Origin of the sequence: Tsukamurella hominis (genome assembly GCF_965137015.1) — a bacterium.
GTDB lineage: Bacteria > Actinomycetota > Actinomycetes > Mycobacteriales > Mycobacteriaceae > Tsukamurella > Tsukamurella hominis.
Genome location: NZ_CBCRZG010000005.1, coordinates 224,412 through 307,256, shown reverse-complemented (window position 1 = coordinate 307,256; position 82,845 = coordinate 224,412). Strand labels below are relative to the sequence as shown.

The window sequence follows — 82,845 nt, the reverse complement described above, 5'->3', positions numbered from 1 at the left end:
GCTTGGGGCCGGGCCGTGCGCCCGGGGTGGGCTTGGGAGCGGCGTTCTCGATCGGAGTGGTCTCGGCGATCGGGTCGTTCTCGGCCACGGGGTTCCCCTTCGTCTGCGCCGCGCGTCACGGCTGCCGGTCGTCGTGGACCCGCACAGCACGCGGGCCCGGATCCATTGAAGCACTCCGCGGGCGCCCGGGCGCGATCGATTAGCGTTCTTCTCGTGCACCCGTCCCAGCGCGACCACCGGCCCGTCGCCGTGATCCCCGGCGCCCCGCTGCTCGTACCCGAGCTGGTGGGCGCCCCCGGCGACCCGGACGCCGACCGGCTGCGCAGTGCCGCGCTCGCCGCGGGCGCCTGGCTGGGCGAGCGCGCCCGCACCTGGCGTGTCGTCGCGTCCGATCCTCTGACCAGGGTCGACGATGCCGCCGCCGGGACCTTCGCCGGTTTCGGCGCCGACGTCGTCGTGACGACGGGGCCCGGCGGACCGTCGAACGACCTGCCGCCCAGCCCCGCCTGGCCGGTCCCGCTGCTCCTCGCGGCCTGGCTGCGGGGGAGTGCGGCACCGTCGGCCCGGATCGTCGACGACGGAGACGCGGAGGGCCTGCTCTTCGTTCTCGACGGCCCGAACACCCTCACCGCCCGCGCTCCCGGCGGCCACCGGCCCGAGGACGATGCCGTCTTCGACGCGCAGGTCGCCGCGGTCTGCGCGGGCGGCCCCGCCGGCGAGCTCGACGCGGGATGGCGCGCCGCCGCCGAGGCCTGCGCGGGCGCGCCCGTCGACGTGCTCTACCGCGACGCACCGTTCGGCGTCGGCTACCTCGTCGCCACCGGCGGCGCGTCGTGACCGTGCCCCGCCCGATCGCCGTCGTCGGCCCCACGGCCACGGGGAAGTCGGACCTGGCGCTCGACCTCGCCGAACGGCTGGACGGCGAGATCATCAACATCGACGCCATGCAGATGTACCGGGGCATGGACATCGGCACCGCGAAGCTGCCCGTCGCCGAGCGGCGCGGGATCCCGCACCACCAGCTCGACGTGCTGGACGTGACCGAGACCGCGACCGTCGCCGCGTACCAGGAGCGGGCCCGCGCCGACGCCGAGGCGCTGCTCGCCGCGGGCCGCACCCCCGTGATCGTCGGCGGCTCGATGATGTACTTCCAGGCCCTGCTGGACGAGTGGAGCTTCCCCGCGACCGACCCCACCGTGCGGGCCCGGTTCGAGGACCGGCTCGCCGAGATCGGGCCGCTCGCCCTGCACCGCGAACTCTCCGTGCTCGATCCGGCGGCCGGCGCGAAGATCCTCACCACCGACGGGCGACGGATCGTGCGCGCCCTCGAGGTCGTGACCATCACGGGCGAGCCCTTCGCCGCGTCGGCGCCCGCGATCGGCCCGGCCCGCTGGGACACCGCGATCGTCGCGCTCGATCGCGATACGGAGGAACTCGACGCCCGCATCGACGTGCGCACCCGGCGCATGTTCGACGACGGCCTCGTCGACGAGGTCCGCGCGCTCGAGGAGCGCGGCCTGCGCGACGGCGTCACGGCGGCCCGCGCGATCGGCTACGCCCAGGTGCTCGCCTCCTTCGACGGCGAGTACGACCTGGACGAGGCGCGTGAGCTGACCTTCATCGGCACGCGGCGGTACGTCCGCCGGCAGCGGTCGTGGTTCCGGCGCGACCCCCGCGTGGCCTGGCTCGACGCCGCGGCGCCGGACCTGCTCGGCGCCGCTCTCTCCGCGCACGCGGCCCCGCCGTGGCGGCCGTGACGCGTCCGTAGACTGGTCGGCATGACCGCAGTGGACTTCCTCAAGGGCCACGGCACGGAGAACGATTTCGTGATCCTGCCGGACCCGGGCGTCGACATCGACCTCACGCCCGAGCTCGTGGCCGCCCTCTGCGACCGCCGCGCCGGCATCGGCGGCGACGGCGTGCTCCGCGTCGCCCGCGCAGGCGACCTGCTCGACGCGGGCGTCCTCGACGCGCTTCCCGCGGGCGTCGCGCGCGAGGACTGGTTCATGGACTACCGCAACTCCGACGGCTCGATCGCCGAGATGTGCGGCAACGGCGTCCGCGTCTTCGCCCACTTCCTCGCCGCGAACGCGCTGGTCGCCGGAGATGAGTTCACCGTCGGCTCGCGGGCCGGCGGCAAGCCCGTCCGCGTGCACCACGCCGACCCCGAGACCGCCGAGGTCTCCGTCTCGATGGGCGCGCCCCGGGTGTTCGGCACCTCGTCGGCCGGGGTCGACGGCCGCGACCTCGCCGGCATCGCCGTCGACGTGGGCAATCCGCACCTCGCGTGCGTCGTTCCGGGGCTGACCGAGCGGGACCTCCTGGCGCTCGACGTCGCGAGCGCCCCCAGTTTCGATCACGGCCTGTTCCCGCACGGCACCAACGTCGAGGTGCTGACCCCGCTCGTCGACGGTGCGGTCCACATGCGCGTGCACGAGCGCGGCTCGGGGGAGACCCGGTCCTGCGGGACCGGCACCGTCGCCGCCGCCGTCGCCGCCCTGCGCGCCGCAGACCGCGAGACGGGCGTCGTCGACGTGCACGTGCCGGGCGGGGTCGTCACCGTCACCGTCGAGGCCGACGGTGCCGTGCTCCGCGGTCCGAGCCGCATCGTCGCGTCCGGCACCGCGCGCCTGTAGGTGCGGTCCGCCGCGTTCCGCCCTGGGAAAACCCGCGTGACCTCCTGCATCCCGGCGTGCCACACTGGAGGCATATGACAGACATGGATACCTGGGAGCCGGCTCCGACCGTCGGCGAACTCCAGTTGCAGGAGCGCTCGTCGCTCCGTCGCGTCGTCGGCCTCTCGACCGAGCTCGACGACGTCACCGAGGTCGAATACCGCCAGTTGCGCCTCGAGCAGGTCGTGCTCGTGGGCGTCTGGACCTCCGGTTCCGCCGCCCAGGCCGACGCCTCGCTCGCCGAGCTCAAGGCCCTGGCCGAGACTGCGGGCTCCGCGGTCCTCGAGGGCCTCATCCAGCGCCGCGACCGGCCCGACCCCGCCACCTACATCGGCTCCGGCAAGGCGCACGAACTCCGCGAGGTCGTGCTCGCGACCGGTGCCGACACGGTGATCTGCGACGGCGAGCTCACGCCCGCGCAGCTCAACGCCTTGGAGAAGGTGGTGAAGGTCAAGGTCATCGACCGCACCGCCCTGATCCTCGACATCTTCGCCCAGCACGCCACCTCCCGCGAGGGCAAGGCGCAGGTGACCCTCGCGCAGATGGAGTACATGCTGCCCCGCCTGCGCGGCTGGGGCGAGGCGCTGTCCCGGCAGGCCGGCGGTCGCGCGGGCAGCAACGGCGGCGTGGGTCTGCGTGGTCCGGGTGAGACGAAGATCGAGACCGACCGTCGCCGGATCCGCGAGCGGATGGCGAAGCTGCGCCGCGAGATCAAGGGCATGAAGCAGGCCCGGGACACCAAGCGCGGCGCGCGTCGCCGCTCGGGCGTGCCCGCCGTGGCGATCGCCGGGTACACCAACGCCGGCAAGTCGAGCCTGCTCAACGCGCTCACCGACGCCGGCGTGCTGGTGCAGAACGCGCTGTTCGCCACCCTCGATCCGACCACCCGGCAGGGCGTACTCACGGACGGCCGGGACGTCGTCTTCACCGACACCGTCGGCTTCGTGCGGCACCTGCCCACCCAGCTCGTCGAGGCCTTCCGGTCGACGCTCGAAGAGGTCGTCGACGCCGACCTGCTGCTGCACGTCGTCGACGGCAGCGACGTGATGCCGCAGCGCCAGATCGACGCCGTGCGGCAGGTGCTGCGCGACGTGGCGGGGGAGCGCGAGGCGTCGCTGCCGCGGGAGCTGCTCGTGGTCAACAAGATCGACGCCGCCGATCCGGTGGTCCTGGCCCAGCTGCGCGTCGCGCTGCCCGAGGCGGTCTTCGTCTCGGCGCACTCGCGCGAGGGCATCGACGAGCTGCTCGAGCGGATGACGCAGCTCATCACCGCCGGCGACGTCGAGGTCACGGCCCTGGTGCCGTACGACCGGGGTGACCTCGTCGCCCGGATCCACGCCGAGGGCACCGTGGTCAGTGCTGAGCACGAGGCCGACGGGACGCGGATCCTCGCGCGCGTGCCGGGGGCTCTGGCAGGGTTGCTCTCGCCGTTCTCCGTGGAGTCGCGCACAATCGACGGATGAGCCGTCCGGCGTCGAAACCCGTCCTGTCCGCGACCACGAGGGCGGCCCTGTCGGTGCTGGCAGGGGCGGTGACGGGCGGGCTCGTGGGCGGCCTCGTCGATGCCACGCTGGGCGTTCTCGTCGGCATCGGCACCGCCGGGGCGGTGTTCGTCGCGACCGGGTGGGCCACGCTGTGGCCGCTCGACGCCGCCTCCACCCGCGCCACGGTGCAACGCGAGAACTTCCGACCCCGCGTCGCCGAGGTCGTCGTCGCGGCCATTGCGCTGAGCGGCCTGGTCGCGATCGTGGCGTTGCTCGTCGCCGGGCGCTCCGACCACAAGGACGCGGGCGCGGCGGCGGCGCTGCTCTCGGCGTTCGCGGTGTGGGCGGCACTGCACCTGACCTACGCCACCCAGTACGCGGCGCAGTACTACGGCGATCCGGGGGACGAGCCGGGTGGGATCGACTGGAACGCCGATGCGGCACCGGCCTACCGTGACTTCTTCTACTTCAGCTACAACCTGGGCATGACGTACCAGGTGTCGGACACGTCGGTCTCCTCGCAGGGGATCCGCAGCGTAGTGCTCCGGCACTGCTTGCTCTCCTACGTCTTCGGGACGCTGATCCTCGCGACCGCGATCAACCTGGTCGTCGGGATCGTCTCCGGCTAGCCGCGGCCGGCGGCGCCGTCGATGAGCAGTTCGACCAGGGCCGCGGCCTTGTCCGGCTGGGGCGGCGTGCCGATGATCATGTCGGACCACAGGAACGACTCCGCGAGCCGGACGATCGCGTAGGCGAGGTCCGCCCGGGACACGCCGCGGGAACCGTCGGGCGGAGGAACGCCGATGGCGGCCAGCCAGCCCGCGACCCACCCGATCAGCCGCGCCTGCACCACGCTGCCGCCCGACTGCAGCACCCGCATCGCGAACTCCGGCTCGTCCGCGGCGAACCCGGCCAGCGGGGGATAGTCGCGCACTTCGTGCGCGAGCCGGCCGAACGACCGGAGGAAGGCCGCGCGGTCGCGGACCGGCTCGTCGGCCTCGACCCGTGCGATCGCCTGCGCGATGCCGAGCCAGATCGCCTCGCCTACCACCTGTTCGCGGCCCTCGAACCACCGGTACAGCGTGGCCCGGCCGATCCCGCTGGCCTTCGCGAGCTGCCCCAGGTCCACCCGGCGGCCCTCGCGGAACCACTGCGCGGCGCGGTGGATCACCTCGACCTGGTTGTCAGGACGCTCCGGATGAGACATACTCCTATTTTGTCTCGCCAGCGCGAGGGTGTCAACGAGGGGAAGACCCGGATGGATGTGACGTTCACGGCGGAGGAAGAGGCCTTCCGCGACGAGGTGCGGGAGTTCCTCGACACGCACCTCACCGACGATCTGCGGGCGGCCGGCAGGCTGGCGACCAGCGTCTACTCCGATCACGAGGCGAGCCTGCAGTGGCAGGCGATCCTCCACGAGCGGGGGTGGGCCGCGCCCGCGTGGCCGGTCGAGTGGGGCGGCTGCGACTGGTCGGTCGCGCAGCACTACATCTTCTCGCGGGAATCCGTGCTGGCCGGAGCTCCGTTCCTGTCGCCCATGGGTATCCGCATGGTGGCGCACGCCATCGTGAAGTTCGGGACCGAGGAGCAGAAGAAGTTCTTCCTCCCGGGCATCCTCGATGCCTCGGTCTTCTTCTGCCAGGGCTACTCCGAGCCCGAATCCGGTTCGGACCTCGCCTCGCTGGCGATGCGCGCGGAGTCCGACGGTGACGACCTCGTGCTCACCGGATCCAAGATCTGGACCACCCACGCGCGCGAGGCGAACTGGATGTTCGCGCTGGTCCGCACCTCGAAGCAGGAGCGCAAGCAGCAGGGCATCACCTTCCTCCTGCTGGACATGACGGTGCCCGGCATCGAGATCCAGCCGCTCGTCATGGCGTCCGGCGAGGAGGTGCAGAATGTTGTCTTCTTCGACAAGGTGCGCGTACCGAAGGCCAACGTGCTGGGGAAGATCGACGAGGGCTGGACGGTGGCCAAGTACCTCCTCGAGTTCGAGCGCGGCGGCGGCGCGTCCGCGCCCTGGCTGCAGGTCTCGCTCGACCTCCTCGCCGAGCAGGCCGCGACGGTGCCGGGCCGCGGCGGCCGGCCGTTGTCCGAGGACGACGACTTCCGGCTCGGACTCGCCGAGCTGCGCGCCCGCGTCGACGTCCTGGAGATCCTCGAACACCGCTCGCTGGCGGTGCTCTCGGCGGGCGGGAACCCGGGCACCGCGGCGTCGATGCTCAAGATCCTGGGCACGGAACTGAGCCAGGCGATCACCGAGTTCATCCACAAGAGCGCCGGGCCCCGCGGCCGGGTGTACCAGCCGCACGTCACGCGGCCCGGCGGACCGGTGGTCGAGTACCTTCCGCCCGCCGACGGCGCACACAGCGGAGACCTGTGGCAGGCCGTCGCGCCGCTGCGCTACTTCAACGATCGTGCGGGCTCGATCTACGCGGGCTCCAACGAGATCCAACGGAACATCCTGGCGAAAGCGGCATTGGGGCTGTAGATGGACTTCACACTCACCGACGAACAGACGATGCTGCGCGACGCCGTGCGGTCGTACCTCGCGGGCCGGTACCCGCTGGTGGAGTCGCGCAGCGCGGCTCGCTCCGAAATCGGATGGCAACCCGCCGTGTGGGAGGCCTTCGCGTCCGAGCTGGGCATCCTCGCCGCGACGCTGCCCGAGTCCGTGGGCGGACTGGGCGGCGGCCCCGAGGAGATGATGGTGATCGCCGAGGAGCTCGGTGGCGCGCTCGTCGTCGAGCCCTACGGCGGCACCGCCGTCGTGGGCGCCGCCCTGCTCCGCGGCTCCGCAGAACCGGCGGCGGACGCGGTGCTGACGGCGATCGCCGAGGGCGGGGCGCGGATCGCGTTCGCGCTCACCGAGCCCGAGTCCGGGCGCGAGCCCTGGGACGTCCAGACGACGGCCGTGCGCGACGGTGACGAGTACGTGCTGTCCGGAGCGAAGATCGTGGTCGCGGACCTGCCGTTCGCGACGCATCTGATCGTCGCCGCCCGCACCGCAGGAGGCCGGCTCGACCGCGACGGGATCTCGCTGTTCCTTGTGGAGTTCGACCCGCAGGCTCCCCCCGCCGGGGTGAGCGCGCACTACTTCCGGACGATCGACGACCACCACACGGGCGATCTGGTGCTCAGCGACGTCCGCGTGCCCGCGTCGGCGCTGCTCGGCACCGAGGGCGGTGCCTGGGACGTCATCGAACGCGCCCTCGACGACGGCGCCGCCGCCGTCTGCTCCGAGGCGGTCGGGATCATGCGCCGGGTCGTCGCGGACACCGTGGCGTACGCCAAGCAGCGCCGCCAGTTCGGCGTGCCGATCGGCTCCTTCCAGGCGCTGCAGCACCGCATGGTGGACATGTCGCTCGAGCTCGAACAGTCGGTGGCGGCGAGCTATCTCGCGGTGCTCAACCTCGACGCGGAGCCGCAGGTGCGCCGCCGTGCCGTCTCGGCCGCGAAGATCACCATCGCGCGGGCGGCGCGGTTCGTCGGGCAGAACGCGGTCCAGTTGCACGGCGGCATGGGCATGACGGAGGAGCTGGCGATCGGGCACTGCTTCAAGAGGCTCACCGCCATCGAGACCGAGTTCGGCTCCGCCACCGACCACCTGCACCGGTACGCGGAGGCGAGCGCGCAGGGAGGGTAGCCTCGGGGGTGGCCGTGACTGGCGCTGACGGGGAGCACCCCGGGGGAGCGGCCCACCGGAGTATCCGTGAGCCGCGCGCCTGGGCGTCGAAGTCCCAGGAGGTCGCCATGTCCGGTCCCATCGTTCTCTCCGGCACCCAGCTCGCCGCAGAGCTCAACGCCCACACCGCCGCCCGCGCCGCGGCGCTGCCGTTCGCCCCGACTCTGGCCACCGTGCTGGTCGGCGACGATCCGGGCTCCGCCACGTACGTGGCGATGAAGCGCCGTCGGTGCTCCAACCACGGCCTGGACTCCCGCTTCGTGCACCTGCCCGCGGAGACCACGACGGTCGAGCTGATCCGTGTGCTCACGGGGCTGGCAGCCGACGGAGGCGTGCACGGCATCCTCTTGCAGCACCCGCTGCCGCCGCAGGTGGACGAGCGAGCCGCGTTCGACGCGATCCCCGTGACCAAGGACGTCGACGGCACCTCGAGCGCCGCGTTCGCGGCCGCCGCGCTCGGGCGAACGGGCCACCGGAGTTGCACACCCGCGGGGATCGTTCGGTTACTCGACCACTACGGAGTCACGCTCGAGAGTGCCGACGTGACCGTGGTCGGGCGCAGCGCGATCCTCGGAAAGCCGCTCGCCGCGATGCTCATCCAGCGCGACGCGACCGTCACGGTGTGTCACTCGCGTACCCGCGACCTCGCGGCGCACACCCGTCGCGCCGACGTGCTCATCGCGGCCGCGGGTCGGGCTGGTCTGATCACCGCCGACATGGTGCGCCCCGGTGCGGTCATCGTCGACGCGGGCTTCACTCCAGGGGACGTCACCCCGGGCGCGGCCGCGCGCGCCCGCGCCGCGTCCCCGGTGCCGGGTGGCGTCGGACCCATGACCATCGCGGTCCTCCTCAGCCAGACGGTGGACGCGGCGGAGGCGAGCGCGGGCTAGCGGGGAGTGGTCAGTGAGGCGGCGGCACGGCGGACGGCGGCCCGGACCGTGGCCGGCACGCGCGGCCCGACGGTGACCGCGAGAGCGATCGGCGGCAGGTGCGGCATCGTGTCGACGGTGACCAGGCCGTCGGTCGCGTCGATGGCGGGGAGCAGGGTGACCCCGAGGCCGCTGCGGGCCGCCGAGTACAGGCCCGCGAGGTTCGCGGCCTCGGCGGCGATCGTGTAGTCGATCCCGTTGCGCGTCAGCGCGTCCGCCGCGGGTGCGCGCAGGACGCACGGGTCGTCGAAGAGGAGGACGGGCACCGTGTCGGCTGGGCGCTTCCACTCCCGGGCGGCGTACCAGTGCAGGTCGATGGGGCCGATGGCGTCCGGATGGTCACCGGCGGCGAGGAAGACCGCCACGTCTGCCAGGCCACGGTCCACGGCGCCGGCGATCTGGGCGCTGCGATCGAACCGGAACTGCGCGGCCCACCCGCCGGGGAGGGCGCCGAAGCCGCGGCTGAGCTCGGGGATCAGGCGATCGGCACCGTGCTCGGTGGCGGCGACGGACAGCGTGTGGCTCGTGGGGGAGGCGAGCTCATGGACCGCGGCGTCGTGCGCGTCGAGGATCGTCTGCGCGTGCCCGAGCAGCCGGTTGCCGTGATCGGTGAACCGGATCCCGCGCCCCGCCTTCTCGACGATGGTGTCGCCGGTGGACTTCTCGAGCCTGCGCAGGTGGGCACTGACGGTCGACTGCGTCAGGTGGAGGGTCTCGGCGGCGCGGTGGACCCCGCCGCAGCGGGCGATCGCGACCACACTGCGTAGCGGGACGATGTCGAGGATCGGCTCGGCCATGAATGAACGATAGATCTGATCGATCGTGATCGTCAATCATTATTGGACGGCGAGCACCTGCGCGGTCGACGATCGACGCATGCGAATTCCTCCCGTTCTCGCGCTCTCCGTCGTCGTGCTGTACGCCTTCGGGTATCCGCTCGGCGCCCTCGGCGTCGCCGCGATGAGCCCGTTCCTGCTGCTGTTCCTGCGGTTCGCGATCTCCGGCGTACTGATGCTCGGACTGGTGCGCGCGACCGGCCGGCGCGTGCCGAAAGGTGCGGATCTGGGGCACGCCGTCGTGGTGGGGCTCCTGGCGCAGGCCACGCAGTTCCTGGGCTGCTACCTCGGGCTGCAGGCGGGCGTGCCCGCCGGGGTCGCGGCGTTGATCATCGGCGTGAACCCGGCGGTGACGACGGTGGTGGCGCGGGTCGCGCTCCGGGAGCGACTGACGGCGAGCCGTTCCCTGGCGGCTCTGCTGGGCCTCGCGGCGGTCGTCACGGCGTGCTGGTCGACGGTGCCGATGCTGGCCCACGCCGGCGCGGGGATCGGGTTCACTCTGATCGGACTGGCGGGTATCGCCGTCGGAGGGGTGTACCAGCAGCGGTTCTGCCGCGACGTCGACCCGACGGCCGGGAACGCGATCGGCATGGTGGTCGCGGCCGTCCCGGCCGGCGCCCTCGTCGTGCTGTTCGGCGCGGACGTCACGGATCCCGTGCGGGGCGCCCTCGTGCTCGTGCTGATGGTGTTGCTGAGTTCGATGACGGCGACCACCCTGTACCTGCGTGTGATCGGCATCGCGGGGGCGAGCGGCGCCGCGATGCTGTTCGCGGTGATCCCGGCGGTGTCGGCGCTGTTCGCGTTCCTCATGGTGGGCGAGGCGGTGCACCCCGGCGTGCTCGCCGGGCTGGTGCTCGGCGGTGCGGCGTGCGTGATCGCCTCCCGCGGCGGACGACGAGCGCCGGCCCCCGACCTCGCGGTCGACGAGCCGGCGCGGCGCGGAGCGGGTGCGGTCAGATCCGACGCATGACGGTGACCACCTTGCCGAGGATGACCGCGTCGTTGCCGTGGATCGGGTCGAACGCGGGGTTGTGCGGCATCAGCCAGACGTCGCGGCCGGTCCGCCGGAAGGTCTTGACGGTGGCCTCGCCGTCGAGCATCGCCGCGACGATGTCGCCGTTCTCGGCGACGGACTGCTGACGCACCACGACCCAGTCCCCGTCGCAGATGGCAGCGTCCGTCATCGACTCGCCGACCACCTTGAGGAGGAACAGTGAGCCCTCGCCCACGAGCTCACGGGGAAGCGGGAAGATCTCCTCCACCGCCTCCTCCGCCAGGATCGGGCCGCCCGCGGCGATCCGCCCCAGGACCGGGACGAAGGCGGGCTCCGGCATCCGGTCCTCGTCCTCCATCACCTTCTGGATGACCTGTGCGGTGCGCTCCTCGGCGCCCTGGACGTTCACGGCGCGGGGGCGGTTCGGGTCGCGGTGCAGGAAGCCCAGGCGCTCGAGCGTGCGCAATTGATGCGCCACGGATGAGGTGGACGTGAGGCCCACCTCGTCACCGATCTCGCGAATGCTCGGGGGGTAGCCGCGGTCCCGCACAGACCGGCGGATCACCTCCAGGACCTGCTTCTGGCGACGGGTGAGGTGATCCTCGGAGACGTTGCCCTGTGCGTCGCGGAAGCGCTTGTCCCGGTGCTGGACCTGTCGTTCATCTGTCATGTGTCGCTCCTCACGCCCGTTCGGTTCCGACTCCACTGTAGTCCAGCTCGAACGGCCTGACAAACACCTGTTCGAGAAATTTGTCCGCGTGTCTTCCGTCCGCCGGAGGGGTGTGGTAGAAATCGAACAGAAGTTCTCTCGAACACTTGCACGCACTTCGGTGTGACTGGTGGGGCTGGATTGAAAACTTGTCAGTCCCCTCCGATAGACCAGTGGGTGAGCGAGAAGAACCCGCTACCGACCAAGGAGAGATCATGACCGCGATCATCGATCGGGACGTCATCACCGCAGCGCAGGACGCTGCCGCCGAGGCGCAGGCGCTCGTGCGGCACGGTTCGGCGGCTTCCGACCGGCGCGGCGCGACCCGGGCTCGCGGAGTCTCGCCGCGGCTCGCGCGCAGTCGCACCCGGGAGGCGTCGGCGGTATCGATCACCTCGTCGAACGACGTCGTCGAGGCGCTTGTTCGAACGGAGCCGGCGGCGGTCCGCGTGACGGGGGCCCGCGGCTCGGCGCGACGCACCGTCGAACGCCCGGGCGTGCGATCCGCCGCTCGCCGCGTCCCCCGCGGATACTCGCGTGCCGACGGCTGCGCCCGCCGGACTCCGGGTCCCGCGGTCCTGGCGTGCGTCCTGTTCGCCGCGGGCGTCTTCGCCGGGCTCCTGGTGTTGTTCGGCGGCGCCCCGCAGGCGGAGCCGGCGGCCCCCGCCGGCGCCGCACAGCCCGCGCTGACCTCGATCGTGACCGTGCGCAGCGGGCAGAGCCTCGAGCAGATCGCCCGCGAGATCGCGCCCGATCGGGCTCAGGCCGCCGTCGTCGCCGAGATCTCGGAGATCAACGGCCTGGAGGGCGGCCGGGTGCACGCCGGACAGACCCTCGTCACCCCGCGGTACTAACCCGCCACCTCACGATCGAAGGAGACGCAGATGACCACCCGTATGGCGATAGTGGATTCCCGGCACGGCGGGCGCTCCGCCCACCTCGACAATGTGGTGCCGTTCCCGTGCCGAGTATTCTCGGAGACGAGATCGCGGGGCACGGCGGTGGCAGGGGCCACCGTGCTGCAACTGCCCCGCCGGACGTCCGAGCGCAGCCGCGCGGGAGGTGGACCCATGTATTGCCCGTTCTGCAAGAACGAGGACACCCGTGTGGTCGATTCACGAGTGTTCGATGACGGGCAGGGCATCCGTCGGCGCCGCTCCTGCAACGAGTGCGGCCGCCGCTTCACCACCGTCGAGAGTGCGGTCATGGCGGTCGTGAAGCGCAACGGCGTCACCGAACCCTTCAGTCGCGAGAAGGTCGTCAAGGGCGTGCGCCGGGCGTGCCAGGGCCGCGACGTCGCCGAGGACGACCTGCACAAGCTCGCCCAGCAGGTCGAGGAGACGATCCGGGCCATGGGTGTGGCCGAGGTGCCCGCGAACGAGGTCGGCCTGGCCATCCTCGGCCCGCTCCGTGACCTGGACGAGGTCGCCTACCTGCGCTTCGCGTCGGTCTACCAGGGCTTCTCGTCCATCGAGGACTTCGAGGCCGCGATCCGCGACCTTCGCGCCCGCGCCGCCGCCGCGGACCCGACCGACGCGGCGTAGCCCGCCCCCGAGCGACCGGCGCTCAGGTCAGAGACGCGATCGCGGCCAGCACTTTCTTCTCCGAGACCGACCCGGCGGTGCCCAGCGACTGTGCGAACAGGCTGACCCGCAGTTCCTCGATCAACCAGTGCACCTGGTCCAGCGCCGCATCGCGCCGGTGCTCGGGCAGCGTGTCCAGCTTCGCCGTGAGCGTGCCGTACACGCGGTCGAGCGTGGCCATTCCGCGGTCGTCCCGGTCGATCGACGCGGGTAGCGCCGCCCAGCGCGCAGCGGCGCCCGCGGTGTAGCGGGGCAGGTGCTGCAGGTGCGCGTCCGGGGTCGCCGCGACGAAGCCGGGGAACAGGAGCGCGTCGAGTTGCTCGGCGATGTCCTCCGCCGCCTCGCGCAGCGCCGGCGGGGCGGACGCGATCGCGCCCCGGACCTCGGTGGCGGTCGCCACCGCTTCTGCGACGTCCGCGAAGTTCTGCTGGACCGCCTGGCCCAGGCCCGCCCGCACCGTCGCCGTGAGCGAGGCGAACTCGTCGGGCGTCCACGCGGAACCCGCGCGGGCGCGCAGATCCGTGATGGCGCGACGCCGGCAGTCGGCCACGAGGTCCATCGGCGTGGCGTACGGGCTCTGCGACAGCGCCAGTCGTTCCCGCTGCCCGACCGACTGCAGCACCGACTTGTGCGCGGCGGGCAGCGCGTTCGCGAGGAGTACGTCGAGCCCGGCCCCCATCAGCGCGGTCTGCTCCGGCTCCGCTGCGACCACCTTCACGCCCGCCGCGTCGCCGGCGGGATACAGCGTGCCGAAACCCGTCACCCGGCTGCCCCGGACCTCGGTGTCGATCGTCCGCGGCACGTCCCCGAGCGTCTCCGCCGTCCACTGCTTCGCCGGGGCCCGCTCGTAGGCGCCGGCGCGGCTCGACAGGTCCTCCTGGACCGCGGCACCGAGCTTCCGCTTGAGCGCGTCGAGGTCCTTGCCGGAACCGAGGGTGCGGCCGTCGTCGCCGATCACCGTGAACGTCACCCGGAGGTGATCCGGGATCGCGCCGGGGGAGAAGTCGCCGGGCCGGATGACGGTGCCGGACAACTGCGTCAGCTCGCGCGCGAGGCCCTCGGTGAGCGGCTCGGCGCGGGGCGTGAGGCGCGCGAGCGCGGCCGCGGCGAAGTCGGGTGCGGGCACCACCTCGCGGCGCAACTGCTTCGGCAGCGACTTGATCAGCGCTACGGCCAGCTCCTCGCGCATCGCGGGGACGAGCCATTCGAAGCCGTCCGCGCGGACCGTCGCCAGGTCCTTGACGGGGATCCGGGCGGTCACCCCGTCGTCCGCGGCGCCCGGCTCGAACCGGTACTTCAGCGGCACCTCGATGCGGCCCTGCAACCACGAGGTCGGGTACGCCTCCGCGGTGACGTCGGCGGCACCGTCGGCGAGGAGGTCGTCGGCGGTGAAGTCCAGCAGGCCGGGGTCGGTCCGCGAGGCCTTCTTCCACCAGGAGTCGAAGTGCCGCGCCGAGACGATGCCCTCGGGCACCCGTCGGTCGTAGAAGTCGAAGAGGCCGTCCTCGTCCACGACGATGTCGCGACGCCGTGCCTTGTCCTCCAGGTACTCCGCGTCGTCGAGCAGCGCCCGGTTGCGCGCGAAGAACGGGTGCCGCGTGCGCCACTCGCCCTGGACGAGCGCGTGCCGCAGGAAGAGCTCCCGTGCCGCGACGGGGTCGATGCGGCCGAAGTTCACCGTGCGGTCGGCCACCAGCGGGACGCCGAACAGCGTGACGCGCTCCTTGGCGAGCACCGCCTCCCGCTTCGTGGACCAGTGCGGCTCGGAGTAGTGGTGCTTCGCGAGCGGCCCGGCCAGCTTCTCCGCCCACTCCGGTTCGATCTTCGCGACGGTCCGCGCGAACAGTCGCGAGGTCTCGACGAGCTCGCCCGCCATCACGAACCGCGGGGGCTTCTTGGACAACGCAGAACCGGGGAAGACCAGGAACTTCGCGTTCCGCGCGCCCAGGAACTCCCTGCCGTCGGGCTCGCGCAGCCCGATCTGCGAGAGCAGCCCTGCCAGCATCGCCTGGTGGATCAGGTCGGGCGACGGCGCCGGCTCCCGGCCCAGCGAGTCCAGCTTCCAGCCGAGATCGCGGCAGATCTGCCGGAGCTGGCCCTGCAGGTCCTGCCACTCGCGGATCCGCACGTAATGCAGGAACTCCCGCTGGCACTCCCGCCGGAAGGCGCTCGAGCTCAGCTCGGCCCGCCGGTCGCCCAGGTGGCGCCACAGGTTCAGGTAGGAGAGGAAGTCCGACGTGGGGTCGGCGAAGCGGGCGTGCTGCGCGTCCGCGGCCTGACGGTGCTCGGCGGGCCGCTCGCGCACGTCCTGGATGGACATCCCGGCGACGATGACCAGTACCTCGGGCAGCACCCCGAACTCACGGGCCGCGACCAGCATCCGCGCCATCCGAGGGTCGACGGGCAGATCCGCGAGCTGACGGCCGACCGCGGAGAGGCGCTTGTGCCCCTCCTGCGCGTCCTCGAGCGCTCCCAGCTCCTCGAGCAGCGCCGTGCCGTCGCGAACCGCCCGCTCGTCCGGCGGCTGGACGAACGGGAAGGCGGAGACCTCGCCCAGCTCCAGCGCGGTCATCGACAGGATGACCGAGGCGAGGTTGGTCCGCAGGATCTCGGGATCGGTGTACACGGGCCGGGCGTCGAAGTCGTCCTCCGAGTACAGCCGGATCGCGATGCCGTCCGAGGTGCGGCCGCAGCGGCCCGAGCGCTGCTGCGCCGAGGCCTGCGAGACCGGCTCGATCGGTAGCCGCTGCACCTTGGTGCGCACCGAGTACCGGGAGATGCGCGCCGTGCCCGTGTCCACGACGTACTTGATCCCGGGCACCGTCAGCGAGGTCTCGGCGACGTTGGTGGACAGGACGATCCGCCGGCCCGTGTGCGGGGCGAAGACGCGGTGCTGCTCGGCGGAGGACAGGCGCGCGTAGAGCGGCAGGATCTCCGTCCCGGGACGGACGTGCGCCTGCAGCGCCTCGGCGGCGTCACGGATCTCGCGCTCGCCGGAGAGGAACACCAGTACGTCGCCCGGGGCCTCGCGGGAGAGCTCGTCGACGGCGTGCACGATGCCCGTGACCTGGTCGAGCGGCTCGGAATCGTCGGTCATCTCGTCCAGGGGCCGGTACCGGATCTCCACCGGGTAGGTGCGTCCGCTGACCTCGATGACGGGGGCGGGCGTACCGTCGGGCCGCGCGAAGTGGGCGGCGAACCGCTCCGGCTCGATGGTCGCGGAGGTGACGATCACCTTGAGATCGGGCCGGCGGGGCAGGATCTGGCGGAGGTAGCCGAGGAGGAAGTCGATGTTGAGGCTGCGCTCGTGGGCCTCGTCGATGATGATCGTGTCGTAGTCGCGCAGGAGGCGGTCGCGCGTGAGTTCGCGCAGCAGGATGCCGTCGGTCATCAGCTTGACCGAGGTCTTCGGCGAGACGCGGTCGGTGAACCGCACCGCGTAGCCGACGGCGTCGCCCAGCTCCGTCTTCGTCTCCTCGGCGATGCGCTCGGCGACGCTGCGCGCGGCGAGGCGGCGGGGCTGGGTGTGGCCGATCATGCCGCGTACGCCGCGGCCGAGATCGAGGCAGATCTTCGGCAGCTGCGTGGTCTTTCCGGAGCCGGTCTCGCCCGCGAGGATGATGACCTGGTTCTCGGCGATGGCCTTCGCGATCTCTTCGCGCCGCGCGCTGACGGGCAGGTTCTCGGGGTAGACGATCGCCGGCACCGCCGCCGTGCGCTCGGCGTAACGCGCCCGCGCGGTCTCGATCTCCCGGGCCACCTTCGGTAGGTCGGAGGGCTTGGCGCGCTTGAGCCTCCCGCGCAGGCGCGTCTCGTCCCGCAGCGTGACCGCGGGCTCGGCGTCGGTGCCGAGGGCGGCGTACAGATCGCGCTTCGACGGTCCGCCGTCGCCGTCTTCTCGTGCGGTGCGCGTCTCCTGCTTCGTCATTTGCGACTAGTTTATCCACCATGAGCGGACAGGGACCCACGACCTCATCGGCACTCTGGCACGGCTTCGCGGACATGGGCGCCGTGCAGCGCGACGGCGCCTTCGTCTTCGCGCGCGGCGAGGGCGCGTACGTCTTCGACACCGAGGGCAACCGGTACCTCGACGCCACCGCCGGCCTGTGGTTCGCCAACGTCGGCCACGGCCGCGCCGAGGTCGCCGACGCGGTCCGCGATCAACTGCTCAAGGTGGCGCACGTGACCGGCTTCGGCGACGCCGCCACCGATACGACCGTCGCCCTGGCGAACCGCCTGCAGGCCATCGCGCCGGTGCCGGACAGCAAGATCTTCTTCACCTCGGGCGGCTCGGACTCGGTCGATTCGGCGATCAAGCTGGCCCGCCGCTACTGGCAGGAGCAGGGCCGGCCGGAGAAGAAGCTGATCGTCGGCCGGTCCAACGCCTACCACGGCATGCACGTGGGCGGCACCAGCCTGGGCGGTATCCCGGTGAACGCGGAGGGCTACGGCGGCGTGCTCTTCGACGACACCGCGACGGTCGCCTGGGACGACGCCAAGGAGCTGCTGGGCCTCATCGAGCGGGTCGGCGCCGAGGCCATCGCGGCGTTCGTCGCCGAACCGGTGATCGGCGCCGGCGGCCTGCTGCCCCCGCCTGAGGGGTACCTGCGCGAGGTCCGCGACATCTGCCGGGAGCACGACGTGCTCTTCATCGCCGACGAGGTGATCACCGGCTTCGGCCGCATCGGTGGCGCGTGGTTCGCGTCCAGTCGGTTCGATCTCGAGCCCGACCTGATGACCACCGCCAAGGGGCTCACCAGCGGCTACGTCCCGATGGGCGCGCTGTTCGTGGCGCCGCGCGTCGCCGAGCCCTTCTACGGGGGCGGCGTGTGGTGGCGGCACGGCTACACCTACGGCGGTCATGCGGCGGCCGCCGCGGCGTCGATGGCCGTGCTCGACATCATGGAGCGCGAGAACCTGCTCGCCGAGGCGTTGCGGCTGCAGGACACCCTGCTGCGCGAGCTCTCCGCGCTGGCGGACCACCCGAAGGTCAAGGACGTGCGGGGCGGCGTCGGCGCTGTCGCCGGCGTGCAGCTGCACGAGCCCGCCGAGGCCATGGCGATGGTGAAGAAGCTACGGGCGCAGGGCGTCTCCGGCCGCGCCGCCGGTCTCGGCACCCTCCAGTACTCGCCGGCGCTGGTCACCACGGACGAGCAGGTCGCCGAGATCGCCGCGGCCACGCGGCGGGCGCTCGACGCCTGACCGGTGTAAGCCCCTGGTAACGACCGTTGCAAGGGGTTGCACGGCGTTTGTGGCCGAATCAAACCCGTGGTCAATGTGGTCCGTGCCACACTTTCGGACGTGAACGAAGAGGATACGGCGGCGGTCTACCAGCGCGCCTACGACAGCAAGGAATTCCACGAGCTCCGGCGCAGGCTGGCGACGTTCGTGATCCCGATCTCCGTGGCGTTCCTGCTCTGGTACGCCGTGTATGTGCTGCTGGCCACCTACGCACACGAGTTCATGAGCCAGAAGCTGTTCGGGAACATCAACGTCGCGCTGGTGATGGGGCTCGGGCAGTTCGTCACCACGTTCGCCATCACCTGGGCGTACGTGCGGTTCGCGAACAACACGATCGACCCGATGGCGACGGACCTGCGTGAGCACATCGAGGGCGAGCTCAAGGCGGGGGAGGCGGGCCAGTGACCGATCTCCTCGCCTGGGAGCCCGGCACGATCGAGGTCGGCCAGCAGGTCGGCTCCACCGCGCTGAACATCCTCGTCTTCGTCCTGTTCATCGGCGTCACGATGGGCCTGGTCATCAAGGCCAGCCGCACCACCAAGAAGGCCACGGACTTCTACACCGGCGGCGCCACGTTCACGGGCCCGCAGAACGGTTTCGCCATCGCGGGCGACTACCTCTCGGCCGCCAGCTTCCTCGGCATCTGCGGTGCCATCGCGGTCCAGGGCTACGACGGCTTCCTGTACTCGATCGGCTTCCTCGTCGCCTGGCTCGTCGCGCTCCTGCTCGTCGCCGAGCGGCTGCGCAACGTCGGCAAGTTCACCATGGCCGACGTGCTGAGCTTCCGGCTCAAGCAGCGCCCCGTGCGCATGGCCGCCGCGCTCGCGACGCTCACCGTCTCGCTCTTCTACCTGATCGCCCAGATGGCCGGCGCGGGCGGCCTCGTCTCGCTCCTGCTCAACATCAAGGGCACCACCGGCCAGGCCGTCGTCGTCGCGGTCGTCGGCGTCCTGATGATCGTCTACGTGCTGGTCGGCGGCATGAAGGGCACCACCTACGTGCAGATGGTCAAGGCCGTCCTGCTCGTCGGCGGCGCCCTGCTGATGACCCTCATGGTGCTCGCCGCGGTCAAGGGCAACTTCTCCGACCTGCTGCAGAAGGCCATCGACGGCAGCGCGTCGGGCGAGAAGATCATCGAGCCCGGCCTCAAGTACGGCAAGACCGAGACCACCAAGCTGGACTTCATCTCCCTCGCCCTCGCGCTCGTCCTCGGCACCGCGGGCCTGCCGCACGTGCTCATGCGCTTCTACACCGTGCCCACGGCCAAGGAGGCCCGCCGTTCGGTGACCTGGGCCATCGGCCTGATCGGTGCGTTCTACATCTTCACCCTCGTCCTGGGCTTCGGCGCCGCCGCCTACGTGGGCGCCGACGTCATCGCCAAGGCCCCCGGCGGGGTCAACTCCGCGGCGCCGCTGCTCGCGTTCTCGCTGGGCGGCACGATCCTCATGGCGGTCATCTCGGCCGTCGCCTTCGCCACCATCCTCGCCGTCGTCGCCGGCCTGGCGATCACCGCGTCGGCGAGCCTCGCCCACGACATCTACAACGGTGTCATCAAGCACGGCAAGGCTTCCGAGGAGTCCCAGGTCCGTGTCTCCCGCATCACCGTGGTGGTCATCGGCATCGCGTCGATCATCCTCGGCATCGGCGCCATGGGGCAGAACATCGCCTTCCTGGTGGCGCTGGCGTTCGCCGTCGCGGCGTCCGCGAACCTGCCGACGATCCTGTTCTCGCTGTTCTGGCGGAAGTTCAACACCACCGGCGCGGTGCTGTCGATGTACGGCGGTCTGATCTCGGCCATCGTCCTGATCGTCTTCTCGCCGGCCGTGTCGGGCAAGCCGACGTCGATGTTCAAGTCGCTCGACTTCCACTGGTTCCCCCTCGAGAACCCCGGCCTGGTGTCGATCCCGATCGGCTTCGGCCTCGCGATCCTGGGCACGCTCTTCGGCAAGCCGGACACCGAGCTCGCCGACAAGGCGGTCGAGATGGAGGTCCGCTCGCTCACCGGCGTCGGTGTCGAGAAGGCCATCGACCACTAGGCCCAGCACGTTCGACGGTGCCCGTCCCCGGCTCTCCGGGGGCGGGCACCGTCGTTCGGCGGGTCAGAGCGGGACCACCTCGCTGCCCGCAACCTCGTCGGCCCGCAGGGTGACGTCGAGGGCGGCGATGCGGCCGTCCGCGGTGAACGTGACGTCGCCGAGCAGCAGGTAGCCGGGCGCGCCGGGCAGCCGGACGGTGTAGCCGAGCAGCCCGTCGACCAGCGCGACCAGGGCGGTCTTCGCCTTGAACAGGAAGGCCTCCGCGATCGCGGGCGCGCCCGCGAGGATCGACGGCGGCGCGTCGTCGGTGTGCGTCCGGAACACGGCGTCCGGGTCGAGCAGCTCGACGAGGGCGGTGAAGTCACCGTCGCGCGACGCCGCGAGGAAGGCGCGCACGGCGTCGGTGCGCGCCGCGTCCGGCCGGGGCGTTCCGGCCACCCGCCGGCGGGCCCGGCTCGCGAGCTGGCGCGTCGCGGCGGGGCTCCTGCCGAGGATCGCGGCCACGTCGTCGAAGGGCACCGCGAAGACGTCGTGCAGCACGAAGGCCACGCGCTCCGCGGGTGCGAGGTCGTCGAGGACCGCGCCCATCGCGGCGCCCACGGACTCGGCGAGCTGCGCTTCGTCGTCCGGCGCGGGCGCAGGGTCGGCGGGGTCCACCTCGTCGAGCGGCGTCGTCTCGCGCCGAGCGCGCAGGCGGTCCAGGCAGATCCGCGACACCACGGTGGTCAGCCACGCGGTCGGGTTGTCGACGGTGCCGTCCCCGTCCGCCCGGTCGGCGCGCAGCCACGCCTCCTGCACCGCGTCCTCGGCCTCCGAGGCCGAGCCGAGCATCCGCGTGGCCACCGCGAGCAGCCGCGGCCGGGCGCTGATGAAGTCGTTCAGGTCCATGTGTCACATCCTCCGTCGTCGATCCGTCAGGGAGATGACGGGGCGCCCGCCCCGAGTGTGACCGACAGAGGAGAACGACATGACCGCACGGATGACGAACCCCGCTTTCGCCCTGCCCGGGGCGCTGGACGCGCTGACGAAGCTGGGCGAGGCGGTGACGGCCTCGGGGCTGTCGCCGGAGCTGCTGGAGCTGGTGAACATGCGGGCCAGCCAGCTCAACAGCTGCAGCACCTGCCTCGACGGGCACTGGCGGATGGCGCGCAAGCACGGCGCGTCCGATGACAAGCTCTTCGCCGTCGGCGCCTGGCGTCACACGCCCTACTTCTCCGATGCCGAGCGGATCGCGCTGGAGCTCACGGAGGAGCTGACCGTGCTCGCGGGGCATCCCGACGCCGTACCGGACGCGCTGTGGGACGCCGCCGCGGACGAGTTCGACGCGAACCAGCTGGCCGCGCTGGTGCTGGCCGTCGGGCAGATCAACCTGTGGAACCGCGTGAACCACGCGACCCGCCAGGAGGCCGGCTCCTGGCGGCCGTGACTGAAGCCCTCCCGAAAGGGCTCAGGCCGGGACGCGCGCCGCGAGCCAGCCGATCCCCGAGGAGGCCATCGCGCCGGCCAGGAGCAGGAGAACCGACCAGCCGAAGCCCTGCAGCCCGTTCCATCGGGAGCGCGGCGCCGGTGCCCCCTCCGCCTCCGGAGCGTCCGCGGCGGCCGCGGCGCCCGAGCGGCCGCGCCAGAGCGGCGCGGGCTCCAGCACGAGGTACAGCAGGGCACCCACCTGACCGATGACGATCATCCAGAACCATGCCCACCGGGTGCCGTAGACGGGGCGAGAGGCCAGCATGGCGACCAGCGTGGCCAGCATGGTCAGCCCGATGACGGTCGTGACCCAGTGCGGTCCGCGCAGGGGCCAGGCGAGTAGGTGGGCGTCGCCGTCCTCCGCCTTCACCCGGACCCCGCGGGCCCGCATGGCGTCTCTGAACTCGGCCACGGGGGTCTGCAATCGGTCGGCGATGGGGCCTCGGCGCCATTGGAACGGCCCCGTCGACCACGTCGCGGTCCAGACGGTCTCGTCGTCGATCGAGCTCGACGAGGAATCGGGCAGCATCACCTGAACCACCGCGCCCCGGTCCAGTTCCCGGGCGAACTCCGCGTAGTCGGCGTCGCGCGGATGGGCGGCGGTCGCCGCGGCGACCGCCGCGGTGAGGAGCACGAGGAGAGCGGCGACCCGGAGCGCCACCAGCAGGTTCTGCCGCATGACCGTACGTCGCCGCGCGTGCGCCGTACGTTACGCGGACGAGAACGACGGTGCCCGCCCCTCGATGTGAGGGGCGGGCACCGTCGTGTTGTGAAGCGGTGAGGCTAGACCGAAGCGGTCGCGAGGGTCTCGGCGGCGAAGATCGCCTGCGCGACGCCCTGCACGGTGGCCGCGACCTTGACGGCCTCGAAGGCCTGCTCCTTGGTGAGGCCGGCCTTGCGGACCACGTCGTCGTGGGCGGCGACGCAGTGCTCGCAGCCGTTGATCGCCGAGACGGCGAGGCTCCACAGCTCGAAGTCGGTCTTGTCGACGCCGGGGTTGCCGATGATGTTCATCCGCAGGCCCATGCGCACCTGGGCGTAGTCGGCGCCGAGGAAGCCCTTAGCCCGGTACGCGACGTTGTTCATGCCCATCACGGAGGCGGCGCCGAGGGCGGCCTGGTAGGCCTCCGCCGACAGGGTGTTGGCGGCCTCTTCGGCGATCTCGCGCAGGACGGTCGCGTTCTTGGTGGCCGCGGCCGAGGCGAGGAAGGTGCCCCACAGCTGCTGCTCGGTGAGCTCGGTGGAGCGCGCGAGCGAGCTGAGGTTGAGCTTGAGGTCCTTGGCGTACTCCGGGACCGCGTTCTTCAGGTTGTCGATCGACATGTGTTTAGACGCTCTCCTTCAGCAGCTCGCCGGCGTCGAGGGTCGGGTCGCCCTTCTTCCAGTTGCAGGCGCACAGCTCGTCGGACTGCAGCGCGTCCAGCACGCGGAGCACCTCGTCGACGTTGCGGCCCACGGAACCGGCCGTCACGGAGACGAACTGGATCTCGTTGTTGGGGTCCACGATGAAGGTGGCGCGGTCGGCGACGCCGTCGGCGTTGAGGACGCCGGTGGCCTCAGCCAGCTCGCGCTTGAGGTCCGAGAGCATCGGGAAGGGGAGGGTCTTCAGGTCCTCGTGCTGCGCGCGCCACTGGAAGTGCACGAACTCGTTGTCGACCGAGGCGCCGAGCACCTGGGCGTCACGATCGGCGAACTCGTCGTTGAGCTTGCCGAAGGCGGCGATCTCGGTAGGGCAGACGAAGGTGAAGTCCTTCGGCCAGAAGAAGACGATCTTCCACTTGCCGGCGTAGTCGTCGCTGGTGACGGTGGTGAAGTAGTCGTCCGGCTGCTGCGCGTCGACCTTCGAGAGGTCGCCGCCGATCACGGCGGTGAGGTTGAACGCGGGGAACTGATCGCCGATCGTCAAGAGGGGCACGGTAACTCCTTCATCACTGTGTGCAGGCGCCCGATGGGTGCGGGCTTCGTTTCGTGGACGATTCTTCCGTCCGAATCACATCGTTGTAAAGCAAAGGTGATGGATGGCACTAGACTGATAGGTATGTCCGATCAGCCTTATCAGCCGACCCTCGCGCAGCTGCGCGCCTTCGTCGCAGTGGCACGCTCGCGCCACTTCGGGACCGCGGCGACGTCGCTCGGTGTGAGTCAGCCGTCGCTGTCGCAGGCGCTGGCCTCGCTCGAGGCGGGGCTCGGCGTGCAGCTGGTGGAGCGCAGTACCCGCAAGGTGCTCATCACGGAGGCCGGGATGGCGCTGCTGGAGCAGGCCTCCGTCATCGTGGCCTCCGCGGCGGAGCTGGTGAGCTCGGCGGCCGGGCTCACCGGCGAGCTCCGCGGCACGCTGCGGCTCGGCATGATCCCGACGGTCGCGCCCTACCGACTGCCCCGCCTCTTGCCGCAGCTGCGGGCTGAGGTCGACGATCTGGCGGTCACCGTCGTGGAGGACCAGACGGCCCGCCTGCTCGACGCGCTGCGCTCCGGCCGGATCGACGTGGCCGTGCTCGCGCTGCCCGTGCACAGCTCGTCGGTTGCCGAGATCCCGCTCTACGACGAGGAGTTCGTCCTCGTGGTTCCGCCCGGTCACCCGCTCGCCGGCCGCGACGACCTCACCGCCGATGACCTCTCCGGGCTGCCGCTGCTGCTCCTCGACGAGGGGCACTGCCTGCGCGACCAGGCACTCGACCTGTGCCGCCAGGCGGAGGAGGGCGTCGGCGTCATGGGCGACACCCGGGCGGCCTCGCTCGCCACGATCGTGCAGTGCGTCTCCGGCGGCCTCGGGGTGACTCTGCTGCCCGAACCCGCGGTCGCCGTCGAACTGCGCGGCACGGATCTGGCGACCGCACGGTTCGCGGCACCGGCGCCGGGCCGCCGGATCGGCCTCGCCTATCGAGCGTCCAGCGCGAAGACGGAGGGCTTCGCCCGCCTCGCCGAGATCGCCCGCGCGGCCGCAGGATCTACCGTGTGACCTGGCCGAACCGGGCGTACGATGGCGCCATGACCGCAGCGACCCGCCCACACCTCCTCTCGCTGGAGGAGTGGGACGCCTTGGGGGAGGACTCGTCGTCGCACGCGGAGCTGCAGGAGGGGGTCCTGATCGTGTCGCCCAAGCCGAGGCCGGAACATCAGTACGCCGCAGGGGTTCTGTTCAGCGTGCTCAACGGGGCGACGCCCGAAGGATTTCGTACGTACCCCGAGGTCGACCTCATTCTCGAGGCCCGAACACCGGCGTCCGTCCGCGCTCCCGATGTCGTGGTGATGCCGCAGGACGCGGCAAGCCCCTTTGTCGCTTCGGACGCGATACTCGTTGTTGAGGTGCTCTCGCCTGGCACCCGGAGGACCGACCTGGTCATGAAGCGCCACGAGTACGCCGAGGCCGGGATCCCGCATTACTGGATCGTCGACCTCGATGGTGCGGACGTCCGGCTCGATGTCCTCACGCTGGTCGACGGCGCCTACGAGTCCGTCGAGGCCACCGGCGCGTTCGCGGCGACGGCGCCGTTCGCCGTGCGGCTGGATCTCGACGCGCTGCGCTGAGCGCTAGCCTGGACGCATGGCCGAACCGCGTTCCGTTCTGATCCTCATGGACTACCAGCGAGGCATCGTCGACGGTGCCGAGCGCGCCGGCGCCGCGGCGCTCGCCTCCGCCGCGCGCGCCCTGTCGGCGGCGCGCGACCACGGCGTGCCGGTGGTGCACGTGCGCGTCGCCTTCCGGCCCGACTACCCCGAGATTCCGCCCACCAACCGGGCTTTCGCCATGCTCCGCGAGGGCGGCGACTCGATGACCGAGGTCTCGCCGCTCACGGCGATCGTCCCCGAGGTGGCGCCTCTGCCGGGCGAGCCCGTCGTGGTCAAGCGCCGGTTCGGCGCGTTCAGCGGCAGCGATCTCGACGTGGTGCTGCGCGGCCTGCAGGCCGATCACCTGGTGCTCGCGGGCATCTCGACGAGCGGCGTCGTCCTCTCGACGGTCCGCTACGCGGGCGATCTGGACTACGGCCTCACGGTCCTGGCGGATGCCTGCGCCGACCACGATCCCGAGGTGCACCGCGTACTGGTGCGCAAGGTCTTCCCGCGTCAGGCCGAGGTGCTGGCCGTCGACGAGTGGATCGAATCGCTCGGCTGAGCTCAGCGGCGGGGGCGCTTGCCGGGCTTGGCCTTCGGGGTCGCGGCCTTCTTGCCCGCCGCGGCACGGGCGGCCTGCTTCGCGAGCGTCTTCTCCCGCGCGGTGCGCTTGGGTGCGGGCTCGGCGCGGCCCCGGGACGAGCCCGCCTTCCGGCCGCGCACCACGCCGATGAACTCCGCGACGGCCTCCGGCTGCTCGCCCGCGGGGACCGCGAGCACGACGGGGGAGGGCGGTGCGTCGATGACTGGCCGGTACGTGAGGTCCTTGCGGTGGTGCAGCCGCGCGAGCGACTGCGGCGCGAGCAGCACGCCCAGGCCCGCGGCGACGAGTTCGATCGCGGCCTCGGTGGTCTCCGGCCGGTGCGCGACCGGCGCGCCCGGGGCGCCGTCCCAGTGCAGGGCGTCGTCGTGGGGGAGCAGGGTCGGCTCCCCGTCGAGATCGGCCGCGGCGAGCTCGTCGGCGGCCGCGGCGTGGTGCTCCTTCGGCACCACCGCGACCACCTGCTCCTCGTACAGCGCGATCGTCGCGAGCCCGCTCGTCTCCGCGGGCAGGCGCAGGAGCGCCAGGTCGACGGTGCCGTCCCGGACCGCCTCCGCTGCGTCCGCCGCCGCGACGGGGACGAGCTCGAGCCGGACATCCGGATGCCGCTCGCCCCAGATGCGGGCCCATTTGGCCGGCGTCGCGCCGGGGACGTAGCCGAGCCGCAAGCCCGGCGGGAGCGATGAGGTCACGGCATGAGATTACCGATAGGCTGGTCCGCATGAGCAGGCCGAATACGCAGTCCATGAAACCCGCGACCGCGGCGAAGAAGCTGGACGTGTACCTGCCCGCCACGCCGGCGGAGTTTCAGGAGAAGGCGATCACCCGCGACGAGCTGGCCGCGCTGCAGGCCGAGCCGCCGCAGTGGTTGCAGGATCTGCGGAAGAACGGGCCGCATCCGAAGAACCTCGTCGCCGCGCGTCTCGGCGTCTCGATCTCGGGCCTGCAGCGCGCCGGCGTGGGGGAGGCGCTGACCACCGAGCAGATCACCGGCCTCCTCGCGGATCCGCCGCAGTGGCTGATCGACGAGCGCGCCGGCCTCGACGCGGTGCGCGCCGAGGAGCAGCGCGTCGCCGAGGCGCGCGCGGCCCGCAACCGGCCCCGCCGGAAGTAGCCCCTGCCGCTCGCGCCGCCGCACGAGATCGCCCACCGGATCGGCTCGACGTCCGGTTTAATCTCTCCTTGGTATCGCAAGGACGAAGAGCGGGGGACGATGGCACGGCGAGGCGGGCTCGGGGCGACGGCGGTCGCGGTGATGGCGGTCGCGGGGATCAGCGCGATGACGGCGGCTCCCGCCGCGGCGGCGACCACGGCGGTGCCGCCAGCGGTGCGGCCCGCGCCCGCGCCGACACCCGCGCCGTCGGTACCCGTCGAGGTCAAGGTGCAGGCCTGGAACATGTACCAGCTGCCGAACATCCTCAACGCGGTCTCCGGAACCCAGGCCGATTCCGACGCCCGGGTGCGGGCGTCCGTCGACCAACTCGCCGCGAGCGGTGCCGACGTGCTGCTGCTCAGCGAGGTGAACGGCACCGCCGGCCGCGCGATCCTCGACGGCCTGCGAGAACAGGGCTACACCTATCAGACGCCGCGCCTCGGCGAGAGCTGCGCCGGGGTGTTCGGCGCTTGCAGCGACGCGCTCTGGTCGGTCAACGGCGGCGTCGCTGTGGTGAGCAAGTACCCGATCGCGCAGTCGGAGCAGTACGTCTACACCAACTACGCCCCGCTCGCCCCCGACATGTTCGCGAACAAGGGCGCGGTGATGGCCCGGATCGAGAAGGACGGCCAGGAGTTCTGGGTCGTCGCCATGCACACCCAGGCCGACGACACGATCAACGACCGCGCTTCGCGCACCCACGACATCCGCATGAAGCAGGCCGCGGAGCTGCGCCGCTTCGTCGACACGTTCGCCGCGGACGGCGCGCCCGTGATCTACGGGGGCGACTTCAACACCGAGTACTTCGCCGGGAAGGGCAGGCCGGACGCCCAGGGGCTCACGGAGTTCCAGCAGCTCATCGCCCGCAGCGGGATCGACCTGTTCGACCCCGGCGCCCTGCCCTTCACCTACGACTCCGTGACCAACACTCTCGTCGCGAAGCAGGGCTATACGGGCTACCGCGACACCCTCGACTACGTGGGCACCACCGGCGGCGCGAAGGTCCGCTGGGTGCAGATCCCGGTCGCGGGACCGGATCCCGTGTCCGACCACGAGCCCGTGATCGGCTACTTCGAGATCACCCGCGCCGACGGCAGCATCGTGCGCACCGGCGTCGACCCCCGCGCGCTCAACCCGAGCGCGGTCGAGCGCGCCGTCTACTTCGTGCAGAACAGCCTCGAGACCGCGGTGCGGATCGTGATCATCGCGGTCGAGGACGCGATCACCCGGGTGCAGAAGGTCGTCGCCGACGTCTTCCGGCCCGCCGGCCCGACGGTGACCGCTGCGCCGGCCGGCACGGCCGGGGTCGCCTCGTCCGACGCCGCCTCCGGGGACGGCGCGGCGCGCACCGCGGAGCCGACGGCACCCGCGGCGACCTCGTCCGCGTTCGGCGCGGACGACGCGGCCGGCCCCTCGTCCGGGGCGCGCCCGGTCTCCGTCGAACCCGCGACGACGCCCGTCTCCGCGACGAGCGCGCCGCTCTACCCCGTCGGGGCGTCGATGCCCGAGCCGGCGCCCAGCGGCCCGGCGACGCCCGCACCGGCTTCGCCCGCATCGCCGGCTGACGCGTCGGAGGCCCCCGGTACGAGCGCGCCGGAGACCCCGCGGTCGGAGCCGACGCCCACGGAGTCGGCCCCCGCCGTGGAGTCGGCGCCCACCGTGGAGTCGGCCGCGGCGCAGGGGACGGACGAGGGCGGCGTCGAGGCCGCGCCCGCACGCTGATCCGCGGCGATATCCGCGATCCGGCGCCGCTGGAGACCCTTCATGTGTACGCTGTGAACATGGCGTGCGGGCCGACGCGCGTCGTGGAGACACAGCAGAGAGTGAGTCACCATGTCCGAGCGGATGTCCACCACCCGAGTCATCGCCGCGAGCCCCGATCGGGTCTTCGCCGCCCTCGCCGATCCCGCACGCCACCAGGACATCGAGCCCACGGATTGGGTCCGCGCCGCGGTGGACGCCGCGCCGCTCGACCACGTCGGGCAGATGTTCTCCGTGAACATGTACCTCGAGCAGGCCGGCGGCGACTACGTGATGGAGAACAAGGTCACCGACTTCGAGCGGGACCGCGTCATCGGGTGGCTGCCCGGGACCAGCAAGGAGGGCGAGTGGGAGGCCGGCGGCTGGTGGTGGCGGTACGACCTCACGCCGTCGGGTGACGGCACGCAGGTCACGCTGACCTACGACTGGACCGACACTCCGCAGTCCTTCCGGGACTTCGTCGGCTCCATGCCGCCGTTCCCGCCGGAGTACCTGGACCAGTCGCTCGCGGGTCTCGACGCCGTCGTCCGGGGCTAGTCAGCCGGAGACGACCTCCACGTCCACGAGCACGACGTCGCCGCGCTCGTCGGACGCGGGGAGGTCGACGACGGCCGTGATGGCCCAGCCGTGGTCGCCATCGGGGTCGGCGATGGTCTGCCGCACCCGCCAGGCCCGCGGCATCGAGGTGTCGAGCGAGAACAGCTGTGGCCCACGGGCGTCCGGGCCGGTCTCGATGTCGTCGTACTCCTCGTAGTAGTCGTCGAAGGCCGCGTACCAATCGACGCCGGGATCCATGGCGTCGAGCAGGTCATACTCCTCCTCGGCGACGAGCTGCACGCGCCGGAACATCGTGTTGCGCACCATGACTGCGAACGCCCGCTCGTCGGAGGTCAGCGACGTGGAGCGCCCGATCTCCGGGGCGGAGGCGTGCGCCTTCACCGGGTCCGGGGAGGTCATCTCCTCCCACTCGTCGACGAGCGAGCTGTCCACGTACCGCACCAGCGCGCCAAGCCAGGCGATGTAGTCGTCGAGTTCGGGGGTGCGCACCGCCTCGGGAACGGTGTGCCGCAGGGTCCGGAAGGCGTCCGACAGGTACCGCAGGACCGCGCCCTCCGAGCGGCCCAGCTGGTACTTCGAGACCAGGTCGTTGAAGGTCATCGCGCGCTCGATCATCTCGCGCACCACGGACTTCGGTGAGAGCTCGAACTGCGTCACCCAGGCGTGCCCCGCGGCGTAGGTCGCGAACGCGGGGACGAGCAGCTCCTCCAGCGGCTTCGGGTACGTGACGTCCTCGAGCAGCGCCATCCGCTCGTCGTAGTCGATCCCGTCCGCCTTCATCTCCGCCACCGCGGCGCCGCGCGCGGCGTTCTGCTGCGCCCGCAGCACCGGGCGCGGGTCGTCGAGCACGGATTCGATCACGGAGATGACGTCGAGGGCGTAGTCCGGGGACTCGGCGTCGAGCAGCTCCAACGCCGCGAGCGCGAAGGGCGCGAGGGGCTGGTTCAGGGCGAAATCGGGCTGCAGGTCGACGGTGAGCCGCACGTGCCGGCCGTCCTCGTCGGGCTCGGCGAGCCGCTCGACGACGCCGCCCGATTCGAGGCCGCGGAACAGCGTGATCGCGGTTCTGATGTGCCGCAACTGGTTCCGGCGCGACTCGTGATTCTGCTCCAGGAGGTGCCGCATCGACTCGAAGCAGTTCTGCGGCCGGGCGATCACGTTGAGCAGCATCGAGTTGGTCACCGAGAACCGCGAGACCAGCGGTTCCGGATCCGCCGCCACGAGCTTCTCGAAGGTGGCTTTCCCCCAGGAGACGAAGCCCTCGGGCGGCTTCTTGCGCTGGACGCGCTTGAGCTTGGCGGGATCCCCGCCCGCCTTCGCCTCCCGGCGCGCGTTCTCGATCTCGTGCTCGGGAGCGGCCACCACGACGGTGCCCATCGTGTCGAACCCCGCGCGCCCGGCCCGCCCCGCGATCTGGTGGAACTCGCGGGCCCGGAGGTGGCGCGTGCGGTTCCCGTCGAACTTGGTCAGGCCCGTGAGGTAGACGGTGCGGATCGGCACGTTGATGCCGACGCCGAGCGTGTCCGTGCCGCAGATGACCTTGAGCAGGCCCTCCTGCGCGAGCTTCTCCACCAGCCGCCGGTACCGGGGGAGCATGCCGGCGTGGTGCACCCCGACACCGGAGCGGATCAGGCGCGACAGGGTCTTGCCGAAGCCGGTGGTGAACTGGAAGTCGCCGATCGCCGCCGCGATCGCCGCCTTCTCCTCCTTGCTCGCCAGCGGGAGCGACATGAGCGCCTGGGCGCGCTCCGCCGCGGCCTGCTGGGTGAAGTGGACCACGTAGACGGGCGCCTGGTGCGTGGTGACCAGCTCGACGATCTGATCCTGGATCGCCATGGTGGAGTAGGCGAAGTGGAGCGGCACCGGCCGCTCCGCCCCGGCGACGAGGACGGTCTCCCGTCCGGTGCGCCGGGTGAGGTCCTCCTCGAAGAAGGAGGTGTCGCCGAGCGTCGCGGACATGAGCACGAACTGCGCGCGCGGCAGCTCGATCAGCGGCACCTGCCACGCCCACCCGCGGTCGGGCTCGGAGTAGTAGTGGAACTCGTCCATCACCACCTGTTCGATGTCGGAGTCGGCGCCCTCGCGGAGCGCGAAGTTCGCGACGATCTCGGCGGTGGCGCACACGATCGGTGCGTCGGCGTTGACCGCGGCGTCGCCGGTGACCATGCCGACGTTCTCCGTGCCGAAGACCTCGCACAGCGCGAAGAACTTCTCGCTGACCAGGGCCTTGATCGGGGCGGTGTAGTAGGTACGGCGGCCCTGTGCCAGCGCCGCGAACTGGGCGCCCATCGCCACGAGGGATTTGCCGGAACCGGTCGGCGTCGCGACGATCACGTTGGCGCCCGAGCACGCCGCGATGAGGGCCTCCTCCTGGGCGGGGTACAGCGTGATGCCGCGGTCGTCGGTCCACTCCAGGAAGGCCTCGAAGACCTCGTCGGCCGTCGGGTCGGACGGCAGCAGGTCGATGAGGTTCACTCATCTCACTCTACGGACCGCGATCGTGGCCGCTCAGCCCAGCTCCTGGGCGGGCGCGGCGACGGTGACGCCGGCGGCGGACCGCAGCCCGTCGCGCAGGTGGGTCCGCGCCAGCCGCGCCGGCGTCGTCGACGTGAGGAAGTCGGTGAGGAGCGCCAGGAAGCGGTCCGGCGCCTCCGTCATGGGGAAATGGCCGACACCGTCGAAGACCTCGACCCGCGCCGCGGGCAGGGCCGCCCGGAGCACTTCGGCGTGCGAGGCCGGGATGATCGAGTCGTCCGCGCCCCACGCGACGAGCGTCGGGACCTCGGCCGTGAGGTAGCAGCGGTCCAGCATGGTGACGACCTGACCGCGCAGGTCCACCACGGAGCGCAGCGTCCGCGCGAAGGCGTGCGGGGACGCGGTGTTCGGCATCCGGTCGAGCGCGCGGCGCAGCTGTACCGCGTCGGGGCGCAGCGGGCTCGGCAGGGCCGCCGCCGCGAGCAGCGCGGTCGCCAGGAGCTCCTTCGCGCCTGGCAGCGCCGTGAGCGCGACGAGCTGCTCGGCGAAGGGGAGCGAGAGCAGCCGCAGCAGCGGCGAGACGTCGTGGTCCACGCCGCCGGGCGCCACGAACGCGAGCCGTTCCACCATGTCCGGGAACTGGTAGGCGAACTGCCCCGCGACGCCGCCGCCCAGCGAGTGCCCGACGACCGACACGCGCTCGATACCGAGGTAGCAGAGCAGATCGCGCATGCCGTTCGCGAACGCCGCCACCGAGTAGTCCGCGCGGGGGCGGTCGGAGAGGCCGTGCCCCAACAGATCCGGGGCGATCACGGTGAACCGGTCGGTGAGCGGCGCGAGAACGGAGTCCCACACGAGGGAGTTGTCGCCGATGCCGTGCAGGAGCAGCACGGCCGGGCCGGTGCCGCCGATGCGGTAGGCGCGACGGTGCCCGTGGATCGTCGCGAAGCACAGGTCGGGGACGTACGGGCGGGCCCGGAAGGGCAGGACCTCGGAACTCATCGCGGCCTCCTCACGACTGACTGCTCGTCAGTGTGGGCGGGCCGGATTACGGGCGGCGCCCCGCCCGGTTACGCGGGCGTTTCGGCCCCGGTGTCCAGGTCGGCGTCGAGATCCGCGTCGCGCCGCAGGGCGTCCTGCAGGTCGGCCGTCGTCAGCCGCGCGGGATCGGTGTCGTCGATGAACCCGGTCAGCACCGCGAGGAAGCGCTCCGGGTCGCTCCGGAACGGGAAGTGGCCGGCACCCTCGAACACCTCCAGCCGCGACGCCGGGAGTGAGGCGTGCAGCAGATGCGCGTGCTCGACGGGGATGATCGGGTCGTCCGAGCCCCACACCACGAGCACGGGCACGGACTCGGCGACGTAGGTGCGGTCGAGCATCGTCACCACCTGGCCGAACGGGTCGACCACGGCGCGCAGGGTGCGGGCGAACGCACGCGGCGTGCCCGCGTGCGGCAGGCCCGCGAGGACCCGGGCGCACTCCGCGTTGTCGACGAACAGCTTGAGCGGCACCCGTCCGAGCAGGTCCAGGGCGGCGCTCGCGACGGGCAGCACGCCGGGGAGGGCGAGCGAGCGGATCGCGACCTCCGACATCGGCAGCGAGACCGCCTTGAGCACGGGGGAGACGGAGCGCGTGACGCCGCCGGTGTTGACGAACACGAGCCGCTCGATCATCTCCGGGTACTGGTAGGTGAACTGGCCCGCGATGCCGCCGCCCAGCGAGTGCCCGACCAGCGTCGCGCGCTCGATGCCGAGGTAGAGCAGCAGGTCGCGCATGGCGTTCGTGAACGCCGGCAGCGAGTAGTCGGCGCGCGGGCGTCCGGACAGGCCGTGCCCCAGCAGATCCGGCACGATCACCGTGTACCGCTCGGCCAGCTGCTCGAGGATCGGCTCGAACGTCGCCGAGTTGTCGGCCATCCCGTGGATGAGCAGCAGGGCGGGGCCGCTGCCGCCGATCCGGTAGGCCCGGCGGTGGCCGTGGATCAGCGCGACGCGCTGACGCACCTGCGTCACGACGCGGAGCCGTTCTCACCCTCGTCGCCGGCCTGCTCCGCGAGGAAGGCCTCGAATTCGCTGGCCAGGTCATCGCCGGTGGGGATGGCCTCGCCGTCGGCGATGAGCAGCTCGCGGGGCTGCTGCGCCGCCTCGTCGTACTGCTGTTCCAGCGCCTCGACCACGGAGGAGATCTCCGCGCTGGACGAGACCTGGGCGTCGATCTGCTCGCGCAGCTCGGCCGCTTCGACCGCGAGGTCACCGTCGGGCAGCTGCAGGCCGACGGAGCTGCGCAGCGCGCCGAGCATGCCGAGGACGGCCTCGGGGTAGTCGTTCTGTGCGAGGTAGTGCGGGACGTGCACCGACAGGCCCAGCGTGTCGTAGCCCTTGTCGGCCATGCGCAGCTCGAGCAGGCCCGCGGCGCTGCCGGGCAGGCGCATCGTGCCGCCGTCCCAGGACCGCAGTTCACTGCGCAGGTCCGGGTTGTTGCCATGCGCCGTGACCGGCACGGGCCGGGTGTGCGGCACCGCCATGGGGATGGCGTGCAGGCCGACCACCGACCGCACGCCGAAGCGCTCCGCGAGGCCGGCGACGGCGCTGACGAAGCCGTTCCACCGCAGGTCCGGCTCGGCGCCCGCCAGCAGCAGGAAGGGCCTTCCGGCGGAGTCGCGCACGGCGTACAGGTTGAGCTCGGGCTCGTCGACGCCGGTGAATCCGTCCTCGAACGTCATCGGGGGGCGGCGGGAGCGGTAGTCGATCAGTTCGTCGACGTCGAAGGAGGCGACGAGCTCGGTGGTGAGGGTGTCCTTGAGGTGCTCGCGGAGCAGCTTGAGCGCGTGCCCCGCATCGGCGTAGCCGTCGAGCGCGTGCACCAGTACAGGGCCGTTGCCGTCGGTGTCCGAGACGGACGGACCGGGGAACTCCAGCTCGTACATGTGGGACTGCTCGTCCATGGGCTACCTCCAACCGCAGTGCTCCCCGCGCGAGCGGGGGAGCTACCAGTTTTCCACGTGGGACAACCTCGCGCGCACTGTGTCGATTCCCGCGCGCCGCGTGTTTCCGCTCACGGCGAAACGGCGGACGCGAGGAAACGGCCCACGACCTCTGCTTCTGCGGGCGTGAGTGCGGCCGCCGCGACTCGGATCGGGCCGATCAGATCGCCGAAGAAGTCCTCGCCGAGGCGCCGCGCGCCCGGGGTGACGAGCAATCGGACCCGGCGGCGATCGTCGGGGTCGGGGCCGCGCTCGACCAGGCCGGCGGCCGTGAGGCGGTCGACGAGGGCGGTGCACGCCGCGGAGCTCAGCCGCAGCGCCGCTGCGAGCGCACCGGGGGTGGCGGGCGCGTCCGCCCGCTCCAGGTCGAGCAACGCGACCAGCGCCCGTACGTCGGTGTCGCCGAGCGCGTGCCGCGCGCCGAAGGCCGCGATCTCGCGCTCCCACCGCAGCGCCGTCGCGCGCAGGGCGTGCACGAGGTGCTCGTTGTCGCTCATGCGCCGACGGTAGCAGGTATCTTGAAGGTCAAACATCTCGATCATCGAGAGGAATGTCATGGGATCCGTCTTCTCCGACGCCTACGACGCCGTGGTCGAGCAGTGGGGCGTTCCCGTCCGGCGGCTCGTCGTCGACGGTGACCTCGCCCGCACGCAGGTGCTCGTCGTGGGTGACGACGGCGCGCCGCCGCTGCTGTGCCTGCCGGGCGGCGGGGACACCGCCGCCGCGTGGTTCGCCCAGGCTCCGGTGCTCGCATCCGCGCACCGAGTTCTCGCGGTCGACCTCCCCGGTGACGCGGGCGGCAGCGAACGTCGTGCGCTGCGTTCCGCAGATGAGCTTCCGGCCTGGCTCGATGAGGTGCTCGACGGGCTCGGCGTCGCTTCGGCCGCAGTCCTCGGGCATTCCCTCGGGGCCCAGATCGCGGTGGCCTATGCGCTCGCCCGCCCGACTCGGGTGCGCGGACTCACTCTGCTCGATCCGACCGGCATGTTCGCCCCGATGCGGATCGCGACGGCGCTCCGCGCGCTACCGGTCATGCTGGCTCCGACGGGCAAGCGTGCAGTGGCGTATGCGGAGTGGGAAACGGCTCGACACTGGCCTCCGACCCCGGAGTTCGGGCGCCTGGCCGAGGCGTCCGCCGACGGCCCGCGCCCGCGGATCACGGGATACACGGTGCCGAAGCGGCCGCGCCCCGACGCCCTGGACAAGCTGCGCGGGCTGCCCGGCGGCGTCACGATGGTGGCGGCGCTGCGCAGTCGGTACCACGACGGCACGGCCCTGGCGCGCACCGTCGAACGGCGGTACCCGTGGATGCGGGTCGAGACGCTGCCCGTCTCCCACCATGAGCTCCCGTTCGCCTACCGGCCCTGAGCCCCCGTCAGGAGACGTGGACGGTGGGTCGGCGCTTGGCGTCGTGCTCGGCCTGGCGCAGCACCTCGTGGCACACGGCTGCGACCTCGCCCGAGCCCTCCACGAGGTACTTGCCCATGTTGAGCACGGGGTTCATCTCCGACCACTGGAAGTAGACCTCGGGTACCACGCCGGTCTCGTCGCGGATGTACAGCAGGACCGCGGCGATGGTGTTGGCGATGCTGCCCGAGCGCACCTTGAGCAGGCGGTAGCCGAACTTCTCGATGCCCCGGACCTCCAGGTCCTCCTCGAAGTCCGACGAGTCGCGCGGCCACACCTCGAGCAGGATCACCCGCGAGCGGCCGGGGATGTGCCCGAACTTGCGCTCCGCGCGGACCTTGTCCCGGTACTCCTTCTTGGTGTCCACGTCGGGCTCGTGCGAGACGATCCGGATCGCGTGCTGCGCGTTGGCGTCGTCGCGGATGAACTCGAGGGCCTTCTCGTCGAAGGTGATCGACGAGGCGCGCAGCTCGAAAGAACGCCGGACGCGCGAGCCGATCGACACCACCGCGATCGCGAGAATGAACAGCGCGGCGATCCGCACGCCGTCGGGCCGCTCGATGATGTTGTCGATCGTCGTGTAGACGAAGACCGCGGAGATCAGGCCGAAGCCCCACGTGGCAGCGGTCTGCCGCTTGCGGCGGGCGGAGATCGTCACCGCGATCGCGGCGGACGTCATGAGCACGAGGACGCCGGTGGCGTAGGCGCCGCCCTGCGCGTTCACGTCGGCCTCGAAGATCAGGACGATCACGAGGGCGATCACGGTGAGCACCACGACCAGCGGCCGCACGGCCGAGGCCCAGCGCGGCGCCATGCCGTAGCGCGGCAGGTACCGGGGCACCAGGTTGAGCATGCCGGCCATGGCGGACGCGCCGGCGAACCAGAGGATCGCGACCGTGGAGACGTCGTAGACGGTGCCGAAGCCGTTCCCGAGGTACTCGTGCGCGAGCCACGCCAGCGCGCGGCCGTTGGCGTCGCCGTTCGGGCCGAACTCCTCCGCGGGGATCAGCACGGTGGTCGCGAAGCTCGACGTGGCGAGCAGGACGCTCATGATCACGGCGGCGGTGGTCAGGAGCCGCCCGGTGTCCCGGATGCGCTTGGCGGGGTACTCGGGAGGATCGTTCGGGTCGCCCTTGATCTGCGGCATCACCGCGACGCCGGTCTCGAAACCGGAGAGACCCAGCGCCAGCTTCGGGAAGACGATGAGCGCGACCGCGATCACCATGAGCGGATTCGAGTGCTCGGCCCACAGCAGGTCCTGCCAGTCCAGCACCTTCTGCGGCCGCTCGGCGACGTGGAACAGCGAGACGCCGATGACGACCACGTTGAGCGACAGGTAGACCGTCACCAGGACGACGGCGGTGCCGATCGCCTCGCGGAAGCCCTTGAGGAAGATCACGCCCAGGGCCAGGACCAGGCCCAGGGTGATGGGGATGTTGGCGCCGTGGAGGAACGACGGCACGAGCGGGTTCTCGACGATGTGCTCGGCCGCGTCGGACGACGACAGCGTGATGGTGATGATGAAGTCGGTGGCCGCGAATCCGAGCAGGACCAGCACGAACAGCTTGCCGCCCCACCAGGGGAGGAGCCGCTCGAACATCGCCAGCGAGCCGGAGCCGTTGAAACTCTCCCGCGATACCCGCTTGTAGACCGGGAGAGCGCCGAACAGCGTGAGCGCGATCAGCACGAGGGTGGCGATGGGGGAGATGACGCCGGCCGCGATGAACGCGATGGCGGGCTGGTAGCCGAGGGTCGAGAAGTAGTCGACGCCGGTCAGGCACATGACCTTCCACCACGGCTGCGGGTGCTCCGCGTCCTTCGCGTGGGGGCCGACGTGGGTGCCGGCCCGCTCAGACATGCCGCTGAGGAACCAGTCGCGCGTGCGGTCAGAGAACCGCGGTAAGCCGATCACGCGGTTCACAGTAGCGCTCGCCGGTGCCGCACGTCGGGCGCCCGCCCGCGGGTGTCCGGTACGGGCGATCCTGTGGACAACGCCCAGCGTGGAGAACGTTTCGTAACCAAAGTGGGGATGGACGAGGCGCAGCGGCGATCGTCGTCCGTCGCCTCCGCGAGCATTCGAGCATGACGAAACATCACGTGGACCCGGCCATGAAGATCGACTCCCTCGGCGACCTGGTCGCCGCCGTCCCGGCTCTCCTGGGCTTCTATCCGACCCGATCGGTGGTGCTGCTCGCGCACGACGAGGTGACCGGCCGGATCGGGGCCACCGCTCGGACAGACCTCGAGGTGACGGCGTCCGGCGGTCTTCGGAAGAACTGCCGGACCCACATCGCCGAGGCGGTGGGTTTGCTGCGGCGCCAGGGCGCGGACCGGCTGTTCTGCGTCGCGGTCGACGACCGCCCGCGCGAGCGGGTCGCCCCGGCGCTGCTCCGGCTGCTCGAGGACGCCGCCCGGTCCCGGGACGCGGTCGATCCCGACCTCGAGATCATCGACCTGGTCCTGCTCGACCGGATGGCGGCCGGCGAGCGCTGGGTGTGCCGGCACGGCGAGAGTGGCGCCCTCCCGGATCCGGCGTCGTCGCCCCTCATGGTCGCGGCCGTCGTGGAGGGGCGCACCATCCACCGGTCCCGCACGGAGCTGACGGACCAGCTCGCGGAGGAGGGCCCGGGGATCGGCGCGGACCGCTGCCGCGACGCGGCGGACTACGAGGCGGACGGCGATCCGTGCGAGCTGTTGGCCGCCGTCGTCGGGGCCGTCACCGCGCAGCGCTCAGCCGCCCTCTCGGACGCCGACGTCGCGCTGCTCGGGGGAGCGCTGCTCGAGGTGAAGGTGCGCGATGCGGCGATGGCGTTGGCCCTCACCGTGATGGCCGACGAGGCCCGGCTGCTGTTCGCCGAGCTGGCGCGGCGGTTGCGGGGCACGCCGCGTGCGGCGGCGGCGACGCTGGTGGCCGCCGGGAGTTACCTGCGCGGGGACGGCCCGCTCACCGGCGTCGCCCTCGACGCGGCGCTGACCGCCGACGGGCGCTACCGGGGCGCGCACCTGCTGGCGCACGCGCTGGCCGCGGGGATGCATCCGCGGGAGCTGTGCATCACCGCCGAGATCGGAGTGGACGTGGCCCGCCGCCTCGGCGTGGACCTCCCGCCCCGGGACCTCGGGTTCCCCCTCGCCGGATGACGATCGATAGGGGCGCGCGGTCAGCCGCGGCGGGCCGCGTGCGCGCGGTCGCCCAACTCCTGCGTGTACGCCCAGGCGTCGGCCACGATGTCGCGCAGGTCCGTCTTCTCGGGGCGCCAGCCGAGCTCCTCGATCGCCCGGCGGGAGGACGCGACCAGCACGGCCGGATCGCCGGCGCGGCGCTCGGCGGCGGTCTCGGGGATCTCGCGCCCCGTCACCTCGCGACAGGTGTCGATCACCTGACGCACCGAGAAGCCCGCGCCGGAACCGAGATTGAAGATCTCGTGCGTGCCCGGGCGCGCACGGTCCAGGGCCAGCAGGTGCGCCTCGGCGAGGTCCTTGACGTGCACGTAGTCGCGGACCGCGGTGCCGTCGTCGGTGGGGTAGTCGGCACCGAAGACGGCGATGTCACCGCGCTGGCCCAGGGCGGTCTGCAGCACGAGGGGGATCAGGTGCGTCTCGACCTCGCGGTTCTCGCCGAAGCCGCCGTAGCTGCCCGCCACGTTGAAGTAGCGCAGGGAGACCGCGGCGAGGCCGTAGGCGGTGGCGTACGAGGAGATCGCGGCGTCGATCGCGAGTTTGGTCGCGCCGTAGGTGTTGGTGGGCGCGGTGCGCGCGTCCTCGGTGACCGGGACGGCCTCCGGCTCGCCGTAGGTCGCCGCGGTCGACGAGAAGACCAGGCGCGGAACGCCGGCCGCCAGCATCGCGTCGAGCAGCGTCAGCGTCGTGACGACGTTACCCTGCCAGTACTTGTGCGGGTGCGACACCGACTCTCCCACCAGCGATTTCGCCGCGAAATGCAGCACGCCGTCGAAGTCGCCGTCGGCGAGCAGCGGGCGGGCGGCGTGCGCCACGTCGCCCTCGACGAACGTCGCGCCCGCGGGCACCGCCTCGCGGTTGCCGGTGCTCAGATCGTCGATCACGGTCACTTCGTGGCCGCGCTCGAGCAGCACCTGCGTGCACACGCTGCCGACGTAGCCGGCGCCGCCGGTCACCACCAGGCGCATCGGCTACACCGCCTCGACGAAGACGGCGTGCGCCATCTCGTCGGGGAGCTCGAAGTCCTCGTGCCCGGCGACCGAGATGACCACGGCGCCGCGCTGGACGGTGACCGACACGCGCGCGTCCGGGACGACGCCGGCCTCACGGAACCGGCCGATCAGGTCGGTGTCCGCCTGGACGTGCTCTGCCAGCCGCTTGATGACCACGGCCGTGGGGCCGCCCTGCGGAAGGTCGGTCAGGCGGGCGGGACGCGCCGGCTCGCCGGTGATCGCCACGCCGAGCTCACCGAGCCCCGGGATGGGGTTGCCGTACGGGGAGGTGGTGGGGTTGCCCAGCACCTCCAGCAGGCGCCGCTCCACGTCCTCGCTCATGACGTGCTCCCAGCGGCACGCCTCGGCGTGCACGTTCTCCCACTGCAGTCCGATGACGTCCACCAGGAGCCGCTCGGCCAGCCGGTGCTTGCGCATCACGGCGATGGCCAGCTGGCGGCCCTTCTCGCTGAGCTCGAGGTGCCGGTCACCGGCGACCCGGACCAGCCCGTCGCGCTCCATGCGCTGCACCGTCTGCGAGACGGTGGGACCACTCTGCTCGAGACGCTCCGCGATCCGCGCCCGGAGGGGCACCACGCCCTCCTCCTCGAGCTCGTAGATGGTCCGCAGGTACATCTCGGTGGTGTCCACCAGATCGTTCACGTATCCAGCTCCTTCTCGTCACTGTCGAGCTTAACCGAGACGGGCTACCGTCCCCCGTACTTAAGGTTACCTAACTTGGAAGCGGTGCAGGTGTGCAACGACTAGGGTCGTGACACATGGCACGGTTCCCCGACTCCCAGGTGGTCTGGGATCCCTCGGTCCTCGACTACCGGTTCTCCCACTCCCATCCGATGGACCCGGTGCGGCTGCGGCTGACGATGGAGCTCTCGCGGATGCTCGGGGTCCTCGACGGGGTCGAGGTGGTGGCACCCGCGGAGTTCGACCCGCTCGAGCTCGGCCGCGCCCACACCGATGACTACCTGGCGGCCGTGCGCGTCGCCGGCTCGGGCCGCTCCCGGATCGATCTCACCGGATACGGCCTCGGCAACGACGACAATCCGATCTTCCTGCGCATGCACGAGGCGGCCGCGAGCCTGGTCGGATCCACCCTCACCGGCGCGAAGGCGATCGCCGCCGGCAACACCACCCGCGCCGTCAACATCGCGGGCGGGATGCACCACGCGATGCGCTCGCACGCCTCGGGTTTCTGCGTCTACAACGACGCGGCCATCGCGATCTCGTGGCTGCTCGACAACGGTTTCGACAGGATCGCCTACCTCGACGTCGACGCCCACCACGGCGACGGCGTGCAGGCCCAGTTCTGGAACGACCCGCGGGTGCTCACCGTCTCCCTGCACGAGGACCCCCAGCACCTGTGGCCCAACACCGGTTACCCGACGGAGCTCGGCGGCCCGGAGGCGCGCGGTACGGCCGTCAACATCCCGGTGCCCGCGTTCTGCCCCGACGGGCTGTGGCTGCGCGCCTTCCACGCCGTGGTCCCGTCGATCGTCCGCGAGTTCCGGCCCCAGCTCATCGTGAGTCAGTGCGGCTGCGACTCGCATGCGAGCGACCCGCTGACGGACCTCTTGCTCACCGTCGACGGACAGCGCGCCGCGATCCTGGCGATGCGCGACCTCGCCGACGAGGTGTGCGACGGCCGGTGGCTCGCGATCGGCGGCGGCGGGTATCAGCTCGTGCACGTGGTGCCGCGCGCCTGGACCCACCTCATCGGGGCCGTCGTCGGCGTCGACATCGACCCCGCCACACCGATTCCCGAGGAATGGAAGGAGCTCGCCGCGAGCCTGCCGACCGACCAGGTCGGCGCCGCGGACGGCTTGCCGGACACGATGGGCGAGGGCGGGACGACCGCGTTCACCCCGTGGGAGCCCTCCTCCTACGACCCCACCGCCGCCCCGGTGGAGGCCGCCGCCGACCGTTTCATCGCCCGCGCCCGATCCGCGGTTTTTCCTCTCCACGGACTGGATCCGGAGGACCCTCGTGACTGACGAAACTTCCCTGCATCCCTCGGGTCCCGCCACGGACCCGTTCCCGGCGCCGAGCCAGCAGGCGCCGTCGGGACCGTACGAGTTCCCCGCGCACTGGGTCGCCGACGTCCTGGCCTCCGACGGCGGCGTCGTCCACCTGCGGCCCGTGGTTCCCGACGACGCCGACGCGATGGTCGCCTTCCACGCCGGGCTCTCCGAGCGCACGCGCTACCTGCGGTACTTCGGGCCCTACCCGGTGATGCCGCCGCGCGACGTCGCGCGGATGACCACCGTCGACCACGAGCAGCGCGTCTGCCTGCTCGCGATCCTCGGCGGCAAGATCATCGCCGTCGGGCTCTACGAGGGCCTCGCCGACTCCGGCAAGCCCACGTCGGCGGAGGTCGCGTTCGTCGTCGCCGACGAACACCAGGGCCGAGGCCTCGGCCCGATCCTGTTGGAGCACCTCGCCGGCGCCGCGGCCGAGAACGGCTTCCACCGCTTCGAGGCCGAGGTGCTCGCCGAGAACCGGTACATGGTCAACGTCTTCAAGGCCGCGGGGTACGAGCTGCGCCGCAGCTTCGACGGCAGCGTGGTGCACGTGGAGTTCGGCATCGACCCCACCGAGGCACTGGTCGCGGTGCGGAACGCCCGCGAGCTGGCGTCGGAGGCGCGCAGCGTGAGCAACGCGCTCCGGCCGGAGTCGATCGCCGTGATCGGCGCGTCGACCACGCCCGGCAAGGTCGGGCACGCGGTGCTGCGCAACATCATCGCGGGCGACTTCGCCGGCCCCGTGTACCCGGTGCACCCGGAGCGCCGTTCGGTCGCCGGCATCCGCGCCTACGAGTCGGTGCGCGACATCCCGGACCAGGTCGACCTCGCCGTGGTCGCCGTGCCCGCCGACAACATGGACCAGGTGCTCGACGACTGCCTCGCCAAGGAGGTGCGGACGCTCCTCGTCGTCTCGTCCGGCTTCTCCGACGTCGGCGGGCGGGGCAAGGAGTCCGAGCGGCGGCTGCTCAAAGCGGTGCGCTCGCACGGGATGCGACTCATCGGGCCCAACGCGCTCGGCGTGATCAACACCGACCGAGAGGTCCGCATCAACGCGACCCTGGCCCCCGTCGTGCCCGGGCGCGGCAACGTCGGCTTCTTCTGCCAGTCCGGCGCCCTCGGCATCGCCATCCTCGACACCGCGGCGAAACGCGGTGTGGGCCTGACGACCTTCGTCTCCGCCGGCAACCGCGCGGACGTCTCCGGCAACGACGTGCTCCAGTACTGGGACACCGACGACGCGACCGAGGTGGTGCTGCTCTACCTCGAGAGCTTCGGTAACCCGCGCAAGTTCGGCCGCATCGCGCAGCGGTTGTCCCGGCAGAAGCCGATCGTCGCCGTGCACCGCGGGGGGATCGACGCCGACCGCCGCCGGCGCGGATCGGAGGCGCTGTTCGAGAACTCCGGTGTGGTCCAGGTCGATTCGATACCCGAGCTGTTCGACTGCGCGACGTTCTTCAGCTATCAGCCGCTGCCCGCCGGGCCGCGCGTCGCCGTGATCGGCAATTCGACGGCACTGGGCATCCTCGCCACCCACACCGGGATCCGGGCGGGACTGGACGTGGCGCAGCCCGTGGACCTCGGCGCGGCGGCCACGCCCGACGAGTTCGGTGCCGCGATCGACGCCGCGCTCGCCGACGAGGGCGTCGACGCGATCATCGCCGTCTTCGTGCCGCCGGTGGAGGCGCCGCCCGAGGCGCACGCCGCCGTGCTCCTCGAGGCGTCCCGCAAGCAGATCAAGCCGATCGTCTCGACCTTCCTCGCCTTCGACGGCGTCACCGAGTTGCTCGCCGCCACCGACGAGGACGGCGTGCGGGTCCGCGGATCGGTCCCGTCGTACCCTGAGCCCGAGCGCGCGGCCCGGGTCCTCGCCCACGGCTGGCGGTACGCGCAGTGGCGCGCCCGTCCCGTCTCCGACACCGCGCGGCCGGACGGCACCGACGTCGAGACCGCGAGGACTCGCGTCCGGGAGTGGCTGCCCAGCGCCGACTCCGACGCCGGTGCGGTCACCCTGAGCTTCGCGCAGAGCGCGGAACTCCTGGGGCTCTACGGAGTCGGCGTCGTGGCGTTCGACGTGGCGTCCACGCCGGAGGCCGCGGCGGAGGCGGCCGACCGGCTGGGTTATCCCGTGGCGGTCAAGGCGATGGGGGAGCGCTGGCGCCTGCGCGCCGACCTCGCGGCGGTGCGCCTCGACCTCACCAGCCCGCAGGCCGTGGCGGACGCGTTCGCCGAACTGTCCGAGGCGACGGGGGAGTCCACGCTGCACGTCCAGCGGATGGCGCCCAAGGGCATCGGCTGCGCCGTCGGCTACGAGAACGACCCGCGGATGGGGCCGATACTGTCCTTCGGCCTCAGCGGCGCCGTGCCGGAGCTGTTGGGGGACCGCGCTTACCGGCTGCTGCCGTTGACCAACGCCGCGGCCGCGGACCTCGTCACGGCCACCCGTTCGGCCCCGCTGCTCGACGGCTTCGCCGGCGAGTCCGGCGTGGACCGCGCGGCGCTCACCGACGTGGTGACCCGCATCGCGGCCCTGGCCTACGAGGTCCCCGAGATCGCTTCGATCGACTGCCAGCCGATCCTCGCCACCACCGACGGCGCCGCGGTGCTGTCCGTGGTGATCCGGATCGGCCACGCCAGCGATCTCCTCGCCCAACAAGCGGAACCGCGCCGGCTGTGACAGCCGACGCGGTTCCTTCGAGGGTGGTTCGGAGCTAGCTCGCGTACGCGCGCAGCCGGTCGGCGCGCTCGCCGTTGCGCAGCTTGCTCATGACCTCGCGCTCGATCTGGCGCACGCGCTCGCGGGAGAGCCCGAAGAGCTTGCCGATCTGGTCGAGCGTGCGGGGCTGGCCGTCGTCGAGTCCGTAGCGCAGGCGGATGACCTGCTGCTCCCGCTCGTCGAGGGTGGCGAGCACCGAGCGCACGTCGCTGTGCATGAGCCGCGAGATGACCGCGGACTCGGCCGAGGCGGCCTCGGCGTCCTCGATGAAGTCGCCGAGCGGCGCCTCCTCGTCGGACCCGACGGGCATGTCCAGGCTGACCGGATCCCGCGAGTGGTCCATGAGGTCGGCGATCTTCTCCGCCGGGATGCCCGACTCCTCCGCGAGTTCCGCGTCGGTGGCCTCGCGGCCCAGCTGCTGGTGCAGCTCGCGCCGGATCCGGGCCAACTTGTTCACCTGCTCCACGAGGTGGACGGGGAGCCGGATCGTGCGGGACTGGTCCGCCATGCCGCGCGTGATCGCCTGGCGGATCCACCAGGTGGCGTACGTCGAGAACTTGAAGCCCTTCGCGTAGTCGAACTTCTCCATCGCGCGGATCAGGCCGAGGTTGCCCTCCTGGATCAGGTCCAGCAGCGGCATGCCGCGCCCGGTGTAGCGCTTGGCCAGCGAGACGACGAGGCGCAGGTTGGCCTCCAGCAGGTGCTGGCGGGCGGCCTGCCCGTCCCGCACGATGAACGCCAGATCGCGCTTCTTCGACGCGGCCATCCGCTTCTTGGTGGCCAGCAGGTGCTGTGCGTACAGACCCGCCTCGATGCGCTTGGCCAGATCGACCTCGTCCTCCGCGGTCAGCAGAGCGGTGCGCCCGATGCCGTTCAGGTACACGCGCACCAGATCCGCGGCGGGACTCTGTGCGTCGAGATCGGCCTCGGTCAGCGGGGGCCGCACCCGATCAGCGGGGCGGGCTGCGGTGCTAGCGGTGTTGACGCGGTGTGCCATGTGGCTGCCTCCTGTTCGCCGGTACATCTGGTTCAACGGACGACGGGCGCACAGAGTTCCCGAGCCCGGATCCCCTGACCTGCGGAAACCGCGAGGAGGTCTGAGAAGTTGCTTAGAGGAAGGTTACGAATCCGTGCCGGTGCAGGTCGGCGAGCAACCGCCGGGCCGGATCGGCGAGGTCGTCCTCGCCCGTCGCGGCCTCGAGCAGGAGGACGAGGTCCTCGGTCGGGAGTTCGCCGCGGCACCCGGCGAGGAGGCGGGCGCCGGCGTCGTCGAGCTCGTGCACCCAGCGCGGGCCCGACATCCGGGTCACGCGCAGCGCCACCTCGTCCCAGCCGTCGCCGCCGGTGACCGACACCCGCTCGAGGGCGACGTCGTCGCCGAGCAGCGGGCGGGCGGCGTCCAGGTCGGCGTCGCGCAGCCATGCCATCCGCGCGAAATGGGCCGGGACCTCGTCGCCCAGGGGATCGTCGAACGGTTGGCTCAGCTCCTCGCAGACCACCTCCGACGGGCCGCCGATCGCCCGCAGGAGCACGAAACCGAAGCCGATGCCCGTGACGCCGGCATCGGCGAGGTGCGCGAGCCAGCGGTCGGACTTCGCCCGGCCCTCGCCGATGCGCGGGTCGAGCCCCTCGTCGCGCAGCCAGGTGCCCACGTACAGCGCGGGATCGGCGACGTCGCGCTGCAGGACCCAGGCCGCGACGCCCTCGGCGGGCAGCCACGAGGCCACCCGGGCCTGCCAGGTCTCGTCGTCGCGGTGCACCCACGAGGCCAGCAGCGCGGCGGTGCCGCCGGGCGCCAGGTGGTCCGGCGCGCCCCGCACCACCAGCTCGGAGGCGCCGTCGAGGTCGAGGCCGGAGTCCCGGTAGGTGTGGTCCACGCGGCCCTCGCCCACGACGAAGGGCGGGTTCGCCAGCAGTAGGTCGAACCGGCGTCCCGCGACGGGCGCGAACCAGTCGCCGATCAGTACCTCGACGTCCGCGCCGTTCAGCGCGGCGGACGCGGCGGCGAAGCCGGCGGCCCGCTCGCTCACGTCGGTGGCGGTGACCGAGCCCGCGAACCGGGTCGCGGCGCACGCGTGCACGCCGCAGCCGGTGCCGAGGTCGAGGACAGTGCCCACCGGCTCGCGCGGCGTGGCCCGCAGCAGTGACTGCGAGGCGTGGCCCACGCCGAGCACGTGCTCGCGGTGCTGCGCGTGCGGCCGCATGAGGCCGTCGAGGTCGGAGAGGAACCACTGCGGACCGTCGGGCAGGTCGAGTGGCCGCAGGCTCAGCGCGGCCCGCACCCGCGACGGGTCCTCGGGATCGGCCTCGAGTAGGCCGGCCTCCACGGCCTCGTCGACGGTGACGGGGGCCAGGGCACCGCCGACCTGCGGGCGGGGGACGGGCGCGGCGGCGAGGAACAGGCGGATCAGGACATCCAGGGGCGCATCACCGGAGGCCTCGGCCTCGACGGGGCCGGGCTCGCCGCGCGAGAGGCAGCCGTAGGCGTCGCCCAGGCGATCGGCGACGGCGGATTCCGAGAAGTCGGCGGCGGCCAGCGCGGGGCCGAGCCGACGGCACAGTGGTGCCAGGCCGGGGGAGAGCAGCACCTAGTCGCCGCGCGCCGAGACGGTGGTGATCGGGTGGCCCTGCAGGGCGAGGCGATCCAGCTTGCGCCGGGTGAAGCGGTCGGGCTCGCCCTTGCGCTTCTTGGGCCGGTCGTTGGCGCGGATCACGGCGATCCACGGAATGGGGATGGAGCCGCCGAGCACGGCCAGCGCGATCATCCAGTTGCCGGTGGCGGAGTAGATCCACGCGGAGATGACGAGGGCGGGAATGCGGATCGCCATGATCATCAGGTAGCGGCGGACGCGCCGCCGGTGCTGCTCGTCGTACGAGTCCTCCGCGTCGGTGATGACGTAGGTGTTCTCACCTTGGTTTCCCACACTTCGATCGTCCCACTGCGGCTGGCAGAATGAAAGTCATGAGTACGAAGACCCTGGAGAAGCCGGACGTCGACGTCGACGCCGATACCGGCACCGACGACGACACCCCCAAGTTCTTCCACTACGTGCGGAAGAACAAGATCGCCGAGTCGGCCGTGATGGGCAACTACGTGGTCGCGCTCTGCGGCGAGACCTTCCCGGTCACCAAGTCCGCCAAGCCCGGCTCGCCGGTGTGCCCCGAGTGCAAGAAGATCTACGACCGCATGAAGAAGTAGCCGCTCACCGCGGCTCCACTTCGCGCGGGGGCCGGGCGGGCGGTACGCGCGTGGCCTCGGGGTCGACGGTGCGCCGCGCTGGCACGTCCGTCTCCACGGTGCGCCGTGGCGCTACGGCACTCGGCGCGTCGGCGGCCGACCCGCCGGACACCGGCGTGTCGGTCTCGGTGGACGGTTCGTCGGTCTCCGTCCGCTGGCGCCGGCGGATCGGGTCGGTCGCGCGGCGCAGGCCCTCGGCGGCCGCCTTGCCGGGATCGGAGATCCCGGCCTCCTTGATCTGCTCGACGACCCAGTCCCGCAGCTGATCGGTGCGGATCTCCCGAGCGGGCCAGCGGTCCTGCAGCGCGGCGTTGAACTCCGCGCCGACCATGACGGCGAAGCCGAGGAAGAACGTGAACAGCAGGAAGGCGATCGGCGTCGCCAACGCGCCGTAGGAGATGCCGCTCCCGGAGGCGATGAAGGACAGGTACACGCGCAGCCCCGTCGAGGCCACCAGGAAGATCAGCGCCGCGAGCGCCGCTCCCGGCACGTGCCGGTACCAGGGCAGCGGCCGCGGCAGCGCCTGCCGGTAGAGCAGCGCGAGCCCGCCGACCAGCATGAGCACGACGAACGGCAGGTACCCGAAGTCGATCAACTGGGCGACCGCGGGGTGCCAGGACGCGGGGATGTACTTGATGATGAAGCTGGGGCCCAGCGCCACGAGCGGCAACGTGAACACCGCGATGACCAGGAACTCCAGGTAGAGCACCAGCGCGAACAGCCGCTGGTACACCGGATTGCGCACCGTGTGCTGATCGTGCGCCATGCTGATCGAGTCCACGTACGACGACAGCGCCGAGGATCCGGCCCAGAGCGCCAGGATGAAGCCCACCGACACCACGTCGCCGCGGCCCTGCTGGAGCACCCCGTCGACCATGGGCCGGATGATCTCGTCCACCACGTTGGGCGTGAACACGCGCAGGCCGAAGGAGATGAGCCGGTCGTGGATCACCCCGATGGTGTCGGGGCCGAACCAGTTCGCCACGTAGCCGATGAGGCCCATCAGGGCGAGCAGCAGCGGCGCCAGCGACAGCGTGGTCCAGAAGGCCGCCTGGGCGCTGTGCCCGACGATCGAGTCGTCCCAGGACTTCACGACGGTGCGCCACAGGACCTGCGGCATGCCCTTGACGACGCCCCACGCGCGGGTGGGGAAGGAGGCACGACGGGGCCGATCCAGGTCCTGGGTGTGCGGACCCGGATCGCGCGGCTCGGCGTCCTGTGCCGGGCTCGGTTGCCGGCTTCCCGGCGTGCCGTGTGCGTCGTCCATCATGTTCAGTCTTGCGCACCGGCGCCGATCACGTCGGAACCGGGATCGCCGCGTGTTGCGAGTAGACTGCTTGAGGGTTCACGATCGACCCGCCCGCGCCGCGGATCCGCGCCGGACGGGCTTGTCTCGCGGTTTAGGGGTGCGTTTCTCGATGGCGGTTTCACTTCGTGTCTGGCAGCGCCGTGCGCTCACGAAGTACCTGACCTCGAAGCCTCAGGACTTCCTTGCCGTCGCCACGCCGGGCGCCGGTAAGACCACGTTCGCCCTGCGCGTCGCCGCCGAGCTGCTGGCCGACCGCACCGTCGAGCGGATCACGGTGGTGGCGCCGACCGAGCACCTCAAGTACCAGTGGGCCGAGTCCGCCGCGCGGAACGGCATCAACCTCGACCCGAACTTCACCAACTCGGGCGGCAGCACCTCGTCGGACTTCGACGGCGTGGTCATCACGTACGCCCAGGTGGGCATGCATCCGTACAAGCACCACGCGCGCACGTCGGCCTACAAGACGCTCGTCATCCTCGATGAGATCCATCACGCCGGCGACGCCAAGAGCTGGGGCGAGGGCGTGCGCGAGGCCTTCGCGCCGGCGACCCGGCGGCTCGCCCTCACCGGTACCCCGTTCCGCAGCGACGACAATCCCATCCCGTTCGTCACGTACGAGCCGGAGTTCGGCGGCGGCCAGCGGTCCAAGGCCGATCACGTCTACGGCTACTCGGACGCGCTCGCGGACGGCGTCGTCCGCCCCGTCGTCTTCCTCGCCTATTCCGGGCAGGCGAGCTGGCGCACGAGCGCGGGCGAGGAGTTCACGGCCCGCCTCGGCGAGCCCCTGAGCAAGGAGCAGACCGCGCGGGCATGGCGCACCGCGCTCGACCCGCACGGCGACTGGATCCCCGCGGTGCTGCACGCCGCGAACACGCGGCTCGAGCAGTTGCGTCGCGCGATGCCCGACGCGGGCGGCCTGGTGATCGCCACCGACCAGTCGACGGCCCGTGACTACGCCGAGCTGCTCGAGGAGATCAGCGGCGAGAAGGTCACCGTCGTGCTGTCCGACGACCCCACCGCCTCGAAGCGGATCTCCGCGTTCTCCGAGGGCACGGACAAGTGGATGGTCGCGGTCCGCATGGTGTCGGAGGGCGTCGACGTCCCGCGCCTGGCCGTGGGCGTGTACGCCACGAGCGCCTCGACGCCGCTGTTCTTCGCCCAGGCCATCGGGCGCTTCGTGCGACTGCGCGTGCCGGGGGAGACCGCGAGCGTCTTCCTGCCGTCGGTGCCGGTCCTGTTGGATCTGGCCGCGAAGCTCGAGGAGCAGCGCGACCACGTGCTCGGCAAGCCGCACCGGGAGTCCGACGGGCTCGAGGACGCGCTGCTCATCGACGCGAACAAGCAGAAGGACGAGCCCGGCGAGGAGGAGAAGGCGTTCGTCTCCTTGCACGCCGACGCGGAGCTCGACCAGCTCATCTACGACGGATCCTCGTACGGTACGGCGACGTTCGCGGGGAGCGAGGAGGAGGCCGACTACCTGGGACTGCCCGGGCTGTTGGACGCTGAGCAGATGCGGGCTCTCCTCAAGCAGCGGCAGAAGGACCAGGTGGACACCCGCACCGCCGTGGCCGAGCGCCCCGCGCCGCCGCCCGAGGTCGAGGAGCGGGCGACCGCCGGAGCTCAGCTCTCCGCACTGCGCCGCGAGTTGAACTCACTCGTCGCGATGCACCACCACCGCACCGGGAAGCCGCACGGCGTGGTGCACAACGAACTGCGCAGCAGGTTGGGCGGACCCGTCACGGCGATGGCGACCGCGGATCAGCTGCGCGAGCGGATCGCCGCGCTGCGCACCTGGAAGTGACCCGGCGCCGGTAGGGCGCCGACCGAGAAACGGCGACGGCGCCGTGCACCCGGAAGTAGGGCGGGTGCGCGGCGCCGTCGCGTCGAAGGGGTCCTAGACCGAGACGGGCTCGCCGGTGATGGCGGCGCCCTGCGCCTCCAGCTTCGCGCGGTGCTCGGTGAAGTGGTGCCCGCAGAAGAGCAGCTCGAAGCCCGACGGCAGTACGGCACGGACCTGGGCGGCCGCCGAGCAGCGATCGCACCGGTCGGACGCCGTCAGGGGAGCGAAGGCATCGCCCGCGGGGGCCTCTGAAGTGACTGTGTTGGTCATGACTCCTCCGTTCCTCACGAACCGTTCTTACATCTCTATATACGTCCGAGGGTACCCATTTGTTCCACCACACCGGGGAGGCGGGCGGCATGTTCTCCCAGGGTGAACAACTTTCCGGCGGGAGAACGCGGATGCGGGGCGAACGCGCGGTCCCCTAGGGTGAGGCGCGTGACACAGCTGATGATCCCCGCGATGTTCGTGATCGGGGCGATCAGCCAGTACGTCGGCGCCTCCCTGGGCGTCGGCCTGTTCGAACAGCTCTCGCCCGTCGCGGTGGCGTGGCTGCGCGGCGCCGGTGCCGGTCTGATCCTGCTGATCGCGCTGCGCCCGCGCCGCGCGGACTGGACCCCGGCGCGGATGCGCGCCGCGGCGCTCTTCGGCACCGTCACCGTCGCCATGAACATGGCCTTCTACGAGGCCATCGACCACATCGACCTCGGCACCGCCGTCGCGATCGAGTTCCTCGGGCCGATCGCGGTGGCCGTCGCCGGGTCGCGGCGCGCCGTCGACCTCGTCGCCGCCGCGGCGGCGCTGGTCGGCGTGGTGTGCGTCGCGGGTGTCAACCTCGACGGTGCGGCCGGCGGCGGACTCGGTTCCGACGGTGCGATCGGCATCGCCTGCGCACTGCTGGCGGCCGCCCTGTGGGCGGGATACATCGTGCTCGGGAAGCGGGTCGCCGACGCGGGCGGCGGCATTGAGGGGCTCGGCGTCGGCCTGGCCGCGGGCGCACTGGTGCTCGCGCTGCCGGGCCTCGGGCCGGACCTGGTGAGCCGTCCGGACGCCTTCCTCAGCTGGGAGGTGTGGGTGCTCGGCCTGGGCCTCGGCCTGCTCAGCTCCGTCGTGCCGTACGCCCTCGATCAGGTGGTGCTCACGCGGGTCGGGCGGGAGCGGTTCGCGCTGCTGCTGGCGCTGCTCCCGGTGACCGCCACCGGCGTAGGCGCGGTGATGCTGGGCCAGCGGCCGGGGTGGCTCGAGGCCGTCGGCATTGCGCTCGTCGTGATCGCCATCGCGCTCACCTCGTGGCGAACGGCGACACCCGACTCGGGTGGTTAGCGTGTCGCACCATCTCGGCGGTCGATCGGGTTAGATTCGGTTCATGCAGACCGGTGACCCCCATTCGTCCGCCCACCCGCCCCGCCCGGATCGCGACCCGTTCGGTGCACCGTCGGGCGGGCTCGACCGCCGGCGGTTCCTGGCCGGCTTCGGTGTGCTCGCGGGCACCGCGGTGCTCGCGGCCTGCGGGGTGTCCTCTCCCGGCGGTGGATCGCCGTCGTCCTCCGCACGGCCCCCGCGACCGCTGACCGGTCCCGATCTGAGCGGCGCGGCGCCGGGCGTGCGCGTCCAGGACGACCTGTTCCGGCATGTCAACGGCGCGTGGGCCGACGGCTACCGGATCCCCGCGGACAAGGCCTCGTTCAACACCTTCACCGAGCTGTCGGACCGCGCGCTGGATCAGCTCAAGGCGATCATCGAGGGCATCAAGGATCCGCGCACCCGCAGCGACGAGGCGAAGATCCGTGACGTCTACGACTCCTTCATGGACACCGCCCGGATCGACCGGGAGGGTGCGGACCCGATCAAGCCCGACCTGGACGCCATCGATAAGGCGGCCGACAAGGCGGCCCTGCTCGACGTCATCGGCGCCCACCAGAAGCAGGGCGTGAGCGGCCTGGTCGGCTTCTACGTCGACACCGACCAGAAGGACTCGTCGAAGTACGTGCTCAGCCTGCTGCAGTCGGGCATCGGCCTGCCCGACGAGGCCTACTACCGCGATCCGAAGTACGCGGAGGTGCGCGACAAGTACCGCGCCTACCTGGAGAAGACGGCCTCGCTGGCCGGCCTGTCCGACGCACCAGGCGTCGCCGCGCGGGTACTCGCCTTCGAGACATCGGTGGCGAAGGGGCATTGGGACCGGGTCCGCTCGCGCGACGCCACCGCGACCTACAACCCGTACCCCTGGGCGGAGCTGGCGAAGCTGGCTCCCGGCTACGACTGGGACCGGTGGCAGAAGGCCGTGGGCATCAAGGCCGACGACGTCAAGAACGTCGTGGTCTCGCAGCCGAGCTTCCTCACCGCCGCGGCGAAGCTGTGGGAGGACACCGATCTGAACACCCTGAAGGACCACGCGCGGATCCAGGTGGTGCGGGCCTACGCCACGTACCTCTCCGAGCCCTTCGTCACGGCCAACTTCGAGTTCTACTCCAAGACCCTCAGCGGGGTCGAGCAGCAGCGCGACCGGTGGAAGCGCGGCGTGGCGGTGGTGGAGGGCACCCTCGGCGAGGCGCTCGGAAAGCTGTACGTCAAGAAGCACTTCCCGTCCGATGCCAAGCAGCAGGCCGAGCAACTGGTGAACAATCTGCGCAGCGCCTACCGGGCCAGCTTCGAGGACCTCGATTGGATGACCCCCGCCACCCGGCGGGCCGCCGCCGCCAAACTGGAGAAGATCCGCACCAAGATCGGTTACCCCGACCAGTGGCGCGACTACGGCGGTCTCACGACCGACGGGAAGTCGATCGTCGTCAACGTCCGCGCGTCCGGCGAGTTCGAGAACGCCTACCAGCTGGCGAAACTCGCCAAGCCCGTCGATAAGGGCGAATGGCTGATGACGCCGCAGACCGTGAACGCCTACTACAACCCGGGCATGAACGAGATCGTGTTCCCCGCGGCGATCCTGCAGCCGCCGTTCTTCTCGCCCGAGGCGCAGGCCGCGGTCAACTACGGCGGAATCGGCGCCGTGATCGGGCACGAGATCGGCCACGCCTTCGACGACCAGGGCGCGAAGTACGACGGCGACGGCAACCTCAAGGACTGGTGGGAGCCGGCCGACCGGGCCGAGTTCGACAAGCGGACCAAAGCGCTCATCGCTCAGTACGACGCGCTGGTCCCCGCCGGGCTGCCGCCGACCAACAAGGTCAACGGCGGTCTCACGGTGGGGGAGAACCTCGCCGACCTCGGCGGCCTGTCCATCGCCATCGCCGCCTACCGGATCGCCGTCACCAACCGCGACGCCGGGACCGAGGGGGCCGTGCAGGCGAGCGGTGCACCGTCGGCCGGGCCGAGCGCGAGCGCCGTGCCGAGCGCGGGGGAGGGGGCCGACCCGGACCTCACGCCGCTGTTCCTGAGCTGGGGCCGGATCTGGCGGAACAAGGCACGGGAGGCCGCCGCGATTCAGTCGCTGGCCACGGATCCGCACGCGCCGAACGAGTTCCGCGCGAACCAGGTGGTGAAGAACGTCGGCGCGTTCGTCGAGACGTTCGGCGTGAAGCCCGGCGACAAGGAGTGGCTGGACCCGCAGGACCGCGTCAAGGTCTGGTGACGGTGCTCCCGCCGGGCTCGTCGGGCCCGGCGGGGTGGAACCGCCACGTCCAGTCCGCGGCGCGGCGGCGGACGGAGGGGATGCGGGTGACCGGCCACAGCAGGTAGCCGAGGAGTACGGCCCGCAGGTGCCCGAGCGTCGAGTACATGCCGAAGAAGGGCAACGTGAGCCGCACCAGGACGGGCAGGGCCAGCATCGCGGCGAGCCGCCACCGCCACGACGGGATCCGGTAGACGAGCAGTGCGAGCACGCACAGGCTGCCGTAGCTGACGCCGACGTCGATCATGCCGCGCAGGTCGAGATCGTCGGTGATGATCCCGTGCGCCAGTAGGCGATTCGCCGAGAGAACCGAGATCAGCGACGCGGTCGCGCTGCCCGCGAAGTAGATCAGGGGCATCCCGATGTGCCCCAGCCATCGCTCGGCGGGCCCGAGGACGAGCACCGTCATCAGCGTCGCGAAGACGATGTCGACGGGCTCGATCCACAGGGCCGAGGTGATGAGCGCCTGCAGCGGGTGCGTAGCGAACCGGTCGAGGTTGGTGCTGTGCACCTGCAGGACCTCGTCGGCCAGGCGGTCCGGCAGGCCCAGCAGCATCACCGCGTTGATCGTCACCACCAGCCACAGCGCCGCGGCCACCGGGCTCGCGACGACCCACGCCCGCGCGTACCGGGCCCAGCGGAGCATCCACCCCGATCCGGGCCCGGCGCGCCGGACGTTCCCGACGGCCGCCCAGAAGAGCGCGACGGCGATCAGGCCGATCAGCAGGTCCATGCGCTCAGTACAGCACCGCCGCGCGGGGCAGGGACTACAGGCCCATGTCCTTGGCGATGATGGTCTTCATCACCTCGGACGTGCCGCCGTAGATGCGGTTGACGCGGTTGTCGGCGTAGAGCCGGGCGATCGGGTACTCGTTGATGTAGCCGTAGCCGCCGTGCAGCTGCAGGCAGCGGTCGATCACGTCGGAGGCGGCCTCGGTGCAGAACAGCTTGAGCGAGGCCGCGTCGGCCGCGGTGAGCTGGCCCGCGTCGTGCAGCTCCAGGCCGCGGTCGACGCTCGACTCCATCGCGTCGACCTTCGCCTTGCACGCCGCGAGCTCGAACTTGCTGTTCTGGAAGGATGCGACGGTCTTGCCGAAGATGGTGCGGTCCTGCGTGTACGCCTGCGCGAAGCGCACCGCGGCGGCGGCCTGCGAGTACGCCCCGACGGCGATCGACAGGCGCTCCTGCGGGAGGTTCTGGCCGAGGTAGGAGAAGCCCTTGTTCTCCTCGCCGAGCAGGTCCTCGGCGGGCACCTTGACGTCGGTGAAGGAGAGCTCGGCGGTGTCGGAGGTGCGCAGGCCGATCTTGTCGAGCTTGCGGCCCACGGTGTAGCCCTCGAGCGTGGTGTCGACGACGAACAGCGAGATGCCGTGGCGGCGGTCCTCGGGGGTCGACGGGGCGGTGCGCGCGCACACGATCACGCGGTCGGCGTTCACGCCGCCGGTGATGAAGGTCTTCGCGCCGTTGAGCACGTAGTGGGTGCCGTCCTCGGAGAGCTTGGCGGTGGTCTTCATGCCCGCGAGGTCGGAGCCGGTGCCGGGCTCGGTCATCGCGATGGCGAACATCAGCTCGCCCGCCGCCATGCCGGGCAGCCAGCGCTGCTTCTGTTCGTCGGTGGCGAGGCCGGTCAGGTAGGGCAGGCACAGCGCGATGTGCACACTCGAACCGCCGAAGGAGACGCCGGCGCGGCCGAGCTCCTCGCTGATCACCGCCTGGTACTTGAAGGACTCGATGCCCGCGCCGCCGTACTCCTCGGGCACCTCGATGCCGAAGACACCCAGCTCGCCGAGCTTGGGGTAGAAGTCCTTCGGCACGATGCCGTTGGCGTACCACTCGTCGTAATGCGGCACGACCTCCGCCTCGATGAAGGCGCGGAGGGTCTCGCGGAAGGCCTCGTGATCGGCGGTGTAGACGGTGCGACGCATGGTGTTCTCCTCGGTTCTCTACTTCGGGGTTTCGGACGTGGACGCCCCGACGGTGCGCAGGGCGAGGTCGGCGTAGAAGTCGCCGATGCGATCGGGGGTGATCTCGCCGCCGTCGTGGTACCAGCGGCCGATGTCGATGCCGCTGGACAGCACGGCGATCGTCGCCATCCGCGGGTCGGGTGTGTCGAAGGAGCCGTCCGCGACGCCGGCGTCGACGATCGCGCGCAGCCGACGGGTGATCTCGCGGCGGAGGCCGCCGATCTCGGCGCGGTGCTCCTCGGTGAGCGCGTCCAGCTCGTAGTTGACCACGCGGACGCTGGTGTGCGACGACGCGTGATGCGTCGCGAACGCACGCATCGCGGCGGCGAGGCGCCGGGCGGGGGCCTCGGCGTGGTCGTCGACGGCGTCGATCGCGTCGATGATCCGCTGGTGCCCGACGCGCGAGAGTTGGTGCAGCAGTTGTTCCTTGGACTTGTAGTGCACGTACACGGCCGCGGGACTCATGCCGGCGGCCGAGGCGATGTCGCGCGTGGTGGTGCCGTGGAAGCCGCGCTCGGCGAAGGCCGCCGCGGCGGCGGACAGCAGCCGCGCGCGGGTGGCGTCCGCGCGGGACGGTGCTTCGGGCTCGGTCATCGTTTCCCCTCCGGCCGCCACCGCGATGCGGCGCATCGACGCGGTGTCTCTAGTGTGAACGGGACCACGGGGAGCGGTCCGTTGACGACCGGCTCTCAGTGGTGCAGAGTAGATGGTACACCGCTAAGCGAGCGCTTAGTTAGTAGTGGTTCAACTCGGAGGTCATCCCATGCCCGAAGCCGTCATCGTCTCCACCGCCCGGTCGCCCATCGGGCGCGCAGCGAAGGGCTCGCTCAAGGACGTCCGTCCGGACGACCTCTCGGTCCAGATGGTGCGCGCCGCCCTGGACAAGGTGCCCGGCCTCGACCCCCGCGAGATCGACGACCTGATGTTCGGCTGCGGTCAGCCCGCGGGCGAGTCGGGGTTCAACATCGCCCGCGTCGTCGCCGTCGAGGCCGGCCTCGACCACCTGCCCGGCGTCACCGTCAACCGCTACTGCAGCTCGAGTCTGCAGACCACGCGCATGGCCTTCCATGCGATCAAGGCGGGGGAGGGCGACGTCTTCATCTCCGGCGGCGTCGAGACCGTGAGCCGCTACATCAAGGGCAACGCCGACGGCCTGCCCGACACCAAGAACGCCCTCTTCGCCGACGCCGAGGCGCGCACCGCGACCTTCGCCGGCGGCGGCCAGACCTGGGTCGACCCGCGTGAGGCGGGCGTCCTGCCGGACGTCTACATCGCGATGGGGCAGACCGCCGAGAACGTCGCGCAGTTCAAGAACGTCAGCCGCCGGGACCAGGACGAGTGGGGTGTGCGCAGCCAGAACCGCGCCGAGGCCGCCATCGCCTCGGGCTTCTGGGCCAAGGACATCACCCCGGTCACGCTCGCCGACGGCACCGTCGTCTCCACGGACGACGGTCCGCGCGCCGGCGTCACCTACGAGGGCATCGCCGGGCTCAAGCCGGTCTTCCGCCCTGACGGCACCGTCACGGCCGGCAACTGCTGTCCGCTCAACGACGGCGCGGCCGCCGTGGTGATCATGTCCGACGAGAAGGCCAAGGCGCTCGGCCTGACGCCGCTCGCGCGCATCGTCTCCACCGGTGTCACCGGCCTCTCGCCCGAGATCATGGGCCTCGGCCCCGTCGAGGCGTCGAAGCAGGCGCTGCAGCGCGCCGGCCTGTCGATCGGCGACATCGACCTCATGGAGGTCAACGAGGCCTTCGCGGCGCAGGTGATCCCGTCGGTGCGCGACCTGGGCATCGACGCCGACAAGGTCAACGTCAACGGCGGCGCGATCGCCGTGGGCCACCCCTTCGGCATGACGGGCGCGCGCATCACCAGCACGCTCATCAACTCGCTGCAGTGGCACGACAAGCAGTTCGGCCTCGAGACCATGTGCGTCGGCGGCGGCCAGGGTATGGCGATGATCATCGAGCGGCTCAGCTGATCCACGACTGACCCGCCCACGGCGCGGCCCGCACGTCCTCGACGCGCGGGCCGCTCGTCGTTTTCGGGGTGTGGGGACGCAACCATCCGTACTGTGAGGAGCGTCACAGGGATTCGAGCGCCCAACGGGTCGTCACACGGCGCGGTGTGTCGTAGGCTACAAACTAAGCGAGCGCTTAGTCAGTTTGAATGGAAGGTGTGTGGAGCATGACCCGATTCGCCGGGAAGACCGCGATCGTCACGGGAGCGAGCCGCGGCATCGGCCTGGCCATCGCGCAGCGGCTGGTGGCCGACGGCGCGAAGGTCGTCATCACGGCCCGCAAGCAGGAGGCGCTCGACGCCGCGGTCGCCGAGCTGGGCGGCCCCGACGTGGCCGTCGCCGTGGCCGGCTCGGGCGACGACGAGGCGCACCAGGACCAGGTGATCGCCACCGCGATCGAGACCTTCGGCAGCGCCGACTTCTTCGTCAACAACACCGGCATCAATCCGGTCTACGGCCCGCTCATGGAGATCGATACGGCAGCCGCGCGCAAGATCTTCGAGGTCAACGTGCTCTCCACGCTGTCCTGGACGAAGAAGGTCTACGCCGCCTGGCAGAAGGAGCACGGCGGCGCCATCGTCAACGTCGGCTCCGTCGCCGGCCTGCGCCCCGCTCCCGGCATCGCCTTCTACGGCGTCTCCAAGGCCGCGGTCATCCATCTCACCGAGGAGCTCGCCGTCGAGCTCGGCCCGGACATCCGGGTGAACGCCGTCGCACCCGCCGTCGTCAAGACCCGCTTCGCCACCGCCCTGTACGAGGGCCGCGAGGAGCAGGTCTCCGCCGCCTATCCGCTCAAGCGGCTCGGCGTGCCCGACGACATCGGCTCGGTCGTCGCCTTCCTGCTCTCCGACGACGCCGCCTGGATGACCGGGCAGACGCTCACCGTCGACGGTGGCGTCCTGCTCACGGGCGGGGTGTAGGCGATGGCCGCCTTCGACCCGAAGGACAAGGGCATCGTCGTCACCGGTGCCGGCAACGGCATCGGCGCGGCGCTCGCCCGCGAGCTCGCCGCGCGCGGGGCTCGCGTCGTCGTCGCGGACCTCGACGCCGACGGTGCCGCACGGACCGTCGCCGAGATCGCCGCCGGCGGCGGCACCGCGTACGCCGCGCCCGGCGACGCCGCCTCCGAGGAGGGCGTCACCGCCCTCGTCGAGACGGCGCGCCGCGAGCTCGGCGCCATCGACGCCTGGTACGCCAACGCCGGCATCGACCGCGGGCGCGGCCTCGAGACCCCGGAGTCCGACTGGGCGCTGTCGCTGGACGTCAACGTGATGGCCCACGTGCGCGCCGCCCGGCTGCTCGTGCCCGAGTGGGCCGCGCGTGGCGGCGGCCGGTTCGTGGTCACCGCCTCCGCGGCGGGGCTGCTCACCATGCTCGGCGCCCCCGCCTACTCGGTGACCAAGCACGCCGCCGTCGCCTTCGCCGAGTGGCTCTCCACGACGTACCGCCACCGCGGCGTCGTCGTCCAGGCGATCTGCCCGCAGGGTGTGAAGACGGGCATGCTCGAGCGCTCCGGCGAACTGGAGGAGTTGCTCAGCCGCGACTCCGCCCTCACGCCCGAGCAGGTCGCGACGCTCGCCGTCGACGCCCTCGCCGGCGATGAGTTCCTGATCCTCCCGCACCCCGAGGTGGCGGGTTACTACGCCGTCCGTGCGACGGCGACCGACAAGTGGCTGCACGGCATGAACAAACTGCAGCAGCGACTCGAGACGAAGGAGAGCGGCCGATGAGGGCCTGGCAGGTACAGGAACTGGGGGAGCCGCTCGCGGTGCTCCGCGAGGTCGACGCCCCGACGCCCGATCCGGGTCCCGGGCAGCTCACCGTCCGCACGCTCGCGACGGCGGCGAACTTCCCCGACGTGCTCATGTGCCGCGGCCTCTACCAGGTCAAGCCCGACCTGCCCTTCACGCCCGGCGTGGAGCTGTGCGGCGAGGTCGTCGCCGTCGGCGAGGGCGTCGACGGCTTCACCGTGGGACAGCGCGTCCTCGGCGGCTCGGCCCTCCCGTCCGGAGGGTTCGCCGAGTACGCGGTGCTGAACGCGGCGCAGGCCTTCCCGGCGCCGGAATCGCTCGACGACGCCCAGGCCTCGTCGCTGTACATCGGCTACCAGACCGGCTGGTTCGGGCTGCACCGCCGCGCGCACCTGCAGGCCGGCGAGACGCTCCTCGTGCACGCCGCGGCGGGCGGGGTCGGCAGCGCCGCGATCCAGCTGGGCAAGGCGGCGGGCGCCAAGGTGATCGGCGTCGTCGGCGGGCCCGAGAAGGCCGAGGTCGCCCGCGCCCTGGGCGCCGACGTGGTCGTCGACCGGCGCACCGAGGACTTCGTCGAGGTCGTCAAGGCCGAGACCGGCGGCCGCGGCGCCGACGTGATCTACGACCCGGTCGGCGGCGACACCTACAAGCACTCCACCAAGTGCATCGCCTTCGAGGGCCGCATCCTCGTCGTGGGCTTCGCCGGCGGCACCATCCAGGAGGTCGCACTCAACCACGCGCTGATCAAGAACTACTCGATCGTCGGGCTGCACTGGGGCCTGTACAACGCCTACGACCCCGCCGCCGTGCAGCAGTGCCACGCGGAGCTCACCGCCCTCGCCGATCAGGGCCTGGTGAACCCGCTGGTCAGTGAGCGTCTCGACTTCGACGCCGTCCCCGACGGCCTGCAGCGCCTCGGCGACGGCACGACGGTGGGCCGCGTGGTCTACCAGGCGGCGCAGTGACCGCCGCGGTCGACACCGCGGCGAGCCGTGCGGTGGACGCCGTCCTGTTCGACTTCGGCGGCGTCCTCACCGCGCCGATGCGGCACAGCATCGAGGCGTGGATCGCCGACGAGGGGATCGAGCCGGCCAGCTTCACGGCGACCCTCAAGGCCTGGCTGGGTCGGGATGCCGACGTCGGCAGCCCGATCCACCGGCTCGAGACCGGCGAGCTGCCCGAGCCCGAGTTCGACGCCGCCTTCGCCGCGGCGCTGCGCACCGTCTCGGGCGATCCCGTGAACCCCGACGGCGTCCTGCGCCGCATGTTCGCTCGGATCCAGGAGGATCCGGCCATGTGGGCGCTCGCCGAGGACCTGCGCGCCGCGGGCGTGCCGGTGGCGATCGTCTCCAACAGCTGGGGCGGCGGGAACCTCTATCCCCGGGAGCGTCTCGCGGCGCTCTTCGCGCCGGTGATCATCTCGGAGGAGGTGGGGCTGCGCAAGCCCGATCCCGCGATCTTCCGGCTGGCCCTCGAGCGCCTCGGCGTGCCGCCCGAGCGCGCCGCCTTCATCGACGACGCGACTCCCAACGTCGCGGGCGCGGCCGCCCTGGGCATCCACGCGATCCACCACACCGACGCCGGTACCACCCGGACGGCGCTGCGGGAACTCGTTCCCGCACTGGCCGGCACATCCATCCACCCCTGAAGGAGAACCCCATGACCCAGCGCATCGCCATCGTGACCGGAGCCGCCCGCGGCATCGGCGCCGAGGTGGCCCGCCGCCTCGCCTCCGACGGGCACGCCGTCGCCGTCCTCGACCTCGACGAGGCCGCCTGCCGGGCGGTTGCCGATCAGATCACGGCCGCCGGCGGCCGCGCCATCGGCGTCGGCGTCGACGTCTCCGACGAGGAGAAGGTCACGGCCGCGGTCACCCGCGTCGCCGACGAGCTCGGCGCCCCCACGATCCTGATCAACAACGCGGGCATCCTGCGCGACAACCTGCTGTTCAAGATGTCCGTCTCGGACTGGGACCAGGTCATGGCCGTCCACCTGCGCGGCGCCTTCCTGATGTCCCGCGAGGTGCAGAAGTACCAGACCAAGGAGGGCTGGGGCCGCATCGTCAACCTGTCCTCGACCTCGGCGCTGGGCAACCGCGGCCAGGCGAACTACTCCGCGGCGAAGGCCGGCATGCAGGGCTTCACCAAGACCCTCGCCATCGAGCTCGGCAAGTTCGGCGTGACCGCGAACGCGATCGCCCCCGGCTTCATCGCGACCGACATGACCGCCGCCACCGCCGAGCGCATCGGCGTGCCCTTCGAGGACTTCAAGGCCTTCTCCGCCAAGGAGATCCCGGTGCAGCGCGTCGGCGAGCCCGCGGACATCGCGCACGCCGCGAGCTTCTTCGCCAGCGAGGGCGCGGGCTTCGTCTCGGGCCAGGTGCTGTACGTGGCCGGCGGGCCCAAGGACTAGGTCCGGACAGGACGAGGAGGCGAGAAGACATGCGGGTACTCAACGGACTCGAGGAACTGCAGGCGGCCGTGGGGGAGCACCTCGGCTACAGCGACTGGGTCGAGATCGACCAGAAGCGGATCGACCTGTTCGCCGAGGCGACCGGGGACCACCAGTGGATCCACGTGGACCCGGAGAAGGCGAAGGTCGGCCCGTTCGGCTCGACCATCGCCCACGGTTACCTGACCCTCTCCCTCATCCCCATGCTGGTGTGGCAGATCTACACCGTCGAGGGCACGAAAATGGGGGTCAACTACGGCAGCAACAAGGTCCGCTTCCCCGCGCCGGTGCCGGTCGGCTCGCGCGTGCGGGCGGGGGTCGAGCTGGTCTCGGTCACCCCGGGCGGCGGCGGCCAGCAGGTCGTCGCGCGCGTGACCATCGAGCGCGAGGGCGGCGACCGCCCGGCGTGCGTCGCCGAGACCGTCTCCGTGGTGGTCTTCTGATGGCGGAGCAGCATCCGGGCCTCGATCTCGACGTCCTCGGTGCGTGGCTCCCGCAGCACGTGCAGGGCGCGGGCTCGCAGCTCGAGGCCGTCCTCATCGCGGGCGGCAAGTCCAACCTCACGTACCGCATCTCCGACGGTGCCGCGTCCTGGATCCTGCGCCGCCCGCCGGTCGGCAAGCTCCTGCCGTCGGCGCACGACATGGGCCGCGAGTACCGGATGATGTCGGCGCTCGGCGGCACCGCCGTGCCGGTCCCGGTGATGTACGCCTACTGCGACGACCCCGAGGTGCTCGGGGCGCCGTTCTACGTGATGAGCGAGATCGACGGCGTGCCGTACCGCCGGGCGACGGAGCTGGAGGCGCTCGGCGCCGACCGCACCCGCGCCATCTCCGAGCGGCTGGTCGACACCCTCGTCGAGCTGCACCACGTCGATCCCGCGAGCGTCGGGCTCGGCGACTACGGCCGCCCCGAGGGCTTCCTGGGCCGGCAGGTGCAGCGCTGGCGCAAGCAGTTCGCCGCGGCGCACACCCGCGACCTGCCCAAGGTCGACGAGCTGTTCACCGCGCTCGAGGGACGGGTGCCCGCCGATGCGGTGCCCGGCATCGTGCACGGCGACTACCGCCTCGACAACGTGCTGGTCTCGCCGCAGGACGAGCCCGCCGCGGTCGTCGATTGGGAGCTCGCGACCATCGGCGACTCGCTCACCGACCTCGCGCTCATGGTGGTCTACGGGCGGCTGGCGAAGATCTCCGCCGGCACCGTCAGCGACGTGAGCGAGGCGCCCGGGTTCCTCGACGAGCAGCAGATCATCGACCGCTACGCCGCCGGATCCTCCCGGGAACTCGGGGATTTCGGCTTCTACATCGCCCTCTCCTGCTTCAAGCTCGCAGGCATCGTCGAGGGCATCCACTACCGCTACGTCAACGGCCAGACCGTGGGCAAGGGCTTCGCGGAGGCCGGGGAGGCAGTGAACCCGCTGCTCGACGCCGGCCTCGACGCACTGAAGGAGAACTGACATGGATTTCGCGTACGACGCCAAGACCACGGAGTTGATCGGGCAGGTCAACGACTTCATGGACAGCCACGTCTACCCGGCGGAGGAGACCTTCCACCAGCAGCTCGGCTCGCTGGAGAACCGCTGGGCCTGGGACAGCGCCCCGGTCCTGCACGAGCTGCGCGCCGAGGCCCGCAGCCGCGGCTTCTGGAACTTCTTCCTCCCCGGCGAGAACGGCGCGGGCCTGACCAACCTGCAGTACGCGCCTCTCGCCGAGATCTCCGGCCGCAGCCTGCACCTCGCGCCCGCAGTGTTCAACTGTGCCGCCCCGGACACGGGGAACATGGAGGTGCTCAACGAGTTCGGCACCGCAGAGCAGAAGGAGAAGTGGCTCACCCCGCTCCTGAACGGCGAGATCCGGTCCGCCTTCGCGATGACGGAGCCCGACGTCGCCAGCTCCGACGCCACCAACATCGGCCTGTCGATCGTCCGCGACGGCGACGACTACGTGATCAACGGCCGCAAGTGGTGGATCACGGGCGCCATGAACCCGAACTGCAAGATCTTCATCGTCATGGGCAAGACGGCGCCCGACGCCGAACGCCACCGCCAGCAGTCGCAGATCCTCGTGCCGCGGGACACCCCGGGTCTGGAGGTGCTGCGAGGCATGGAGGTCTTCGGGTACGACGACCACAGCCACGGCGGCCACGCCGAGATGCGGTTCACCGACGTCCGTGTCCCCGCCGCCAACCTGATCGGCGAGGAGGGCGATGGTTTCGCCATCGCGCAGGCCCGCCTCGGGCCCGGCCGCATCCACCACTGCATGCGCTCGATCGGCGTGGCGGAGCGGGCCGTGGAGCTCATGTGTGACCGTGTGTCGGGCCGCACCGCGTTCGGCAAGCCGTTGTCGGAGCAGGGCGTGATCCGCGACTGGATCGCCGAGTCGCGCGTGCGGATCGAGCAGCTGCGCCTGCTGGTGCTCAAGACCGCCTGGCTGATGGACACCGTGGGCAACCGCGGCGCCCACACCGAGATCCAGGCGATCAAGATCGCCACCCCCCAGACGGTGCAGTGGATCCTCGACAAGGCCATCCAGGCGCACGGCGCCGGCGGACTGTCGCAGGACTTCCCGCTCGCCGAGTACTACGCCGGCATCCGCACCCTGCGGTTCGCCGACGGCCCCGACGAGGTGCACAAGAACTCGCTGGCCCGGGCGGAGCTCAAGCGCGTCGCCGCCAAGAAGGCGCAGTGACGGCGCCGGGCCCGGAGGAACTCGCCCGGAAGGTCGACGACTTCCTCGCCGCACACCCGCCGGCCACCACGGATCCGCTCGAGTTCCTCCGCGCCCGGTACGACGCGGGTCTGGCGTGGGTCGCCTACCCCGAGGGGCGCGGCGGTCTGGGCCTCTCGCGATCCCTGCAGCAGGCCGTGGACGCCCGCTTCGCGGCGGCCGGCGCGCCCGATAATCGCAGTCACGTCAACGGGATCGGCCTCGGGATGGCCGCGCCGACCATCCTGGCCTTCGGGACGCAGGAGCAGATCGACCGCTTCCTGCGGCCGCTGTGGACGGGCGAGGAGATCTGGTGCCAGCTGTTCAGCGAGCCCGGCGCGGGCTCCGACCTCGCGGGCCTCGCGACTCGTGCGGTCCGCGACGGCGACGACTGGATCGTCACCGGGCAGAAGGTGTGGACCTCCGGCGCGCACAACGCGCAGTGGGCGATCCTCGTCGCCCGCACCGACCCGGACCTGCCGAAGCACAAGGGGCTCACCTACTTCCTGTGCGACATGTCCGACCCGGGCATCGACGTGCGGCCCCTGCGGCAGATCACCGGCGAGGCGGAGTTCAACGAGGTCTTCCTCGAGGGCGTCCGCATCCCGGACGCGCACCGCCTGGGCGCGGTGGGGCAGGGCTGGCAGGTCGCGAACGCCACGCTCAACAACGAGCGGGTCGCCATCGGCGGCCGGGCGTCGCGGCGCGAGGACGGCATGATCGGCGTGGTCGCCGACACCTGGCGCGAGCGGCCCGAGCTGCGCACGCCGGACCTGCACGACGACCTGCTCCGCCTGTGGGTGGACAGCGAGGTCGCCCGCGTGACCGCGCTGCGCCTGGGCCAGAAGCTCGCCTCGGGGCAGCCCGGCCCGGAGGGCGCGGCGATGAAGCTCTCCTTCGCCCGGCTCAACCAGAAGCTCTCCGGCCTCGAGCTGGAGCTGCTCGGCGAGGACGGCCTGCGGTACGGCGACTGGACGATGGTGCGCCCCGACCGGGTGGACTTCTACGGCCGCGACGCCGGGTACCGCTACCTGCGTGCCAAGGGCAACTCCATCGAGGGCGGTACGTCGGAGATCCTCAAGAACATCGTGGCGGAGCGGGTGCTCGGCCTGCCGCCGGAGCACCGGGTCGACAAGGACCTGTCCTGGAAGGACGTCCCCAAGTGAGCTTCACACCGCAGCTGCTCAGCAGCGACATCGAGGACGACCTCCGCGCCGCCGTCCGCGATCTGCTCGACCGGCGAGTGACACCGGCGGATCTGATCGCCGCCTACGACGGTGCCGCGGCTCCCGGCCTGCAGGCGGAGCTCGCGGAGATGGGCGTCACCGGCCTCCTCGTCCCGGAGGAGCTGGGCGGCGCCGGGGCGGGCGCCGCCGTCGCGGGCGTGGTCGCCGAGGAGCTCGGCTCCGCCTGCGCGGCGGGGGAATTCCTCACGTCGGCGATCGCGGCGTCGGTCGCGGTCGCGGCGGGCGCACCGGTCCTGGCCGGGCAGCTCGCCGAGGGTGCGAGCGTCGCCGCGCTGGTCGTGCCGTTCTCGGTGGACCCGCACGGGGTCGCCCCGTTCGTCTCCGTCGCCGGCGGGGCCCTCTCCGGCACCGTCCGGTCGGTGGCCGGTGCGCTCGGCGCGGAGATCCTGCTCGTGCTCGACTCCGACGGTGCCCTGCAGGCCGTTCCGGCGGCCGACGCGCGGATCGAGCCCGTGTCGTCGCTCGACATGACGCGGCAGGTGGCGGACGTGACCTTCGACGGAACCCGGGGCGCGGTCCTCACGGCCGACGGTGCCGCCGCCGTGCGCGCTGGTCTGATCACCGGCGCGGCGCTGCTCGCCGCCGAACAGGCAGGCGTGGCGCGCTGGTGCGTCGCCACCACTGTCGAGTACCTGAAGCAGCGCAAGCAGTTCGGGCGCGTGGTCGGTGGCTTCCAGGCCGTGAAGCACCGACTGGCGGAGCTCTACGCGGACGCGGAATCCGCCGCCGCGGCAGCGCGGTCGGCGACCGTGACGCTGGCCGAGCTCGGGACCGAGGACCCGGACACGGCGATCGCCGTGGCCGTCGCGGCCGCCTACTGCTCGGACCTGGCCGTGCGCGCGGCGGAGGAAGCGGTGCAGCTGCACGGCGGCATCGGCATGACCTGGGAGGCGCCGGTGCACCTGTACCTCAAGCGCGCCAAGGCGGACCAGATCGGTCTCGGCACTCCGGGGCGGCACCGCGCCGCGCTCGCGGGCCTGATCGACCTCCCCGCCTGAGAAGAAGACACCGTCGGAAAGTAGGAACCATGGGAGCCGTCCACACCGTCACCGGAGACGTCGACGCCGCCGATCTCGGCGTCACGCTCATGCACGAGCACGTCTTCGTGCTCACTCCGGACATCCAGCAGAACTATCCGGAGGACTTCGGCGACGAGGACGCCCGGGTGGACGACGCCGTCGCGCAGTTGCAGAAGGCGTACGACGCCGGGGTGCGCACGATCGTCGACCCGACGGTGGTCGGTCTCGGACGGTACATCCCACGGATCCAGCGGATCGCCGAGCGCACGCCCGTGCGGATCGTCGCGGCGACGGGTGTCTACACCTATCGCGACGTGCCGCGCTACTTCATGTATCGCGGTCCCGCCCTGACCGCCATGACGGGGATCGACTTCCCGGATCCGATGGCGGACATGTTCGTCCGCGACATCACCGAGGGCATCGGCGAGACCGGGGTCCAGGCCGGCATGCTCAAGTGCGCGATCGATCACCACGGACTGACCGAGGGCGTCGAGCGGGTGATGCGGGCGGTCGCGAAGGCGCACAACGCCACCGGCGTGCCGATCACCGTGCACACCCACCCGGGGACCGAGACCGGGCTCCTGGTGAAACGCGTGATGTGCGACGAGGAGGGCGTCGACCCGAGCCGGATCGTGCTGGGGCACAGCGGCGACTCCACCGACGTCGAGCACCTGTCGGCGCTCGCCGACGCCGGCTTCACGCTGGGCTTCGACCGGTTCGGCATCAACCTCGAGACCACCTTCGAGGCCCGCAACGACACCCTCATCGAGATGGTGCGCCGCGGCTACACCGAGAAGATCGTGTTGTCCCAGGACGCCTCCTGCTACATCGACTGGATCGACCCGAACGTCAAGGCGGGCATGCTCCAGTGGCACTACACCCACGTCTTCGACGACGTCTTCCCGTACGTGCTCGAGCGCGGCGTGACCCAGAACCAGATCGACACCATGCTCGTGGACGTACCGCGCCGCGTGCTGACCGGAGAGGCGTAGATGTCCTTCAACCTGGCGACGATGCTGCGCGAGTCGGCGTCGACGGCGCCCGACGCGCCCGTGCTGTTCTTCGGCGACCGCACGATCACCTATTCCGAGGTCGACGAGCAGTCGGGACGCCTCGCGGCCTCGCTTTTGGCACGCGGGCTCGGCCCCGGCGACAAGGTGGCCGTCCAACTGCCGAACCTGCCGGAGTTCGTGCTCGCCTACTTCGGGATCCTCAAGGCGGGCCTGACGATGGTGCCGCTCAACCCGCTGTTCACCGCGCCGGAGATCGCCTACCACCTGGGCGACAGCGATGCGAAGCTGCTCGTGGCATCCGACTTCTCCGCCGAGGCCGCACTCGCGGGCGCGGCGGAGGCGGGCGTCGGCGAGGTGGTCGTGGTCTCGCTCGGCGCGCCGGCCCCGTCGGGTGCGACACCGTTCGCGGACCTGTTGGCAGAGCACGACTCCGGGGAGATCCACCCCACGAGCTCCGACGACACCGCCGTGCTGCTCTACACCTCCGGCACCACCGGCCGGCCGAAGGGCGCCGAGCTCACGCATTTCGAGCTCTACATGAACTGCACGATCGCGCCGCAGCTGTTCGGGATGCGGGACGACGATGTGGCGCTCGGCGCCCTGCCGCTGTTCCACGTCTTCGGCCTGTCCAGCGTGCTCAACGCGGCGGTCCGCTTCGGCGGTTCGGTGGCGCTGGTGCCGCGGTTCGAGGCGGAGGCGGTAGTGGACGTCATCGAGCGTCGCCGGGTCACGGTGCTCTCCGGCGTACCCACGATGTACGTGGCCCTGCTCGGCGTCGACACGACCGGCCGCGACGTCTCCAGCCTGCGCGCCGCCGTCTCCGGCGGTGCGTCGATCCCCGGCGGCGTGATCAGCGCCTTCGAGGAGAAGTTCCCGGGCTTGGCGATCCTGGAGGGGTACGGCCTCTCGGAGACCGCCTCGACGGCGACCTTCAACATCAGCGCGGAACAGCGCAAGGTCCTCTCGATCGGCAAGCCCATCTGGGGCGTGCAGATGCGGGTGGTCGACCTCGACGGTGCCGAGCTCCCACCCGGGGAGGACAACGTGGGCGAGGTACTGGTCCGGGGGCACAACGTCATGAAGGGGTACTACAAGCGTCCCGAGGCGACGGCGGAGGCGCTGCGCAACGGCTGGTTGCACACGGGCGACCTCGGCTACCGCGACGAGGACGGCTACTTCTTCATCGTCGACCGGCTCAAGGACCTGGTGATCCGCGGCGGCTACAACGTGTATCCCCGCGAGGTCGAGGAGGTGCTCTACGCCCACCCCGAGGTCGTCGAGGCCGCCGTCGTGGGCCGCCCCGACGACAGGCTGGGGGAGGAGGTCGTCGCCTTCGTCGTCCTGCGCCCGGGCGCGAGTGCCGACGCCGCGGCGCTCACCGAGTTCAGCCGGGAACGCCTGGCGGCGTACAAGTACCCGCGCGAGATCCACCTGCTCGCCGAGCTGCCGAAGGGCGGCACCGGCAAGATCCTCAAGCGGGAGCTGCGCGCGCGGTAGTACCCGGACGGGGCGCCCCGGCGATCGCCGGGGTGCCGCCTCCGTTCCCCGTCAGGCGATCACGCGCTCGACGAAGGCGAGGAGCTCGGCGGTCACGTCGTCGCGGGTCTCGGGCTCGTTGTGCACCTCGTGCCGGACGCCGGGGTAGACGCGCGTCCGCACGTCTGCGTGGCCGGAGGCGACGAGGGCGTTGGCCACGTGGTAGGCGCCCTCGCCGTAATTGGTGACGGGATCCTGGTCGCCGGCGAGGATCAGCACGGGTGTCTCCGGACGGAGTGCGGCGTAGAAGGCGTCGCCGTTCGCGGCGTCGTACAGCTCGATGAAGCCGCGCAGGAACCGGGTAGAGAGCGGCGCGCCGAAGTTGTTGAACGGGTCGACCGCGTGGTCCCGCACGACGTCCGCGTCCCGCGCGACCCAGTCGGTGGGGCCCGCGCCCGCGCCGAACCGGGAGACGAAGCCGTCGAACAGCTCTCCGACGTAGTGGGCCGGCGCGGGGCCGGCCTGGTCGGGCTCGGCCGCGAGCGCCGCGCGGTCGACCACACCGTCGATACCGGCGATCTGCGCGGCGATCCCGCACAGCACCAGGCCGTCAATCCCGTCCGGCTGCGCGGTCGCGAGCCCGCGGGCGATCATCGAGCCCATCGAGTGCCCGAAGGCGACGTACGGCAGGCCCGGGTGCAGTTCCTGGGCCTTGGCGCGGAGCGCGGCGGCGTCGGCGACGAGGACGTGCGCCGCCTCCTCGCCCGCGTCGCCCCACACGCCCGAGCCCATCGCCGTCGCGCCGTGCCCCGCGTGGTCCTCGGCGGCCACCACGAAGCCGGCGTCGAGCAGCGCCGTGACGAGGCGCAGGTACCGGCGCGAGTGCTCGCCGAGGCCGTGGATCACCTGCACGATCGCGCGGGGCTCACGGACCGGCGTGTAGATCCAGGCGTGGACGGTGTCGCGGCCGTTGGCGGACGGGAAATCGGGTTCGAGGAGTGCCATGTGCTCTTTGTACGTGATCGGGGCGGGAGCCGGTGCATAACCGGTCTGAAGCACTGGAAACGGTCTCCCAGCTGCGTAAGCAAACGCTTAGCAATTTCCCGGAATCGGTTGACACGAACGTCAACGTCAAGCATTCTCTGTGTCGGGGATCACAACTTTCACGAAGGGCCATCCATGACACAGACCAGCGAGCCCGGTGCCGTCGCGCCGGTGAAGAAGAAGTCGCACGGCAAGCTGCTCACCGCCGGACTGGTGAGCAGCTCGATCGAGTGGTACGACTTCTTCGTCTACGGCACTGCCGCCGCCCTGGTGTTCGACAAAGTCTTCTTCCCGGACCTGTCGCCGCTGATGGGCACGCTGATGGCCTTCGCCACGTTCTCGGTGGGCTTCATCGCCCGGCCGCTGGGCGGAATCCTGGCCGGGCACTTCGGCGACAAGATCGGCCGCAAGCCGATGCTCATCTGGTGCCTGACCGCGATGGGGGCGGCCACTTTCCTCATCGGCTGCCTACCCACCGCGAGCGCGATCGGCTCGCTCGCCCCGATCCTGCTCGTGTCCCTGCGCTTCGTCCAGGGCCTCGCGTGCGGCGGCCAATGGGGCGGTGTGGTGCTCCTGCTGACCGAGTCCGCAGGACCCAAGAAGCGGGGCTTCGCCGGGACGTTCGGGCAGATGGGCGTTCCGCTCGGCCTGCTGCTGGGCAACCTGATGATGATCCTGATGAACGGCATCCTCGACGACGCCGCGTTCCTCAGCTGGGGCTGGCGCGTGCCGTTCTGGGCCAGCGCGATCCTGGTGCCCGTCGTGATGTACATCCACAAGAAGATCGAGGACTCGCCGGAGTTCCTCGCCCTCCAGCGCGAGGTCGCGGCCAAGAACGCGGGCAAGGAGGCGGTCGCCGCGGCACCGCTGTCCGAGGCGATCCGGGGGCACTGGGGCAAGATCCTGCTCGGCGCCGGGCTGCTGGCCGGCACCAACTCCGCGTTCTACGTCTCCATCGCCGGTTTCGTGAGCTACGGCAGCAAGAAGCCCTCCGCGGGCGGCCTGGGCATGAGCAGCAACTCGATCCTGGCGTGCGTGCTCGCCACCTCGGTGGTGATGCCGCTCGTCATCATGGCCGCGGGCGCGGTGTCCGATCGCGTCGGGCGGCGGCCCCTGATCCTCGTCGGCGGCGCCGTGCTCATCGCCTGGGCGTTCCCGTTCTTCTGGCTCGCGGAGACGACGAACATCGGTCTGCTGCTGGTCGCGATGTTCGTCTCCAGCTTCGGGCAGGCGCTCACCTACGGGCCGCTGGCCGCGTTCATGGCCGAGCTGTTCGAGCCGCGGATCCGCTACTCGGGCGCCTCGCTGGCCTACCAGCTGGCGGCGGTCGCCGTCTCCGGCGTAGCGCCGCTGATCATGACCGCGATCATCGCCGAGACGCAGTCCAGCACGTTCGTCTCGGTCTACCTCGCCGCCATGGGTCTGGTGACCTTCGCCAGCGCCTACTTCCTCAAGGAGACGAACGGCAGGGCGGTGCGCATGGATCCGAACGCGGTGCCCGGGATCCCCGCGTCGGCGTGAGCCGGCACCGGCGTCCTTGAAGGTCCGAGCGGAGCCGAGCAGACTCGTGAGCGTGACGATCAGCGAATCACAGGAGCGGGCCCGCGCGAACCGCAAGGACGCCGGCGCCGCCCGCCGGGAGGAACTCCTCCGGGCGGCGGCCGACTGCTTCGACGACCTCGGCTACGCCGCCACCACGGTGGAGCTCATCGCCGCCCGCGCGCAGACCTCCCGGCCCACCTTCTACGCCTACTTCCGGTCGAAGGACGAGATCCTCCTCGCCCTCGTGGACCGGATCGGCGCGGAACTCGAGGCGACGCAGATGCTGGACGGCATCGAGACCGACGTGCCTCGCGAGGTCATCGCGGCCACGATGCGCGCCTACGCCGACGCGGTCTTCGCGAACGGAGGCCTCGTCGCCCTGTTCGACGCGATGGCCCCGGTCCGGGAGGACGTCGCCGCGGTCTGGGACCGCACCACCCGGCGCACGCACCGCCGCTACACCGCGTACCTCGAATCCCTCGATCCCGCCACCGTCGACCTGTGCCTGCCGCCCGCGACGCTGGTCACCATCCTCAACGACACCATCCACCACGGCGCGAAGCGCGTGGCGCGCGACAGTCCCGCCGCGCGCGAGCGCTTCATCGCGGACCAGATCCGCGTCGCCGAACGACTGATCGGCTTCTGACGGAGCCGACGCACCGAAGGAGCCCCATGACCGACCGGACCACCGACGTCGCCGCCGCGCTCGACGTCGCCGCCGACGAGATCCGCGCACTGCGCCTGCGGAACTGGCCGGCGCAGGTGCCGCGCACCGTCGAGTACCCCGCGGAGACGCCCGCGATGGTGGAGCACCTGCGGCACTGGGCGCGGCACCGGCCCGACACCGTCGCGATCGCCTTCTACGGCCGCGAGGTGACGTACGCCGAGTACGACGAGCTCTCGGACCGGTTCGCGGGCCTGCTCCGTGAGGAGGGGGTCCGCGCGGGCGACGCGGTCGGCGTCTACCTGGGCAACTGCCCGCAGTTCGCGATCGCCATGCTCGGCATCCTCAAGGTGGGCGCCGTTCACGTGCCGGTCAACCCGCTGCTCAAGGGGCGCGAGCTGCAGCACGAGCTGGACGACGCCGGCGTCGGCGTGCTGGTGGCGCAGACCGACCTGCTGGACCTGGTGGAGACGGTGCGCGCGCAGACGCCGGTGCGCACCGTGCTCGCCACGGCGCTGAGCGATCTCCTCGTGGACACCGCGCCGCTCCCGGACGCCCCGGCGCCCTTCGGCACCGCGCCGGACCCGCGCAGCGACTGGCACCGTGTGGTCGTCGCAGCGCCCGCGCCGGTCCGGGACTCCGACCCGGATGCGCTCGCCGCGCTCAACTACACCGGCGGCACCACCGGGCTGCCCAAGGGGTGCGAGCACACGCAGCGGCACATGGCCTACACGGCGGCCACCGCGACCGTGGCGGGCGGTACCGCGGTGGGGGAGAGCGCCCCGGTCGGGCTCAACTTCCTGCCCGTGTTCTGGATCGCCGGTGAGGATTTCGGCATCCTCAAGCCGTTGCTCAACGGCCAGACGATCGTGCTCATGACCCGGTGGGATCCGGCCGTCGCCACGGCGCTCATCGCCCGGTACGGCGTGACCGACACCGTCGCCACGGTCGACAACTACGTCGAGCTCATGGACCTGCCCGGGTTCGACGGTGCCGCCTTCCGCACCGTCGTGAACCCGCTCGCCGTCTCCTTCGTGCTCAAGCTGACCCCGGAGCTGCGCGCCCGCTGGCGGGCACTGACCGGCGGCGTCCTCCGCGAGGCCTCCTACGGCATGACCGAGACGCACACCGCCGACACGTTCACGCTCGGCTTCCAGGACGGCGACCGGGACCTCACCGCCGACCCCGTCTTCTGCGGGCTTCCCGTGCCCGGCACGGACATCCTCGTCGTCGACCCCGACGGTGCGCCCGTCCCGCTCGGCGAGACCGGCGAGATCGTGGTGCGCAGCGAGTCGATCCTCACCGCCTACCACCGCCGGCCCGAGGCGACCGCCGAGGCGATCCGCGACGGCTGGCTGCATACCGGCGACGTGGGGAAGATCGACGACTGGGGCGCGGTGCACTACCTCGCCCGGACGAAGGAGATGATCAAGGTCAACGGCATGTCGGTCTTCCCGTCGGAGGTGGAGGCGCTGCTCAAGGATCACCCGGCGATCGGCTCGGTCTCGGTCGTCCCGCGACCCGACGCGCGCAAGGGCCAGGTGCCCCTCGCCTTCGTCGTCTCCGCCGGTCCCGTGGACGTCGCCGAGCTCACGGCGTGGGCGCGGGAGAACATGGCGGGCTACAAGGTGCCCGACTTCGTGGTCGTCGACGCGCTGCCGATGACGGCGACGGGCAAGGTGCGCAAGGGATTGTTGTTCGAGCAGGCGGCGCAGATCGCCGGCGCGGCATCAGCGGGAAGTCCCGCGGTGGCCGCGGAGAACGGGGCGGCCGCGTTCAACCAGGGGGAGTCGAAGTGAAGCTGCTCATCGCCAATCGCGGGGAGATCGCGTTGCGGATCATCCGCACCGCACGGGAACTCGGCATCCCGACCGTGGCGGTCTACGCCGCGGACGACGCCGACACCCCGCACGTCGCCGCCGCCGACGACGCGGTCGCGCTCGCGGGCTCCGGCCCCGCGGCCTACCTGGACCGCGATGCGGTCGTCGCGGCCGCCGCGAGCACGGGCGCCGACGCGGTGCACCCCGGCTACGGCTTCCTCGCGGAGAACGCCGATTTCGCCGCGGCCTGTGCCGCTGCCGGCCTGACCTTCGTCGGCCCAGACCCCGACGTGCTCCGTACCTTCGGCGACAAGGCCGCTGCGCGCTCGGCCGCCGTCGCCGCGGGGGTCCCGGTGCCCGCCGCCACCGACGGCGGGGCCGACCTCGCGGCGGTGCGCGCCTTCGCCGCCGGCCGCCCGGCCGGCGTCATGATCAAGGCCGTCGCGGGCGGCGGAGGCCGCGGCATGCGCGCCGTGCCACCCGGTCCCCGGTACGACGAGGACCTCGAATCCGCCTACCGGGCCTGCGTCTCCGAGGCCGAGCTCGGATTCGGCGACGGCCGCGTCTTCGCCGAGGAACTGCAGGCCGGCGCCAGGCACATCGAGGTCCAGGTCATCGGCGACGGGACCACCGCCGTCGCGCTCGGCGACCGCGACTGCAGCGTGCAGCGCCGCAACCAGAAGCTCGTCGAGGTCGCGCCCGCGCCGGCGCTGGACGATCAGCTGCGCGCAGCGCTGCACGGCCACGCCGCCCGGCTCTGCGCCGCGGCCGGCTACCGCGGCCTCGCGACCGTCGAGTTCCTGGTCCGCGACGGCGGGGCGGTCTTCCTCGAGGTCAATCCCCGGATCCAGGTGGAGCACACCGTGACCGAGGAGGTGACCGGCGTCGACCTGGTGGCCGCGCAGCTCGCCCTCGCCGAGGGCGCCCCGCTCGGGGAACTGGGCCTGCCGCCCGCGATCGGGTGCCGCGACGGCGCCGTCAGCGGAACGCCCGCCGCCGCCCACGGCACCGCCGTGCAGGCGCGCGTGAACCTGGAGGTGCCGCAGCGCGACGGCACCGTGCTCCCTGCGGCGGGCGTCCTCGCCGGCTACACGCCGCCGACAGGTCCCGGCGTGCGCGTCGACGGCTACGGTCGGCCGGGCCTGGCCACCTCCGCCCGGTACGACTCGCTGCTCGCCAAGGTGATCGTCCGGGCCGCCACCCCGGCGCGCGCCTGCGCCAAGGCCGACGCGGCGCTGGGGGAGTTCGTGATCGACGGCCCCGGCACCAACATCGACCTGCTGCGCGCCGTCCTCGCCGATCCCGAGTTCCGCTCGGGCCCCGTGGACACCGGCTATCTCGCGCGCCGGATCGGCGACCTCGTGCCCGAGGCCGCAGCCCCCGCACCGGCGCCCACCGTCGAACTCGACGGCGACGTGCTCACCGCGACGCTGACCGGCACCGTCGTCGCCGTCGCGGAGTCCGGTGCCTCCGCCGAGCCCGGCACCGCGCTCGTCGTGCTCGAGGCCATGAAGATGGAGCACGAGCAGGCGCTGCCCGTGTCGGTCACTGTCGGCGAGGTGCTGGTGCGGCCGGGGGAGACCGTGACCGCGGGTACCCCGCTCCTCACCTACGCGGGGGTCGACGATGCCGCTGCCGCGGACGACACCGCCGACGCACTCGATCTCGACCGGCCCCGCGCCGACCTCGACGAGGTGCGCGAACGGCACCGCGTCACGCTCGACGAGGGTCGCCCCGACGCCGTGGCCAAGCGGCGCCGGATCGGCCGGCGCACCGCTCGCGAGAACATCGAGGACCTCGTGGACGCGGGCAGCTTCACCGAGTACGGCGCGCTGCTCCTGCCGGCGCAGCGTGCCCGCCGCTCCGAGGAGGAGCTCATCGCTACGGGCGCCGCGGACGGCCTGATCGGCGGCCTCGCGACGATCGGCGGTGCCGAGGCGATGGTGATCTCGTACGACTACACCGTGCTCGCGGGCACGCAGGGCTGGCGCAACCACGCCAAGACCGACCGGCTGATCGACGTCGCGGAGCGCCGGAACGTGCCCATCGTGCTGTTCGCGGAGGGCGGCGGCGGACGCCCCGGCGACACCGATCTCGACATCGTGGCGGGCCTCGACGTCCCCACCTTCCGGTCGCTCGGTGCGCTGCGTGGGCGGGTCCCGTTGATCGCCGTCGTCTCCGGCCGCTGCTTCGCCGGGAACGCGGCGCTCGCCGGCATCTGCGACGTTCTGATCGCCACGCCCGACGCCAACCTCGGCATGGGCGGGCCGGCGATGATCTCGGGCGGCGGCCTCGGCGAGTTCCCGCCGGAGGCCATCGGCCCCATCGACGTGCAGCGCCGCAACGGCGTCGTGCACGTCGTCGCCGACGACGAGGCCGACGCGGTCGATCGCGCGCGCCGATACCTGGGCTACTTCGCCGGGCCCATCGACGCCTGGACCGCGCCCGACCCGCGCGCCGCGAGGCACGTGGTCCCGGAGAATCGGTTGCGCGCCTACGACGTCCGCGCCGCGATCGCCGCGATCGTCGACGTGGACTCGACGCTCGAGCTGCGCCGCGACTACGGCGTCGGCGTCATCACCGCGCTGGTCCGGGTGGAGGGGAAGCCGTACGCGCTCATCGCGAACAGCACCCGCCACCTGGGCGGCGCGATCGACGGCGAGGCGGCGGACAAGCTCGCGGACTTCCTGGAACTGGCACAGGCGCACGGGCTCCCGGTGATCTCGCTGTGCGACACCCCCGGGTTCATGGTCGGGCCCGAGGCCGAGGAGCAGGCCACCGTCCGGCGGTTCTCCCGGCTGTTCGTGCACGGCGCGCGGCTCACCGTGCCGCTCGGCGTGATCGTGCTGCGCAAGGGCTACGGCCTCGGCGCGATGGCCATGACCGGCGGCAGCTTCCACGCCCCGCAGTTCACCGTCGCCTGGCCCACGGGCGAGATCGGCGGGATGGGCCTTGAGGGCGCGGTGCGGCTGGGCTTCAGCAGGGAACTCGCCGCCGCGCCCGACGAGGCCGCCCGCGCCGAGCTCTTCGACCAGCTGCTGGCACTCGCGTACCAACGCGGCCGGGCGCTGCACGCCGCCACCACCTTCGAGCTGGACGACGTGATCGTCCCCGCCGCCACCCGGAACTGGATCCGTACCCTCACCCGGTGAGGGAGTGAGGGTACGGATCCTCCGCGGTGATCAGCGCACGCGGCGGAACAGCGCCTCCAGGGCGATGACCAGCACCACGGCGATCACCACGTGCATCAGCGAGAGCATCACCGTGGACGGCCCGTCGAAGTCGGCGGCCAGGGTGCCCGCGATGGTGCCGAGCGACGCCGCGGCGCCGACCACGGCGGCGACCCGCAGGATCGGGGCCCACAGCTTCGAGAGCAGCACGGCCACGGTCATGCCGACGGCCAGCGGGACCACCGTCATGAGGACGACGCCGCCGGGTGCGACCGAGGCGCGGACCCCGGCCTCGTCGGTCACGGTGAAGTCGCCGCCCGCGACGAGGCCGATCAGCCACAGGGCGAGGTTCGTGAGTAGGGACAGGCCGACGGCGCCCAGCACGGCGGTCGTGCGGGTCAGGCGGAAGGCGGACGGGGCTGCGGTGTCGATGGCGGTCATGGTGTCTCCTCGGGTCGTTTTCCGGAACGAGTCCATCAAATAACCCGAAGCAATGTTGAGGTCAAGCCCTAGTTCAAACCGGATTGTGCGGCGACCACCGCGGCCTGCACCCGCGACTGCACGCCGAGCTTCATCAGCACCCGCGAGACGTGCGTCTTCACGGTGGCCTCGCCGATGTCGAGGCGCCGCGCGATCTGCTGGTTCGACAGGCCCTCACCGAGCCCGGCGAGGACGTCGCGCTCGCGGTCGGTGAGCGCGCTGAGGTCGACGGCCGCGGGCTCCGCTCCGGGCCGGGGGATCGCCGCGATCACCGCCCGGGTCACCTTCGGGTCGAGCACCGCGTCGCCGGCCGCGACGGCCAGGACGGCGCGGATCAGCTCGTCGCCGCCCGCCGACTTGAGCAGGAAGCCGCTCGCCCCGGCGCGCAGCGCGCCCAGGACGTACTCGTCGAGGTCGAAGGTCGTCAGCACGAGCACGGCGCTGTCGGTCTCGGCCACGACGGAGGCCGTCGCCGCGAGCCCGTCGACGCGCGGCATGCGGACGTCCATCACCACCACGTCGGGCCCCAGCGCCCGCGCCTGCCGCAGGGCGGCGGCACCGTCGGCGGCCTCGCCGATCACCCGCACCTCCCCGGTGGACTCGAGGAGCAGGCGCAGGCCCGCCCGGATCGCCGCGTGATCGTCCGCCAGGACGACGGTGGCCGTCACCGCGCCACCTCCATCGGGATCGTCGCCCGGACCACCCAGGCCCCGTCGTGCGGCCCCGCGGTCGCCGAGCCTCCGATGGACTCCGCGCGGAAGGCGATGTTGCGCAATCCGTCCCCGGATCCCTCCGACCAGCCCGCGCCAGGCAGGGGATTGGTCGCGGTCATGGTGAGGGCCTCCTGGTCGGTGTCGACGGCGACGTCGAGCTCGGCGCCGGGCGCGTGCTTGGTCGCGTTGGTGATGACCTCGCCGAGGATCCGCGTGAGGGTGGCCTCGACGGCAGTGGGCAGCGGACCGTCGGGCAGGCCGAGCCGGACGGTCACGCCCGCGGCCCCCGCGGTCTCGACGAGCGGCTCGAGCGATGCGAAGGTTGTGCGCACGGCCGCATCGTCGGGGGAGGTGAGCAGGTTGATCGTGGCCCGCATCTCCTCGAGCGCGGCGAGGCTTCCGGACCGGATCGACTGCAGCACCGCCGGATTCTCGGGCGTGCGCTGCGCGGCGTCGGCGAGGATCGCGACCGCGGAGAGATGCCCGGCGACGGTGTCGTGCAATTCCCGTGCGAGGCGGCGTCGCTCGTCCGCGAGCGCCGTGGCACGCCGGGACTCACCCTCCTCGCGTTCGAGTTCGGCGAGCCTGCGGTAGGCGAGGACCGCCCGGCCGTAGCCGATCGGGGACCAGAGCACCGCGATCAGCACGAGGATCGTGTAGATGCCGCCCTTCACCCCCGCGAGGGTGGCGGCGCCGATGCCGAGGGCCACGGTCAGGACCAGAACCGTCCACGACACCACATCGCGCAGCCGATCGGAGCCGGTGGCCACCGCCAGGTAGATGACGTCCGAGAAGGCGATCCACAACACCACCGACGGGCCGAACGGGAAGTCCCAGGCCGTGAGCGCCAGCATCAGTGCGAACGCGAGCGCGGGTCGGCGGCGCGCGAGGAGTTGGACGGCGAGCGCGCCGCAGAGCAGCCCGAACTTCACCTGCCAGGGGTAGAAGTCCTCGGCCTCGCCGCGCACCGACCAGCCGCCCGCCGCCCACAGCAGCGCCCCCACGAGGGTGATGCCGATCGCGGGGACCGCGGCGTACTCCGACGTCCACGACCGACCGAGCGACTTCATGCGCCCATTGCAGCACATCGCCGGGTCCGGCGGGTCCACCGAAAGGGGGAGCCCCGGGAGGCCGCCGGGGGGACGACGACGGGGTGCGGTCGCGGCAGAGTGGTCGGCATGGGAGAGCTGAACAGTCCGGTGCTGTGGACGATCGCGGCGTGCGAGGTGGGCTTCTGGGTCCTCGTGGTCGGTGGCCTCGTGTTGCGGTACATCCTGCGATGGCGACGCGCGGGAATGGTCGCGCTCGCCCTGGTTCCGTTGCTCGACGTGGTGTTGATCGCGGCCGTCGCGATCGACCTGTACCGCGGCGGCGAGGTGGGCTTCGCCCACCGGCTCGCCGGCATCTATCTCGGGTGCACCGTCATGTTCGGGCACCGCATGATCGCCTGGGCGGACGAACGCTTCGCGCACCGTTTCGCCGGCGGGCCGGCGCCGCGGAAGGTGCCCTCGCTCGGGCCCGAGCGGACGCGCAAGGAGTGGTCGGACTTCTACCGGTGGCTCGGTGCCGTCGCCATCGCGGGCGCCGTCTCGCTGGGGCTCGGGTACACCGTCGCGGATGACGCACAGCGCGAGGCGCTCATGGGCGTCTTCGGCACGCTCGGCGTGATCACCGTCATCTGGCTGGTCACCGGGCCGCTGTGGGTGACGGGGCGCGGCGAGACGGCGGAGCGCTGACCGCACCGGCGCGAACCCGCGCAGGCGCCTTTCAGGATGCGAAGCGGACGAATGCGGCGAATACTCCCAGGTGATTCGGATCACCCTCTTGATCGGAGATGCCATGACCGTGCCCGCCTTCACCATCGACGTCCCCGGCGGGGAGATCGCCCAGCTGCAGGAACGGTTGCGCGCGACCCGGTTCCCCGACGTCGCCCCCAACACCGACTTCGCCCGCGGTACCTCCGGCGAGTACCTCCGCGATCTCGTCGCGTACTGGGCCGACGGGTTCGACTGGCGCGGCGCCGAAGCGGGGCTCAACGCGATACCGCAGTTCCGGGCCGAGGTGGACGGTCGCCCGGTCCACTTCCTGCACCGGGTCGCCGACGACTCCCGCGGCGCGATCCTGCTCCTGCACGGGTGGCCGGACACGCCGTTCCGGTACCGGCGCGTGCTCGACGACCTCACCGCTCGCGGCTTCGACTGCGTCGTGCCCTCGCTGCCGGGCTTCGCGTTCACCGGTGGGTACGCGCTGCCGAGCGCCGCGACCGCGGACCTGTTCCAGCGCCTCATGACCGAGGTGCTGGGCTACGAGAAGTTCGTCGTGGCGGGCGGCGACGTCGGCACCGTCGTCGGCTCGCAGCTCGCGCGCCGGCACCCCGACCGGGTCGTCGGCCTGCACCTGACGAACGCGGAGTACCCGACGGGCGCGGAGACCGACCTCAACGACGAGGAGCGCGCCTACGCCGAGTTCATCCAGTACTGGTGGGCGACCCAGGGCGGCTACGCGGCGGTCCAGTCCACGAAGCCCCAGATCGTCGGCCCCGCCCTCAACGACAGCCCCGCCGGCCTCGCGGCCTGGATGATCGGACTGATCGACACGGGATCGCAGGACCACGACGTCGAGGGGGCCTTCGGCGGGCGCGACGAACTGCTCACCAACCTCAGCATCTACTGGTTCACGCAGACCGCGGCGACGGCCGCCG

Annotated in this window: 77 protein-coding genes and 1 riboswitch (1 of these 78 cut by a window edge); of the genes, 48 read left to right on the top strand and 29 right to left on the bottom strand. The window is 71.6% G+C overall.

Annotated elements, in window-relative coordinates; genetic code table 11:
• Positions 1-213: 213 nt before the first annotated feature.
• From ACM9LD_RS09920 to ACM9LD_RS09900, 5 genes are all read left to right on the top strand, one after another.
• Positions 214-837: a class III extradiol ring-cleavage dioxygenase family protein gene (locus ACM9LD_RS09920; RefSeq protein WP_415676490.1), complete on the top strand. Its 624-nt coding sequence runs from the start codon at positions 214-216 to the stop codon at positions 835-837.
• A complete protein-coding gene (gene miaA / locus ACM9LD_RS09915) occupies positions 834-1,757 on the top strand; it encodes a tRNA (adenosine(37)-N6)-dimethylallyltransferase MiaA (RefSeq protein ID WP_415676489.1) in 924 nt (307 codons plus the stop codon). The genes ACM9LD_RS09920 and miaA overlap by 4 nt, the downstream gene beginning before the upstream one ends.
• Positions 1,758-1,787: 30 nt before the next feature.
• Positions 1,788-2,636: a diaminopimelate epimerase gene (gene dapF, locus ACM9LD_RS09910; protein WP_415676505.1), complete on the top strand. Its 849-nt coding sequence runs from the start codon at positions 1,788-1,790 to the stop codon at positions 2,634-2,636.
• A gap of 74 nt (positions 2,637-2,710) precedes the next feature.
• Positions 2,711-4,138: a GTPase HflX gene (gene hflX / locus ACM9LD_RS09905; RefSeq protein WP_415676488.1), complete on the top strand. Its 1,428-nt coding sequence runs from the start codon at positions 2,711-2,713 to the stop codon at positions 4,136-4,138.
• Positions 4,135-4,788, top strand: a complete 654-nt coding sequence (locus tag ACM9LD_RS09900; protein ID WP_415676487.1) for a DUF1345 domain-containing protein — start codon at positions 4,135-4,137, stop codon at positions 4,786-4,788. The genes hflX and ACM9LD_RS09900 overlap by 4 nt, the downstream gene beginning before the upstream one ends.
• On the opposite strand, the gene ACM9LD_RS09895 is transcribed toward ACM9LD_RS09900, so the two are convergent.
• The gene (locus ACM9LD_RS09895) at positions 4,785-5,366 is read right to left on the bottom strand and encodes a QsdR family transcriptional regulator (protein ID WP_415676486.1); all 582 of its coding nucleotides are present in this window, start codon (positions 5,364-5,366) and stop codon (positions 4,785-4,787) included. The genes ACM9LD_RS09900 and ACM9LD_RS09895 overlap by 4 nt on opposite strands.
• Positions 5,367-5,417: 51 nt before the next feature.
• On the opposite strand from ACM9LD_RS09895, the gene ACM9LD_RS09890 reads away from it, so the two are divergent.
• The 3 genes from ACM9LD_RS09890 (at position 5,418) to ACM9LD_RS09880 (ending at position 8,734) form a co-directional block, all read left to right on the top strand.
• Complete coding sequence (locus ACM9LD_RS09890) at positions 5,418-6,650, top strand: acyl-CoA dehydrogenase family protein (protein WP_415676485.1); 1,233 nt, start codon at positions 5,418-5,420, stop codon at positions 6,648-6,650.
• Positions 6,651-7,805 carry an acyl-CoA dehydrogenase family protein gene (locus ACM9LD_RS09885; RefSeq protein ID WP_415676484.1) on the top strand — a complete coding sequence of 385 codons (1,155 nt, stop codon included), beginning with the start codon at positions 6,651-6,653 and terminating at the stop codon, positions 7,803-7,805.
• Between the two features lie 4 nt (positions 7,806-7,809).
• Positions 7,810-7,897: riboswitch (ZMP/ZTP riboswitch) on the top strand.
• A gap of 15 nt (positions 7,898-7,912) precedes the next feature.
• A complete protein-coding gene (locus tag ACM9LD_RS09880; RefSeq protein WP_415676483.1) occupies positions 7,913-8,734 on the top strand; it encodes a bifunctional 5,10-methylenetetrahydrofolate dehydrogenase/5,10-methenyltetrahydrofolate cyclohydrolase in 822 nt (273 codons plus the stop codon).
• Here ACM9LD_RS09880 and ACM9LD_RS09875 read toward each other — a convergent pair.
• Positions 8,731-9,570, bottom strand: a complete 840-nt coding sequence (locus ACM9LD_RS09875) for a LysR family transcriptional regulator (RefSeq protein WP_415676482.1) — start codon at positions 9,568-9,570, stop codon at positions 8,731-8,733. The two genes, ACM9LD_RS09880 and ACM9LD_RS09875, sit on opposite strands and share 4 nt — an antisense overlap.
• A 79-nt stretch (positions 9,571-9,649) precedes the next feature.
• Here ACM9LD_RS09875 and ACM9LD_RS09870 point away from each other — a divergent pair, with 79 nt between their 5' ends.
• Complete coding sequence (locus tag ACM9LD_RS09870) at positions 9,650-10,579, top strand: DMT family transporter (RefSeq protein ID WP_415676481.1); 930 nt, start codon at positions 9,650-9,652, stop codon at positions 10,577-10,579.
• Here the strand turns inward: ACM9LD_RS09870 and lexA are convergent.
• A complete protein-coding gene (lexA, locus tag ACM9LD_RS09865; RefSeq protein ID WP_146487104.1) occupies positions 10,563-11,273 on the bottom strand; it encodes a transcriptional repressor LexA in 711 nt (236 codons plus the stop codon). The genes ACM9LD_RS09870 and lexA overlap by 17 nt on opposite strands.
• Before the next feature lie 254 nt (positions 11,274-11,527).
• Here lexA and ACM9LD_RS09860 point away from each other — a divergent pair, with 254 nt between their 5' ends.
• On the top strand, positions 11,528-12,166 hold the full coding sequence (locus ACM9LD_RS09860) for a LysM peptidoglycan-binding domain-containing protein (protein WP_415676480.1): 639 nt from the start codon (positions 11,528-11,530) through the stop codon (positions 12,164-12,166).
• A 216-nt stretch (positions 12,167-12,382) separates the two neighbouring features.
• Entirely contained in the window at positions 12,383-12,856 is a 474-nt protein-coding gene (gene nrdR, locus ACM9LD_RS09855) for a transcriptional regulator NrdR (protein WP_415676479.1), read from the top strand.
• 22 nt (positions 12,857-12,878) lie between these two features.
• Here nrdR and hrpA read toward each other — a convergent pair whose 3' ends face one another.
• Positions 12,879-16,823, bottom strand: coding sequence for an ATP-dependent RNA helicase HrpA (hrpA, locus tag ACM9LD_RS09850; protein ID WP_415676478.1), 3,945 nt, complete (start codon positions 16,821-16,823; stop codon positions 12,879-12,881).
• 20 nt (positions 16,824-16,843) lie between these two features.
• Between hrpA and ACM9LD_RS09845 the strand changes: the two genes are divergently transcribed.
• The 3 genes from ACM9LD_RS09845 (at position 16,844) to ACM9LD_RS09835 (ending at position 20,172) form a co-directional block, all read left to right on the top strand.
• The gene (locus ACM9LD_RS09845) at positions 16,844-18,097 is read left to right on the top strand and encodes an aminotransferase family protein (protein WP_415676477.1); all 1,254 of its coding nucleotides are present in this window, start codon (positions 16,844-16,846) and stop codon (positions 18,095-18,097) included.
• Positions 18,098-18,196: 99 nt separating this feature from the next.
• On the top strand, positions 18,197-18,541 hold the full coding sequence (locus ACM9LD_RS09840; RefSeq protein ID WP_224645777.1) for a DUF485 domain-containing protein: 345 nt from the start codon (positions 18,197-18,199) through the stop codon (positions 18,539-18,541).
• Positions 18,538-20,172: a solute symporter family protein gene (locus ACM9LD_RS09835; RefSeq protein WP_415676476.1), complete on the top strand. Its 1,635-nt coding sequence runs from the start codon at positions 18,538-18,540 to the stop codon at positions 20,170-20,172. The genes ACM9LD_RS09840 and ACM9LD_RS09835 overlap by 4 nt, the downstream gene beginning before the upstream one ends.
• A 63-nt stretch (positions 20,173-20,235) precedes the next feature.
• Here the strand turns inward: ACM9LD_RS09835 and ACM9LD_RS09830 are convergent, their stop codons facing one another.
• Entirely contained in the window at positions 20,236-21,060 is an 825-nt protein-coding gene (locus ACM9LD_RS09830; RefSeq protein WP_415676475.1) for a sigma-70 family RNA polymerase sigma factor, read from the bottom strand.
• A gap of 79 nt (positions 21,061-21,139) precedes the next feature.
• On the opposite strand from ACM9LD_RS09830, the gene ACM9LD_RS09825 reads away from it, so the two are divergent.
• On the top strand, positions 21,140-21,598 hold the full coding sequence (locus ACM9LD_RS09825; protein ID WP_415676474.1) for a carboxymuconolactone decarboxylase family protein: 459 nt from the start codon (positions 21,140-21,142) through the stop codon (positions 21,596-21,598).
• A gap of 21 nt (positions 21,599-21,619) precedes the next feature.
• Here the strand turns inward: ACM9LD_RS09825 and ACM9LD_RS09820 are convergent, their stop codons facing one another.
• The 3 genes from ACM9LD_RS09820 to ACM9LD_RS09810 all read right to left on the bottom strand — a co-directional run bounded on the left by ACM9LD_RS09820 (position 21,620) and on the right by ACM9LD_RS09810 (position 23,554).
• Positions 21,620-22,318, bottom strand: a complete 699-nt coding sequence (locus ACM9LD_RS09820) for a hypothetical protein (protein WP_415676473.1) — start codon at positions 22,316-22,318, stop codon at positions 21,620-21,622.
• A 104-nt stretch (positions 22,319-22,422) separates the two neighbouring features.
• On the bottom strand, positions 22,423-22,962 hold the full coding sequence (locus ACM9LD_RS09815; protein ID WP_415676472.1) for a carboxymuconolactone decarboxylase family protein: 540 nt from the start codon (positions 22,960-22,962) through the stop codon (positions 22,423-22,425).
• A gap of 4 nt (positions 22,963-22,966) precedes the next feature.
• Positions 22,967-23,554: a peroxiredoxin gene (locus tag ACM9LD_RS09810; protein ID WP_068525048.1), complete on the bottom strand. Its 588-nt coding sequence runs from the start codon at positions 23,552-23,554 to the stop codon at positions 22,967-22,969.
• A gap of 123 nt (positions 23,555-23,677) precedes the next feature.
• On the opposite strand from ACM9LD_RS09810, the gene ACM9LD_RS09805 reads away from it, so the two are divergent.
• Genes ACM9LD_RS09805 through ACM9LD_RS09795 form a run of 3 tightly spaced genes read left to right on the top strand, consistent with a single transcriptional unit; the run spans position 23,678 to position 25,753 of the window.
• On the top strand, positions 23,678-24,598 hold the full coding sequence (locus ACM9LD_RS09805) for a hydrogen peroxide-inducible genes activator (RefSeq protein WP_415676471.1): 921 nt from the start codon (positions 23,678-23,680) through the stop codon (positions 24,596-24,598).
• Between the two features lie 29 nt (positions 24,599-24,627).
• Entirely contained in the window at positions 24,628-25,167 is a 540-nt protein-coding gene (locus ACM9LD_RS09800; protein WP_415676470.1) for a Uma2 family endonuclease, read from the top strand.
• A 16-nt stretch (positions 25,168-25,183) separates the two neighbouring features.
• Positions 25,184-25,753, top strand: coding sequence for a cysteine hydrolase family protein (locus ACM9LD_RS09795; protein WP_415676469.1), 570 nt, complete (start codon positions 25,184-25,186; stop codon positions 25,751-25,753).
• A gap of 2 nt (positions 25,754-25,755) precedes the next feature.
• On the opposite strand, the gene ACM9LD_RS09790 is transcribed toward ACM9LD_RS09795, so the two are convergent.
• Positions 25,756-26,484, bottom strand: a complete 729-nt coding sequence (locus ACM9LD_RS09790) for a LysR family transcriptional regulator substrate-binding protein (protein ID WP_415676468.1) — start codon at positions 26,482-26,484, stop codon at positions 25,756-25,758.
• 29 nt (positions 26,485-26,513) lie between these two features.
• Between ACM9LD_RS09790 and ACM9LD_RS09785 the strand changes: the two genes are divergently transcribed.
• From ACM9LD_RS09785 to ACM9LD_RS09775, 3 genes are all read left to right on the top strand, one after another.
• Positions 26,514-26,906 (top strand): DUF5997 family protein, encoded by a 393-nt coding sequence (locus ACM9LD_RS09785; RefSeq protein ID WP_415676467.1) that lies wholly within the window; start codon positions 26,514-26,516, stop codon positions 26,904-26,906.
• Between the two features lie 99 nt (positions 26,907-27,005).
• Entirely contained in the window at positions 27,006-28,667 is a 1,662-nt protein-coding gene (locus ACM9LD_RS09780) for a sphingomyelin phosphodiesterase (protein WP_415676466.1), read from the top strand.
• A 123-nt stretch (positions 28,668-28,790) separates the two neighbouring features.
• Positions 28,791-29,243: an SRPBCC family protein gene (locus ACM9LD_RS09775; RefSeq protein WP_415676465.1), complete on the top strand. Its 453-nt coding sequence runs from the start codon at positions 28,791-28,793 to the stop codon at positions 29,241-29,243.
• Here the strand turns inward: ACM9LD_RS09775 and ACM9LD_RS09770 are convergent, their stop codons facing one another.
• The 5 genes from ACM9LD_RS09770 to ACM9LD_RS09750 all read right to left on the bottom strand — a co-directional run bounded on the left by ACM9LD_RS09770 (position 29,244) and on the right by ACM9LD_RS09750 (position 35,219).
• Entirely contained in the window at positions 29,244-31,739 is a 2,496-nt protein-coding gene (locus ACM9LD_RS09770) for a DEAD/DEAH box helicase (protein ID WP_415676464.1), read from the bottom strand. It lies immediately after the preceding gene.
• Between the two features lie 33 nt (positions 31,740-31,772).
• Positions 31,773-32,741 carry an alpha/beta fold hydrolase gene (locus ACM9LD_RS09765; RefSeq protein WP_415676463.1) on the bottom strand — a complete coding sequence of 323 codons (969 nt, stop codon included), beginning with the start codon at positions 32,739-32,741 and terminating at the stop codon, positions 31,773-31,775.
• A 68-nt stretch (positions 32,742-32,809) separates the two neighbouring features.
• Entirely contained in the window at positions 32,810-33,751 is a 942-nt protein-coding gene (locus ACM9LD_RS09760; RefSeq protein ID WP_415676462.1) for an alpha/beta fold hydrolase, read from the bottom strand.
• Positions 33,748-34,683 (bottom strand): proteasome assembly chaperone family protein, encoded by a 936-nt coding sequence (locus ACM9LD_RS09755; RefSeq protein ID WP_415676461.1) that lies wholly within the window; start codon positions 34,681-34,683, stop codon positions 33,748-33,750. Before ACM9LD_RS09755 ends, ACM9LD_RS09760 begins: the two co-directional genes overlap by 4 nt.
• Before the next feature lie 110 nt (positions 34,684-34,793).
• Positions 34,794-35,219 (bottom strand): MarR family winged helix-turn-helix transcriptional regulator, encoded by a 426-nt coding sequence (locus tag ACM9LD_RS09750; RefSeq protein ID WP_415676460.1) that lies wholly within the window; start codon positions 35,217-35,219, stop codon positions 34,794-34,796.
• A 58-nt stretch (positions 35,220-35,277) separates the two neighbouring features.
• Here ACM9LD_RS09750 and ACM9LD_RS09745 point away from each other — a divergent pair, with 58 nt between their 5' ends.
• On the top strand, positions 35,278-36,090 hold the full coding sequence (locus tag ACM9LD_RS09745; RefSeq protein ID WP_415676459.1) for an alpha/beta fold hydrolase: 813 nt from the start codon (positions 35,278-35,280) through the stop codon (positions 36,088-36,090).
• A gap of 7 nt (positions 36,091-36,097) precedes the next feature.
• On the opposite strand, the gene ACM9LD_RS09740 is transcribed toward ACM9LD_RS09745, so the two are convergent.
• On the bottom strand, positions 36,098-37,987 hold the full coding sequence (locus tag ACM9LD_RS09740) for an APC family permease (RefSeq protein WP_415676458.1): 1,890 nt from the start codon (positions 37,985-37,987) through the stop codon (positions 36,098-36,100).
• Positions 37,988-38,211: 224 nt separating this feature from the next.
• On the opposite strand from ACM9LD_RS09740, the gene ACM9LD_RS09735 reads away from it, so the two are divergent.
• Positions 38,212-39,267 carry a DUF4192 domain-containing protein gene (locus tag ACM9LD_RS09735; RefSeq protein WP_415676457.1) on the top strand — a complete coding sequence of 352 codons (1,056 nt, stop codon included), beginning with the start codon at positions 38,212-38,214 and terminating at the stop codon, positions 39,265-39,267.
• A gap of 20 nt (positions 39,268-39,287) precedes the next feature.
• Here ACM9LD_RS09735 and galE read toward each other — a convergent pair whose 3' ends face one another.
• Positions 39,288-40,274: a UDP-glucose 4-epimerase GalE gene (galE, locus tag ACM9LD_RS09730; RefSeq protein ID WP_415676456.1), complete on the bottom strand. Its 987-nt coding sequence runs from the start codon at positions 40,272-40,274 to the stop codon at positions 39,288-39,290.
• Between the two features lie 3 nt (positions 40,275-40,277).
• Positions 40,278-40,961 (bottom strand): metal-dependent transcriptional regulator, encoded by a 684-nt coding sequence (locus ACM9LD_RS09725; RefSeq protein ID WP_224645755.1) that lies wholly within the window; start codon positions 40,959-40,961, stop codon positions 40,278-40,280.
• 116 nt (positions 40,962-41,077) lie between these two features.
• Between ACM9LD_RS09725 and ACM9LD_RS09720 the strand changes: the two genes are divergently transcribed.
• On the top strand, positions 41,078-42,307 hold the full coding sequence (locus ACM9LD_RS09720; protein ID WP_415676455.1) for an acetoin utilization protein AcuC: 1,230 nt from the start codon (positions 41,078-41,080) through the stop codon (positions 42,305-42,307).
• Positions 42,300-45,011, top strand: coding sequence for a bifunctional acetate--CoA ligase family protein/GNAT family N-acetyltransferase (locus ACM9LD_RS09715; RefSeq protein WP_415676454.1), 2,712 nt, complete (start codon positions 42,300-42,302; stop codon positions 45,009-45,011). The genes ACM9LD_RS09720 and ACM9LD_RS09715 overlap by 8 nt, the downstream gene beginning before the upstream one ends.
• A 34-nt stretch (positions 45,012-45,045) precedes the next feature.
• Here ACM9LD_RS09715 and ACM9LD_RS09710 read toward each other — a convergent pair whose 3' ends face one another.
• From ACM9LD_RS09710 to ACM9LD_RS09700, 3 genes are all read right to left on the bottom strand, one after another.
• Complete coding sequence (locus tag ACM9LD_RS09710; protein ID WP_068525066.1) at positions 45,046-46,047, bottom strand: sigma-70 family RNA polymerase sigma factor; 1,002 nt, start codon at positions 46,045-46,047, stop codon at positions 45,046-45,048.
• A 112-nt stretch (positions 46,048-46,159) separates the two neighbouring features.
• A complete protein-coding gene (locus ACM9LD_RS09705) occupies positions 46,160-47,638 on the bottom strand; it encodes a DUF7782 domain-containing protein (RefSeq protein ID WP_415676453.1) in 1,479 nt (492 codons plus the stop codon).
• The gene (locus tag ACM9LD_RS09700) at positions 47,639-47,974 is read right to left on the bottom strand and encodes a DUF3099 domain-containing protein (RefSeq protein WP_415676452.1); all 336 of its coding nucleotides are present in this window, start codon (positions 47,972-47,974) and stop codon (positions 47,639-47,641) included.
• A gap of 38 nt (positions 47,975-48,012) precedes the next feature.
• Here ACM9LD_RS09700 and ACM9LD_RS09695 point away from each other — a divergent pair, with 38 nt between their 5' ends.
• On the top strand, positions 48,013-48,249 hold the full coding sequence (locus ACM9LD_RS09695; protein WP_068525069.1) for a DUF3039 domain-containing protein: 237 nt from the start codon (positions 48,013-48,015) through the stop codon (positions 48,247-48,249).
• A gap of 4 nt (positions 48,250-48,253) precedes the next feature.
• On the opposite strand, the gene ACM9LD_RS09690 is transcribed toward ACM9LD_RS09695, so the two are convergent.
• On the bottom strand, positions 48,254-49,555 hold the full coding sequence (locus ACM9LD_RS09690) for a YihY/virulence factor BrkB family protein (protein WP_415676451.1): 1,302 nt from the start codon (positions 49,553-49,555) through the stop codon (positions 48,254-48,256).
• A 151-nt stretch (positions 49,556-49,706) separates the two neighbouring features.
• Here ACM9LD_RS09690 and ACM9LD_RS09685 point away from each other — a divergent pair, with 151 nt between their 5' ends.
• Positions 49,707-51,398 (top strand): DEAD/DEAH box helicase, encoded by a 1,692-nt coding sequence (locus ACM9LD_RS09685; protein WP_415676450.1) that lies wholly within the window; start codon positions 49,707-49,709, stop codon positions 51,396-51,398.
• Between the two features lie 93 nt (positions 51,399-51,491).
• Here ACM9LD_RS09685 and ACM9LD_RS09680 read toward each other — a convergent pair whose 3' ends face one another.
• Positions 51,492-51,707, bottom strand: coding sequence for a DUF7455 domain-containing protein (locus tag ACM9LD_RS09680; protein WP_415676449.1), 216 nt, complete (start codon positions 51,705-51,707; stop codon positions 51,492-51,494).
• Between the two features lie 168 nt (positions 51,708-51,875).
• Between ACM9LD_RS09680 and ACM9LD_RS09675 the strand changes: the two genes are divergently transcribed.
• Both ACM9LD_RS09675 and ACM9LD_RS09670 read left to right on the top strand, forming a co-directional pair.
• A complete protein-coding gene (locus ACM9LD_RS09675; RefSeq protein ID WP_415676448.1) occupies positions 51,876-52,760 on the top strand; it encodes an EamA family transporter in 885 nt (294 codons plus the stop codon).
• 43 nt (positions 52,761-52,803) lie between these two features.
• The gene (locus ACM9LD_RS09670; RefSeq protein WP_415676447.1) at positions 52,804-55,023 is read left to right on the top strand and encodes a M13 family metallopeptidase; all 2,220 of its coding nucleotides are present in this window, start codon (positions 52,804-52,806) and stop codon (positions 55,021-55,023) included.
• Here ACM9LD_RS09670 and ACM9LD_RS09665 read toward each other — a convergent pair.
• Genes ACM9LD_RS09665 through ACM9LD_RS09655 form a run of 3 tightly spaced genes read right to left on the bottom strand, consistent with a single transcriptional unit; the run spans position 55,010 to position 57,620 of the window.
• Positions 55,010-55,795, bottom strand: coding sequence for a rhomboid-like protein (locus ACM9LD_RS09665; protein WP_415676446.1), 786 nt, complete (start codon positions 55,793-55,795; stop codon positions 55,010-55,012). The genes ACM9LD_RS09670 and ACM9LD_RS09665 overlap by 14 nt on opposite strands.
• Before the next feature lie 34 nt (positions 55,796-55,829).
• Positions 55,830-56,987, bottom strand: coding sequence for an acyl-CoA dehydrogenase family protein (locus tag ACM9LD_RS09660; RefSeq protein WP_415676445.1), 1,158 nt, complete (start codon positions 56,985-56,987; stop codon positions 55,830-55,832).
• Positions 56,988-57,005: 18 nt separating this feature from the next.
• Positions 57,006-57,620: a TetR/AcrR family transcriptional regulator gene (locus tag ACM9LD_RS09655; RefSeq protein WP_415676444.1), complete on the bottom strand. Its 615-nt coding sequence runs from the start codon at positions 57,618-57,620 to the stop codon at positions 57,006-57,008.
• Positions 57,621-57,789: 169 nt separating this feature from the next.
• Here ACM9LD_RS09655 and ACM9LD_RS09650 point away from each other — a divergent pair, with 169 nt between their 5' ends.
• The 13 genes from ACM9LD_RS09650 (at position 57,790) to ACM9LD_RS09590 (ending at position 70,732) form a co-directional block, all read left to right on the top strand.
• Positions 57,790-59,007, top strand: coding sequence for an acetyl-CoA C-acetyltransferase (locus ACM9LD_RS09650; RefSeq protein ID WP_415676443.1), 1,218 nt, complete (start codon positions 57,790-57,792; stop codon positions 59,005-59,007).
• Between the two features lie 206 nt (positions 59,008-59,213).
• Complete coding sequence (locus ACM9LD_RS09645; RefSeq protein ID WP_415676442.1) at positions 59,214-59,966, top strand: SDR family oxidoreductase; 753 nt, start codon at positions 59,214-59,216, stop codon at positions 59,964-59,966.
• A gap of 3 nt (positions 59,967-59,969) precedes the next feature.
• Entirely contained in the window at positions 59,970-60,776 is an 807-nt protein-coding gene (locus tag ACM9LD_RS09640) for an SDR family NAD(P)-dependent oxidoreductase (protein ID WP_415676441.1), read from the top strand.
• Positions 60,773-61,762 carry an NADPH:quinone oxidoreductase family protein gene (locus ACM9LD_RS09635; RefSeq protein ID WP_415676440.1) on the top strand — a complete coding sequence of 330 codons (990 nt, stop codon included), beginning with the start codon at positions 60,773-60,775 and terminating at the stop codon, positions 61,760-61,762. Before ACM9LD_RS09640 ends, ACM9LD_RS09635 begins: the two co-directional genes overlap by 4 nt.
• The gene (locus ACM9LD_RS09630) at positions 61,759-62,445 is read left to right on the top strand and encodes an HAD family hydrolase (protein WP_415676439.1); all 687 of its coding nucleotides are present in this window, start codon (positions 61,759-61,761) and stop codon (positions 62,443-62,445) included. The genes ACM9LD_RS09635 and ACM9LD_RS09630 overlap by 4 nt, the downstream gene beginning before the upstream one ends.
• A gap of 11 nt (positions 62,446-62,456) precedes the next feature.
• Positions 62,457-63,209 (top strand): 3-oxoacyl-ACP reductase FabG, encoded by a 753-nt coding sequence (gene fabG / locus ACM9LD_RS09625; RefSeq protein WP_415676438.1) that lies wholly within the window; start codon positions 62,457-62,459, stop codon positions 63,207-63,209.
• Positions 63,210-63,238: 29 nt separating this feature from the next.
• Positions 63,239-63,691, top strand: a complete 453-nt coding sequence (locus ACM9LD_RS09620; RefSeq protein WP_415676437.1) for a MaoC family dehydratase — start codon at positions 63,239-63,241, stop codon at positions 63,689-63,691.
• A complete protein-coding gene (locus ACM9LD_RS09615) occupies positions 63,691-64,707 on the top strand; it encodes a phosphotransferase family protein (protein WP_415676436.1) in 1,017 nt (338 codons plus the stop codon). The genes ACM9LD_RS09620 and ACM9LD_RS09615 overlap by 1 nt, the downstream gene beginning before the upstream one ends.
• A gap of 1 nt (position 64,708) precedes the next feature.
• Positions 64,709-65,938 carry an acyl-CoA dehydrogenase family protein gene (locus ACM9LD_RS09610; RefSeq protein ID WP_415676435.1) on the top strand — a complete coding sequence of 410 codons (1,230 nt, stop codon included), beginning with the start codon at positions 64,709-64,711 and terminating at the stop codon, positions 65,936-65,938.
• The gene (locus ACM9LD_RS09605) at positions 65,935-67,122 is read left to right on the top strand and encodes an acyl-CoA dehydrogenase family protein (RefSeq protein WP_415676434.1); all 1,188 of its coding nucleotides are present in this window, start codon (positions 65,935-65,937) and stop codon (positions 67,120-67,122) included. The genes ACM9LD_RS09610 and ACM9LD_RS09605 overlap by 4 nt, the downstream gene beginning before the upstream one ends.
• Positions 67,119-68,201, top strand: a complete 1,083-nt coding sequence (locus tag ACM9LD_RS09600) for an acyl-CoA dehydrogenase family protein (RefSeq protein WP_415676433.1) — start codon at positions 67,119-67,121, stop codon at positions 68,199-68,201. The genes ACM9LD_RS09605 and ACM9LD_RS09600 overlap by 4 nt, the downstream gene beginning before the upstream one ends.
• Positions 68,202-68,230: 29 nt before the next feature.
• Positions 68,231-69,214: a phosphotriesterase family protein gene (locus tag ACM9LD_RS09595; RefSeq protein WP_415676432.1), complete on the top strand. Its 984-nt coding sequence runs from the start codon at positions 68,231-68,233 to the stop codon at positions 69,212-69,214.
• A complete protein-coding gene (locus tag ACM9LD_RS09590) occupies positions 69,215-70,732 on the top strand; it encodes a long-chain-fatty-acid--CoA ligase (protein ID WP_415676431.1) in 1,518 nt (505 codons plus the stop codon).
• A gap of 51 nt (positions 70,733-70,783) precedes the next feature.
• Here the strand turns inward: ACM9LD_RS09590 and ACM9LD_RS09585 are convergent, their stop codons facing one another.
• Positions 70,784-71,716, bottom strand: a complete 933-nt coding sequence (locus ACM9LD_RS09585) for an alpha/beta fold hydrolase (protein ID WP_415676430.1) — start codon at positions 71,714-71,716, stop codon at positions 70,784-70,786.
• Positions 71,717-71,890: 174 nt separating this feature from the next.
• Between ACM9LD_RS09585 and ACM9LD_RS09580 the strand changes: the two genes are divergently transcribed.
• From ACM9LD_RS09580 to ACM9LD_RS09565, 4 genes are read left to right on the top strand one after another with little or no spacing between them, the layout of a single operon-like run.
• The gene (locus tag ACM9LD_RS09580) at positions 71,891-73,276 is read left to right on the top strand and encodes an MFS transporter (RefSeq protein ID WP_415676429.1); all 1,386 of its coding nucleotides are present in this window, start codon (positions 71,891-71,893) and stop codon (positions 73,274-73,276) included.
• A 52-nt stretch (positions 73,277-73,328) separates the two neighbouring features.
• Complete coding sequence (locus tag ACM9LD_RS09575) at positions 73,329-73,943, top strand: TetR/AcrR family transcriptional regulator (protein ID WP_415676428.1); 615 nt, start codon at positions 73,329-73,331, stop codon at positions 73,941-73,943.
• A 26-nt stretch (positions 73,944-73,969) separates the two neighbouring features.
• Positions 73,970-75,760 (top strand): AMP-binding protein, encoded by a 1,791-nt coding sequence (locus ACM9LD_RS09570; protein ID WP_415676427.1) that lies wholly within the window; start codon positions 73,970-73,972, stop codon positions 75,758-75,760.
• Positions 75,757-78,933, top strand: coding sequence for an acetyl-CoA carboxylase family protein (locus ACM9LD_RS09565; RefSeq protein ID WP_415676426.1), 3,177 nt, complete (start codon positions 75,757-75,759; stop codon positions 78,931-78,933). The genes ACM9LD_RS09570 and ACM9LD_RS09565 overlap by 4 nt, the downstream gene beginning before the upstream one ends.
• Before the next feature lie 30 nt (positions 78,934-78,963).
• Here ACM9LD_RS09565 and ACM9LD_RS09560 read toward each other — a convergent pair whose 3' ends face one another.
• The 3 genes from ACM9LD_RS09560 to ACM9LD_RS09550 all read right to left on the bottom strand — a co-directional run bounded on the left by ACM9LD_RS09560 (position 78,964) and on the right by ACM9LD_RS09550 (position 81,214).
• On the bottom strand, positions 78,964-79,392 hold the full coding sequence (locus ACM9LD_RS09560; protein WP_415676425.1) for a DUF6069 family protein: 429 nt from the start codon (positions 79,390-79,392) through the stop codon (positions 78,964-78,966).
• Between the two features lie 68 nt (positions 79,393-79,460).
• Positions 79,461-80,099: a response regulator gene (locus ACM9LD_RS09555; protein ID WP_415676424.1), complete on the bottom strand. Its 639-nt coding sequence runs from the start codon at positions 80,097-80,099 to the stop codon at positions 79,461-79,463.
• Positions 80,096-81,214: a sensor histidine kinase gene (locus tag ACM9LD_RS09550; RefSeq protein ID WP_415676423.1), complete on the bottom strand. Its 1,119-nt coding sequence runs from the start codon at positions 81,212-81,214 to the stop codon at positions 80,096-80,098. The genes ACM9LD_RS09555 and ACM9LD_RS09550 overlap by 4 nt, the downstream gene beginning before the upstream one ends.
• A 108-nt stretch (positions 81,215-81,322) precedes the next feature.
• Here ACM9LD_RS09550 and ACM9LD_RS09545 point away from each other — a divergent pair, with 108 nt between their 5' ends.
• On the top strand, positions 81,323-81,880 hold the full coding sequence (locus tag ACM9LD_RS09545) for a hypothetical protein (protein ID WP_415676422.1): 558 nt from the start codon (positions 81,323-81,325) through the stop codon (positions 81,878-81,880).
• A 103-nt stretch (positions 81,881-81,983) separates the two neighbouring features.
• Positions 81,984-82,845: the 5' portion of an epoxide hydrolase family protein gene (locus ACM9LD_RS09540; protein WP_415676421.1), read on the top strand. 224 nt of this gene lie beyond the right edge of the window; 862 of the gene's 1,086 nt are visible here — the first part of the coding sequence; its start codon is at positions 81,984-81,986; its stop codon lies beyond the right edge, outside the window.

Excerpts from the sequence above, each read along its gene's own strand:
- ACM9LD_RS09820 (WP_415676473.1), bottom strand. The coding sequence starts at position 22,318 with ATGCGGCAGAACCTGCTGGTGGCGCTCCGGGTCGCCGCTCTCCTCGTG.
- ACM9LD_RS09585 (WP_415676430.1), bottom strand. The coding sequence starts at position 71,716 with ATGGCACTCCTCGAACCCGATTTCCCGTCCGCCAACGGCCGCGACACC.
- ACM9LD_RS09785 (WP_415676467.1), top strand. The coding sequence starts at position 26,514 with ATGAGCAGGCCGAATACGCAGTCCATGAAACCCGCGACCGCGGCGAAG.
- ACM9LD_RS09870 (WP_415676481.1), top strand. The coding sequence starts at position 9,650 with ATGCGAATTCCTCCCGTTCTCGCGCTCTCCGTCGTCGTGCTGTACGCC.
- ACM9LD_RS09720 (WP_415676455.1), top strand. The coding sequence starts at position 41,078 with ATGGCACGGTTCCCCGACTCCCAGGTGGTCTGGGATCCCTCGGTCCTC.
- ACM9LD_RS09635 (WP_415676440.1), top strand. The coding sequence starts at position 60,773 with ATGAGGGCCTGGCAGGTACAGGAACTGGGGGAGCCGCTCGCGGTGCTC.
- ACM9LD_RS09800 (WP_415676470.1), top strand. The coding sequence starts at position 24,628 with ATGACCGCAGCGACCCGCCCACACCTCCTCTCGCTGGAGGAGTGGGAC.
- ACM9LD_RS09645 (WP_415676442.1), top strand. The coding sequence starts at position 59,214 with ATGACCCGATTCGCCGGGAAGACCGCGATCGTCACGGGAGCGAGCCGC.
- ACM9LD_RS09890 (WP_415676485.1), top strand. The coding sequence starts at position 5,418 with ATGGATGTGACGTTCACGGCGGAGGAAGAGGCCTTCCGCGACGAGGTG.
- fabG (WP_415676438.1), top strand. The coding sequence starts at position 62,457 with ATGACCCAGCGCATCGCCATCGTGACCGGAGCCGCCCGCGGCATCGGC.
- ACM9LD_RS09610 (WP_415676435.1), top strand. The coding sequence starts at position 64,709 with ATGGATTTCGCGTACGACGCCAAGACCACGGAGTTGATCGGGCAGGTC.
- ACM9LD_RS09885 (WP_415676484.1), top strand. The coding sequence starts at position 6,651 with ATGGACTTCACACTCACCGACGAACAGACGATGCTGCGCGACGCCGTG.
- ACM9LD_RS09805 (WP_415676471.1), top strand. The coding sequence starts at position 23,678 with ATGTCCGATCAGCCTTATCAGCCGACCCTCGCGCAGCTGCGCGCCTTC.
- ACM9LD_RS09685 (WP_415676450.1), top strand. The coding sequence starts at position 49,707 with ATGGCGGTTTCACTTCGTGTCTGGCAGCGCCGTGCGCTCACGAAGTAC.
- ACM9LD_RS09775 (WP_415676465.1), top strand. The coding sequence starts at position 28,791 with ATGTCCACCACCCGAGTCATCGCCGCGAGCCCCGATCGGGTCTTCGCC.
- ACM9LD_RS09680 (WP_415676449.1), bottom strand. The coding sequence starts at position 51,707 with ATGACCAACACAGTCACTTCAGAGGCCCCCGCGGGCGATGCCTTCGCT.
- ACM9LD_RS09570 (WP_415676427.1), top strand. The coding sequence starts at position 73,970 with ATGACCGACCGGACCACCGACGTCGCCGCCGCGCTCGACGTCGCCGCC.
- ACM9LD_RS09550 (WP_415676423.1), bottom strand. The coding sequence starts at position 81,214 with ATGAAGTCGCTCGGTCGGTCGTGGACGTCGGAGTACGCCGCGGTCCCC.
- ACM9LD_RS09640 (WP_415676441.1), top strand. The coding sequence starts at position 59,970 with ATGGCCGCCTTCGACCCGAAGGACAAGGGCATCGTCGTCACCGGTGCC.
- ACM9LD_RS09590 (WP_415676431.1), top strand. The coding sequence starts at position 69,215 with ATGTCCTTCAACCTGGCGACGATGCTGCGCGAGTCGGCGTCGACGGCG.
- ACM9LD_RS09710 (WP_068525066.1), bottom strand. The coding sequence starts at position 46,047 with ATGGCACACCGCGTCAACACCGCTAGCACCGCAGCCCGCCCCGCTGAT.
- ACM9LD_RS09740 (WP_415676458.1), bottom strand. The coding sequence starts at position 37,987 with ATGTCTGAGCGGGCCGGCACCCACGTCGGCCCCCACGCGAAGGACGCG.
- ACM9LD_RS09735 (WP_415676457.1), top strand. The coding sequence starts at position 38,212 with ATGACGAAACATCACGTGGACCCGGCCATGAAGATCGACTCCCTCGGC.
- ACM9LD_RS09795 (WP_415676469.1), top strand. The coding sequence starts at position 25,184 with ATGGCCGAACCGCGTTCCGTTCTGATCCTCATGGACTACCAGCGAGGC.
- ACM9LD_RS09755 (WP_415676461.1), bottom strand. The coding sequence starts at position 34,683 with ATGGACGAGCAGTCCCACATGTACGAGCTGGAGTTCCCCGGTCCGTCC.
- ACM9LD_RS09545 (WP_415676422.1), top strand. The coding sequence starts at position 81,323 with ATGGGAGAGCTGAACAGTCCGGTGCTGTGGACGATCGCGGCGTGCGAG.
- ACM9LD_RS09670 (WP_415676447.1), top strand. The coding sequence starts at position 52,804 with ATGCAGACCGGTGACCCCCATTCGTCCGCCCACCCGCCCCGCCCGGAT.
- ACM9LD_RS09830 (WP_415676475.1), bottom strand. The coding sequence starts at position 21,060 with ATGGACCTGAACGACTTCATCAGCGCCCGGCCGCGGCTGCTCGCGGTG.
- ACM9LD_RS09860 (WP_415676480.1), top strand. The coding sequence starts at position 11,528 with ATGACCGCGATCATCGATCGGGACGTCATCACCGCAGCGCAGGACGCT.
- ACM9LD_RS09900 (WP_415676487.1), top strand. The coding sequence starts at position 4,135 with ATGAGCCGTCCGGCGTCGAAACCCGTCCTGTCCGCGACCACGAGGGCG.
- ACM9LD_RS09765 (WP_415676463.1), bottom strand. The coding sequence starts at position 32,741 with ATGAGTTCCGAGGTCCTGCCCTTCCGGGCCCGCCCGTACGTCCCCGAC.
- ACM9LD_RS09880 (WP_415676483.1), top strand. The coding sequence starts at position 7,913 with ATGTCCGGTCCCATCGTTCTCTCCGGCACCCAGCTCGCCGCAGAGCTC.
- ACM9LD_RS09560 (WP_415676425.1), bottom strand. The coding sequence starts at position 79,392 with ATGACCGCCATCGACACCGCAGCCCCGTCCGCCTTCCGCCTGACCCGC.
- nrdR (WP_415676479.1), top strand. The coding sequence starts at position 12,383 with ATGTATTGCCCGTTCTGCAAGAACGAGGACACCCGTGTGGTCGATTCA.
- ACM9LD_RS09745 (WP_415676459.1), top strand. The coding sequence starts at position 35,278 with ATGGGATCCGTCTTCTCCGACGCCTACGACGCCGTGGTCGAGCAGTGG.
- ACM9LD_RS09825 (WP_415676474.1), top strand. The coding sequence starts at position 21,140 with ATGACCGCACGGATGACGAACCCCGCTTTCGCCCTGCCCGGGGCGCTG.
- ACM9LD_RS09695 (WP_068525069.1), top strand. The coding sequence starts at position 48,013 with ATGAGTACGAAGACCCTGGAGAAGCCGGACGTCGACGTCGACGCCGAT.
- lexA (WP_146487104.1), bottom strand. The coding sequence starts at position 11,273 with ATGACAGATGAACGACAGGTCCAGCACCGGGACAAGCGCTTCCGCGAC.
- ACM9LD_RS09780 (WP_415676466.1), top strand. The coding sequence starts at position 27,006 with ATGGCACGGCGAGGCGGGCTCGGGGCGACGGCGGTCGCGGTGATGGCG.
- ACM9LD_RS09875 (WP_415676482.1), bottom strand. The coding sequence starts at position 9,570 with ATGGCCGAGCCGATCCTCGACATCGTCCCGCTACGCAGTGTGGTCGCG.
- ACM9LD_RS09845 (WP_415676477.1), top strand. The coding sequence starts at position 16,844 with ATGAGCGGACAGGGACCCACGACCTCATCGGCACTCTGGCACGGCTTC.
- ACM9LD_RS09655 (WP_415676444.1), bottom strand. The coding sequence starts at position 57,620 with ATGACCGAGCCCGAAGCACCGTCCCGCGCGGACGCCACCCGCGCGCGG.
- ACM9LD_RS09665 (WP_415676446.1), bottom strand. The coding sequence starts at position 55,795 with ATGGACCTGCTGATCGGCCTGATCGCCGTCGCGCTCTTCTGGGCGGCC.
- ACM9LD_RS09620 (WP_415676437.1), top strand. The coding sequence starts at position 63,239 with ATGCGGGTACTCAACGGACTCGAGGAACTGCAGGCGGCCGTGGGGGAG.
- ACM9LD_RS09595 (WP_415676432.1), top strand. The coding sequence starts at position 68,231 with ATGGGAGCCGTCCACACCGTCACCGGAGACGTCGACGCCGCCGATCTC.
- ACM9LD_RS09750 (WP_415676460.1), bottom strand. The coding sequence starts at position 35,219 with ATGAGCGACAACGAGCACCTCGTGCACGCCCTGCGCGCGACGGCGCTG.
- ACM9LD_RS09660 (WP_415676445.1), bottom strand. The coding sequence starts at position 56,987 with ATGCGTCGCACCGTCTACACCGCCGATCACGAGGCCTTCCGCGAGACC.
- ACM9LD_RS09650 (WP_415676443.1), top strand. The coding sequence starts at position 57,790 with ATGCCCGAAGCCGTCATCGTCTCCACCGCCCGGTCGCCCATCGGGCGC.
- ACM9LD_RS09615 (WP_415676436.1), top strand. The coding sequence starts at position 63,691 with ATGGCGGAGCAGCATCCGGGCCTCGATCTCGACGTCCTCGGTGCGTGG.
- galE (WP_415676456.1), bottom strand. The coding sequence starts at position 40,274 with ATGCGCCTGGTGGTGACCGGCGGCGCCGGCTACGTCGGCAGCGTGTGC.
- ACM9LD_RS09895 (WP_415676486.1), bottom strand. The coding sequence starts at position 5,366 with ATGTCTCATCCGGAGCGTCCTGACAACCAGGTCGAGGTGATCCACCGC.
- hflX (WP_415676488.1), top strand. The coding sequence starts at position 2,711 with ATGACAGACATGGATACCTGGGAGCCGGCTCCGACCGTCGGCGAACTC.
- ACM9LD_RS09580 (WP_415676429.1), top strand. The coding sequence starts at position 71,891 with ATGACACAGACCAGCGAGCCCGGTGCCGTCGCGCCGGTGAAGAAGAAG.
- ACM9LD_RS09815 (WP_415676472.1), bottom strand. The coding sequence starts at position 22,962 with ATGTCGATCGACAACCTGAAGAACGCGGTCCCGGAGTACGCCAAGGAC.
- ACM9LD_RS09690 (WP_415676451.1), bottom strand. The coding sequence starts at position 49,555 with ATGGACGACGCACACGGCACGCCGGGAAGCCGGCAACCGAGCCCGGCA.
- hrpA (WP_415676478.1), bottom strand. The coding sequence starts at position 16,823 with ATGACGAAGCAGGAGACGCGCACCGCACGAGAAGACGGCGACGGCGGA.